The sequence below is a fragment of the Enterobacter sp. 342 genome, assembly GCF_036663495.1.
GTDB lineage: Bacteria > Pseudomonadota > Gammaproteobacteria > Enterobacterales > Enterobacteriaceae > Enterobacter.
In genome coordinates, this window is sequence record NZ_JAWUEI010000003.1 from 1 (window position 1) to 112,333 (window position 112,333).

The following is a 112,333-nucleotide window of genomic DNA, read 5'->3' on the forward strand; positions in this document are numbered from 1 at the left end:
GGAACGGTCTGCGTTGTCGGGAAGATGCGTGATCTGATCCTTCAACTCAGCAAAAGTTCGATTTATTCAACAAAGCCGCCACCGCTAAACCTAACTTAACTAAACACCGGCACCCCCAGCCCAACCTTCACCTCCCTCAACGTCCCTTGCGTCACCCCCTGCGCCCGTTCCGTCCCGCGCTTCAGCATCGCCATCAGCTCGCCCTTGTCCCGCATATACATCGCCCTCCGCTCCCGCATCGGCGCAATCAGCTCCTGCAAACACGCCTCCAGCTCGTTCTTGCACGCCCGGTCCCCAAGCCCGCCCGCCTGATAGTGCGCCTTCATCGCCGCCACTTTCTCCTTGTCCGGATGAAACGCATCGAGGTACGTAAACACCACGTTCCCCTCAATCTGCCCCGGGTCGCTCACCTTCAGGTGGTTCGGGTCGGTGTACATGGCGCTGACCGCACGGTGAATCGTCTCTTCGCTGGCCGAAAGGTGCAGCGTGTTGCCCAGCGATTTCGACATCTTGGCGCTGCCGTCGATGCCGGGCAGGCGGCTGGTGTCGCTCAGCATCGCCTTACAGTGGCGCAGCACCGGAGCGGGCAGCAGGCTGTTCATCTTGTGCACAATCTCGTTGGTTTGCTCAATCATCGGCAGTTGGTCGTCGCCGACGGGCACGCACTCGGCCTTAAACGCGGTGATGTCCGCTGCCTGGCTGATGGGGTAGGCCATAAACCCGACCGGCAGCGAGCGGGCAAAGCCTTTCTGCACAATCTCGTTTTTCACCGTCGGGTTACGCTCCACGCGGGCGACGGTGACGATGTTCATGTACAGCATCGTCAGCTCGGCGAGGGCGGGCAGGGCGGACTGCAGGCAGATGGTGGTCAGGTTCGGGTCGATGCCGGCGGCGAGGTAGTCGGCCAGCACTTCGGGGATGTTGTCTCGAATTTTCTGCGGGTTGCTGCCGTTGTCGGTCAGCCCTTGCAGGTCGGCGATCAGCACAAACTGGTTGTGCGTCTGCTGCAGCGCCACGCGCTGGCGCAGTGATCCGACGAAGTGTCCCAGGTGCAGCGGGCCGGTTGGGCGGTCGCCGGTGAGGATGGTTTGCGTGTTCATAAAGACTCCTTAATGTGCAATTGCCGAAAGGGGTCTTAGAAATGTGAAAGCCGCCTTTCGGCGGCTATCTGAAAATGGGGAAAACTACTCCGTGCCGCCTTTAAGAAGGCAGCCACCAGCGGTTTACGGTGAGCACGGCGTGGTTTATGTTCATCTCTTTACCGTACCACGTCCGGCGCGAAAAACAAAAGGGCACGTCATGCTGCAATCACTCAACCACCTGACACTCGCGGTCAGCGACCTGCAAAAAAGCGTCACCTTCTGGCACGAGCTGCTGGGGCTTGCGCTGCACGCCCGCTGGAATACCGGGGCTTATCTCACCTGCGGCGATCTGTGGGTCTGCCTGTCGTACGACGAAGCGCGCCGGGTCGTGCCGCCGCAGGAGAGCGACTATACCCATTATGCGTTTACCGTGGCGGAGGAAGATTTTGAAGCGTTCTCGCAAAGGCTGGAGCAGGCGGGCGTCACCGTGTGGAAGCAGAACAAAAGCGAGGGGGCGTCGTTCTATTTTCTCGACCCGGACGGGCACAAGCTGGAGCTGCACGTGGGCAGCCTCGCCGCGCGGCTAGCGGCGTGTCGCGAGAAGCCCTATGCAGGTATGGTCTTTACCTCAGACGAGGCTTGAGGCGCGCACCTTCAGCCTGCCCGCCAGCGTCACGTGCGTGGCAGCATCTTCCTGATTGCACAGGTACTCCACCGCCAGCCGTCCCAGCTCGCTGTAGGGCAGTTGGATACTGGTCAGCGGCGGGGTGAGCTGCTCGGAAATCTTCTGGTCATCGTAGCCCGCCAGCAGTATGTCCTGCGGGATGCGCACGCCATTCACCGCCAGCGCCTGATAGCAGCCAATCGCCAGCCAGTCGCTGGCGCAGAAGATGGCGTCCGGGCGCTCGGCCAGTTCCAGCAGCGACGTTGTCGCGGTAAAGGACTCGCTGAACTGCCAGTTGGTCTCGCGCACCAGGTTGTCGTCGCACGCTAATCCGCCCTGCTGAAGCGCCGCCTGGTAGCCCGCCAGACGCTGGCGGGAGGCTTCCATCCAGCTCTCGCCGGTGATGTGGGCGATGCGCGTGGCTCCGCAGGCGATGAGGTGTTTAGTCACCTGGAAGGCGTTGGCGTAGTCGTCCGGGATAAACGACGGCAGCAGCGGCGAGCCGGGGTCGCGCTGGTTGAGCAGCACCAGCGGGATGCGGGTGCAGTCCTGGAAGGCCGTCATGTCCACCAGCGTGGTGACCGGAGACGCGAGAATAATCCCGATGCAGTTGCGCTTCTCCAGCTGGCGGATGATGTTCAGCGCCAGCTCGATGTCGTCGCCATAGTCGTAGACGGTGAGCAGGGTCTCGTTGCGCCACGCCGCTTCCCGCGCCTGGCTGATGGCGTCGATAAACGGGTCAAAGCTTTGCATGGAACTGACCAGCAGGGCGATCTCTTCCTGGTTGCGCGGGGCGTGAATAGCGGGGAGGCGGTCGTAGCCGAGCTCGGTGGCCACATTAATGACCCGCTGGCGGGTGTCGTCGCTGAGCTTGATGTTGCGGGACTGGTTAAGCACCAGCGATACCGTCGCCTGCGACACGCCAGCCGCCCGCGCAATATCGTTCATCGTCACTTTCGTTTTTCGCTTCATCCGTCCTCTCCCTTTCGCGACTTCGCATCATACCCTAACCGCACGCTTTAGCGCCGTCGATCACGTTTCTCATTCATCGAAGCGTGAACTTTGTGAGAGCCGTCGCTTTTCTCAACGCCGTGATTTGCGCATTTATCCTGCAACTAATATTTATTAGCTAAATATTATCAGTAAGAGGACGCATAATGAAAGAGCAGTGGAGCAGGGAGCAGGCACAGGCGTGGTATGAACAAAAAGGCTGGCTGTGCGGGTTTAACTACCTGCCGTCGACGGCGGTGAACTGGACTGATATCTGGCAGGAAGAGACTTTCGATGCCGAAACCATCGACCGCGAGCTGGGCTGGGCGGCGGACGCGGGTTACAACACCCTGCGCATCAACCTGCCGTTTATCGTCTGGGAACATGACCGCGACGGGCTGATGGCGCGCATCGATCGGTTTTTGACGATTGCCGATGGTCACGGCTTCAGCACCATGCTGACCCTGATGGACGACTGCGGCTTCTCCGGCGACGAGCCGTATCTCGGCCCGCAAAAGCCGCCGGTGCCGGGCAAGCACAACAGCCAGGCTGCGGCGAGCCCGGGGCGCGACAAAGTATGCGATCGCGACTGCTGGCCGCAGATTGAGCGCTATATCCGCGACGTTGTTCGCCAGTTTCGTGAAGACGGGCGCGTGCTGCTGTGGGATCTGTATAACGAGCCGGGCAACCGCGGCATTTTCGCGACGGGTACACAGGAGGTGCAGTACGACGCGAAGCTGGAGACCTGCGCCCATGAGCTCATGAAGCTGGCGTTCCAGTGGGTGCGTGAAGAAGACCCAACCCAGCCGCTCACGGTCTGCGCGTGGCGAGTCCCGCCGGAAGAGGAGGGCGAGACGTTCTTCCAGCATCCGCTGGACCAGACCGCGCTGGCGCTCTCGGACGTGGTGAGCTTCCACGCCTACACCAACACCGGGCGGATGACGGCGATTATTCAGCAGTTGCAGGCGCTCGGTCGCCCGCTGTTCTGCACCGAATGGCTGGCGCGCCACGTGGGCAGCACCATCGAAGAACAACTCCCGCTGATGTACATGGCGAAAGTTGCGCCGTATCAGTGGGGACTGGTGCGCGGCAAAACCCAGACGTGGCTGCCGTGGCCGGTGGTGATGAAGGAGTCCACGGACTACTGCCGCCTGTGGTTCCACGACGTGTTCGAGGAAAACGGTATTCCGTTCTCGCGCCGTGAAATCGCGCTGATGCAGAAGTTTCGTCAGATCGCCCCGAAAGCACAGGGCTAATCATATTGACCCGGTGCCTGTCGCCGGGTAATCAGGTACGCACTATGGCAACGATAATGAAAATACCGTCTCGCGAGTTGTGGTCTTATTTTGGTTATGGTTTAGGTCAGTGTTTTAGCTTTGGTTTAGTGGGTTCGTTTATTAACTATTTTTACACCGACGTGCTGGGGATCTCGGCGCTGGCGGCGAGTACCATTTTCCTGATTGCCCGCGCGTGGGACGCGGTTCACGATCCGCTGTTTGCCAGCATTATGGACACCATTAACAGCCGGTTCGGTAAGTTTCGCCACTTTTTACTGATTGCACCGTTGCTGATCACCGGCGTCACGCTGCTGTCGTTCTATAAAATCGAAGCGGACATGACCACCAAAATCCTCTACGCCGGGGTGACCTACATCCTGTGGGGGACGCTGTACGCTATCTCCGATATCCCGTTCTGGTCGATGTCATCGGTGATGACCAACGACTCCGCCCAGCGCACCCGTGCGGTGACGGCGGCAATGCTGGGGGTAAACGCCGGGATTGCCTGCGCCAACATCTTCTTCCCGAAACTGGCGGCGTTTTTCGCCCAGCACAGCAACGATAAAGGCTACTTTATGGCGGCGCTGGTGATGATGCTGGTAGGTCTGCCGCTGATGCTCAACGGCTTTATGCAGATCAAAGAGCGCGTGCCGCCAAGCCCGGAAAAGGTGACGATGCGCGATACTTTCCACAACCTGCGTCAGAACAAACCGCTGTTTATCGTCCTGCTGTCGTTCTTCTTCTGCGTGTTTCATAACGTGGCGGGCGGTCTGTATATCTACTTCTTTATCAACAACCTGGGCGACGGCAGCCTGCAGATGGCGATTGGCGTGATGGGGATTGTGGCGGCGGTACTGTGCCTGGTCGCCCCGATGCTGACGCGCCGGATGCAGAAGCGGAAGCTGTTTATGATCCTCTGCGGGCTGGACGTGGCGGTGCGCGTGGTGATGTGGTTTGTCGGCTATCAGCAGGTGACGATGCTGTTCATTCTGCTCGGCCTGAGCACGCTGTTCGTGATGATGACTAACATCCTCACCTCGTCGATGATTGCCGACACCATCGAGTACGCGGAGTACCACACTAACAAGCGCTGCGCGGCGATCACCTTCTCGGGGCAGACCTTTACCGGCAAGATGTCGGTGGCGGTGGGCGGCGGGTTAATCGGCGTGTTCCTGACGATGATTGGCTACGTACCGCAGGCGCAAATCCAGAGCGAGAGCGTGCTGTCGGGGCTGTTCTTCGGGATTTGTCTGCTGCCAGCGATAGGTTCGCTGATCCGTATTGGCTTTATGTCGCGCTTTACCTTTACCGAGGAGAAGCATGCGGAGATTTGTCGGCTGCTGGCGGAGCGGAACGCATCTGCGAAAGCGCCGGGTAGCGGCTGCGCCTTACCCGGCCTGGAAAAAATTACAGCGACTTCACAAACGCCAGCAGATCTTCGTTGAGCTGATCCTGGTGGGTCAGCGCGAAGCCGTGCGGCGCGTTGTCGTACACTTTCAGCGTGGCGTTTTTGATCATCTCTGCCGCCAGCTTACCGGTGCTTTCAAACGGCACGATCTGGTCGTTGCTGCCGTGAATCACCAGCGTCGGCACGTCGATTTTCGCCATATCCGGGCGGAAGTCGGTTTCGCCGAACGCGGTCACGCAGTCGATGGTGCCCTTCAAAGACGCCAGCAGGGCGATGTTCAGCGTCTGGGTCAGGGCACCGGCAGAGACGGTCTGCCCGGCGTTGATGCCGTAGAACGGCGTCGCGAAATCGCTGATGAATTGGGCGCGATCTTTACGCAGTCCGTCGCGAATGCCGTCGAACACGCTCTGATCCACACCTTGCGGGAAGGAGTCAGATTTACCGAAGATTGGCGTTACCGCACCCAGCAGTGCCAGACCGGCGACGCGTGAACTGCCGTAGTTGTTGATGTAGCGGGTCACGTCGCCGCCGCCCATGGAGAAGCCCACCAGCGTCACGTCCTGCAGGTCCAGGGTAGTGATCAGGTCGTTGATGTCAGACGCAAAAGTGTCGTAGTTGTAGCCGTTCCACGGCTGATCCGAGCGGCCAAAGCCGCGACGATCAAAGGCGATGGCGCGGAAACCACGCTCGGCCAGGTAGTTCAGCTGGCTGTCCCACATGTCGCCGTCCAGCGGCCAGCCGTGGCTGAACAGAACCGGTTTACCCGCGCCGCAGTCTTTGTAGTAAATCTGCGTGCCGTCTTTTGCCTTAAACGTTGCCATAGTGTCTTCCTCAACAGGTGATTGTTATGTTTAAACCGGCGCGACCAGATAACGAATTGCCGGTGATGTTGTGCCCTGATGAAAAGCCAGAACGCGGCTCTGCAGCAGGAGGTCATTCATGGTGTGGCGCTCCTGCTGGCGCAGATGCTCAATCCAGGAGCCCATCAGGAAGGTCTCGATAAACAGACCGGGGCGCTCAATATCTTCATACACTGCCCAGCTCATCGCCCCGGCGCGGCGGCGCACCCGGCGTAGCTCATGCACCGCCTGCAAAAACGCTTTCGCGTTGTGCGGGTCGATGATGTACTCGTGCGATACCAGTACCGGGCCGCGCTCATTCGGCAGCTCAATCTCGATGCCGTCCAGCGGCTGGCCGCTGAGGTCGAGGTTCAGGTCCGGGTCTTTCTCCAGCTTCCAGCGAAAGACGGTAGCGCTTGCCAGCACCATGCCCAGCGTGGCGACCACCAGCGAAGTCGGGGTGCCGAACTGGGAAGCGATCTGCCCCCAGATGGCGCTGCCTGTGGTCATCGAACCGAAGAACACCGTCAGGTAGACCGCCAGCGCGCGGGCTTTCACCCAACGGGCGGCACTGCGTTGCGCGCCGAGGTTGAGGGTGGAGAGCACCGCAATCCACGCGAAGCCGGTGAAGAATTCAAACAGATTGAGCAGCCAGATGTGGCGCACAAACGCCAGCGCCAGCATGGTGAGGGCAAAAGTCAGGCTGGCGGCTACCATCAGTCGGTCGGCGTTCAGCTTTTGGCGCAGGCGTGGCAGCAAAATGGCCCCGGCAATCGCCCCCAGGCCAATGCAGGCCAGCATCACGCCGTAGCCCGCCGGGCCTAAGCCCAGCTCGCGGCGCGCCACCAGCGGCAGCAGGGCCCACCCCGCGCTGCCGAAAACGAAGAAGGCCACGGTGCGCACCAGCACGTTACGCAGCACTGGTGCGGCGTGCACGTAGCGGATGCCGGAGCGTACCGCCGAGAAGAAGTGCTCCGGCGGCAGCCGCTGAATGGACGGGGCCGGACGCCAGCGCCACAGCACCCATGCCACGCCCACAACGGAAAGCGCGTTCAGCGCAAACACCATCCACGGCCCGGCGAGCGACAGCAGGAAACCACCCAGCGCCGGGCCAATCGCCCGGCTGATGTTCACCCCCAGTGAGTTCAGCGCCACGGCGGCACCCAGCTCCGGCTTGCTCACCAGGTCAGGCACCACGGCCTGAAACGGTGGCGAGCTCATCGCCGCGCCCACGCTCAGCAGAAACGTCGCCACCAGCAGAACCGCAGGGGTGACGTGTCCGGTGAAGGAGAGCACCGTCAGCCCGGCGGCGGCGATGAACACCCACAGCTGGGAGAAGAGCAGGTATTTACGTCGGTCGACGATGTCCGCCATCACCCCGGACGGCAGGGCGAAGAGGAACATCGGCAGGCTGCTTGCCGCCTGTACCAGCGCGATATCCAAAGGATCGGCGCTCAGGGTCAGCATGCTCCAGTTGATACCGACGTCGCTCATCCATGAGCCGACGTTTGAGACCACCGTGGCGATCCACAGCATGCGGAATACCGGCTGGCTCAGCGGCTGCCAGGGTGAAACCGTCGATGCGGGCGTCGTCTCGACGTGTGCGTCGCGAACGTCGTTAACCTGCGTCATGCGAACTTCTCCGTTGCCTTATGCTGCAATCGCCACTGGCCCGGCCCGGTGAGGGCAAGGGTGGTGAAGATAATCAGCAGCAGCCAGCCAAACTGCCCTTCGGCAATCGACCAGTCCGGATGCACCACCAGCATCGCCACCAGCAGCACGGCGATGATCGGCAGGCAGGCCAGGCGGGTATAAACGCCCGCAATGATAAACAGCGGGCAGATCACCTCGGCGAAAATCGCCGGGATCAGGCTCGCCCAGGGCCCGAAGCCGAACGGATCTTCAATGCGCGTCAGCTCTTCACTGAAGTGCAGCACCTTCGGCAGGCCGTGTACGTACAGCAGCAGGCTGCCGGTGAGACGCAGGAAAAACAGCCCCAGGTCGACCCGGGGCGAAGCAAATGTATTTTTCATCAGAATGCAAAGCAGCTGCAGCCCAGCGCCCCCCAGAAAGCGTTATCGTCGGACACCGGCATCTCTGACGTGCGCGCAAAGTCATGCTGGTGGCTGTGAACCCCACACGGGCCGCTGCAGTGATGGACGGCGTTCATGCCGACGCGGGCGGCCTGCGGCGGCGCGCTGCGGTAGTGGCCCGGCACCTTCACCACCGGTGACCACTCGGGCAGAACCGGGATCGCAGGCGGCGCTAGCGGGCCGAAGCTGCCTGCGGCGTACACGATATCGCCGTTGACCACCGTCAGGACGGACTCGATGCCTTTGATCTCCTCTTCCGGCACGCGGAAGAAGTCTTTGCTCAGCACCGCCAGGTCGGCGAGCTGACCGACTTTGATCTGCCCCTTCTGATTTTGCTCGCTGGAGAACCACGCGCTGCCCTGGGTCCAGAGCATCAGGGCGGTGTCGCGATCCAGACGGGCGCTGTGGTCGTACATCTGCATCCCGCCAACGGTACGGCCGGAGACCAGCCAGTAGAGCGCGGTCCACGGGTTGTAGCTCGCCACGCGGGTGGCGTCCGTCCCTAAACCGACCGGCACGCCGGTCTCGAGCATTTTCGCCACCGGCGGTGTGTGGCGGGTGGCTTCAATGCCGTAACGCTCAGCAAAATATTCCCCCTGGAAGGCCATACGGTGCTGCACGGCTATGCCGCCGCCGAGCGCTTTGATGCGGTCGATATTGGCCTGGGTGACGGTCTCCGCATGGTCGAAGAACCAGTGCAGGCCGTTGAACGGAATGTCGCGGTTCACTTTTTCGAACACGTCCAGCATACGGCTGATGGATTCGTTATAGGTGGCGTGCAGGCGGAACGGCCAGCGGTGCTCCACCAGATGGCGCACCACGCGCTCCAGTTCGTCCTCCATGCCCGGCGCGAGATCCGGGCGCGGCTCGAGGAAGTCTTCAAAATCGGCGGCGGAGAAGACCAGCATCTCGCCCGCGCCATTGTGGCGGAAGAAGTCGCTACCCTGGCCCGGCGTGAGCATGTCGGTCCATTTTTCAAAGTCTTCCAGCTCGTGGCCCGGACGTTGGGTAAACAGGTTGTAGGCGATGCGGATGGTCATCTGCTTTTTCTCGTGCAGCTCGGCAATCACCTCGTAATCTTCCGGGTAGTTCTGGAAGCCGCCGCCCGCGTCGATGGCGCTGGTCAGCCCCAGACGGTTCAGCTCGCGCATAAACTGACGGGTGGAGTTGACCTGCTGCTCCAGCGGCAGCTTCGGCCCTTTCGCCAGTGTGGCGTAGAGGATCATGGCGTTAGGACGGGCAATCAGCATCCCGGTCGGGTTGCCGTTAGCGTCGCGCTGGATCTCGCCGCCCGGCGGGTTCGGGGTGTCTTTGGTGTAGCCGACCACCTTCAGCGCGGCGCGGTTGAGCAAGGCGCGGTCGTACAGGTGGAGGATGAAAACAGGTGTGTCCGGCGCGGCGTCGTTGATCTCGTCCAGGGTCGGCATGCGGCGCTCGGCAAACTGGAACTCAGTCCAGCCGCCCACCACGCGCACCCACTGGGGCGACGGTGTGCGCAGGGCCTGCTCTTTCAGCATCCGCAGGGCGTCGGCCAGCGACGGCACGCCTTCCCAGCGCAACTCAAGGTTGTAGTTCAGCCCGCCGCGAATGAGGTGCAGGTGGGAGTCGTTCAGGCCGGGGATGGCGGTATGGCCTTTTAAATCGACCACTTTGGTGCCGTCGCAGTGGTGCTGCATCACCTCGTCGACGGTACCCACTTCCAGAAATTTTCCGTCGCGTACGGCAACGGCTTCCGCGACAGGGTTCTCGCGATCGACAGTGTGAAACTGGCCGTTAACCAGAATGAGATCGGCTTTACCGAGGGTAACCATAACTGCTCCTGACTGAGAGGGGAATGGTCAGGATTATGGGAACCGGTTTCGGCAAAGATCCAGTTATACAATAGGATAGGTATACCAAAGTATAACTATACCTAAGGTTAACTATACGAAGAGATAATTACGCGCGGCGACGGAAAACCGCAGGATGAGGGTGACTTTATCGCCGTGGCACTCACGGTGATTTCTACCCTTAACCACTGGAAAATGCTATGACCTCTTCAAAGCTCGAAGTGTTAACCCCTGCGAACTGTCAGATCATCTTTATCGATCACCAGCCACAGATGGCGTTTGGCGTGCAGTCTATTGACCGCCAGGTGCTGAAAAACAACACCGTGGCGCTGGCGAAAGCGGCCAAAGTGTTCAACATCCCAACCATCATCACCACCGTTGAGACCGAAAGCTTCTCCGGTAACACCTATCCGGAGCTGCTGGACGTGTTCCCGGGCCAGGACATTCTGGAGCGTACCTCCATGAACTCCTGGGACGACCAGAAAGTACGTGACGCGCTGAAAGCCAACGGCAAGAAGAAGGTGGTGGTTGCCGGTCTGTGGACCGAAGTGTGCAACAACAGCTTTGCCCTGTGCGCGATGCTGGAAGGCGACTACGAAATTTATATGGTGGCGGATGCGTCTGGCGGCACCTCCAAAGAAGCCCACGACTTCGCGATGCAGCGCATGATCCAGGCGGGTGTGATCCCGGTAACCTGGCAGCAGGTGATGCTGGAGTGGCAGCGCGACTGGGCGCGTAAAGAGACCTACACCGCGGTAATGGATATCGTGCGTGAGCACTCCGGCGCGTACGGCATGGGCGTTGATTACGCCTACACCATGGTGCACAAAGCACCGTCTCGCCAGAAGAGCGAGCACCGCACCTTAGCGCCAGTCCCGGCCCGCTAAGCCCCGGCGGCGGGCTGGTCCCTCATCCGGCTCGCCACTGCCTCTTTCTCTGGAGTTAACAATGAGTACTGGGCTGATATCCCTTGCGGCAGGCGTGTTGATTGGCCTGATGTATGCCGTGCTGAAGGTGCGCTCCCCCGCGCCGCCCGCGCTGGCGCTGATTGGCCTGCTGGGGATGCTGGCAGGTGAACAGGCGACGCGCCATCTGTTATCTCGCGACGGTGCGCCTTCTCCTCAGGTGACTGTTCCGCAGGTTAAATCGCAGACAGGAGCGTCATCATGAAAGCATGGATAATTTCGCTGGTGTGCGGCGTAGTGGCTGGGGTAATTTACGCTCTGCTCGATGTCCATTCTCCGGCACCACCAGTTGTCGCCCTGCTTGGCCTGTTTGGCATGTTGGTGGGCGAACAGCTTATCCCGGTGGGACGGCGTTTATTGAGTCGCGAACCGCTGACCCTCGCCTGGTTTCGTCACGAATGCGTGCCGAAAATCAGTGGCACGGCGCCCCCTGCGCCCGCGAAGGAAAATCGCGACGTTTAATGATTTGTTAGAGGAAAGACAGCATGACGCTGCCGTGGCGCATTGCCATCATTGATGACGAACGTTCCGTCCGCAGCGGGCTGAGTAATCTCCTGGAGTCGGAAGGCTATTCGACCGATACCTTTGATTCGGCAGAGGTGTTTTTGAGCCATCCCCTCGCGTTGTCCGACGCCGCACTGGTGATCACCGATATTAAGTTGCGGGGTATGAGCGGCCTTGAGTTGTTTGAAAAGCTACGGTTGCTGGCCGTACCGCCGCCCCCTGTACTCTTTATCTCCGGTCATGCTGATGAAAATATGCAGCGGTACGCTCTCAGTCTGGGCGCCGCTGCATTTTTGCGTAAGCCTATTAACATCGATATTCTGCTGGACCATATTCAGCGGGAGCTGGCCCGCCGACAATAAGGATCGCGGATGAACGAAAATGAGCAGCCTGCATTCTGGCCCGCCCAGGGGAATCTTCATCAGGGGCGGGTTTTTGTCCTTAAAGAGGATGTGATTTTTACCGTTCTGGCACAGGAGGGCGGTATTGCCTGGATGCACGCACGCCATCCCCATTCCGGCGGTTCATTTATTATTGCCACCGCGGTCAGCGACGAGGAGGAAGAGCGGGCCACCCGGCTGCTTAAAAACGAGTTTGCGCTGCGTGATGTGCTGCAGGACAGCTGGGCCATCCGTGCTGTTGCGTCTACCCAGTACCGGGGGCGCTTCGCGCTGGTTTACGCCCCGTTTTCATTTGAACTGCTGGCGCGGCGCGCGGGCAGGGCGATCTCAGGTATCACGCGCTTTATCGAACTGGCGATCCAGATCTGCGTTCCCCTGCGTCAGATGCATCTGCAAAACCTGATCCACGGTGATATCAAGCCCGGCAATATTTTTGTTCATCACGATGCCACCTGTCGTCTGGGCAGTTTCGGTCTTTCCTGTAGCCTCTCGGGAGCCTTCTCCCAGACCCGGCTTGCTGTTTCAGGCGGTACGCCTGCGTATATGTCGCCAGAGCACACGACCCGCACCCAGCGCCCGGTCGATGGCCGCAGTGATCTCTACAGCCTCGGCATGGTGCTGTATGAACTCCTGACCGGACGCCTGCCGTTTGAGTTGGGGGAGGATGATCAGACCAACTGGGCGCATTACCATATTGCCTCGGCGCCGCTGGCCCCGCACGTGATTCGTCCGGACGTGCCAGGAATGTTGTCCACCATCATCCTGAAGCTGCTGGAAAAAAATCCTGATAACCGCTACCAGACGGTCGACGGGCTGATTGCCGACCTCCGTCGCTGCCAGGCGACGTTGACCTGCGAGGGCGAGATCGTCGCCTTTACGCCCGGGCAGCAGGACCGCACTCCGGCGATCCATCTGGCGGACTCCCTGTTCGCGACGCATCCGCAGGCGAATGACGTCATTGCCGCATTTGAGCGGGTGGGGCAGAACCTGGTGCCGGAGCTGGTGACGATTGGCGGGCCGTCGGGTATCGGGAAATCCTCGATCATCGCGACGGCACTCAAAACGCTGCAGCAGCGTACGGTGCTGCTGGCGGTGGGCAAAGTTGATCAATTTTCGCCGTCGCTGCCCTACGGCGTATTAAGCTCCGCGTTCCGCACCCTGACGCTGCACCTGCTGGGGCTGCCCGCAGACGATGTGGCTAAGTGGAAAATTCGCCTGTCCCGCGCCCTGGAGGGGTATGAAGCGCTGGCCGTCAGCCTGGTGCCTGAACTGGGCCTGCTCCTTGAGAGCAAACCGCGTTTTTCGGCGGATACGTTTTCCATTGATGCCCGGGCGCGCTTCAGCCACATGGTGCTGGCGCTGGTAAAAACCTTTGCCGCTCAGGGCTGCCCGCTGGTGCTGGTGCTCGACGATCTCCAGTGGAGCGACGCCGCCAGCCTGCATACGCTCAAACATCTGCTGATGAACTGTGGCGCTATCCCGCTGCTGGTGGTTGTCGCTCACCGCGATATCAGCTCGTTGTCCGAACTCACGCTGCAACAGCAGCTGGCGAGCTTGCCGGAGGCGGCACAAAACGCGAGCGAGATTGTCCCGCAGGCGCTTTCCGTAAAAGCGGTGGCGCGCTGGCTGGCAACGGTATTTCGTACCCGCAGCACGGCGACGACCGATCTCGCTACGCTGATCCATGAGAAGACGGGGGGCAACCCGCTATTTGTACATGAGTTTTTCCGCCGCATCGTCGATGACGGGCTGGTGGTGCACAACAAATATCAGGACAAGTGGCACTACGATCTGCAGGCGATCCGCGCCCGGCATTACACCGAAAACGTCGTCACCCTGGTGCTGGAACAGCTTGAAGAGATGCCCGATGAGACGCGTCGCCTGCTGGGCAGCATCGCTTGTCTCGGTGGCACGGGCGAGATGGAGATGATATGCCGCGTGGTCGGCATGTCGATGGCGGAAATGCGCTATGCGCTGCACCCGGCGGTGATGGCCCAGCTCATCGTACTGACGGAAAAAGAGTACGCCTTCACCCACGACCGGGTGCAGGAGGCCGCCTTTGCGCTGCTGGATCAACATGAGAAAAGCCATCTTCACCTGACCACCGCCAGCTTGCTGGCCGACGCTGCGCGTCAGGCGGCGGGGAACGAGCTTTTGTTCCGCGCCGTTCATCACGTCACGGCCGCGCTGGACAGTATCCAGCCCGCCCCGCAGCGCCAGATGTTCCGCGAGCTGAGCCTGCTGGCGGCGCGACGCGCAAAGCGATCGGGGGATTACCTTTCGGCGCTCAGCTATATCCAGACCGCCAGAGCGCTGGGCAACGCCGGGGTGGTGTCAGACTTTATGCTCGATATTGAAGAGGCGGGCTGCGAGTTTGCGCTGGGGCATCTTGAGCGGACCCGCAAGCTGTGTGACGCCATTCTCGGTTGCCCCGGCGGGCTGACCGAAAAGGCGCTGGCGGCTAACCTGCTGGTGGAATTGTACATTCGCCAGTCAGACAGCCGTCTTGCGCTGGAAGCGGCGCTCTGCTGGTTGGGGGTTTTTGGTATCCAGATCGGCCGCTATCCTGAAGATGCCGATTGTGACGAAGCCTGGGAACACTTCTGCAACCGTGTGGGCGACGCACCACAAAATCGCTATGCCCAGCTCTCTCGCATGGATAACCCGGAAACGGAAGCGGTGATGAACCTGCTCTACAGCGCCAGTATTTGCGCCAGCTTCATCTGCCCGCGTCTGCACTTTTTGCTGCTCTGCCGCATGATGCACCTGACCCTCGACCACGGTATCACCGGTGCCTCCACGACGGCGATGGCCTGGTTTGGCGTGCTGATTGGCCAGCGCTACGCCGAGTATCGTCTCGGGTTCCAGTACGGCACGCTGGCTCACAAGCTGGTGAACCGTCACGGCTATGATGCGTTTGAAGCCAAAACCCTGCTGCCGCTTGATCAACTCAGCGTCTGGACCCAGCCGCTATCGTTCACCATTGAGTGTGCAAAAGCCTGCTTCACCTCGGCGGTGACCCACGGGGATATGACGATGGCCTGCTTTGCGGCTTGCCATCAGGTCATTAACTTCCTCTCACGAGGCGATCACCTGGACGGGGTGCTGACCAGCATCGATCGTGGCCTGGCGTTTGTGCGTAAAACCCACTTTCAGGACGTTGAAACCATCTTGCTGGTTCAGCGCACCTACGTTGATTTTTTGCGCACGCCGACGATGGGGACCTGGACCGCGTCTCAGGTGCTGCCTGAGGCGCTGCTTCCCGCATCGCCGGAGCAGGCGCTGGAGCAAACCTCGACCATGTTGTTCTGGTACTGGCTCTACCGCGGCATGGCACACTTTACCTGCGGGGAGTATGCCGATGCGCAGGCAGATCTCGAGATGGCGGGCTGGTACGCGTGGTCCGCGCCAGGGCACATCCATCTGCTGGATTACCATCTTTACAGCGCCCTGGCACTTTCCCGGCAGCTGACGCCAGAGACTTTCTCGGCGAATCACCGCCGCAGTATTCACGCCCACTACGACAAAATAGCCCTCTGGGCGCGCATTAATCCCGGTACATTCGCGGATAAAGAGGCGCTGATCTATGCCGAAATTGTGCGCCTGGATGGGATGAACAGCATTGCGCTTGAGCAGTATGAGAAAGCAGTCCGGCTTTCCCGCGAGGGCGGGTTTAATCCGATAAACGCCCTGGCCCACGAGCTGGCGGGGCGCTTTGCGCTGGCCTGCGGCTACCCGACCGCCTCGGACGCGCACTTCCGCGGGGCGATAGCCGCCTGGGGCCGCACGGGCGCACAGGCCAAAATTCGCCAGCTGGAGCAGGATTTTCCGCATCTGCTGGCCTCCGGACAGGCCAGTGCCTACGACACAGTGGCGTTCGCCCAGAATGAGACGATCCGCGATCTACAGAGCGTGATCAAAGCCTCTCGCGCGCTCTCGGAAGAGATTAACCTCGAGCGGTTGATCGAAAATCTGATGACGATCCTGCTCGAACGCGCCGGGGCGCAGCGTGGCCTGCTGCTTCGCGTGAGCGATAACTTGATCCCGGAGATCGAAGCCAGCGCCTGGACCAGTACCGAAGGCGTGCGGGTGCGGATCCTGAAAGATGTGCCGACGGCGACTGACATGCCGTTGTCGGTGCTGGCGGCGGTGATCCGTACCGGGCAGGAGATCCGCACCGGTAAGCCGGAGGAGTTCCATCCCTTTAGTCAGGACCCTTATCTGGTGACCTCGGGGGCGGCCGTCATGTGCGTCCCGATGTTCAAACAGGCGCGGCTGGTGGGCGTGCTATACCTGGAAAACCGCCTGATGCCGGAGGTCTTCACCGCCGAGCACTCGCGTGTGGTGAGCCTGCTGGGCGCGCAGGCCGCGATATCTCTGGAGACGGCGCGGTTGTACGCCGAGCTGCTGGCGGAGAATATCCAGCGCCGACGGGTGGAGAAAGAGCTTCGTGCCAGCCAGACCTCGCTGATGCTTGGCGAGCAGATCAGCCACACCGGTAGCTGGCGCTGGGAGCTGGAGCAGGATCTGATGTTTGTCTCGGAAGAGTACGCCCGCATTCTCGGCCTGCCCGAACAGCAAAAGATGATCTCCATGGCGGAGTTTTTGACTTTCGTCCATGAGGACGATTATGCCCGCATCAGCGCCATCGTCACCGGGAGTGTGCGCGATGGGCTCTCCATGCGCGCGGAATTTCGCGTTAAGCGTACCGACGGTTCAACGCGCTACATCCTCGGGATTGGCGATCCCGTGGGCGTGGGCAGCGAGGTGAACGAGTATTACGGGATCATCACCGATATCACCAGCCAGCGCGCCGCAGAGGATGCCATGCGAGTGGCGCAGGCGGATCTGGCGAGGGTTTCCCGCGCCACCACCGTCGGGCAGCTAACCTCGTCCATCGCCCATGAGATCAACCAGCCGTTGATGTCGATCGTCTCTAATGCCGGTGCGAGTTTGCGCTGGCTCAACCGCGAGCCCGCCCGTCTGGACAAAGTGCGTGAGGGGCTGGAGGAGATTGCCGCGGAAGGCGCGCGGGCGGGGGAGATCATTCGCAGTATTCAGTCCCTGACGCGCAAGCAGGATCCCACCTTCTCGCGCATCGACATGCACTACCTGATCCACCATATCATCACGCTCTCCCGCAGCGAGCTGGAGCAGAGACACATTAGCGTTGATTATCTGTTAAAGGCGCAGGAGAGTTTTATCATCGGCGATAGCGTGCAGATCCAACAGGTGCTGTTGAACCTGGTGATGAATGCGGTAGAGGCGATGGCCGAGGTGAAGGATCGCCCCTGTACCATCACTCTCAGTACTCGCAATGCAGACGGGAAAGTTATTGTAGAGATAGCGGATACCGGCAGCGGCATTGAACCCGATCAGCTGGAGCAGATTTTTGACTCGTTCTACTCCACCAAAGCGCAGGGGATGGGGATGGGGCTAACCATCAGCGCCAGCATCATTGAGCGTCACTGTGGGAAGCTGAGCGCGCACCAACGGGAGCCACACGGCACCGTGTTTGCCTTTGCGCTGCCGCTGGCTGAACAGGATACGTAAACGTTACTCCGCAGGCAGGTTTTTGGTCAGGCGCTCAACGGCCCTGACCAGCTCCGCGACGGAACGCACCTGCATTTTCTCCATCACGCGGCGACGATGCACTTTCACGGTGATTTCGCTGACGCCTAACTCGGCGGCAATCTGCTTGTTCAGCATGCCGCTTATCGCAAGCTGGAGCACTTCATGTTCGCGCGGTGTGAGGGACATATGCCGCTGCTTCAGGGCGTAATGCTCTTTATTGCGCACCGCGTTGTTTTCCGCCAGCCGAAGCGCGGATTCAATGGCGTCGATAAGCGCGTTAGATTCAACGGGTTTGGTGAGAAATTCGTAAGCGCCGCCCTTAATAGCGCGCACCGACATCGGGATAGTGCCGTGGCCGGTGAGAAAAATAATCGGGATCTCGCGCCCGGTTCCCTTGAGGGTATCTGCCACCTCAAAACCCGAGATGGTGGGCATTTGCATATCGAGGACCACGCACGACGGTAGCTCTTCAAAGCGGTGCTGAAGAAACGCTTCTGCCGATGAAAAGCCGATAGCGTTCAGGCCTGCCGATCCCAGTAACCCGATTACGGCGTGCCTGACTGCGTCATCGTCATCAACCACATACACAATGTGTTCCATTCACCGCCCCGGTGCTGATTTACATGTCGAGGATGTAAACAGTTCCGACGGGTACGTAAGAGACTGTTTATGCTGACTTTCATCTTAACACATTAACTATCATTATCATTTAACAATATGATAACCGTGTGAAGATGAAGTATAGCGAGCCGTGGTGGGGCGGTTAAGGAATGAAACGCTGATTTTATGCACCGACAAGCTGTCTGTCTCAGAGGACTTTGACCCGTAAAACAGGCTACACTCTGGTTTTGAGCGCGATAAGCTGAGGAAATAACAATGCACTACACACTGAAAGAAAGTGACAAGGATAAGGCAGAAGGGGCAAACGGCGCAGGCGCACTGCAGCAAAAACTTCTGGAATCCCGTTCGATTGTCATCTCTGGTGAGATCAACCAGGAACTGGCGCAGAAAGTTATCACCCAGATGATCCTGCTGCAAAGCGTAAGTAACGATCCGATCAAACTGTACATCAACAGCCAGGGCGGCCACGTGGAAGCGGGTGATACCATCCACGATTTCATTAAATTCATCCGTCCTGACGTGCACGTCATTGGCACCGGCTGGGTTGCGAGCGCCGGGATCACCATCTTCCTGGCGGCGAAAAAAGAACATCGTTATTCACTGCCAAATACCCGCTTCATGATCCACCAGCCGCTGGGCGGCGTACGTGGTCAGGCGACGGACATCGAAATCGAAGCGCGTGAGATCATCCGTATGCTGGATCGCGTGAATAAGCTGATCGCTGACGCTACCGGCCAGCCGCTGGAAAAAGTGAAAAAAGACACCGACCGTAACTTCTGGATGTCTCCGGCTGAAGCGCTGGATTACGGTATCGTGGGTAAACTGATTACTCATTATGACGAGTTGAAGCTCGATTAAGCGCTAATATCGTGTATGTGTCGGGTGGCGGCTTCGCCTTACCCGACCTACGCAAGCTCGTTTGACCCATGACAAGTTCCCCCTCCACCGTCTCCCCTATAATCGCGCCTGTTTCCCCTCTCACTGGTGCTACCCATGGCGTATCAACTGAACCTGAACTGGCCGGAATTTCTCGAAAAATACTGGCAGAAAAAACCCGTTGTGCTGAAAAATGCCTTCCCGAATTTTGTTGACCCGATTACCCCGGACGAGCTGGCTGGCCTGGCGATGGAGCCGGAAGTCGATAGCCGTCTGGTGAGCCATTTCAACGGTAAATGGCAGGCCAGCAATGGTCCGTTTGAGCACTTTGATGGTCTGGGTGAAACCGGCTGGTCGCTGCTGGCACAGGCGGTGAACCACTGGCATATGCCTGCGGCGGAGCTGGTGCGTCCGTTCCGCGTATTGCCAGACTGGCGTCTGGACGACCTGATGATCTCCTTCTCTGTTCCGGGTGGTGGCGTAGGCCCGCATATCGATCAGTACGATGTGTTTATCATTCAGGGGATGGGTAGCCGCCGCTGGCGCGTTGGGGACAAGCTGCCAATGCGTCAGTTCTGCCCGCATCCGGCGCTGCTGCATGTCGATCCATTCGAGCCGATCATCGACGAAGATCTGGCTCCGGGCGATATCCTCTATATTCCACCAGGATTCCCGCACGACGGCTTTACCCATGAAACCGCGCTCAACTACTCTGTCGGTTTCCGTGGGCCAAATGGACGCGATCTGATCAGTAGTTTTGCCGATTACGCGCTGGAAAACGATCTGGGGGGAGAGCATTACAGCGATCCGGATCTGACCTGCCGCGAACACCCCGGCCGCGTGGAGCAGTATGAGCTCGATCGTATTCGCCAGATGATGATCGACATGATCAGCAAACCTGACGATTTCACGAAATGGTTCGGCAGCTTTGTCTCTACGCCGCGTCACGAGCTGGATATTGCTGCTGCGGAACCGCCATACTCAGCGGAAGAGGTGATTGATGCGCTGCAGGGCGGCGAAAGGTTATCTCGCCTGAGCGGACTGCGCGTACTGAACATTAACGGCAGCTTCTTTATCAACAGCGAACTGCTGGAAACGGTAGATGCGAAGGCCGCAGATGCGTTGTGTCGCTACACCGAACTTGGTCAGGCCGAGCTGGGCGATGCGCTGAAAAACCCGGCGTTTGTTGAAGAGCTCACCGGGCTGATTAACCAGGGATACTGGTACTTCGACGAGTAGTGCGGTCTGTCGCCCGGTGGCGCTTCGCTTACCGGGCCTACGGGCGATAAGATGTAGGCCGGGTAAGGCGAAGCCGCCACCCGGCAAAAAACCGCACTACTCCTCCATCGCAATGACAATCGCCTCGCCCATCTTCTTCAGTGCATCACGATTTTTGTCCGTCGGGGGCAGCGCCACGTTGATCCGCAGGCAGTTGCGATACTTTCCGGAGGCGGAAAACAGCGACCCGGCCGCCGCCTGGATCTTCAACCGACACAGTTGTTTGCTGACGCACACCATATCCACTTTCTCTGGCAGCTCAACCCACAGCAGGAAACTTCCCTGCGGACGCGTCACGCAAATCCCCGCCGGAAAATACTGCCGTACCCAGCAGGTATAGGTTTCCATATTCTGCTGATAGATCTGACGCATACGGCGCACGTGGCGATGATAATGGCCGTCGCGAATAAACGCCGCCACCGCCATCTGGGTGCCGGGCACGTTAAAGCCACCTGCGGCGTATTTCATGTGCATCACCCGGTCGTAATAGCGTCCCGGGACAATCCAGCCGACGCGCAGACCCGGCGCAACGGTTTTGGTAAATGAGCTACAGAGGATCACGCGACCATCAATATCCATCGAATGAATGGTGCGCGGGCGCGGATATTCCGCCGCCAGCTCACCGTAGATATCATCTTCCACAATCACGATGTCGTGCCGCTGGGCCAGCGCCAAAACCTGCTTTTTACGCGCTTCCGGCATGATGAATCCCAGCGGGTTATTGCAGTTTGGCACCAGGATCACCGCTTTAATCGGCCACTGTTCCAGCGCCAGTTCTAACGCTTCAATGCTGATCCCGGTTTCAGGATCGGTGGGAATTTCAATCGCTTTGATGTCAAAGCCGCGCAGCATCTGCATGGTGCCGTGAAACGACGGCGACTCGACTGCCACGATATCACCCGGCTTGCAGACTGAGAGCAGAGCAATCGACAGCGCGCCGTGGCAGCCGTTGGTGATCACAATCTCATTCGCCGCTACGGTCGAGCCGCCATCCAGCATCAGACGGGCGATCTGCTCGCGCAGCTCAAGGCGGCCGTCGAGTACGTCATAGCTCAACATCTCGCTCGGGTTGTGTTGCGCGATACGGCTCATCTCGCGCCACAGAGGCTTCAGGCTGGGCTGGTTAATGTCCGGTGAGCCGCCACCGAAGGAGATCATCTCTTTGTCGGCGCGGGCATCCAGCAGCATCATCACCTCATCCCATTGTGTCACGTCCACGGGCCGCTGCACCGGGCGCGTCATGGCCGGAACGGGGGGCTGGGATTTACGTTGTGAGACAAAATATCCGGAACGCGGCTGGGGGGTGATCAGCTGGAGATTTTCGAGGATCTGATAAGCCTGCTGTATGGTGCTGATACTCACGCCGTGCTCCTGGCTCAGCGCACGTACCGACGGTAAACGTTCCCCGCTGCGATACAGCCCTTGTTCAATGCGTTCTGCCAGAAGGTTGGCCAGATGTTGGTAGCGCGTCATGCTGTATCCTTTGTTTTCACCATGCAGATTGTAAAACCAGTACAGATTGCCGCAAAAAACGGCATGCAGATACTGTTTTAGCGGATCTGTATGTTAAACAAAAGCTGTTTTTGAATCTGTATTATGCATGCCGTTTTCCCTGATGATATCCCCACTGGCACAGCGAGGAGAGCATCATGGAATTCTATGAGAATCGTTCAAAACGTCCGTTTATTGCGTTTGTCTGGATCGCGAAAACGCTACGCAACTGGTACCGCATTCACCGTACCCGCCGCATTCTGAGTCAGATGAGCGACGAGCAGCTCAGGGATGTCGGGTTGTCGCGGCATGATGTATGATCGTCCCGGCCGGGTAGGGGGCAGCCGCTACCCGGCAATGTTCAGCTCAACAGCGCAAGCGTCTGCTGTTTCGGCCTTTCCAGCAGTTCAATCGCTTCCTGATACGTCCGCACATTGTTATAACCCATCACCAGCCCATAGCGTTTACCCGACCCGCTATACCACTCCGAGAGCGCATTCACCTGTAACTGCTGTTCCTGCCAGCAACGGGCGATTTCTCTGTCGCAACTGCCTTTCGCCAGAAAGGCCACAATATGCATCCCGCCATCGTTTTGCTCGGTGAAAAACAGATCGCCATACACCTCGCGCAGGGCGGCAATCATCCAGTCGCGGCGGGTCTGGTATAGCGCACGCATCTTTTTCAGGTGACGGAAAAAATGGCCTTCGTTGAGAAACGCGGTGAGGATCTTTTGCGTCAGTACAGGCTGGCCGCTGGTGGTGATGTCTGCGCAATCGGTAAACGCCCCGACGGTGCTGGCGGGCATCACCACATAACCCATGCGCAGCGACGGCATAATGGTTTTGCTGAAGGTACCCATAAAGATCACCCGGTCGTGCTGGTCGAGGCTTTTCAGCGAAGGCAGTACCTTGCGGGTGTAATGAAATTCACCGTCGTAATCGTCTTCAATAATCCACGCTTCGTTCTGGCTGGCCCAGTCGAGAAGCTGCTGTTTACGCGGCAGGGAGAGCGTCACCGCCAGTGGGCTCTGGTGCGACGGGGTGACAATGGCAAAACGCGCATCGCGATGGTGACGAAGTAGATACTCCGTGTCGATGCCGCAGCGATCGACCGGTACCGTGTGCAGGCGCGGCACGATCCGCTTGAGCAACTGCTGGCCCATAAAGTAGCCCGGATCTTCAAACACCACCTTATCACTGCGGCTGGCGAGGGTGTCGAGGATCAGTCGCAGGCTGCCGCTGTAGCCGCTGGTGATCAGCACCTGTTCGGCGCTGCAGGAGAGCCCGCGTGAGATGTTGAGATAGCTGGCGATGGCCTGGCGCAGCGGATACCAGCCCAGGACTGGCGGGTTGAGCATCTCCTCCTGGCGCATGGCACGCGTTGCCTGGCCTGCCAGCAGCAGCCATTTTTTATACGGGAAGCTGTCGAGCGCGGGGATGCCGGGTCGCAGAAAACCGGCTCGTTCGCGCTGGCTGATAAGCGATGCCGGAAGCGTACCGGTGGGCTGTTCCGCAGGGGCATTTTTCTCCGACAAGAGTAAATCCGGGTTGACCCGCGTGCCGCGCGCGCCCTGACTCACCAGATACCCTTCGCCCGTCAGGATGGCATAGGCCGTTTCGACGGTTTTGCGCGCCACTTTCAGCTCTTCGGCCAGGACCCGAATAGCAGGCACTTTGTCGCCAGGCTTCAGCACGCCGCGCGTGATGTTGTCGCGATAGCGGGTATAGATCTCGTGATAACCCGGCTTCATGTCCTACCTCATTTCACGTTTTTTGTATCTTTTTACTATGTCATGAACGGCGTAGATTTGCCTCATCGCATGACACATGCCGCACAAAAAAGAGGAAAGACAATGAGCACTCGCGTTAACCACCATAAAGCCACTCCCGCCCTCGCCAACGCGCTGTCTGCCCTGAGCATGGAGGTGGCGAAAACCTCCATCGACCCGGCGCTGAAGCACCTGATCGACATTCGCGTGTCGCAGCTGAACGGCTGCACCTTCTGCCTGGATATGCACTCGAAAGAGGCCAAAATTGCCGGCGAGCGCGAGCTGCGCCTGTACCATCTGGCGGCGTGGCGTGAATCCCCGCTGTTCAGCGCCCGCGAAAAAGCCGCGCTGGCCTTCACCGAAGCGCTGACCCAGATTGGTGTGCATGGTGTGAGCGATGCGCTCTACCGCAGCGTGGCGGAGCACTTCTCGGACGTCGAGATTTCAGAGCTGAATTTCGCCATCGTGGCCATCAACGCCTGGAACCGCCTGGGGATCACGTCCCGCATGGCACCTGGCTCGCTGGACGCGGCTTACGGGCTGAATAAGGCTAACCTGGAATAATCCCGCGCTCGCGGATCATCGCCACCAGCGCCCGTAGTCCTGGCGGGACGTGGCGGTGGCCGGGGTAATACAGGCGCAGCCCGGCAAAGGGCTGCGCCCAGTCGTTCAGGACGCTCACCAGTTCTCCACTTTCAAGCTCTTCCCGGATATACAGTTCCGGCAAAAATCCCACACCTAATCCCGCTTTCACGGCGCGGATCGAAGCAAAAAGATCGGACGTCGCAAAGCGCGGCGGCACGGCAAGCGCGTACGTTTCACCCCGACGCGCCAGCTCCCAACGGTAGATCCCGCCGTGGGCCATACGCATGCCGATCCCCTGGTGTTGCAGCAGATCGTCCGGCGTCTCGGGTATGCCGTGCAGGGCGAAATAGCCCGGCGTAGCGGTGACAAGCTGGCGGATCTCTCCGGTCAGCGGCACGGCGATCATGTCCTGAGGCACGGACTCTTCAAGGCGGATCCCCGCGTCATAACCTTCAGCAACGATGTCGATCATCTTTGCTTCGCTTACCGTTTCCACGCGCATTTTCGGGTAGCGGATCATAAAGTCGATCAGCAACTGATCCAGGAATAGCGTGCCGATATTGTTTGGCACGTTCAGACGCAGCGTTCCGGCGGGTTCCCCGGTATCGCTGTGGATCTCCTCGCTGGCGAGACGGATCGCCTGCAATGCTGGGCCAATACGTGCCACGTAGCGCTGTCCGGCATCGGTGAGCGCCACGCTGCGGGTGGTGCGGTTAAAAAGGCGGGTATCAAGGCGACTCTCCAGCCCGGCGATAGCATTGCTCACCGCCGTGGCGGACATCCCCAGCTCCTGCGCCGCGCCGCGAAAGCTACCGCGCCGCACGACAGCCATTACCACTTCCAACTCTGTCAGACCTGAACGATGCATAGATTATCCTGAAAATCGAAACAACCCTTGCAGCATAGCGTGGATTATCGCAACGGAGAAGCCGTGCCAGACTGTCCTTACACAACCTCAGGAGGGTTATATGCACACTATCGAGCAGATCTTTATTAACGGCGAATTTGTTACCCCGCACGGCACCGAACGGTTTGATTTGTACAACCCGGCGACGGCGCAGGTCATAGGGCAGGTTCGCCTGGCGGATGAGGTTGACGCCGGGCGCGCCATCGCGGCGGCGAAAGCGGCGTTTCCGGCATGGTCGCAAACCTCAAAGCAGGAGCGCATCGCTGCGCTGAAGCGTATGCACGCGGCTGTGGTGGCTCGTCATGACGATCTGCTGGAAGCCGTCATCGAAGAGTACGGCGCGCCGGCCTCGCGCTCGGCGTGGATGGCCAGCTATCCGGCAGATGTTATTGCTCAGGCGATAGAGGCGCTGGAGGCGTTTGAATTCGTGACCCCCGCAGGCGCAGCAACGGTGCAGATGACCCCGCTTGGTGTGGCCGGGCTGATTACGCCGTGGAACAGCGACGCGGGCTTTATCTGCGGCAAGCTGGCAGCCGCGCTGGCAGCGGGCTGTACGGCAGTTATCAAGCCGAGCGAAATGAGCGCCCTGCAAACCCAGATTGTCACCGAAGCGCTGCGTGATGCCGCGCTGCCGCCGGGTGTGTTTAATATCGTCACCGGGCGCGGCGAGACGGTGGGTGACACCATCAGCCGCCATCCGGATGTGGCAAAAATTTCGTTCACCGGTTCGACGAATACCGGTAAGGCTATCCTGCGCAACGCGGCGGAAAGCTTTAAGCGCGTGACCCTGGAGTTAGGTGGTAAATCGCCGACGATCCTGCTGGATGATGTGGATCTGGTTCAGGCGATCCCGCTTGTTATTCAGGCCGGGTTTATGAACAGCGGGCAGGCGTGTGTGGCCGGAACGCGCATTCTGGTGCCGCAGTCGCGTAAGATGGAGATCGAAACCGCGCTGGCGCAGGCCGTGGCGGCGGTGAAATCCGGTGACCCGCGCGATAACGAAACGGATGTCGGCCCGATGGTCAGCGCAAAGCAGTGGCAGCGGGTGCAGGGTTATATCCGCAAGGGCACAGAAGAGGGGGCACGCCTGCTGGCGGGCGGTGAAGGGCGACCGGAAGGCACGCAGGACGGCTGGTTTGTGCGTCCGACGCTGTTTGCCGACGTGAATAACCAGATGACGATTGCCCGCGACGAGATTTTTGGCCCGGTGCTGTGCGTGATCCCCTATCAGGACGAGGCGGAGGCTGTCGCCATTGCCAACGACACCGAGTATGGCCTGAGTGCGATGGTGCTGAGCGGTGATGTGGAGCGTGCGCGTCGCGTGGCGCAGCAGATTGTCTCCGGTCGCGTGCTGGTAAACACGCTCACTCATGAACCGAAAGCACCGTTCGGCGGGTTTAAGCACTCTGGCGTGGGGCGTGAGATGGGTGAGTGGGGGATTCGGGCGTTTATGGAGCCGAGGTCTATTCTGGGCTAAAACTTCGCTATTCACCGAAGCATTGTGCTTTTCCATCCCGCATGCTCTCCTCAACATCACCACGGAGAGACCCTCATGATCGCAGTCATTTTCGAAGCCAAAGCCGCGCCAGCCCATCAGGCGCGCTATCTTCAGCTTGCCGCAGAGCTTAAGTCTTTGCTGGCCGACATCGACGGCTTTATTGATATCGAACGTTTCCAGAGCCTGACCACCGACGGCAAAATTCTGTCCCTTTCCTGGTGGCGTGACGAAGAGGCTATCCGTCACTGGAAGCAGAACGTTTTTCACCAGGCGGCGCAGGCTGAAGGACGGGAGTCAATTTTTGCGTACTACCGCATTCGGGTGGCGCAGATGGTGCGGGAGTATAGTTCCGAAACCGGAGGGCATGCCGATGTATGACGTTCATGTGATTTTCAGCGACAGGCCCGGTGAACTGGCGCGCTTTGGGCAACTGTTAGGCCGCAATGGCGTGGGGCTGGAGGGCGGTGGTGTATTTGGTACCGATGCCCATTTTCTCGTTGAGGATGGAGAAAAAGCACAACGTGTTCTGATGGCGGCAGGATTTACCGTGCAGGCGGTGCGCAAGCCGATTATCAGGAAACTCAGGCAGGAGCGGCCCGGCGAGTTAGGCGATATCGCGGCGGCGCTGGCGGCACGCGGTGTGTCTGTTCTTACTCAGTACAGCGACCATGCAAATCACCTTATTCTGCTGACGGATGATGATAAGCTTGCCGCAGAGATCACCGAACCCTGGGCGACCCATGTTAAAAACGAGCTTACCGCCAGATAACAGTGCGGTGCTGGAACAGGCCATTGCAGCGGTGGCGGCGGCAATGGCCGATCCGTCGCGCGTGAAGATGCTCTGCGCACTGATGGACGGACGCGCGTGGACGGCTACCGAACTGAGCACCGCGGCAGATGTTGCACCGTCGACCGCCAGCGGGCATCTCGCCCGTCTGGTGGAAGGGAAGTTGATTACCTGCCTCTCTCAGGGTCGTCACCGCTATTATCGCCTTGCCGGGCACGACGTGGCGGAGCTGGTGGAGCAGATGATGGGGCTCTCCTGGAGTCGCATTACGCCGCCGGAAACCACCGCGCCGAAAGCCATGCGGGAAGCCCGGACCTGCTACGACCATCTGGCGGGTACGGTGGCGGTGCAGATCTACGATTTCATGCTTGCGGAAGGTTGGCTGGAGGCAAACGGTTCAGCGCTCACGCTATATGGCCGTGAGCAGTTCCTGAAACTCGGCATTTCGTTAAATGCTCATTCCCGCCGCAAGGCCTGCTGCGCCTGCCTCGACTGGAGCGAACGGCGGTTTCACCTGGGCGGAGAAGCCGGCGCGTTGCTGCTCGCGCATCTGGAAAGTAAAAGCTGGATCCAGCGGGTGGCGGGGTATCGGGAGGTGGTGGTGACGGCATTGGGGAAGAGCGCTGTAAAGAGGCTTTTTAGCCGCTGAACTCCGCTGTTGGCTGAGGAATCCCAGTAATTTTTTACCTGAAGCGATTAACGTTTCTTCGGCAAAATTAATGGCTTACAGCGACTCCCTGGTCCGGCTGTAAATCGCCGAAGCGTTTCCGTAAGGCCGGGGCGAGGCGCAGGGATGCGCCGAGAGGGCGTGGCCTGCAGGGATGCAGGCTCATGCCCGACCCGATAGCCTGAAGGAATAAGCTGAGGGTACCGCGAAGCGGCGATTTACCGCCGGGAGCCCGGGTCGCCAGGGCGGCGGCGATTGAGCCGCCCTGGCACGTTCACAGGTCATGCTGTTATAGAGTAGCAATGAACATAAAGTGAACGGAATGACCACCAGAGCCGTATGTTCCCCCTCACCCCAGCCCTCTCCCATAGGGAGAGGGAGAATATCGTTTCGCAATTCCTGCGCTTTTCCCTCTCGTTTCTTGATACTTACCCTGGTAACTATTATCGTGACCGCGTGTGACGAGAGGTTTCCCCCATGAGTGAAGAAGAGCTGTTTAGCCGCAGGCCGATGGGCATGCGGATGGCAATGATCGTGCGTCAGTGGCGTGCTGTCATTGATGATGCCATTCTCGATACCGGCTTAACCCAGTCGAGCTGGACGGTGATGATGCAGCTTCATCAACTTGGGGATAACGTCTCGGTGAGTGAGCTGGCGGAAGTGCAGGGCATTGAACTGCCGCCGCTGATGCGCACTCTGACACAGCTGGAAAAACAGGGTTACCTGTTGCGCACTGTATCGCCTTATGACAAGCGCATCCGGCTTCTGACGCTGACGCCTGAGGGAAAAGCCATATTAAAAAGGCTCACCCAGGTCATTGAGACGCTTCAGACGCGTGTATCGCAAAACATCGCGCCGGAGCATATCGAGATTTTCAGCGCCACGTTGAATCAAATCGCCTGCAATTTGCGGACAATCCGCGAAGAAGATAACAAGATCGAAAAATAATGACCCCTGAACAAAAGTTTGCCCGCTGGGTAAGGGTGAGTATTGCCTCTTTCCTGCTGATGTTTGTCTATTTTGTCGTCGCGGATATCTGGATCCCGCTGACGCCGGATTCCACTGTGATGCGTGTGGTGACACCGGTTTCTCCACGCGTCTCCGGTTACGTGGCGGCAGTTCACGTCCACAACAACAGCCAGGTGAAGAAAGGTGATCTGCTCTTTGAACTGGATGACACGCCGTTTCGCAATAAAGTGGAAGCGGCGCAAATCGCGCTGGAGCAGGCTCGCCTTTCCAACGAACAGCTGGACGCGCAGATCGCCGCCGCGCAGGCCAACCTGAAGACCGCGGTCCTGACCGCGCGTAACGACAAAGTCACGTTTGATCGTTATCAGAAGCTGAGCACCCTGCAGAACGTCTCGCAGGCGGATCTGGATAAAGTCCGCACCACCTGGCAGAGCAGCGAACAGTCTGTCAGCTCGATTCAGGCCAATATCCAGAACCTGCGTATCCAGCGTGGCGAACGGGAAGAACACCGCAATGTGACGCTGCAAAAATATCGTAACGCGCTGGATGATGCAGAACTGAATCTCGGCTGGACGAAGGTCTACGCGCTGGCGGACGGTACGGTGAGTAACCTGCAGTTAAGCCCCGGTTTCTATGCCTCGTCAGGCTCAGCCGCGCTGGCACTGGTGAACAACCAGACCGATATTGTGGCCGATTTCCGTGAAAAAAGTCTGCGTCATACCCATCAGGGCACTGACGCGGCTGTGGTGTTTGACGCCTTTCCGGGGCACGTATTCCGCGCCCACGTGACCAGCAGCGATGCGGGGATCCTGGCGGGCCAGGAGGCTGTTAGCGGCCAACTGTCAGAGCCGGAAACCTCTAACCGCTGGGTACGTGATGCCCAGCGAATGCGTGTTCACGTCACGCTGGATGAGTCGTTGCCGAAGTCACTCCCGACAGGCGCGCGCGCGACCGTGCAGCTCTACAACAGCGAAGGCCCGTTTGCCCGCTTCTTCTCCGGGATGCAGATCCACCTGGTAAGCCTGCTGCACTATGTCTATTAATACGCTGGCACGGGTATTTACCCCGCACGGTAATATCGTCTACACGGCAAACGATTTTCGTCAGACCCTGCGCATCGTTTTTGCCGGGATGATTGCCCTGAGCATCTCCAGCTTCTACAACACCAGCTACGGCGTATTTTATGTGGTCTACCCGATCATGCTTCTGTCGCTGGTCCCGGTGTTTAACCGTCACGTGGCGAAGCAGTTTATCTTCAGCGCATCGTTAAACTGCATTGAAATGGTAATTATCATCGGCTATCTGTCGCAATGGCCGCTCATTATGACGCTGGTGGTGTTTGCCCTGTACGTGATGCGCTTTCGCTTTATGAGTAAGGGGCCGCTGTTCCTCTTCGGTTCGATGGGGGTGGTGTGTCAGAGTGTGATGCTCAATTTTATGAGCTATCCCACGACTAACTGGCACACGTTGTTGTTTTCGAACATTGAAGCGAGTGTCATGGCCGTGTGCCTGAGCGCGTTGATGAACTATCTCCTGCCAGATGTGGAGCCACGCAAGCCACCGCCGTTGATTGAGAAAGATGACGCCCGGGTGCGACACGAGTCGCTGCTTTCCGGCACCGTTGCAACGCTGATTTTCGTGGTTTTCCAGATAAGTGATTTGAGTGACTCCCTTTCTGCGCTAATGGCCGGGGTGTTGATTCTGTTCCCGATGCACTATCGCGGCGCGGTGATGAGTTCCATCTGGCGCGTGGCTGGCGTGGTGTTGGGCTGTCTCTATATTCTGGTCGTCCAGCTTATCCTCTACGATCACAGCAGCCATATGCTACTGATGATGCCACTTATTGGCCTCGGCCTGGCGTTTGGTGCGCGTCTGCATGTGATGGAGAAAGTGGGGGCCGGAGTGGGGTTTTCCAGCATCACCACCATCGGCATTATGTTCGGGCAAAACATGCACCCCGACAGCGATCTGGTGTTCAGCGATCTCTATCGCATCACGTCCGTCACCTTTTCACTGGTGGCGACGCTGACGATGATCTTTCTGGTACACCTGATCCTCAATCGCTTCGAGGCGACGCGCTACGTTATCGCGCCGCCCAAAGAAGATTAGAACCTCAGTACGACGGGGAGCTGAGAGAGTAAAAACAGGATCAGGCCAATCGTCCCGCCCACCAGCGTGCCGTTGACACGGATGAACTGTAAATCCTTGCCGATGTTGAGCTCAATCTGACGGGACATATCTTTGGCATCCCAGCTTTTCACCGTGTCGCTGATATGTCGCGTCAGGAACGCGGCGAAATCCGGTGCGACGCGGTGCGCGGCCTGCTCCAGGTGCTCGTTCAGCGATGCGCGCAGGCTGGCGTCGTTTGTTAGCGTTTCGCCAAACCACAGCCCGGCGTTGGCGATGCGCTGCTTCACGCGCGAGTCTTCACTTTGCATATCCGCCTTTAGCCACTGGCGCAGGTCAGCCCACATCTCACCCAGATAGCGGTTAAACGCCTCGTCGTTCTTCAGATAGTGTTTGATGTTGTCGGCTTTCGCCGCCATCTCCGGATCGGTTTTCAGGTTGTCGATAAGCTTCAGTGTGGCGCGGTCGAACGCCTGACGGATCTGGTGCGTGCGGTCGTGGCTGATATCATCCAGCAGGGTGTTTACCGCGTTCGATACCATCTCCGCACTCTGATCGCCCAGCCACTCGGTGGGCAGCACCATTGCCTTACGCGGGTGCTCGGTCTTCAGCCAGTGAACAATCTGGTCGGCAATAAAGTCCCGTGTGCTTTCCCGCTGAATCAGGGTAATCAGGCGGTTGATGATGGCGTCCAGCAGCACCTGGTGGCGGTTATTTCTGGTCATGCTTTCGAGGATCACGGCGCTGGTTTCGGTGAAATCCACTTTATCGATAGCCTTATGCACCGCGCGCTTGAGCAAACGCTGAATGCGTCCGTCGTCGGTGAGTTCGAGAAAACCGCTCATCACCTGCATCAGATGCAGCCCGACGCGCTGGGCGTTGTCTGGTTTACTGAACCAGGCACCGATCATCTGTGCGGGTTCATAGCGGCGGATCAACGCCACCAGCGACTGGGTATCAAGAAATTTTTCCTGCACGAACTGGCCAAGATTGTCGCCGATCCTGTCCTTATTGCGCGGGATAATTGCCGTATGGCGCGAGATGAAGGGAATGGGCACTCTGCGGAACAGCGCGACAACGGCAAACCAGTCTGCCAGCGCGCCGACCATCGCCGCCTCGGCAATGGCCTTAACGCCGCGCACCCAGAAGGTCTGCGGCAGGAACAGGGTGATGATAAACGCCGCAGTGGCCAGCAGTAGCAGCGACAGCGCCAATAGCTTGGCGCGTTTGAGTTCGGTTATTTTTTCCATGGGGTAAGGATAGAGGGAATTGAACGAAAAATGCAAAGCTGATGTATGGAGAGGATTCCTGGAATGAACAAACTTTTATTATCCAATAAATATATACATTACAATTATTCATCATTAATTTTTCTATGTTTTTTGTGCTTATCTATTCTCGAATGTAAGATTCTGTGATTGATGTAGTAACTTTTGCCCTTTATTAGTCTTAAGGTGAATTAATTTTAATGACGGGAGTGGAATTAATGACATGGGAATATGAGGTTTCTACAGGTATATTAAGTCATAATGGTGGGTTTGTTGCTAACTGCTATAGTGGTGCCGGTGAATCAAAAGATAAGCCTGGGTGTGAACGGCAACGAAACAAAGGCCCTATTCCACGAGGTGTTTATTTTATTGCCGGGTGGAATAATCACAAAAGTGCCGAGGCGATTATTCTTGAACCTATAGCGGGGACCAATACTTTTGGTAGGAGTCATTTTCAAATTCATGGTGATAAGAAAGGGCAACCGCCAGGTTCAGCGTCAGCAGGTTGCATTATTATGAATGGACAGGATAAGCGTCATCTGATTTATAATTCGGGTGACACAATACTGGTGGTGAGATGATGAAATATCTCATTGTCTTTTTCTTCTCGTGTTTTTCGGTAGTGTTATTGGCAAAAAATAATTCTCCTGAGCAGATTATGCAGATGATAAATAACAACGGTGCCAGGAGTGTTGTGGATAATCTGTATTCAAATGATAGTGAAGGGTCGGAATGGTGGAACCATGTGATTCCGGAGATAAGTAAAGGAACCCATGCATGGTTAGTCGTAGCGAGTGCCATCGAACCCGGGGTGGACGCCGGTACCGCTGAAGATTTAAAGGCGGCGCTTTCAGAAGCCATCCCACATAACCCTGAGGGAGTCTTAGCAATCTTAAAAGACGATAAACCGTTGCTCACTATTGAACAAATCTGCTCTTTTGCTAATTTTCCGGAGACAGAAGCAGAGAGTAATAAGCTTTATGTAGATTCAATCAGGGAGATGTTTAAGGTTAACAACCCTAAGGGTAAAAGATGTCTCGCTGTTATGATCGCTACTGTTGAAAACTCAGTTCCATTCGAAAAGGATAATTAAATGGCCATCCCAGGATATATGTCCTTAACGGACGATGCGGGTAATATCATAAAAGGTAGCGTAAAGGTTAAAGACCGTGAAAACCAGATTGAAGTCTTAGGACTCTATCATAACGTAAGTTATAACTCTGATCTTCATAATGGCAGAGTGTTGAGTAAACGCCAGCATCGCCCATTTCTTATTGAAAAGGAAATTGATGCTTCCAGTGTTCTGCTATACAAAGTACTGAGTACGGGAGGTACACTCAGGAAAGCGACTATCGACCTTTATCGAATCAACGATGCCGGTCAGGAAGAAATCTATTTCACGATAACGCTGGAAGCGGTGAAGATCGTCACATTGTTTTCATTGATGCATGACGTGAAAGATACTTATCATGAAAAACAGGGGCATCTTGAGCTTGTTTTGCTTCGTTATGAAAAGATTACCTGGCATTACCGTGACGGCAACGTTATTCATACGGATGACTGGGATTATCGGTTAGGGGCTTAAGAAGGGCCTGTGAAAATCCTTTCATAGCAACCGCGACAACACCCACCCACCAAACCCCATCAGCACTACTCCTGCCGCGCGTTCAATCAACCAGAGCGAGCGGCTGAGCTTCTGTTGAACGGCGGGCAACCCCATCACCGACACCAGTGCCAGATCCCACACCAGCACCACCATCACCATCCAGACACCGCAGGTCGATTGCTGAAGCAGCGTGACGTCCGGTCCCAGTAGCGCCGTCATCAGTGCCAGATAGAACAACGCATTCTTCGGGTTTAACAGCGCCGAGCCGAGCCCCAAAAAGATCTGCTTACGCAGCGAAGGGAAGCGCTGGTGAGTTTCATTCAGCGCCAGCGCCTGCTGGCCGCTGCGCACCAGATGCGAGCCGATCCACAGCAGGTACAGCGCCCCGCAAAGCTCGATAAGCCTAAACAGCCACGTAAACTGGCGCAGCGCGCTCCAGCCGATAATGACCAGTAAAATATACAACCCGTTGCCCGCAGCGATACCGAGGCACAGCCCGGCGCTGCCGCGTAGCCGATAACGCGCCGAGTAACCCACAAGCAGGAAGAAATCCGGGCCCGGGCTTAACAGGGCAACAAAGTGCGCCAGCGCCAGGGCGAGAAAAGCGGAAGGGAAGAACAGTTCCATAGCGACCTCAGAATGCAAAACCGGGTACAGACTACGGAAAGGCAGAACCTATTTATTGTCTGATATTGATCGGCCCGTGGCGTACTGGCGCGGCGTGGCGGCGGTATAGCCCACGAAGGTCTTATGAAAATGGCTCTGGTCGGCAAACCCGCTCTGGTAGCCGACGTCGGCGATATTATCCCCGGCGCGCAGCCGCGCTTTGGCATACTCCACACGGGAGATGTTGAGGAAGCTGCCCGGCGTCAGGCCGGTGTCCTGTCTGAAAGTGCGGATCAGCGTCTCCTTGCGCAGCGAGAATCGTTGGGCAAGTTCGTCGAGGGAAGGCGGTGCGGCAAGGTCGTCAAGAAATGCCTGCTGAACCTGCTGGCTGGTTGAGCGAAGCGACTCTGCATTATCCGCACAACGGGGAAGGGCGGAAAGCAGCGTGCCCAAGGATGCAGGAGACATTGTCTCAACAATATCAAGGTAGTGTTTAAAGAGAGTAGGGTCGCGAATCACCTGAAGCGCCAAAGGAAGCCCGGTGTCGATATAGAGCATGTGATAGCTGCGCGTCTTCCCGGCGACGGGGTTGCAGCTGTGCGGCACATAAGCCGGGATCACAATCAGGTCCCCGGGCTGGAGGATGTACTCTCTGTCATGGCATATGCAGCTGGTCTGGCCTTCTACTATCGCGCCAATGGAGAGCTGAGGATGACAATGACGTTTGTACGCTTGCGTGCTCTGCCACGTACTGCGCAACTCAAGCCCTGAGGTGCGGTGAAACGTCTGGCGGATGTGTCGGGTATTGGTCATGGGAACTCCTTCTGGACGTTTTTTATACCACGTCAGACTACCGTCTGGCAGCGCTTCATTAAGAAGCTTCCGGATATACCCAACTTGACGTCCATCGTCAGAGCAGAAAGAAGAAGGATATCCAGTTTTTTCATGTTTTATACCTCGCCATCCAATGTCATTTTTCTGACACGTTGATTCTTTACGGTGTTGGCTTCACTCTATGGATGCTAACAATATGAAAAGAAAAATTATTCCTGTGCTTATCGGTTGTGCGCTCTCTTTCTCTGGCCTGGCGGCACAGCCTACCGCTGAGCGATATATCGTCAGCTTCCCTGACGGCTCCCATGTGAAATACAGCGGCGCGTTTGCCGATGCGTTCCCGAACGGGCTCCCAGTGGGTATTGGTTCTGGCCTGCTGTTTATGGGCAAGCAGGGTGATGCACTGACCTTCGTGACAGTTACCGATCGCGGTCCGAATGCGGATGCGCCAAAAATGGGAAAAAACGAAGCCAAAATTTTTGTTACCCCGGATTTCGCGCCGTTGCTGATGACCATCCGTGTACAAGACGGTAAAGCCGAGGCCATTGATGCTCGCCCTCTGCATGACGAGAAAGGCGAGATTAACGGTCTGCCACTGCAAAGCGGCGTGATTGGCTCCACTAATGAGGTTGCGTTAAGCGACACGTTAAAGACGCTAAAAGGTGACAACCGTGGGCTGGACACGGAAGGCATCACGCCGGACGGAAAAGGGGGTTACTGGCTGTGCGATGAGTATGGTCCGTTCCTGATAAACGTCGACAGCAAAGGGAAAATCCTGGCGATCCACGGGCCGCAGGCGGCGGAAGGGGAAAAATCCATCGCGGGCGGTCTGCCAAACATTATCAAATGGCGTCAACCGAACCGGGGCTTTGAGGGTCTGACCCGCATGCCTGACGGGCGCATTATTGCCGCTGTGCAAAGCACGTTGGATATCGACGGTAAAAGTAAAAAACAGGCGTTGTTTACGCGTCTGGTCAGCTTCGATCCGGCGACCGGGAAAACCGCGATGTACGGTTATCCCATCGACAGCTCCGCCTACAGCAAAAACAGTGATGCCAAAATTGGCGACATTGTGGCGCTCGATGACCAGCACATCCTGCTGATTGAGCAGGGAAGCGATAAAAACGACGGAATGCGTAACCTGATCTACAAGGTGGATCTCAGCAAGGCGAGCGACCTTTCCGCCTTTGACAAGCCGGGCGAGTACCCCGAGTTTGATGATGAGAAGACCCTGGCGCAGCGCGGCATAACCCTTGCGGAGAAAACGCAGGTCGTCGATTTACGCGCCCTCGGCTGGCAGCAGGAGAAGGCCGAAGGGATGGCGCTGATCGACAGCAAAACGCTGGCAATAGCAAACGACAACGACTTTGGCGTGAAAGCGGTAATGCAAAACCCGGTCGAGGGCAAGAAGCTCAAGGATTATCGGGTGAACGCGGAAGGGACGCTGACGCTTGATGACAAGCCGGTTGAGACCACTATCGCCGTGAAACCGCTGAAGAAGCCGGAATCTGACAGTGAACTGTGGATTGTGACGCTGCCGCAGGCGGTGAAATAGGATCTTACCCCTCATCCTAACCCTCTCCCTCAAGGGAGAGGGGACGCAGGGCAGTTATTTCTTCAGACCCGCAAACGCCGCCCGAATCTCTTCTTCCGGGAGTTGGATACCAATAAACACCATCACGCTGCGCGGTGATTCCTCTCCCCACGGGCGATCCCAGTCGGCGCTGTACAGGCGCTGCACACCCTGGAACAGCAGGCGGTTCGGCTCGCCGTCAATCCACAGCATCCCTTTGTAACGCAGCAGCTTGTCGGCAAACGACAGCAGCAGGTTCTCCATCACGCGGGAAACCTCGCTGATATCCACCGGGTAGTCCAGCTCGACGACAATCGATGACACATCGTTTTGCTTGTCGGCCATAAAGTGAAAACGCGGCTTCGAGGTGACATTCTCTTCCAGCATAAAGCCATTGGTGTTGAACAGTTGAGACAGGTCGATGTCGCCATGCGTCACCGTGTAAATTGGGGCACGGGAGTTGATGCGCGTCAGGCGATCGCGCAGTTTTTCACTCTCACCCGCCACGTCGGTTTTGGTCAGCAGAATGCGGTCGGCATAACCCACCTGAGACTGAGCAATGGTGAACTGATTCATCTGTTCGTCGGCGTGGACGGCATCGACAAGTGCAATCACGCCGTCCAGCAGGTAGCGCTGACAGAGGATCTCATGGGAGAAAAAGGTCTGAATAATTGGGCCGGGGTCAGCCATGCCGGTGCATTCAATCACCAGGCGGTCGAAATTGATGTCACCACGATCGCGGCTGTCGAGCAGGTCCAGCAGAGCGTCTTCCAGTTCGTTAGAGCGGGTGCAGCAGATGCAGCCGTTGGTCAGGGTTTTGATCTGCGTGGCGCGATCGCCGATCAGCTGATCGTCTACCGAGACTTCGCCAAACTCATTTTCGATAACGGCGATTTTGAAGCCGTGCTGCTCGTTCAGAATATGGCGCAGCAGGGTGGTTTTACCTGCGCCGAGGAAACCGGTCAGCAGGGTGACGGCAATCGGGGTCATGGTGTCTCCTTTAGCAGCAGCGGACGCCGCCTTCTCCACTTCCGCCGTAGCGCGCTTCCTGACGCTCGCGGAAGAATTCGGTGTAGGTCATGTACGGCTTATCCGGATGGTTGGTCTTCATATGCTCAACGTAGTTGTCATAGTCCGGAATGCCAATCAGCATTTTCGCCGCCTGACCGAGGTATTTTTTTGCTTCGCCTAAGTTACCAAACATTGTGGGTTCCAGATAGAAAAGCCCGGCGATGTGAGTCCGCTGGGCTTGTGTTCCCCTCACCCCAACCCTCTCCCAAAGGGAGAGGGGGAGGATTGCGGATTAATGGTGTGAAGAGGTCTTCACGCCGCCTTCCGGCACCGGCACATACGGGGTCTCTTTGTCCGTACGCCCCTCGGCGTTACGCACTTTCAGCCAGGTTTTGATGCCGTAGAAGATGATGCTGTACACCACCACCAGGAACAGAATGCTCAGACCCGCGTTGGTGTAGTTGTTCACCACGATATGGTTCATGTTGGCAATCTGCTGCGCAGTCAGGTCTGCGCCGCCTGCGGCAATCTTCTCTTTGTACTGATTAGCCATAAAGAAGAAGCCTTCCAGCTGTGGGTTAGCGCTGAACAGTTTCAGGCCAAGCGCCCAGGTGGTGCAGAGCAGCAGCCACAGTGCAGGTACCACGGTGACCCAGATGTATTTGGTGCGTTTCATCTTCACGAGGACAACGGTACCGAGCACCAGAGCAACGGCTGCGAGCATCTGGTTAGAGATACCGAACAGCGGCCACAGGCTCTTCACGCCGCCCAGTGGGTCGACAACGCCCTGATACAGCAGGTAACCCCACAGGCCAACACAACCTGCCGTGCCCAGCACGCCCGCAACCAGAGAGTCGGTTTTCTTCAGGAACGGCACGAAGTTACCCAGCAGATCCTGCAGCATGAAGCGGCCTGCACGGGTACCGGCGTCCAGCGCGGTCAGGATGAACAGGGCTTCAAACAGAATACCGAAGTGGTACCAGAAGCCCATGTCCGCCCACGGCAGCACTTTGTGGAACACGTGTGCGATACCCACAGCCAGCGTCGGAGCACCACCTGCACGGTTCAGCACGGACGGTTCGCCGATGTCTTTCGCGGTCTGCATGATCTGCTCAGGCGAAATCACGAAGCCCCAGGAGCTGACGGTCGCTGCAGCATGTGCGCTTGCGTCTTTCAACTGCGCCATGATCAGCGCCGCGTTGTCACCACCCATCTCATGCAGGTTTGGCATGGTAATGCCCAGACCCGCCGGCGGCGTGTTCATCGCGAAGTAGAGACCCGGTTCGATAATGGACGCAGCAACCAGCGCCATGATCGCCACAAAGGATTCCATCAGCATGGCACCGTAGCCGATCAGACGAGCGTCTTTCTCGTTCGCCAGCAGCTTAGGTGTGGTACCTGAAGAGATCAGCGCGTGGAAGCCCGATACAGCACCACACGCGATGGTGATGAACAGGAACGGGAACAGCGCGCCTTTCCACAGTGGGCCAGTACCGTCGATGTACTGCGTCACTGCTGGCATTTTCAGATCCGGGTTAATCACCAGGATACCGATCGCCAGACCGACGATCACGCCGATTTTCAGGAAGGTCGCCAGGTAGTCACGCGGAGCCAGAATCAGCCATACCGGCAGCAGAGCGGAGATAAACGCATAACCGATCAGCGCGAAGGTGATGGTGGTGTCCTTGAAGGTCAGCGCCGGGCCCCAGTACGGGTCGTGCGCAATCACGCCGCCGAAGTAGATGGAGGCAACCAGCAGCACGATACCAATCACCGACACTTCGCCCACGCGTCCAGGGCGCAGGAAGCGCATGTAGATACCCATGAACAGCGCAATCGGCACAGTAGAGCAGACGGTGAAGACACCCCACGGACTCTCAGCCAGGGCTTTCACCACGATCAGGGCCAGCACCGCGAGGATGATGATCATAATCAGGAAGCAGCCGAACAGGGCGATAGTCCCCGGCACGCGGCCCATCTCTTCTTTGACCATCTCACCCAGAGAGGCGCCGTTACGACGAGAAGAGATAAACAGCACCATAAAGTCCTGCACGGCACCCGCCAGTACTACACCGGCGAGCAGCCACAGGGTGCCCGGCAGGTAACCCATCTGCGCGGCCAGTACCGGGCCGACCAGCGGGCCAGCGCCAGCGATAGCGGCAAAGTGGTGACCAAACAGCACGTAGCGGTTGGTTGGCACATAGTTCAGGCCGTCATTGTTAATGACCGCCGGAGTGGCACGCGTCGGGTCGAGCTTCATGACCTTCTGCGCGATGTACAAGCTGTAGTAGCGATAAGCAACAAGATAGACGGAAACAGACGCGACCACGATCCACAGGGCGCTTACGTGCTCGCCCCGGCGTAATGCGACAACCGCCAGACAAAAAGCGCCGAGGATCCCGAGTAAGGCCCAGGGCACGTGCTTCAGTAGTTTTTTAGTATCCATAATAGACCTGGTTTTTTATGTAAAGAAAAAAGGGTCAGGGTTCGTTGTGAGGAGGTGTTGATTAATGCTGGTGGGATCTTGCCAGAACGTCGCGTGTGTAAAGGAGGGTAAATGGATGAGTGGTTGAAAGTGCCAGGTGAGCGGTCAAAGGTGGCGGCGAGTGGTTCCGGTTCGCCGCCAGCGGTCGAAATTATGTGATTGAGATCACTTGGTTATGCGCGCTGCTCTCCATTGCCAGGTAGCTTTCCAGTGTTCTGATGAGCTTCTCCTTAAGCCAGCTCGGCTCCAGGATCTGAATGTCTGGCAGCCAGTAGAAAAGCAGCGGCAGGATCTGATTTTCGTGTGCCGCCTGACAGCGCAGCGTGACGCCGCTGTGTTGCTCCTCCAGCAATTCTTGCTTCGGCAGGAGATCGCGGCGCAGGAAGTAATGTGAAATATTATTTTTAATAAATATTTTCACTGCGAAAGTATCTTCCGATACCCAAGGATCGAGGCTTTTTTCCAGCAGCTCGCGGGCATTTTCTTCAGGAGTGAAGGTGGTCGTATGAATATCAAGCCAGCTAATCTGACTCAATGAGAAGGATTTGAGTCTGCCATTTTCGGTGGCTTGTAAATACCATATATTTTTTTTGTTAATGAGTTTATAGGGATTAATCAGGCGGGTTTTACTCTTATAAACGATCTGGCAAACATTATGGTTCTTAATCGATTTCTCGATTTTCGCTAAATGACGGCGAATATCGCGTTGTACCGTATGTTCTGCTTCATTCCCAAGGATAAGAATATGGTTTTCGTCAACGCGTGTTTCAAGTTTCTGCCAGAATTCCGCATTTCTTTCAGGGAAAAAGCTATCAGCATTCAGGAAGTTAGCCAGTGAGTGATGTAATCCTTGTCCGCCGGGAGATTGTGAAGAATGGATCAGTCGATATAGCCCATTACCGGTATGTTCAACAATCGGAGAGAGTGCATTTAAATCCCGGTAGACGGTACGCTCGGTAATTTTAAATTTTTCCATTAGCGCACTGCGGTTTACCACACCGTTTAAATGTAGTTCAACCAGAATATCGACCAGACGTTCAGCCGAGCGGCTCCGCGTCGTTTTAGCCATAAGGTGATCCTGTATATTTGTGTATGCGCTGAATGATGCGGATGGCACTGACAACAGATGTCAGTATTCAGGCACAGAAAATTTCTCTTATGGTTATATAACGGCGTGATTTAGTGGAAACCTTAGGGATTTTTGTGGAAAGCGGCGCTGGCCAGGGAAAAAGGCCAGCGCGAGAGGGGTTATACTGCGGCTTCCGTCTCCATCATGACCGGGTGAAAACGGCGTTTGAAGTAGATCAGGCCATGTTCCGCGTCACTCAGAATGATATTTTTAATTTCAACAAGATAAACAAGATGCGTACCGATGGTTTGCACCTGGCTTATCTCGCCTTCAAGGCTGGCCAGCGCGCCTTTCAGCACTGGTTGTGCCAGCGCGCCGTTCTGCCAGCAGGAGAGCGCAAAGCGGTCCTCCATTGCCATACCGGTCATTCCGGCGAAGTGGCGAGCCATTATCTCTTGCTCATGGTTCAGCACGTTAACGCACAGTTTGCCGTTGCCCTGAAACACCGGGTTCATGGCGCTATTGGCGTTGATGCACACCATCAGTGAGGGTGGGGTGTCCGTTACCGAGCAGACGGCGGTGGCGGTGATCCCGCAGCGACCAGCCTCACCCTCAGTGGTGATAACATTCACTGCGGCCGACAGGCTGGCCATCGCATCGCGAAAACGCAGACGTTGTTCTGATTGCATTGTCATCTCCCGCTGCGTTATTTCAGCAGCTTATCCAGCATGTTGATATCGCTGTTGTTGTGCAGGTGCGGCACTGTCCAGCCGTGTTGGTCGTACTCGGACATGCAGCGGTCGACCATTGCCATCATCTTGTCCATGTTGCCGGAACTCTGCGCCTGACGCAGACACTGCAGGCGGATCTCATCCTGGCTACCGGAGTAGTTGATTTCGTATAGCTCGTGACGGCCGCCAAATTCGCTGCCGATGGCGTCCCACATCAGTTTTAAAATTTTGATGCGTTCGACGTGATCCATGCCGTTAGAGCCGCGCACGTACTTCGCCAGATACTGATCAATCTGCGGGTTGTTCAGGTCACGCGCGCTGGACGGCAGATAGATAAGCCCGCTGGTGACGTTACGCTCAATGATGTTCTTGATCTTCGCATAGGCCATCGGCGCCATCACACGATAGGTTTGCAGGGCGGCATGATCCGGCAGATACGCGCCGTTGACCCACGGGGTAGCTTCAGAGCACATGGAGTCGCTCAGCGCCCAGAACATATTGCGCCAGGCCACCACTTCGCCGAGATCTGCCTGCACGCCACGGAATTCCAGCGTGCCGGTGCACTCCAGCGATTTCTTCAGCAGGGCGGTGATAAAGTCGAGTTTTACCGCCAGACGCACACAGGCCTGCAGCGGGTACATACGGGCAAAGCCACCTTCCATTGTCCAGCGACGGCAACGGTCAAAATCGCGGTAGATCAGCACGTTTTCCCACGGGATCAGCACATTGTCCATCACCAGAATCGCATCGTTCTCGTCAAAACGGCTGGAGAGCGGGTAGTCATACGGGGAGCCGGTTGCGCCAGCCACCATCTCGTAAGAGGCGCGGGAGATTAGCTTCACGCCCTCGGCATCCATCGGGGCGACGAACATCAGCGCGAAGTCCGGGTTTTCGCCCATCACCTGCGCGGAGCCGAAGCCAATCATGTTGTAGTGAGTCAGCGCCGAGTTGGTTGCCACCACTTTTGCACCGCTGACGATAATTCCCGCGTCGGTCTCTTTCTCCAGCTTGATGTAGACATCTTTCACTTCATCGGCGGGTTTATGGCGATCGATCGGTGGGTTAACAATCGCGTGGTTGAAGTACAGGCCGGTTTCCTGAATGCGGGTGTACCAGTTACGGGCGTTCTGCTCGAACTGACCGTAGAAGGCCGGGTTAGCGCCGAGCGCGCAACCAAATGCCGCTTTGTAATCCGGCGTGCGCCCCATCCAGCCGTAACTCAGGCGCGACCACTCGGCGATGGCATCACGCTGCTGGCGCAAGTCGTCGGCACTTTTTGCCACCCGGAAGAACTTATGGGTGTAGCCGCCACTGCCGGTATCGGTTCCCCAGCACAGCGTGTCCTGCATGTCTGGTTTGTGCAGGGCATCGTACATCTGCGCGATGGAGGCTGCCGCATTACGAAATGCCGGGTGGGTGGTGACGTCTTTGACGCGCTCGCCGTAGATATAAATCTCCCGACCGTCCTGCAGGCTTTTTAAATACTCTTCACCGGTTAATGGACGTTTGGCATCAGCGCGGAAATCTTCAGGCTTCATAGGGACCTCGTATCGGAATAGTGTTGTTAAATTTATGTTTTGTTTTTGTTGTTTAATTGAAGCGTGAGAAAGGCGTAACGTGAAGGGACGATTGGGACAACGACGGGTACTTTTCGGGTGGGATTGGATTTTGTGATCTGTGCTGCTTTTAGGCGGGTGGCGCTGCGCTTACCCGCCCTACGGACCGGGATACGTTCAGGAAACCGGTACTTTCTGCGCCCGATACGCGCTTGGCGAGCACCCCACTAAGCGGTTAAAAAAGCGGGCAAAATAAGCCGGATCTTTAAACCCCAACTGCCAGGCAATCTCACTGACCGCGCTGTCGGAGAAGAGCAGCAAGCGCCTGGCTTCGCGAAGCTGGCGGTCGAAGATCAGCCGTTTCGGCGGGCGGTTGGCGAAGCGGCGACAGATATCGGTCAGGCGGGATTCGGTGAGGTGCAGCTCGCTGGCATATTCCGGCACCGTCCAGTGCTGGTGGTAGTGAGCATCAATCAGCTGGGTAAAGCGCTGGAAGAGTTTGAGCTCGCCGCGCATCCCGCCTGAAGCATGGTCGTCGAGCTTCGCGTTGCGCAGCAGCAGAGTGAACACCGCCTGCGCCAAAAGTGCCAGCGTATGTTCACGTCCGGGCAGTTGTTCCCTGGATTCGCGTTCGATCAGTTGCCAGTAGTGCTTCAGCGCCGCCAGTTCATCCGGTTTGTCGGCCAGGGAGAGGCAGATCCCCGGCAGGCCAAACGTTTCGCGTGTGCCGGGGTAGAGCACTTCCAGCAGCGGCCAGATCAGATCCTCACGCACCGTCAGGACATGCCCGTCGCTGTCGGATTCAGTGATAAACGCGTGCGGCACCGACGGCGGTGTAAGGACGAAAAGCGGTGCCTGCACCGAATAGCGGTGATCGTCGAGCTGAAGCTCAATCTGCCCGGTATCAAGAAAGTGCATCTGAAAATACTGGTCGTGACGATGCGCCTGCATGTCGCGGCCAAAAAAGGCCGCCATGCGGGCGAATGACTGGTAGTGCACATCGTCGGTGCCCAGACTTTCGTCGTACTCCTTGCTGATATCAATGTTGGCGATGGGGCTCTGGCACATGGCCGCTCCTCTGCTGATCCCGGTGCGTCATCGGGATGCGTGTTAATACCAGCGCACCGACCACCAGCAGACCGGCGACAAACCACAATCCTGAACTGAAGCTTCCGGTCGCATCACGCAGAATGCCGATTAGCAGCGGGCTGACGGCAGATCCCACGTTGCCGATGGCATTGATCACCGCCAGTGCCACTGCGCGGGATTGCAGGCTAATAACCTGATCCGGCGTGGTCCAGAATATCGCCATGGCGGTAAACGATCCGGTTGAGGCCATGATGATGCCAAGCAACTGGATCAGACTGTGATCCGTCGCTGAGGCCAGCATCCATCCCGCCGCGGCGAAGAGATACGGCAGGATGGTGTGCTTTTTTCGCTCTTTCAGCCTGTCGGAGCGGCGGCTCCACCAGATCATCCCGAGGATGGTACAAAACTGCGGGATCGCCGCCAGCAGGCCGATCACGATATTGCTGCTGTGGCTGTTAAAGCTTTGCAGGATCTGTGGCGTCCAGATGTTGATTGCGCTGAGCGTGTTTGTCAGACAGAAATAGGCCAGGGTGTAGAGCAGCACCGCAGGGGTCAATACTTCACGTAGTGTCGAGCGCGGCGTGGCGGAATGCGCAACGGCAAGCTCCTGCTCGCGGGCGATCATGGTTTTGAGTGCCTGCTTTTCGTCATCATCCAGCCAGGTGGCCTGATCCGGCGTGTCGTTAAGGAAGAACCAGGTCACCACGCCAAGCACCACGGACGGCAGGCCTTCCAGCAGGAACAGCCACTGCCAGCCTTTCAGGTTCCACAACCCGTCCATGGCCAGAATGTACCCGGAGAGGATCGAACCGAGCATCATGGTCACCGGCATGGCAATCATAAACAGCGCGTTGGCGCGGGCACGGTGATACGCCGGGAACCACCAGGTGAGATAGACCAGGATCCCTGGCAGGAAGCCGGCTTCGGCAATACCCACCAGCATGCGCAACACATAGAGCGTCTGCGGGCTGGTGGCGAACATGGTGCAGGTCGAGGCAATGCCCCACACCACCATGATCCCGGCGATCCAGCGGCGCGCGCCGATCTTTGCCAGCATGATGTTGCTCGGGATCCCACACAGCACGTAGGTGACGTAAAACAGCGTTGCCGCCAGGCCAAACATGGTGGATGTCAGGCCCAGATCTTTGCCCATCGTCAGCCCGGCAAAGCCAATGTTAATGCGGTCGAGGAACGAGAAGACAAACAGGATAAAGAGAAACACGATCAAGCGACGGAACAGTTTGTTAATGACGCGATGTTCAACAGCTTTATTATTTTGCAGGGTAGAGGTCGTCATGGTGCGCTCCAGATCTTACGTTTAGTAGACGGATTTATTGTTATTAACTGACGTAACCGGTTTTTCGATAAATCGCGCTGCCAGGGCTTCGGCGCTGCGGGCGAGCAGGGTGGTATCAACGCCGACGGCGACAAACAATGCGCCGAGTTCGAGATAGCGTTTTGCCAGCGCTTCATTCGCCATCAGGATGCCGGGCGCTTTGCCTGCGTCGCGTATCTGGGCAATGGCCTGTTCGATAGCGGCCTGTACGTCCGGGTGCTGCGGATTACCCGCAAAACCCATGTCGGCGCTGAGATCCGCCGGGCCGATAAACACCCCGTCAACCCCTTCTACATCCAGGATCTGCGGTAGATTTTTCAGTGCCTCGCGGGTTTCAATTTGCACCAGTACGCACATGGCATCGTTCGCCTGTTGCAGGTAATCCGGGATACGGTTCCAGCGTGACGCACGGGCCAGCGCACTGCCCACACCGCGAATACCCGCAGGGGGATAACGGGTAGCGCTTACCGCCAGCCGGGCTTCATCGGCGTTTTGTACCATTGGTACCAGCAGGGTTTGCGCGCCCACGTCGAGCAGTTGTTTGATCTGCACCGGGTCGTTCCACGACGGGCGCACGACCGGCTGGCTGGCGTAAGGCGCAATCGCCTGTAACTGCGTTAAGACGGTTTGCACATTGTTTGGCGCGTGTTCACCGTCGATCAGCAGCCAGTCGAAGCCCGCACCTGCCAGCAGTTCGGCGCTGTAGCTGCTGGTCAGCCCCAGCCATAAACCGATCTGCGGCGTTCCGGCTTTCAGCGCCGTTTTGAATGCGTTTTGCATGGTTGTCTCCTAGACGAAGCGGCAACTGATGGAGCCCATGTTGCCGTAATCGACATGGAAGGTATCGCCCTTGCTGGCGGGCACCGGGCGGGTAAACGAACCGCCGAGGATGATTTGCCCCGGTTCAAGCTGCACGTCGTACGGGGCCAGTTTATTTGCCAGCCATGCCACGCCGTTCGCCGGATGGTTCAGTACCCCTGCGGCGACGCCGGTCTCTTCGATCACGCCGTTACGATAGAGCAGGGCGGAGATCCAGCGCAGATCCAGCTCGTCGGGTTTAATCGGGCGACCACCGAGGATCACCCCAGCGTTGGCGGCGTTGTCGGAGATGGTGTCGAACACTTTGCGCGGGCGTTGGGTGTCGGGATCGATGTTGTGGCAGCGGGCGTCGATCAGCTCCAGCGCCGGGATCACGTAATCCGTGGCGTTGTAGACATCGAAGATCGTGCAGTTTGGGCCGCGTAGCGGTTTGGCCAGAACGAAGGCCAGCTCCACTTCGATGCGCGGAACGATAAAGCGATCGACGGGGATGTCGCTGCCGTCGTGGAAGAACATGTCGTCCAGCAGCGCACCGTAATCCGGTTCGCTGATCTGCGAGCTGGCCTGCATTGCTTTGGAGGTCAGACCGATCTTATGGCCTTTCAGTACGCGGCCTTCGGCGATTTTCAGGCTGACCCATTCGCGTTGCACGGCGTAGGCGTCGTCGATGGTGATCGTCGGGTAGTCCAGCGAGATCTGGCGGATCTGCTCGCGGGATTGCTCCGCCTGGTGCAGACGATGGGCGATCAGAGTATGGGTGTGTTTATCGAGCATGGCGTATCCTTTGTGCGGCTGTTGCCGGGTGGCGCTTCGCTTACCCGGCCTACGTTCGAGCCGTTGTAGGCCCGGTAAGCGAAGCGCCACCGGGCGAAAAGATGTCTACTTAAACAACGCGTGCACGTTGTTTTGTTTGTAATTGAGCGTCGGGTGAAGCTCGTCGAGCTCAAATGACAGCGCCAGATAGCGAGCTGCCATCAGATCCGCGAAATGCGTTTTGATAAGCTCAAACATCATCTCACCCACGGCCTCACGGCTCTCCAGGCTTCGCCCGGCACCGATTTTCAAGGTCATATGCACAAAGGCGTAATCGTGTTTGCCGTCGGCCATCTGCCAGGTATCCAGCCAGTGCGCGCGGCTGCGGATACCGCCGAGCGGGAAGATATCCGTGGCGGCCAGCGCCTCGTTCACTTTGGCGAACAATCCCGGCAGGTCGGCCTGCTCGCGGATATTGTCGGTACATTCAGCGATAAAATGCGGCATGGTGGCTCCTTAAGCAGGCAGGGGGAAAACAGCGTTGACCTGGCCGGTACCGGAACTGGCAAACAGCTCGGTGAGAAACTCCACCTTGCCGTCGTAGTTGTCCCAGCCGAGCATCCCCAGCAGCATCACCGTGTCGTGCATGTTGCCCTCGCCGTAGCAGTAGTCGGCGTACTCCGGCAGCATGCTGCAAAACTCTTTGAACTGGCCTTCGCGCCACAGCTTTACCACCCGCTCGTCCATCTGGCGGTCGAACTCGCGGGTGTAGCTGTTCATCCCTTCTTCCGCGCGCTGGTCGTCAATAAAACGGTGCGACAGCGACCCGCTGGCCAGCACCGCGACCGTGCCATCGTATTTCTCAATCGCGCTGACGATGGCTTCGCCGAGCTTGCGGCTGTCGGCAAAGTCGTGAACGGTGCAGAACGCGGAAATGGAGATCACTTTGAAGTGCTTGTCGCTGTTCATATAGCGCATCGGCACCAGCGTGCCGTACTCCAGCTTCAGGCTCGGGATGTTGTGCGCTTTGGCCCGCACGCCAAGCTTCACCGCTTCGTCGGCGATCAACTGGCCGAGCTCAGGATTACCGTCGTAGTCGTAGGTCATGTCGCGGATAAAGTGCGGCAGCTCGTTGCTGGTGTAGATGCCGGAAAAATGGTCCGCACAGTTGATGTGGTACGCGCTGTTCACCAGCCAGTGGGTGTCGAAAACGATAATGGTATCGACGCCCAGCTCACGGCAGCGCTTGCTGATCTCTTTGTGCCCGTCGATGGCCGACTGACGGCAGCCGTGGTTTTTCCCCGGCAGCTCAGAAAGGTACATCGACGGAACGTGGGTAATTTTTGCCGCTAACGCTAACTTGCCCATATCAGACTCCCCATTTTGGAATCGGATGGTCGCCCATTGAGATACAGACGTTTTTCATCTCGGCGAACACTTCAAAGCTATACTCGCCGCCTTCGCGCCCGGTGCCGGAGGCCTTCACGCCGCCAAACGGCTGACGCAGGTCGCGCACGTTCTGGGTGTTCACAAACACCATGCCGGCTTCAATGTTGCGCGCCAGGCGCAGCACTTTGCTCACGTCCTGGGTCCAGATGTACGACGCCAGACCGTACTCAACGTCGTTGGCCAGGCGCAGACCTTCCGCTTCGTCTTTAAACGGCAGCAGGCAGGCCACCGGCCCGAAGATCTCCTCCTGTGCCACGCGCATGCGGTTATCGACATCCGCCAGCACGGTTGGGCGCAGGAAGTTGCCGCCTCTCAGGTGCGCAGGCAGATCGGTCGGTTTATCCGGCCCGCCCGCCAGCAGGGTCGCACCTTCTTCAATACCGAGACGGATGTAGCCGGAGACTTTCTCCCAGTGCTGCTGGCTGATCAGCGCGCCGATCTGAGTGTTTGGATCGGTCGGGTCGCCCACGCGCAGGCGGTTGGCGCGTTCGGCGAAGCGTTTGACGAATTCCGGGTAGATGCTCTGCTGAATGAAGATGCGCGAGCCCGCGGTGCAGCGCTCGCCGTTAATGGAGAAGATGGTGAACAGGGCGGCATCCAGCGCGCGCTCAATGTCGGCATCTTCAAAAATCAGCACCGGGGATTTTCCGCCCAATTCCATGGAGTATTTTTTCAGCCCGGCGTTTTTCATGATGTTTCGCCCGGTAGCCGTCCCGCCGGTGAATGACACGGCGCGCACATCGTGATGACGCACCAGCGCATCGCCTGCGGTGGCACCGTAGCCCTGCACTACGTTCAGCACGCCGGCTGGAATACCTGCTTCCAGCGCCAGCTCGCCCAGACGGTCGGCCGTCAGCGGGGAGAGTTCAGACATCTTCAGCACTGCGGTATTGCCCAGCGCCAGGCATGGCGCAACCTTCCAGGTGGCGGTCATAAACGGCACGTTCCACGGCGACACCAGCGCGCAAACACCCACCGGCTGCACCAGGGTGTAATTCAGCATCTTGTCGTCGACCGGGTAGGTTTTGCCGTTCATCTGCTGGCACACTTCGGCGAAAAACTCGAAGTTGTGCGAGGCGCGTGGGATCAGCACGTTTTTGGTCTGGTGGATCGGCAAGCCGGTGTCGGCGGTCTCCATGGCGGCGATCTCGGGCACGTTCTGGTCGATCAGATCGCCCAGACGACGCATCAGGCGCGCGCGCTCTTTCATCGGCAGGTTAGCCCATTTCGGGAATGCCTCTTTTGCCGCCGCAACGGCCTGGTGTATTTCGGCTTCGCCGCCGGAGGCCACTTCTGCCAGCACCTCGCCAGACGCCGGGTTAGTGGTGTGGAAGTAGTCACTTCCCGCCACGTTTTTGCCGTTGATCCAATGGTTTATCTTTTTCATTTTGTCGTCTCCTCACTGACAATTCGGTTCACCAGGCGGCCCACGCCTTCCACTTCCACCACCACTTCGTCACCCGGCACCACGTCGGAAAGCCCTTTCGGCGTGCCGGTGGCAATCATGTCACCCGGTTGCAGGGTCATAAATTCGCTCAGGTACGCAATCAGGAACGGGATGCTGAAGATCAGGTCTGCCGTGGTCCCTTCCTGGCGTAATTCGCCGTTAACGAAGGTGCGCAGAGCCAGGTTGTGCGGGTCGGGGATGGCCGCTTTCGGCACGATGTTGGGGGAAATCGGGGTCAGCCCGTCGCGGCTTTTGACGCGCAGATTCGGGCGATAGTAGTTTTCGAGATAGTCGCGGATGGCGTAGTCGTTGCACACCGTATAGCCCGCCACGTAGTCCATTGCGTCGGCTTCACTCACCTTGCGCGCGGTTTTGCCGATGACCACCACCAGCTCCGCCTCGTAGTGCATGTACTCAACGTTGTCCGGGCGTACCGACGTCTGGTTATCACCGTTAAAGGTATTCGGGGCTTTGATAAACACCAGCGGCTCGGTGGGCGGTTTGAAGTCCAGTTCGCTGGCGTGGTCGGCGTAGTTCAACCCCAGGGCAAACAGCGTGGCATGCGGGTGCGGGCCGTGTGCGATGGCTACGTCGCGTTCATCCACCACCGGGTTTTCCAGCGGGGGAAAACCTTTCGCCAGAACGCGCACGCGATCGCCGGGCTGCAGGGGGACGCGGGAATGCGGAGTACCGAGCAGAATGGCATCACCGGGATTGAGGGTGGCGAATTCGCTCAGGGCGCTGAGCAGTTCGGCGGCATTGCGCTGCAAATCGGCCGTGTTCCAGTGGTCAGCTTCGCGGCCGTTGATTTCGGTGATGATGGCCAGGTTATCGACGTTATCAACGGCGACAAGCTCACCCAGCGGACAAAAACCGTCACGGCATTTGGCTTTGATCGCCGGGCGATAAAAACTCTCTTCCGGCAGGCTCACTTCATTGGCTAACGCATATCCCGCGATGTATGCCGCCGCGTCTTCCACGCGCACCTTGCTGGCAGTTTTACCCACGACCAGTGCCACCGTCGCACCGCTTAACACCGTTTCCCCTTGTGGGAACGGAATGGGCTCGCCTGCACGGATCACGGTGTTATGCGGTTTGATAAACCACACCGCCGTTTTTGGCGGCGTGGTGTAGGGGGCCTTTTCAAACGCGTCGCGCCAGGCATCACGCTGGCTTTGATGGTTCAATGCGACGGCAAAAACAGTACCTTTCATTGACTACTCCTCACCCTGAAAGTCCGGGTTGTGATTTCGTTAATATATTAATGATCTGGTTTTATGCTTTTGCTGTTCGTTTCGCAATCAGAAGTGAAAAATTTGTGATATGAATAACAATAAATTTACATCTAAATAATTAAGTATTTATTTATCATATGGTTAATAAAATCAGATTGTTTCTGTTAGACTTTTTGACGTAAAACGAGTTGTTTATAAAAACATCTTTTGTGTAATTGTTTACTTGTTAATGACTGGTGGGGAGAGGCTATGCATGATTCATTAACCATCGCGCTGTTGCAGGCGCGGGAAGCGGCGATGTCTTACTTCCGCCCGATTGTGAAGCGGCATAACCTGACCGAACAGCAGTGGCGCATTGTGCGCGTGCTGGCTGAACATCCGTCGATGGATTTTCACGACCTCGCGTTTCGGACCTGTATTTTGCGCCCGAGCCTGACGGGCATTCTGACGCGCATGGAGCGCGACGGACTGGTGCTGCGCTTAAAGCCGGTGAACGACCAGCGCAAGCTGTACGTGTCGCTGACCAAAGAGGGGAATGCGCTGTACGAACACGCCCAGGCGCAGGTGGAAGAGGCCTATCAGCAGATTGAAGCGGAATACACGCCGGAGAAAATGAAGCAGCTGACGGCGCTGCTGGAAGAGTTTATCGCGCTCGGCAACCGCCATATTGCCGAACGCGGGGAAGAGGAGTAACTCAGCCCTCCGGTTTTGCCAGGTGTATCAGCGTGTCGATACGTGCGGGAGAAAGCGGCTCGCGCGGTTGCGGCAGCGGCCAGCCGTACAGCCAGCGGGCGCTGGTGGCGCAGGTTTTCCCCTGGCACGCGCCCATACCACAGCGCGAGGCGAGCTTCGCCGCCTGCCAGCTTTCGGCATGTTGCACATCGCCACAGCGCACATCTTCGCAGCGGCAGAGCAGGGTGTCGGCAGTGGCAACGTCTTTTAATGATTCCGGTAAGGCGAAGGTGGCATGGAGCGCCCGGGCAAAACGCTGCCAGCGTGCGCGGGTTGCGATGGCCTTTTCTGCTTTCCCGGGGTTATCCGCCGCGCTATAACCTGCAATTTCCCCTTCTGCCAGCGCCAGTTCGCTGCCGCCAAACCCGGTGCACTCCCCCGCAGCATAGATATCCTGCACGCTGGTGCGTTGAGAGGCATCGACCCGGATAGCCTGATTTTCGGTTGTGCAGCCGAAGAGAAGACCGGGTTCAATATTGGGCACCAGTCCATAGCCGATAGCCAGCCTGTCGCATGCTATCTCACGTGTTTTCTCCCCGTGACGCACGGTCACAGAATGAAGATGTGTCTCCCCACGGGCATGGGTGACCTGGCTTGCCAGGTGATAGTGGGACGGAAAAAGCTCGCCGAGCTGGAGCAGTTTTTCTGGCCAGCGCCAGAGCCCAGCCGCGAACCGGGCCAGCGCACTCACTGGTGCCTGTTCGATGATGGCGACGATATTTCCGCCTGCGCGTTTCACCGTACCGGCGACCGCCAGCAGCAGTGGCCCGCTGCCAGCAATGACGACCCGCTCGCCGTTGAGCGGCAGGCCATGTTTAATCTGTGCCTGTAGCCCACCAGCTCCCGTTACGCCGGGAAGCGTCCAGCCAGGAAACGGCAGGGAGAGTTCCCGTGCGCCGCAGCATAGAATTAACCGCTGCCAGCGGATCTCACCGCAACTGTCTGCGGTTTCAAAAACAACGCAATGCGGTTCAGAGCGGGCAATCAACCGGGCACCGTTCAGCAGCGTAATAGCTGGCTGTTCCGCCACTGCCTGCCGCAGGCGTAAGGCGCGAGGAGGCAACGAAACCTGCGGGCCATCACGCCATATTTGCCCCCCAGGGCGCGGGTTGTCGTCAAGCACCATCACCGATTTTCCACAGCGTGCGGCGGCCAGTGCCGCCGACAGCCCGGCTGGCCCGGCTCCGAGGACAAGGATCTCGCACTCAAACGTTCGCATGTTGGCTCCTTTCAATCACCATATCGGGCTGACATTCCGTCTGGCAGGCCAGTACCCGTCGTCCATTCACCGTGACGCGACACTCCTGGCAAACGCCCATACCACAGAAGGGGGCGCGCAGCTCACCGCTGACCGAACGTCGCGTCACGCCGCTACCCGTGAGTGCCAGCGCCGCTGCGATGCTGATGCCAGCAGGAACGTCGCAGGGTTCGCCTTCGATAATCAGGTTCAGGGTCGTCATGCAATGGCCTCCTGTTTTTGCAGCCTCGCGGGGAGCCAGGCATCCGGTGAAACGGGTGGGCGTTCACCGAGGATCTGCGCGCAGAGCAGTTCGGCGGTTGCGGGGGCAGTGGTGACGCCCAGCCCTTCGTGCCCAAGTGCCAGCCAGATACCCGGCCGGGCAGGATGCGGGCCGATGAGCGGGTTGCCGTCTGCCGACGCGGCGCGAAAGCCGCTCCAGCAACGAATGATATTGAGGTTCTCCAGCGAGGGGAGAAAATGACGCGCGCGCGCCATCATGGTGGCCAGAAGCGGTAAATCCAGCTCGCGGTCGGTATTGTCGAACTGGCGTGAAGAGCCAATCAGCAGTTGTCCGGTGGGACGCGGCTGGACGTTAAACGCCACCGAGGTGCCGCCCGCATGGGCACTGGCACCGTATCCCAGCTCTACCAGCTGGTGGCTGAGCAACGGGGCGTAGCGATCGGTGATCGCCAGTTGGCCTTTTTTCGCCCGTAGCCAGTTTTCACCAAGCAGCGCGTTGGCCCCCAGACCGCAGGCGATGACGATGGCGCGCGCACGCAGGCGCTTGCCGCTGTGCAGGGTAACGTAAGGGGCATCGACTGCGAGGGCGTGGTCACGAAGATGCGTGACATCGCCATCATCCATAAACCAGCGGGCAACGTTTGGCGCGTAGACAATCCCGTCTCCGGGTACCCACAGCCCGCCGCTGAGCCGGGAGGTGAGCAGGGGTTCACGTGCGGCAAGCTGGTCGCGGGTCTGCATGTCGCTGGCGACCTGGTGTTGCGCCATCCGCCGTTGTTTTTCTTCTGCCAGTTCAAGCTCCTGCGGCGTTTCCGCCAGCCACAGCGTGCCACACCCGCGCCAGGCGCAGCTTTCCGGCATCCGGGGCGTCAGTTCCCGCCAGCGTGCCAGAGACCAGGCTGAAAGGGTAAGCTCGGCGGGGTCGTCATCCATGCACACCAGATGTCCCATCCCTGCCGCCGTTGCGCCCGCGTTACCGTCGTCGATCAGCGTGACCTGCTGCCCGCGTTTTGCCAGTTGCCAGGCACAGGCGGCACCGATGATCCCGGCACCAATGACAATGACGTCGGTGTCGGTCACAACGTAATCCCCCAGCGGAACGGATCGTCAGGATTAAGGATCAACCGGTTATCGCCGCAGACCCACGCCTCACCACGGATCGTCGGGATGATCTTGCTACCCTGTGGCACGAAATGGGCGGTAAATTCGCTGCTGATGATGCTCGCCTGTCGCCAGGTTTCTCCCGGCCTGAGTTTGCCGTCTTCTGCCAGACAGGCCAGCTTGGCGCTGGTGCCGGTGCCGCAGGGCGAGCGATCCCAGGCTTTTCCCGGGCAGAGCACAAAGCTGCGGCTGTCTGCACGGTCATCGTCGACGAAGAGTTCAATATGGTCGATAATGCCGTCATTTTCGCCACGAATACCTGCACGTTCTAACCCTTCCCGGATCGCCCAGGCATACTCCGTTAACTGCGGGATCTTGTCCGGCGTCACTGCAAAAGGATGATCGTTGACGAGGAAGAACCAGTTTCCACCCCAGGCGATATCGCCCGTGACCGTACCGTGAGCGGTTTCAACCTGCACATGTTTGCGCCAGCGATACGCCGGGACGTTTTCTACCGAGACGCTGCCGTCTTCGTGCAGCGTGGCGGTCACATCACCCACCGGGGTTTCAATCAGATGTTTGCCGGGCTGAATGCGGCCAAGCCAGGCCAGCGAGGCGACAAGCCCGATCGTCCCGTGACCGCACATGTTCAGAAAACCGCTGTTGTTGAAGAAGATGACCCCGGCGGTGGCCTGCGGTGATACCGGCTCGCACAGCAGGGCGCCGACCAGGACATCGTTACCGCGTGGCTCAAGAATAATGGCTTTGCGCCAGTCGTCGTAGTCGCGGGCGAAGCGGTCCCGGCGCTCGGCCATGTTTCCTGCGCCCAGATCCGGAAAACCGTCGATGACCAGGCGGGTCGGTTCGCCGCCGGTGTGGGAGTCAATTACTCTCAGTTCGCTGTGTTGCGCTGTCATGGGATCTCCGGAAAGTTAACACCTTGTTGCTAAATGCTGGCGTAAGGCCGGGATTCCTGCTTGATCGCTTTCGTCACCAGAAATGACGAAATCAGCACAGTGACCGGTTTTACTCTTAAGTTAAATTCATATTTATTTCTTATTAATCATTCTGTTGGTGGTGTGGTAAACCAAAAAAGGCGACTGCGCTAGTGGATGAAACGGGGTAAATCATAAACCTGTGGCAGGATCGCAAAACGCGGTAAGGGCGCTTGATGAGTTAACGAAAAGTTAATAAAGATCCAGCTCACTGATCGGGAGGAAGCGTTATGTCCTGTGTAATTGATGATGCGCTGGCACCCTCGCCAGCACTGGAAGTGACTGAACTGAGCCAGATTTGTGAAGGGCTGGCGCACCAGCGTCCGGACAATATCCAGACTTTGCTTCATGCGATGGCGTTGATTGCGCCGCTGCTCAATGCCATTCCTAATGTGGTGTTTTTTGTCAAAGACGTGCAGGCGCGCTATCTGATGGTCAATATGACCCTTGCGCGTCGCTGCGGATTTAAGACGGTGGCTTCGCTGCTGGGGAAAACCTCTGCCGATGTTTTCCCTTCCGCGCTGGGGCAGGGCTATACCGAGCAGGATATGCGGGTGCTGCGCGAAGGGGTGACGCTGCGCGATCAGCTGGAGATGCATCTCTATAACGGCCGTGAGCGCGGCTGGTGTCTGACCCAGAAACTGGCGCTGCGGGATGCGCAGGGCCAGGTGATCGGCATGGCGGGCATTTCGCACGACTTACAGGAAGCGCAGGCGCGACACCCGGCGTGGCAACGGCTGGCGATCGTCGACGATCATATCCGCAAGCATTACCACCGGCCGATCGCCATGGAGGAGCTGACCGCGCTGAGCGGTATGTCGGTGGCGCAAATTGAGCGCTACTGTAAGCGCATTTTTCACCTCACCCCGCGTCAGATGATCCACAAAGTCCGTCTGGAAAAAGCGACTGAGCTGCTGGCGGGCGATACGCCGATTACCGATATTGCCCTGCAATGTGGCTATACCGATCACAGCGCCTTTAGCCGCCAGTTCAAGGCCATGACCGGCTCTACGCCGCGTGATTTTCGCGTCACGCTGGCCGGGTAAGACAAACGCACTGTGCTAATTTCGTCATCAAAGAGGAGGAAAACCACCAAGCCGTCGGACGCCTGAAACGTCAATCTGTCAGTGAATATTCACCATTCATTCACTTTGATTTAACAAATTGACGACAAGGAACCGAACATGAGCAAGAAAGCCATTCACTGGAGCGGTGTATTCCCGGCAGTCAGCACCCAGTTTCGCAGCGATTACTCTCTCGACCTGGATGCCACCCATGCGGTGATGAAAAACCTGGTCAAGGATGGTGTTTCCGGCCTGGTAGTGTGCGGCAGCGTGGGCGAGAACACCTCTCTGACCACGCAGGAAAAGCTGCAAATTATCGAAGTGGCGAAAGACGCGGCGGGTGGCCAGATCCCGGTTATCGCCGGTGTCGCAGAATTTACCACCGCCTTTGCGCAGAAGATGGCGAAAGAGGCCGAGCGTGTGGGCGTGGACGGTATTATGGTGATGCCTGCGCTGGTTTACTCGTCAAAACCGCATGAAACAGCGGCCCACTTCCGCAGCGTGGCAACCGCCACTGACCTGCCTATCATGGTGTACAACAACCCGCCAATCTACAAAAACGACGTGACGCCGGACATCCTGGCGACGCTCGCCGATTGCGACAACATCGTCTGCTTTAAAGACTCTTCCGGGGATACCCGCCGCTTTATCGACCTGCGCAATTCCGTTGGCGACCGCTTTGTGCTGTTTGCCGGGCTGGATGACGTGGTGGTCGAGAGCATCGCCGTGGGAGCGGAAGGCTGGATCTCGGGGATGTCGAACGCGTTCCCACGTGAAGGGGAGACGCTGTTCCGCCTGGCAAAACAGCAGCGCTATGAAGAAGCGATGGCGCTTTACCGCTGGTTTATGCCGCTGCTGCATCTGGATGCGCGTCCGGATCTGGTGCAGTGCATCAAGCTTTGCGAAGAGTTGCTGGGGCGCGGCAGCGCCATTACCCGCCCGCCACGCCTGGCGCTGGAAGGGGAAACCCGTGCGCAGGTGGTAGCGATTGTCGAGAAGGCGCTGGCGACTCGCCCACAACTGCCTGACGTCGGCCTTTAAGTAAAGGAGTGACGATGACTTTATCTCTCTCTGTAAAAGGCCAGCAGTTTATCGCCGGACGCCGCGTGGCAAGCGGTGAGGCGACGCTGCCGGGCCTGCGTGCCGCTGACGGTGAACCCACCGGATACCGCTTTTACCCGGCCTCCCGCGAGGAGGCCGCCGCTGCGGCGCTGGCGGCTGAACAGGCATTCCCGATCTACTCACAGACGTCACCCGAGGTGCGCGCCCGCTTTCTCGATATCCTCGCCGACGAGCTGGATTTACTCGGCGAGGACTTTTTCGCGATAGCCCACCAGGAGACGGCGCTGCCGCTGCCGCGCTTGCAGGGAGAGCGCGCCCGGACCAGCAATCAGCTGCGCATGTTCGCTGGCGTGCTGCGTCGGGGTGATGCCTTCGGCGTGCGCATTGATACCGCACTCCCTGCGCGTCAGCCGCTACCGCGCCCGGATCTGCGCCAGTATCTGACGGCGCTGGGCCCGGTGGCGGTATTCGGTGCCAGCAATTTCCCGCTGGCTTTCTCCACCGCAGGGGGCGACACCGCCTCTGCACTGGCGGCGGGCTGCCCGGTGGTGGTGAAAGCCCATCCGGGGCATATGGCAACCGCGGAGATCACCGCTCAGGCGATTGTGCGTGCGGTGGAGAAAGCCGCCCTTCCTGCGGGCGTTTTTAACATGATTTTCGGCACCGACATTGGCGCAGAGCTGGTGCGTCATCCGGCGATCCAGGCGGTCGGGTTTACCGGTTCTTTGCGCGGCGGTAAGGCGCTCTGGCAGCTTGCGCAGCAGCGTCCGCAGCCGATCCCGGTCTTTGCGGAGATGTCAGCGATTAACCCGCTGATTATTCTGCCGCAGGCGTTAGCCTCCCGGGCAGAGGTTCTGGCGAAGGAACTGGTGGCCTCTTTTACCCTCGGCAGCGGGCAGTTTTGTACTAAGCCAGGTCTGATCCTGGCCTTACGTGGCGAAGGCATGACCCGCTTCACGCAGACGCTGAAAGAGGCGGTGGATCAAGCTCCGGCACAGACCATGCTCAATGCTCCGACGCTTGCCCACTACGAAGAAGGTGTCCACGCGTTTGAGGCGCATCCCGCGATTCAGCGGCTGGCAGGCTCTGATGATTCTGTTAGCGGACGCGCGCAGGCTCGCCTGTATCAGGCCCCGGTTTCGCTGCTGCTGGCGCAGGATCCTCTGTTGCAGCATGAGGTGTTTGGCCCGCTGGCGGTGCTGGTGGAAGTGGCTGACGAGGCTGAAATGCGGGCCGTTCTGCGTGCCATCCAGGGCCAACTGACGGCAACGGTGCACGCCGAATCCGATGACGGTCCGCTGGCGCAACGCCTGCTGCCTGCCCTGAGTGAAAAGGCCGGGCGCGTGTTGTTCAACGGGTATCCGACCGGGGTGGAAGTGTGCGATGCGATGGTGCACGGCGGCCCGTGGCCTGCCACCACCGATTCACGTGGGACCTCCGTCGGAACAAAATCCATCGAACGTTTTCTGCGTCCGGTGTGCCTGCAGAATGTGCCCGCTACACTGCTGCCGCCTGCTGTCCAGGATGCTAACCCTCTGAACCTGCTGCGCCTGATTAACGGGCAGTGGACCCGGGAAGCCATTTCCCCCTCTGTTGACTGAAGGGCATGACCATGACGATTCACTCTACGCATCAAACATCGTCCCGCGTTGTTGAGTCAGGGAAATTTAAAAAGCAGCTCACGTTAACCGATCTGACGTTTATTGGTCTTGGGGCTATCTTCGGCTCCGGCTGGCTGTTTGCTGCAAGCCATGTGGCCTCCATTGCCGGGCCAGCGGGTATTGCCTCGTGGGTTATCGGCGGGATTGCCGTGCTGCTGCTGGGGATTGTCTATTGCGAACTGGGGGCGGCACTGCCGCGCGCCGGGGGGATTATCCGCTATCCGGTGTTTTCCCACGGCGAGCTGATGGGGTATCTGCTGGGTTTTATTACGCTGATTGCGTTCTCAAGCCTGATCTCCATTGAGATTGTTGCCGCGCGCCAGTACGCGGCCGCCTGGTTCCCGATGCTGACGCAACCAGACTCAAGCGACCCGACGCTGCTGGGCTGGGTGGTGCAGTTTTTACTGCTCTGTTTCTTCTTTGGCCTGAACTACTACAGCGTAAAAACGTTCGCCCGCTCCAACAACATCATCAGTATTCTGAAGTTTCTGGTGCCGCTGGCGGTTGTCGTCACCCTGTTTACCTTTTTCAAGCCTGAAAACCTGCACGTTAAGGGGATTGCGCCGTTTGGTATGTCAGGCGTTGAGGCGGCGATCAGCGCCGGGGGGATTATTTTTGCCTACCTGGGGCTGACACCGATTATCTCTGTGGCGAGTGAAGTGCAAAATCCGCAGCGGACCATCCCGGTTGCGCTGATTTTATCTGTGGTGTTGTCGACCATTATCTACGTGCTGTTGCAACTGGCGTTTCTTGGCAGTATCCCAACCGAAATGCTCGGCAGCGGCTGGGCGGAAATCAGCAAACAGTTCTCGCTACCGTACCGCGATATTGCCATTACGCTCGGTATGGGCTGGCTGGCATTTATGGTGGTGTGCGACGCGATTGTCTCCCCGAGCGGCACCGGCAATATCTATATGAACGCGACACCGCGCGTGATTTATGGCTGGGCGAAAGCGGGGACGTTCTTTAAGGCGTTTACCCACATTGATAAGGAGTCCGGCATTCCGCGCCCGGCCCTGTGGCTGACTTTCGCCATGTCTATCTTCTGGACGCTGCCGTTCCCGTCCTGGGAGCAGTTGATTAGCGTGGTGTCGGCGGCGCTGGTACTGAGCTATGCCATTGCCCCGGTCACGGCGGCGGGGCTGCGCCGTAATGCGCCTGATCTGCCGCGCCCGTTCCGCGTGCGTGCCTTCGGGATTATCGGCCCGGTGTCGTTTGTGATTTCAGCCCTGATTGTCTTCTGGTCTGGCTGGGGGACGCTGTCATGGCTGCTGGGGTTGCAGATTGTGATGTTCGTGGTCTACGTGCTATGCAAATCAAAAGTGCCTGTCCACACGGTGAGTCTGGCGCAGCAGGTGAAATCTTCCCTGTGGTTAATCGCTTTCTACGCGCTGATTATGCTGTTCTCGTGGCTGGGCAGTTTTGGCGGCACAGGGGTGATTGGTCATCCGTGGGATACGGTGGTGGTGGCGGTGATGTCGCTGGGCATTTACTACTGGGGCGAGCGAACCTGTCTGCCGCAGGCTAACTTTACCGGAGACGAAGAAGAGTAGAGGAGTCAGTCATGGAGATGGTAAACCTCTCGTTAACAGAGGCTTATGCGCTGGCATTTAACGTGCTGCGCGGGAACGGATTCAGCGAGGCGCACGCCGCCGCGGTGGCGAAAAACGTCACCCACGGCGAACGCGACGGCTGCGCCTCGCACGGTTTGTGGCGGTTGTTGGGTATTGTCGAAACGCTGCGTAAAGGGAAGGTGTCACCAGACGCAGAGCCGGTGATCACCAATACCGCGCCCGCCATCGTGAAAGCGGACGCTGGTGGGGCATTTTCCCTGCTGGCGTTCGAACGTGCGCTGCCGCTGCTGATGGAAAAGGCGCGACACAGTGGTATCGCCGCACTGGCGATTAACCGCTGCGTGCACTTTTCTGCTCTGTTTGCTGACGTCGAACCGTTGACGGAGGCCGGTCTGGTGGCGCTGGCGACCACGCCGAGCCATGCGTGGGTCGCCCCTGCGGGCGGCACGCAACCGCTGTTTGGCACGAACCCGATTGCTTTTGGCTGGCCGCGCGGCGATAAGCCGCCGTTTATTTTTGATATGGCCACCAGTGCGGCGGCGCGGGGTGAAATCCAGCTGCATCAGCGCGCGGGTAAACCCGTGCCGGAAGGATGGGGTATTAATGCTCAGGGCAACCCGACGACCGATGCACAGGCTATTCTCGACGGCGCGATGTTGACCTTCGGTGGGCATAAAGGATCGGCGCTGGCGGCGATGGTGGAGCTGCTTGCCGGGCCGCTGATCGGTGATATGACCAGTGCGGAATCGCTGGCGTGGGATAACGGCGCAGGCGGCCTGCCTTACGGCGGTGAACTGATTCTGGCGCTTGACCCGACGCGTTTTCTGGGAGATGACGCCGCAGTCCATCTGGCCCGTGCCGAGACACTCTTCAGCGGGATGACGCAGCAGGGGGCGCGATTGCCGGGAGAGCGCCGCTATCAATCTCGTGAGCGCGTAAACCGTAATGGACTGGAGATAACCCTCACACTTTTCAATGACATATCTGAGCTGCTGAAATCATCATCGTGATCATCAACACAAGAGGAGGGAAATAGTCCCTCTTCTCAGTACGTTTTTCGTAAAGTTTTCCCTTTCCAGGCCGAAAATTCTGTTATCTGTCTGATGGAAAGAGAAAACATGTTAAACCGTATCAAGATTGTCACCAGCCTAATGCTGGTTTTAGCGATATTTGGCCTTTTACAACTCACATCCGGTGGTCTTTTCTTTAACGCTCTGAAGAATGACAAAGAGAACTTCACCGTCCTGCAAACCATTCGCCAGCAACAATCCACGCTGAACGCCAGCTGGGTGGCGTTGCTGCAAACCCGTAATACCCTGAACCGTGCAGGCATCCGCTATATGATGGATCAGAGCAATATCGGCAGCGGTGCGACCGTTAACGATTTGATGCAAATTGCATCTGTGTCTCTGAAACAGGCGGAAAAAAACTGGGCTGCGTACGAAGCCCTGCCGCGCGACTCGCGTCAAAGTGACGCAGAAGCGATGGAAATCAAACGTAACTACGATATCTATCACGGTGCGCTGGCGGAGCTGATTCAACTGCTGGGTGCAGGCAAAATCAACGCCTTCTTCGACCAGCCGACTCAGAGCTATCAGGACGGTTTTGAGAAGCAGTACGTAAACTACCTGCAGCAGAACGACAAGCTGTATCAGATTGCGGTCGAAGATAGCAACAGCTCCTTCAGCCAGGCCATTTGGGTACTGATTAGCGTACTGATTGTCGTGCTGTTGGTGATCGTGGGTGTCTGGCTGGGCATTAAGCAGGCATTGATCTCTCCGCTGACGCGTCTGATCGACAATATTCGCCATATCGCCAGCGGCGATCTGGTGAAGCGCATTGAAGTCGAAGGTGCAAATGAGATGGGCGAACTGGCTGACTCGCTGCGTCATATGCAGGGTGAGCTGGTGCGTACCGTTGGCGACGTGCGTAATGGCGCAAACGCCATTTACAGCGGTGCAAGCGAAATCGCGATGGGCAATAACGATCTCTCCTCCCGTACTGAACAGCAGGCTGCTTCTCTGGAAGAGACCGCTGCCAGTATGGAACAACTGACGGCGACCGTTAAGCAGAACGCCGAAAACGCCCGTCAGGCAAGCCATCTGGCGCTGAGTGCATCTGAAACGGCGCAGAAAGGCGGTAAAGTGGTGGATAATGTGGTGCAAACCATGCGTGACATCGCCGGAAGTTCGCAGAAAATTGCCGACATTATCAGCGTAATTGACGGCATCGCTTTCCAGACCAACATTCTGGCACTGAACGCGGCGGTAGAAGCGGCGCGTGCGGGCGAGCAGGGCCGTGGCTTTGCAGTGGTGGCAGGTGAAGTTCGTAACCTGGCACAGCGCAGCGCCCAGGCGGCACGTGAAATTAAGAGCCTGATTGAAGACTCTGTTGGCCGTGTGGAAGTGGGTTCGACTCTGGTAGAAAGCGCCGGGGAAACCATGGGTGAGATCGTGAATGCGGTCACTCGCGTCACCGACATCATGGGCGAAATTGCGTCTGCATCTGACGAACAGAGCCGCGGTATTGACCAGGTGGGTCTGGCAGTGGCTGAGATGGATCGTGTGACCCAGCAGAACGCCTCGCTGGTGGAAGAGTCTGCCGCGGCCGCTGCGGCGCTGGAAGAGCAGGCGAGCCGTCTGACCCAGGCTGTCGCGGTGTTCCGCATTCAGCAGGAGCAGATGAAGGCGCGCGAGTTCGCTTCAGCGAAAACTGTTGCAGCACCCGCAATGTCGCGTAAAGCGGCAACCGCTGATGCCGGCGATAACTGGGAAACGTTCTAATTAAGTGACAGGCGCATGGCACAGCGGGATTCATACGCTAAGCCATGCGCCACTTCATCATCTCTTTTCTGACGCAGTTCTGGCGTCAGCTCAGCAATTTGTTCAAACCCCAACCGCGCATAGAACGGCGCATTCCACGCGACGTCCCGGAACGTCGTTAACGTCAGCGATGCCAGCCCTAGCTTACGGGCATGGTCAGCTACACAGGCGATGAGCTGCCGGCCAATCCCTTTTCCCTGCCAGTCCAGAGCGACGGAGAGTTCCACAATAAACAGCGATGAAGAATGCGCTTCGGTGAGGATAAACCCCACGGGGCGGTTATTCTCCAGCGCCAGCCAGCTTTGCCCGCGTTCGGCATACTCAAGATGCTGCTCAGCGGAAATAACCTCGCCATCGGCAAGCCAGGCGAGCTCCGGATAGCGTCGAAAACGTTCGCCCGCCGCGCGTTCAATGGCGGGCAGGGCGAAAACATCCTCACAGCGAGTTGGCCGAACGGTTATGTTAAGGAGGGCGATCATTAGCCTGCATTACTCACAATTTTAATTTCGACCATACCGACCCCCAACTGACGCGGTGAATGACCGAGGATATTTCCGTCATTCGTGGACTGTGGGTCTGGCGGCACAATCACCAGGGTATTGCTGCGGGATGGATTCTCAAAATGCAGCGTGTGAGTGGTCACTTCGTTTCCAAGCGTTAGCGTCTGCTCTTGATCACCCACGCGCACGGGCACGGGCTTATTCGCATTGGAGCCATACGCCCTGGCCGTGATCACCAGGTCAAATTGTTCTGGCAGGGGATGGGTGTACTCAATTTTCACTTCGTTGCCCAACTGCGCATTTGACCAGCGTCCCCAGGACTCCGGACGCGAGATGCCGCTAAATTGTTTCACCTCTTCCGGCGCGCCGGCCACGTTAAAGATAAAGCTGTCCGCCTTGTAGCGAATATCGTTATCGACGATTTTCAGCATGTCGACGTTGTGCTGATAGCGTGCGGTATCAATCACCGTGTCTTTAAACGCGGTTTTGCCTTTCCACTGGGGTTTATCCACATGCTGCACGGTTTGCTCTCCGCCAAGTTGTCCCTGAGAGACACACCAGTCGGTAGAAAGTGCCAGCGGCTGAGACCAGAGTTGGCCCATTTTGTAACACTTGTCGACCCAGACGAAGTTATCGCGAGGGGCAAAGTCAGCCAACTGGAAACGCAGCGGGGCGGAGTACTCACTTTCCGGCAGCGGTTCGACGCGATTATCCGATACGCGCACCAGCAGCGGCAGACGGAAGTTGCTGCCCGAGAAGGCAATCGTGTTTTTATTTTGATCGATGGTGAAGTCTTTCATCTCTTTCGGGAAGTTCCACAGGCGGATGATGTCAGGCTTCCACGCGAGGATTTTTTCCTTCATGTTGAGGAAGACTTCAGACAGAGATTGCCCCGACAATGTGCTGCGGCCCAGACCAATAAAGTTGTCTCCGCCCAGAATATCCAGCACCGTCGCGCCGTTATCCATTGAGTTACGTCTGGTGGCAATCACCTCCTGTTGCGGCTGGTCGCCGCGAAGCACGAAGAACAGATTGCTGCGATCCTGCTTGTTGAGTTGATCCCATGCGCTGTTTTTCATCGCCAGGTGGTCAGACGAAACGACGATGACGGTATTTTTAAAGTACGGCGAGGTTTTGATTTTCTCGATCAGTGCGGCGATATGCTCCTGGCTACAGGTGACGGCGCTGAAAGACTTGTTGTTTTTGCCGTCGACATCATAGCTTCTGCGTTTACAGGTGCGTGAGACAAACCCGTCCGGGTGGTGCGTATCCACCGTCAGAGCAAAGAGGGAGAAGCGCTTGCCCGAACGAGAAAGTTCCTCGAATTTCTTCCAGGTTTCGTCCAGCACCGTATCGTCGTAGAAGCCCCAGTCGTTGCGGTAGTTTGGATCGGCAACTGTCGTTTTTAACTCTTCTGAGCCATACAGGTGGTCAAAACCGTGGGACTTCAGGAACACATCTTTTCCGGCAAAGCGCAGGTTCGCCCCCTGGACAAAATAGTTTTCGTAGCCGGAGTTTTTCAGGATATCGCCCAGGCAAACATTCTGCGGGAAGAATGTCGACATTGAGGCTGAGGCGTTACCTTCAAAAGGTGCGAACAGCGGGATGCCACACTGGGAGGCAACCATTCCGGCGATAGTGTAATCCGTGCCGGGCAACTGCATGGTGTGGCTGAAATCGAGACCTTCGTTTTTCAACGCGCCCAGCTCTGGTGTCAGGTTCGGGAACGCGTCGTCATCAAAGTACGTGCGCTCCAGACTTTCACCGTAGATATAGACCAGGTTGAGTTTCGGGTTGGCGATCGTTTTCGACGGTTCTTTGTAGTAGGCCACGAAATCTGGGTCGCCATCGCGCGACTGGGATTTTACCAGCTCAGTGATCTGATGGAATGCAGGACTGGCGTCGACTGAGGCCAGTGCCAGGAAAAGTGCCAGCAGGCTGTAACCATGATGGTGCGGATGATGGCGACGTCGACGCAGCACCCAGGCCAGTGCGCCAAAAATCGCCACCAGCGCGACAATCAGGCCCAGCCCTGGAAGAATATACTTACCTACACCTGCGCCTGTCAGGCTATTCGTCAGGGTGTAGAGCACCGCATCGTTAATCCCGTCACCGGTAAAGTAATCGCTGGCGTATAAGGTAATGTTTAAAATAATAAAAATGCCAAGTACCACCAGCGTGGCAATAAACCACCAGGTGTTACGGCCGGCTTTCCAGGCATAAATACCGACAGAAGCCAGAAAAAGGATAAGGGATATTAATTCTGACAACAGCATATCCTCATGACGCCAGGTGCTTCGCTGGCTAACTGTATATTTTTTAGGTACTACAATGTAATTGCGATGTCGTTTAGCTGCAATTTTAGTGTCACGAAAGTGTGTTGTTGTTAGGATTTGGTTTAGAAAACCGTTTTTTTGAAGGTGCTCGCATCCTGACAAACGGACGCTGAGACGGTGACAGGCAGGGAAAACGCTCATTTAACGCCGCGTTGCAAGGCTATCGCATTAAACGCGGCGTGTTGTGGCAGAAAATGGGGTTGATCAGGAGATGAAATTAACGCCTTGTTTCAGCACCAGATCGCAGGCTTTGGTTTTCACCTGTTTTGCCAGAGAGGAGTTGCCGATAGTGCTCAGGTTAAGCTGCTGGCCGTTTTGTGCGTTAAGCAGACCCTGAATCCCGTCCATATAGTTGGTATCCGCTTTCTGCTCTTGGGTATCCAGACCCAGTTTGCCCAGCACCTGGTTTTTGACATTTTGCGCGTCGGTCACGGAGGCCAGTTTTTGCTTCGCGCAATATTCCAGAATGCCCGCCGCGTTGTTCATCGTACCCGCACTCAGGCTCTGAGAGCTGTTACTCAGCAGACTGGTGAGGGAAGACGCGGAAAGCCCGCCCTGAGTGCTGCTGCTCTCTTTGGTCAGTTCGTTTGCTGCGCTTGACAGAGAATCCTGCCAGGACGCCGCTTGCACTGCGCCGGTAACCAACAGGGTGCCTAAAAGCGTGCTGATAATAATCTGTTTTTTCATCGTAAATTTCTCAAAAAGGTCCGTTTTGGGCCGGAAGTGATTCCAGTATATACCGCCTTCTCACTGGCGATTCCTGGAACTATCTTAATACTCTTTTCCGGTGACGCGGCTACGGTAACTTTCCCAGTCGAAGATGACATACAGACTGTTACCCAGCTTCATGCGATCCATAACGCGTTCACCCAGTAAGCGGGTCATTTCGTCGATATTGTGGTTTGTCAGCATACCGGTAGGTCGTTTGGACGAGGAACGGCGGTCGACAATCTGGTTAATGATCACCTTTTCATAACGGGATTCCGTCTGCACACCAATCTCGTCGATAACCAGTAAATCGACATTACTCAGGTCGTTCAGCAGTTGTTCTTCGCTGGTTTCGCGGTTGCTGAAGGTATCTTTCATTGCGGACATGATATCGGCCACAGTGATGATGAGTACCGATTTCCCGCGCAGGAGCAGCTCGTTGCAGATAGCGGCAGCCAGGTGATTTTTCCCGGTACCCGGTTTGCCGCTAAAGATGAAGCTGGCAATGTTGCCATCGAATTCATCCACATACTGACGGGCGGCCGCAAGCGCGTTCATCTGCCCGTTGGTCTCAATTTTATAATTATCAAATGAGCAGTTCTGATGCAGGGGACGAATACCGGAGCGGTTAAAGGTGCGCTGCATTTTCATCGCCCGATTTTCACGGGCGAGCGCGGCGGCGCGGATCTCTCCTTGCTCTTTTTGCCACGCCAGCAGTTCTTCACCCGTGGTAAAAGCGGGCTTCACGTTGGCAGGCATCATTTTTTGCAGACGTTTCATCAGGTCGCCGACGTTCTTCATTTCGCACCTCGGAATCCGTTAGGGATCTGTTTATCCGGTTCTGAAAACGCGTTGATATCGCGTTTTGGCTGGCCATTATTGCTGGCGCGGGTGATTTGAAGATGGCGCGCGAGCTTTTGCTGCCACTGAATATGGGTGAAGACTTTACCTTCTGCCTGCCACCAGGCCGTAAACGCGGCGAGTTCTTCAGCGGTGGCGGGTTGTGTTAACGCAATCCCCCACAGCGCGGCCTGCCGTTGAAAATCCGCATCAGGTTGCCAACCCACATAGAGAGCAAATTTTCCCATCGGAACGCTCATCGGGGCGTTAACCGGCTCATCAAAGAACTGGTTATCCAGCATGACATCGCTCGCCGGGCGTGATAATTGCGCTTCGATCTCCAGGAGCTGTGCCAGACGTTCCGGTGTGATGGCGTAAAATGCCGGCGCATTGTCGGCAAAAACCGCAACCGTGCCGCCTTCGGCGTGGCTCAACACACCGCGTGGGTCGCGCATAAAGGCATCAATGCCAGCAATGCTGGTGGTCAGAATTCTGGAGGACATAACGCTTACTCTACTGATGACTACGGGCGTGATATGAGCTTATGGTAGCACAGAGAGGATGAGGGGATGGAGGGGATTTCCCCGGTGGCGCTGCGCTTACCGGGGCTACAGTCGTAGGCCTGATAAGCGCAGTGCCATCAGGTATTTATCACGCGATGATATTCAGGGTCACGTCGATGTTGCCGCGGGTTGCGTTAGAGTACGGGCAAACGATGTGGGCTGCATCGACCAGCTTTTTGGCTTCCGCAGGATCCATGCCTTCAACATGGATGTTCAGTTTTGCTTCGATACCAAAACCGGTTGGCAGCGGGCCAATACCCACTTCGCCTTCAATAAAGGCTTCTTTTGGCAGGGTAAATTTGTCGCGCGCGGCCACAAACTTCATCGCGCCCAGGAAGCAGGCAGAGTAGCCGGCAGCAAACAACTGCTCAGGGTTCGTCACTTCTCCCCCCATGCCACCCATCTCTTTTGGCACGCCCAGTTTGACGTCCAGGACTCCATCGGAAGAGGTTGCACGGCCGTCACGGCCTCCGGTTGCTTTTGCTTTGGCGGTATAAACAACTTTTTCTAAAGACATGGCAGGTTCCTCATCTTACGTTTATGTGCGCTATTAAATAGCGTGCGATATATATGAGTAAATAAATACGCGTAAAGTATAGCCTTACGCGTGGTGTAACTGGTGTCGCAAAAGTTCAAGCTGCTGCTTAAGCGCCAGCATCGTGTCAGTATCACACTGCGCTGCGCATCCCACCGCATGGGGGATCCCTGATGCCTGCTGCTGCAGTGCACGTCCCTCGTCGCTCAGCGTGACGGCGACCTGACGCTCATCTTTCCGCGAGCGCTGACGTTTTATCAGCCCGGCGCTTTCCAGACGTTTTAACAGCGGTGTCAGGGTGGCAGAGTCAAGGAACAGCCGCTCACCAATGTCCGACACCGTAATGTCATCCTGCTCCCACAGCACTAGCATCACCAGGTATTGCGGGTAAGTCAGGTTCAGCGGTGCCAGCAGTTGCCGGTACAGCTTGTTAAGCGCCAGATTTGCCGAATAGAGAGCAAAGCAGAGCTGGTTATCCAGCAGGAGCGCAGCGGTGGTGTCGTTCGTTTTCGTGTTCATGGAATGAATATAGATAGTGTGCGATTTAATTGCAAGCAATTTTATGGGCAGGTATAGCGGAGTGCCACCTGAACGGCCATTTTGCGGTAGTGCTGGCGCTGAGCCTGTTCATCCGCTCCATCTTCAAACAGCAATGTGAAGGTGTAGCTATTGGCGACGTAGTGAAAGCTGAAACTGCTTATCAGACGGTGGAGGTCGCGGGCGTCAACTGCCTGGTTGAATAGCTGCTTTTCTTTACCCCGGTCCAGGATCGCTTCCAGCAGATCGAGCGCGCTACGGTTGACCTGGCGCAGATAGCTCGACTGCTGCATAAAGCGGCCTCGCTGCATGTTTTCCATGCAGATAATGCGGATGTAATCCGGGTGATCGGCATGATAGTCAAAGGTGGCTTCTACCAGGTTGACCAGTGCTTCTACCGGTGGCATTCCCGCCAGACTCAGCGCTTTCTCACTGGCGCGGATTTGGGTGTAAACATACTCCAGCACAAGAAGATAGAGGTTTTCTTTGTTCTTAAAATGGTAAACCACCATGCGTTTGGTCGTGCCTGCTTTTTCCGCGATTTGCTCCATGCGGGCACCGTTCAAACCATATTCGGCGAAAAGCGCGATCGCGCTCTGAAAAATTTTCTCTTTCAGGCTGGATTCTTCATTGTGTGCGGGGAGTTCGCTGCCTGGGTTAGCCACAACCTTTCCTTATTTTCACCAAACGGACCAGGACGATTATCCCCACGGCAGCGAAAAACACAAATATCAAACGCGTGGGCGTTTGCGGTACAGCCACAATCCCGGGATCGACAGCCCAATTGAGAGCGCGCCGACAATGGAAGAGGCCTTAAGGAAATTGCTCAGAAGGAGGATCATCTGTGGCTCGGTGTAGCCAAAATGGCTGATTTTTACCGCGGAAATCATCGCCGTGTAGGCAGATATGCCCGGGAACATCGGGATAACGGCGGCAACGGTGAACACTTTGGGATGCGCCAGATACCAGCGCGACCACTGAATGCCGATACTACCGACCAGCATAGACGCCATAAATGTCGACCATTCGATGTTAAAACCAGCCGTCATCATGACCATTCGCGACCCATGACCAATCGCACCCAGCAGGGCACACCACGGGAGAGCACGTTGCGGAACATTAAAGACCATAGCAAAGCCAACGGCAGGAATGGCGGCCAGAAGCATGTCCTGCACCAGTGCCAGCAGAAAATCTATCACGCCCATCCGCGTAACCCCCAGAGAGTCATGGCCATAACGACACCAATGCAGGTCGCCAGTGTCAGAAGGCTGGCGATAGCCCAACGTGCCAGACCGGTATTAATGTGCCCTTTAAACATATCGGCGACGGCGTTAATCAACGGGAAACCCGGGACCAGCAGAAGCACACTGGCGGCCATGGCAACAGTGGGTGTGTTAGCAAACTGCGGCAGGCGCAGCAGTAGACCAGACACCGTGGTGGCGACAAAAGCGGTAATACAGAAATTGATTTGTGGGTGCATTTGCCGGTGTGTCAGCAGTTGACGGACATACATCGCGATGCTGCTGGCGAAAAATGTAATGATTGCGCCGTCCCAGCCGCCTTTGTTGAGCTTACAAAAACAGGCGCACGACAGCCCCACCATAAGCACGACAAGCCAGCGTGGGTAACGTAATGGCTTTATTTGGTTGAATTTTTTTTCAATCTCATTGTGGTCGAGCAGCTTATGCTCAGCAAGAATGACGATATGTTGCACTTCGGTGACGACGTGCATGTTAATGCCGCGGTCATGGTTTTTGCGGGTGGAGGTCAGGCATTGGCCATCTTTGATCGTGGTCAGCACAATGGCGTTTGAAGAGATCGCGCTTTCAACGCTATCCATACCTAACGCCAGCCCCAGGCGTGTTGAGAGTTCCTCGACCAGCGCGCTTTCCGCACCGTGCTGGAGCAGAAAAAGACCGCACTGAATACATAGCCGCGTGATAGCACGCTGCGTTGACCGATCTGCCTGCATGTATTGTCCTGAAGAGAAAATGGATGTTAGCGGTTTGGCCCGTGATGCTTACTTTTAACACAAAGTGCAGTACCCCTTGCTGTGGGTCAGATCAAGATTTATGCAAACAGTTGCAACCCGTATCAGGAAAGGGTTTTCGATTTAATTCATAACCATGATGAATTATTAATGCGATAACATAAAATATTTATATTTAGTTATTCTAAATTTATATTGTCGATATATTAATGAGTTCGTAATTAAATTTATTTGCGCTTTATGAGATATTATCGCCGTTTTAGGCATTTCTTAAGTCAGAAACATATCTCATCTTCTGCTTGTATTAATCTGTTTTACACTCAGGGACGAAAATATTTATTACGTTGATGCGTTTTAACGTTACTCATCAAATGAAAAATGGACACGGAGGGTCTATGTTGTCATTACATGGTAAACATTGCGTAGTCATTAGCCGGGTACCCGTGATGCAAAAAGGGTTTGCAGGTGTTATGGCACGCCACTTCCCCGATTTTGAATTGACCTTTTGCCGCTCACTGCAGGAGCTAACGTTGCTTCAGTTACGCCGTGCAGATGTGATTATCGCCGATATTTCAGGTGAGTATAGGAACCCCCGGGGCTCACTCGAAGAGTACTACAGTTTATTGAACCAATACCGGGAAATACACTGGATCTTCTTGGTCTCTCGGCCTCTGTACCCGATAGCGGTTGAGTTGCTTATGCGACCAGAAAGCACGCTGCTTTCTGATATGGAACCCATCGACGGCGTGATTAATGCTATCCGGGGCGGTAGCGAGCGTGCTGAACGGATAAGCCAGACGTTATTAACACCAGAACCTCAGGGTGCTGAAGACGAACACGTTATTGCGCTCACGCACTCTGAACGCAAAGTATTACGTTTGTTAGGTAAGGGATGGGGGATTAATCAAATTGCCACCTTGCTCAAGAAGAGCAATAAAACGATAAGTGCACAGAAAAACAGTGCGATGCGACGGCTGTCATTGCGGTCTAACGCCGATATGTATGCCTGGATCAGTAGTACACAGGGAATGAGAGAGCTGAGTTTAATATCAGCCTATGGAGAGTTCGAGGAATGGAAAAAACCGATTCAACAAGACACATCGCCATTATCGAAAATTGTTCAATGAGTGCTGTTGGGCTACAGCATCTTTTTGCTATGCCCCCCCTTAACCATTACCAGTTGCACTTATTTAGTGGATTTGAGGGCTTTAAGAAGGCACTTCACCAGACCAATTTTTTCTCGCTGATCTATTCACTTTCCGATGCGCGGGAAGAGCGTCGTAATTGCCTGGCACACGTGCGGGATCTCGCGTTTACCCATAGCCATATTCAACGCATTATTCTGGCATCGAATGAGATGGAAGCGCGGTTAATTAGCCATCTCTCGCCTTCACGTCTTCACGGAGTGGTCAGTAAATCAGTAACACTTGAGCATCTGCAGAAGGAGCTCGTGGTGTTGTTGGGTGAAACGCTGCGCATCAATGACAATATGCTGAACCACTGGTATTGCAGTCAAAACAGGATGTTAAGCCCCACGGAGCGGGCCATTTTGCGTTATATGTCTTACGGGTATTCCATTCCTGAAATTGCCGCACAGCTTGAACGCAATATTAAGACCATCCGGGCACATAAGTTTAATGCGATGGTGAAGTTGGGAGTGAATTCTGACGTAGGACTGCTTGATGCAGCGGATATTCTTACGCATCTCCCGGCACGAGAACCGCTGAATACGACGCTCCGCAAACCCACATTTTTATAACCTGCCTTGCGCGCCAGAGACTCTCTGGCGCATCAATCAGATGCACACATCAACCCATTTTGCGGATGTTAGCTCTGCCATCCTGTCAGGTGAAATACGTACGGCACTGTGGATCGCGCCAGCAGCAGGAAGTACTTCAGCGTACTGTTTTAAAGAAATATCGCAGTAAACCGCAAGCGGGTTTTCCAGCCCGAACGGACAAACACCACCAACAGGATGACCAGTGATGGTCACCACTTCATCACTGCTGAGCATGCGTGCTTTCGCGCCAAAAGTGTCTTTCAGTTTTTTGTTATCCAGACGCGCATCTCCTTTCGCGACGATCAGAATCACCTCGTTTTTCACCTTCAATGACAGGGTCTTGGCAATTTGTCCCGGTTCAACACGATGGGCGGCTGCAGCGAGTGCAACGGTGGCGGTACTCTGACTCAGTTCAATAACGTCTATATCCGGAGCGTTGTCGGTAAAAAACTGCTGTACAGACTGCAAACTCATTGTTTCCTCCTGACAAATATCCTGCGTAATCTGTCATAAGAATTTATGCTCTGTAAATATCTCTTAAGTAACAAATATCCCATATAGCTGATTTCTGGATCATCTTCACAATCACAGAAACCGGTTACAGTAACCGGTTGCAGAGCGTGGTGCGTAGATTAATACTGAGTACGTAACGTTCCCTGTATCCAATAATAAGAGCAAATTATGAAACCATTTAGTCTGAGCAGTACCGCTGGTACACAAGCCAGCAAGGTTGTGAAGCTGATTTATGGAACAACGTGTGGCACGAATGTGCCCGTAACAAACGTCTGACAGGAGATCTGCCATGTCTGCCAACCATGCTGCGTTTAACCTGATATTCCGTTTTGTTGAAAATTACGTCAGCCCGATAGCCGGGCGGATCTCTTCCCAGCGTCATGTCATGGCTATCCGTGATGGATTCATCTCCGCGATGCCATTTATGATTGTGGGCTCATTTTTGTTAGTGTTCGCTTACCCCCCGTTTTCGCCTGATACCACCTGGGGTTTTGCGCGCGCCTGGCTGGATATGGCGAAACAATTTGAAGGCCAGATCCTGACGCCGTTTGATATGACGATGGGTATTATGTCCATTTATATCTGTGCGGCCATTGCCTATAACCTTGGCAAACACTATGTCAAATCGCATCAGTTAGACCCATTTATGTGCGCCATGCTGTCTCTGATGGCGTTTCTCCTGGTCGCGGCACCTAAAACCAAAGGCACACTTCCTGTAGACAGCCTGGGGGGGACGGGCATCTTTACCGCGATTCTGGTGGCTATTTACTGTGTAGAGATGATGCGTTTCCTTAAAGCGCATAACATTGGTATTCGCCTGCCAGACCAGGTTCCCCCGATGATCAAAAACTCTTTCGACTTGCTGATCCCGGTGCTGGTAGTGGTGTTGACGCTCTATCCGCTGAGCCTGATTATTCAGTCTCAGTTTGACATGCTGATCCCGCAGGCGATTATGTCAGTCTTTAAGCCTTTGGTTTCTGCCGCGGACTCGCTGCCTGCGATTCTGTTAGCTGTGTTGATTGGTCATTTGCTCTGGTTCGCCGGGATCCACGGAGCCGCCATTGTCTCCGGGATGTTACAGATGTTCTGGCTGACTAACCTGGGGGCTAACCAGACTGCGCTGGCAGCCAGCCAGCCTCTGCCGCATATTTTTATGGAAGCATTCTGGACGTTCTTTATCGTGATTGGTGGGTCGGGAGCCACAATGGGGCTGGTGATTTGCTATCTGCGCAGTCGTTCAGCACATTTACGCTCTATTGGGCGTTTGAGCGTGGTACCAAGCTTCTTTAACATTAACGAACCAGTCATTTTCGGTACGCCGATTGTGATGAACCCAGTGTTCTTTATCCCGTTCCTGTTGGCCCCTATGGTGAACGCCGTGCTGGCCTGGGCGGCGATGTCATTTGATCTGATTGGCCGTGTCATTTCAGTCGTGCCCTGGACAGCACCCGCTCCGATTGGCGCCGCATGGGCCCTTGGCTGGGATTTCCGCGCAGCCATTCTGGTCGTTGTTCTGGCCTGCGTATCAGCAATAATCTACTTCCCATTCTTCAAAGTTTACGAGAAGCAGCTGCTGGAGCAGGAAGCCGAAGAAGCGCAGCGTAACGCGGAAGAGGAAAATCAGCAGGTGGCTTAAAAGCGTTGTGCCGGGTGGCGGCTACGCCTTACCCGGCCTGTTTTTGTAGGCCCGGTAAGCGAAGCGCCACCGGGCAATTCAGTGCACTATTTCAGCGTGCAATCCCCGCACTGCTTAACGTCCGGCAGGCGATAGCGCTGGCAGCAGGTGCGACGAACCAGAAGTCCGTCACGGAGAACTACGGAACGGAATAATGGGTTTTCACTGCCATCAGAAAGTTGTTTTGCAAAGAAACAGGACTGACGCAGGGCGTCAACGATCTCATCACCAAGCAGAGGCTTCATTTCCGTTAAATACCAGTGGATTAAATACCCGGTATTACTCCAGATAAGTTTCCCGTTAATCTCACCCGTCTCTTCAAGGGCATTAACCACCGGAATCAGAGCCTGAGTGATAAGCTGCTCCATACGCTCCTGAGCAGTAAGTGGCTCAGAGGCCTGGTCTTCATGGAGATCAATCCAGAAACAGGCTGCACGCCCGGTTTCGTGAAACTCGACATGGAAGTTATCCGGCGAGAGTTCCAACATGCTCTTTTGCGTTAACAACGCCAGCATGAGGGGAGGCACCATCAGTCCGATATACCACTGCGCCCAGAGAGAGAGCAGGGGTTTATTTTCCCGCTTAAGGGTTGGTTGATGACGATAGATATGGTCGGAATAGGTGGCCAGCAATGATTGCAGTTGGGCTGGTTGCCGCCACTCAGAAAGCGTCATGGCGTGCTGCGGGTACGCTTCATCAAGCCGGATAAAGTCCAGCAGATGAGCACGAGTTTTCGCAATCTTATCCCGTATGGCATCCGCAAGCGAAGTATTCCCGCTGGCGAGGGGCGCCCGCCAGAGGAGTGGTTCAGCAATGTGTGCGGTCTGAGTGGCCATAGTATGGATGGAAATCTAAATGATAATGATTGCCAATCCTAACTATTGCTCAAACTAATGGCAAGACTTTTGTCCTGGTTAAACGACCTCGTGCTTAAGCCGACTGAAGGCCTTCACTAAGCAGAATATTATTGCGTCCCATATGCTTGGCTTCGTAGAGAGCTTTGTCCGCTTTTTCCAGCGCGCCTTCCACGTCTTCATCCTCGAAAATAGCAATACCAATGCTGATGGTGACATTTGTCGCAACGCTTTCGTTAAACAGATGCGGGATTTTCAAATCGTAAACTTTCTGACGGATCCGCTCTGCCGTCTGGCGGGCATGTTCGAGTGAAATATTGGTCAGCAGCACCATAAATTCTTCCCCGCCAAAGCGCGCCACAATATCGCGAGAACGCACAGCGTCGCGAATTGCCGCAGAGACGCGTTTCAATGCCTGGTCGCCCATCATATGGCCGTAATGGTCGTTATAGGCCTTAAAGTGGTCGATATCCATCAGCAGGACAAAGTGTTCGCCATTTTCAACCGCTGGCAGGTTCTCCAGACGGCTTTGCAGGCCGCGACGATTATAGAGTCCGGTGAGGGGATCCATCATGCTGAGATCGGTGAGGGTTTCCCGTTCTTCCAGTAAGCGAGAGAGCAGCTCCTGAGCAAAACGATCGTTACGTCTTTGCAAAATGTTATGAATAGCAATTGCCACCACAGGAAGTGCGAAAGAATAGGCTATTCTTAGCCATATATCGTGGTTACTTAGCCACAGACAGACAATAAAGGTGGGTAATGAGTGCAGTATGAATGCCACGATATTACTGGCGAATGCCAGCGTACCGATAAAAAGCACTGTTAATAGCGCTATTATCAAATACGTCATATGGTCGTGAGTAATTAGTGAAAATTTTGAGACAATTTGCCAGGCCCACAAAATACCGAAGATCCCTGAAATAACAGGAATATTGATCTTCCGACTCCTCTTCCTCCAGTGCAAGGCGAGCAGGCCTGTGCTGATGGAGAAAATAGCAATCAGAGGGAAAGAGAACACGCGCACAGAATTAAGTGGGTTTGTTACCGAGAACACAGCTGATGTTGCGTTCAGGAATAAAAATAAACGTAACGATAATTGATATTTTCTGTGAACCAAAGACCGCCAGGATTGTGATGTCATAGTAGTACGTTTTTATTAAAATTTAATTAAAACAAATAAATAGGTGTTGTGTCGCAATAAAAAAAGTAAAAAACTCAAAGAGTAATTATCAGAAAATCTTTAGGTGTAGTTAACAGGTGTGCAATTTATCACCTTAGGCAATTCCTGTCATTATGGGAAAGGTAAAGGTCGACGGATTTTGATTCATCATGTTGGCAAATGATAATTTATTTCATATGATATTGGTTATCATTATCAACGTGAAAGGGCAAGTCATGCTGAACAGGACACTGGGAAGTGGTTGGGGTGTATTACTGCCGGGAGCGATTCTCGGTGGCTTGATGTTTGCCGATCTCTCCATCAATGTCTGGAAAGCCATCATTGTGTCAGGATTATTAGTCACGTCAGGAATGATATGGCATAAGCAGTTACGCCACTTTGTTTTACTGCCATCGTGTGTAGCACTGGTCAGTGGAATTCTGGTAATACTGATGAGTTTGAAATAACAGGGAAAAGAAGACATTCAGAAGGGTTGTAAGATAATTGGTGCGAGGGGGGGGACTCGAACCCCCACATCCGTAAGGACACTAACACCTGAAGCTAGCGCGTCTACCAATTCCGCCACCTTCGCACAGTCATCTTACTATTTTTGATATCGCCTCGTTGGTGCGAGGGGGGGGACTCGAACCCCCACATCCTAAGGACACTAACACCTGAAGCTAGCGCGTCTACCAATTCCGCCACCTTCGCCCAGTGCGAGCAATATCAACGTGATTTATGGTGCGAGGGGGGGGACTCGAACCCCCACATCCGTAAGGACACTAACACCTGAAGCTAGCGCGTCTACCAATTCCGCCACCTTCGCATACCATCGATACTGTAAAAGTATCGTAACCACGGAGGCGCATTCTAGATGTTTTCAGCTTTACGTCAACAGAAAAGTGCGCGCGACACCTTGATTGCTGGAAAAATGGCCGATGGCGGTGCCATGTGGAGCCGGATGGCGCTTGCGCTTATCCGGCCTACAGGATTGGAGATTATTTTTTGGCCTGACGCGTCATCACCGTGCGGTAAACCTTAAAGCGACCGGTCTGAGCGATCACTTCATGGAAGCCGAAGGTTTCGTCCAGCACTTTCGGGTACGCGAGGAAGGCGTTAGCGACGATGCGCAGCTCTCCGCCACTGTTAAGGTGACGAACTGCGCCACGGATCAGTGTTTGCGCGGCTTCAAGACTGGTCTCCATGCCATCATGGAACGGCGGGTTAGAGATAATCATGTCGAAACGACCCGTAATGTCGGAGAAGACGTTGCTGGCAATCACTTCACCTTCGATTCCATTTGCGGCAAGCGTTGCGCGGCTGGCTTCTACCGCTGGCGCGCTTACATCACACAGGGTTAAACGCACTTTTGGCGAATGGCTGGCAAGAACCGTTGAAAGCACTCCCGCGCCACAGCCCAAGTCCAGCACTTTACCTTTGGTGTGCGGTGTAAGGGTTGAAAGCAGCAGCTTACTGCCCGTATCCAGCGCGTCACGGCTGAATACGCCTGGAAGTGTTTTGATGGTCAGACCGTCAAGCTGATACTCATCCCAGTAAGCTTGTGCATCAAACGTTGTCTGTTTTTCCAGACGACCATGGTACAAGCCACAGCGGCGGGCGCTGTCGACTTTATTTAGTGGCGCGTACGCTTCCAGCATTTGCTCGGCGCTGCGCACACCACTGCGGTTTTCACCGACGATGAAGATATCGCAACCCACTGGCAGCAAGGAGAGCAGGTTCATCAACTGGAACTGGGCTTCCGGTTTGTTCTTCGGCCAGTAGTAGATAAGCGTATCGCAGTCGGCGATATCGCTCTGCTCTGCCACCAGGCTAAAGCGCGCGCGCTCGCCCATCTGGCGGCTCAGGACCTGCCAGTGGTGATAATATTGGGTGTGGGCACGGCTTTCAGCACAGTCGAAACGCGCGGGCAGGTCATCCTGCATATCTCCGGCAAACAGAATACGGCTTTCTTCGAAATCATCACTGTGACGCAGCAAGACTTCACTTGCCGGGGTAAATGCAGACATGAATTGTTCCTCAATAAACTCAGGCGGGGATTATAGTAGGTAGATGGCGCACTTTCGACACATTTGCTATATTTGCGCGCCTGAGAGACAGGAGTTTTCCCTATGACATCCCGACGAGACTGGCAGTTGCAGCAACTGGGTATCACCCAGTGGGCTTTGCGTCGCCCGACGGCGTTGCAGGGCGAAATCGCCATCTCCATCCCAGCGCACGTTCGCCTGGTGATGGTGGCGGAAGAACTGCCTGCCCTGAATGAACCCCTGATCGGTGATGTCCTTCGCAGCCTGAAGCTGACTGCCGACCAGGTTTTACAGCTGACACCAGAACGGGTCGCTATGCTCCCTCCTGATAGCCGCTGTAACAGCTGGCGTATCGGAGAGACGAACGAAATCTCCCTCCAGGGGAGCCAGATCTGCTCGCCAGCGCTGGACGAACTAAAAGCCAACCCAAAAGCGCGTAGCGCGCTATGGCAACAAATCTGCGAATATGAACACGATTTCTTCCCTCACGACGCCTGACCTGACCACAGCGTTTGCGATTGAAACACGCGCCCATGCCTTTCCGTGGAGCGAAAAGACCTTCGCCAGTAATCAGGGCGAGCGGTATCTGAATTACCGCCTGGATGTTGACGGCACCATGGCCGCCTTCGCAATCACACAGGTTGTTCTTGATGAGGCGACGCTGTTTAATATCGCGGTTGATCCTGCGTTTCAGCGTCGTGGGCTGGGAAGAGAGCTGCTTGAGCACCTCATCCGTGAGCTCGAAACCCGTGACGTTTTCACCCTGTGGCTGGAAGTGCGCGCATCGAATGTCGCCGCCATCGCGCTCTACGAAAGCTTAGGCTTTAATGAGGCGACAATCCGCCGTAACTATTACCCCACCGCAGAGGGACGTGAAGACGCCATCATAATGGCTCTGCCGATTGGATAACGAAAATAAGGTTGTAACGATGAAATGGGACTGGATTTTCTTTGATGCCGACGAAACGCTGTTTACGTTCGACGCGTTCGGTGGTCTACAGCGGATGTTTCTCGACTATAGCGTAACCTTCACCGCTGAGGATTTTCAGGACTATCAGGCGGTGAATAAACCGCTATGGGTGGATTACCAGAACGGTGCCATCACCGCGTTACAACTTCAGCATCAGCGTTTTGACGTCTGGGCGGAACGTTTAAAGGTGAGTCCGGGAACGCTGAACGATGCCTTCCTGAATGCGATGGCTGATATCTGTGCGCCGCTGCCGGGTGCGGTTTCCCTGCTTGATTCTCTGAAAGGCAAGGCGAAACTGGGCATCATTACCAACGGGTTTACCGCATTACAGCAAATCCGTCTTGAACGTACCGGACTGCGTGATCATTTCGATGCGCTGGTGATTTCAGAAGAAGTGGGCGTACCAAAACCCGATCCGCGTATTTTTGATTACGCGCTGGCGCAGGCAGGCAATCCTGACCGCGAACGGGTACTGATGGTAGGTGACACCGCCGAGTCGGATATTCTGGGTGGCATGAACTCGGGCTTGTCGACCGTCTGGCTGAATGCGCACGGTCGCGTGAAGCCTGAAGGTATCGAACCGACCTGGACCGTGACGTCGTTGAACGAACTGGAGCAGCTCCTGTGTAAACAATGATTGCCTGCCCCCCATTGATGGGTAAAATAGCCGCATTTTTCGTATTCCATGATGCGTGGCGTGCTGCCGCGCTTAAATAAGAAGATTTGATTATGACGTTGTCTCCTTATCTGCAAGAGGTGGCCAAGCGCCGCACTTTTGCCATTATCTCGCACCCGGATGCCGGTAAAACGACCATCACCGAAAAGGTGCTGCTGTTCGGACAGGCGATTCAGACTGCCGGTACGGTTAAAGGCCGTGGCTCCAGCCAGCATGCGAAATCCGACTGGATGGAGATGGAAAAGCAGCGTGGTATTTCGATTACCACCTCCGTGATGCAGTTCCCGTATCACAACTGCCTGGTGAACCTGCTGGACACCCCGGGGCACGAAGATTTCTCCGAAGATACCTACCGTACGCTGACGGCGGTTGACTGCTGTCTGATGGTGATCGACGCCGCAAAAGGTGTAGAAGACCGTACCCGTAAGCTGATGGAAGTTACCCGTCTGCGCGATACGCCGATCCTCACTTTCATGAACAAACTCGACCGTGACATCCGTGATCCGATGGAGCTGATGGATGAAGTGGAAAACGAGCTGAAAATCGCCTGTGCGCCAATCACCTGGCCAATTGGCTGTGGCAAGTTGTTCAAAGGGGTTTACCACCTTTATAAAGACGAAACTTACCTGTATCAGACCGGTAAAGGCCACACTATCCAGGAAGTGCGCATCGTGAAAGGTCTGGATAACCCGGATCTGGATACGGCGGTAGGTGAAGAGTTGGCCGCACAGCTGCGCGACGAGCTGGAGCTGGTGAAAGGCGCGTCTCATGAGTTCGACAAAGAGCTGTTCCTGAGCGGTGAAATCACGCCGGTATTCTTTGGTACCGCGCTGGGTAACTTTGGTGTCGACCACATGCTGGATGGTCTGGTGGAGTGGGCTCCGCAGCCGATGCCACGTAAAACCGACACCCGTGAAGTGGAAGCGCAGGAAGAGAAGTTCACCGGTTTCGTATTTAAAATTCAGGCGAACATGGACCCGAAACACCGCGACCGCGTGGCCTTTATGCGCGTTGTGTCCGGTAAATATGAAAAGGGCATGAAACTACGCCAGGTGCGTATTGGTAAAGACGTGGTGATTTCCGACGCGCTGACCTTCATGGCGGGTGACCGTTCACATGTTGAAGAAGCGTATCCTGGTGACATCATCGGCTTGCATAACCATGGCACGATCCAGATCGGTGATACCTTCACCCAGGGTGAAATGATGAAGTTCACCGGTATCCCGAACTTTGCGCCGGAGCTGTTCCGCCGTATTCGTCTGCGCGATCCGCTGAAGCAGAAACAGCTGCTGAAAGGCCTGGTACAGCTTTCCGAAGAGGGCGCGGTACAGGTGTTCCGCCCAATCGCAAACAACGATCTGATCGTCGGTGCGGTGGGGGTGTTGCAGTTTGACGTGGTGGTGGCTCGTCTTAAGAGCGAATATAACGTTGAAGCGATTTACGAATCCGTAAACGTGGCGACCGCGCGCTGGGTTGAGTGTTCTGACGTGAAGAAATTCGAAGAATTTAAGCGTAAGAACGAAATTCAGCTGGCGCTCGATGGTGGCGATAACCTGACGTACATCGCCCCAACCATGGTTAACCTGAACCTGACCCAGGAACGCTATCCTGACGTTCAGTTCCGCAAAACACGCGAGCACTAATCTTCTCTCAGAGCACGGTAATCGCCGTGCTCTTCTTTAATTCCTGTCTTATTAATCCCTTGCGGAATGTTCTTAATTCTCTGCATTTACGCGCTTATTGGTTGTTTTTTGACCAAATCTGAAAGCGATACTGTGAGAGTGATCTATATTTAACTCAGTGTTTAACACCGGGTCTGGATTAATTAACTGCTTTTTTGAATGGTTTTTGGTTATCCGTCGTGCTCGTGTGATTATTCGCAATATATAAAACTACTAAGGAAGTACGTAGCCCGAATAACGGGTAAACACAGGAATACATCGATGAATATGACAAGACTGAAGATTTCTAAAACTCTGCTGGCTGTGACTCTGGGTAGTGTTCTGGTTAGTGGCTCCGCCCTGGCGGAAAGCAGTGCCATGGATAAAGCACAGTCCACTGCCGATACCGCAGGGCAAAAAATCGATAGCTCTATGAATAAAGTCGGTAATTTCATGGATGACAGCTCAATTACAGCAAAAGTTAAAGCCGCGCTGGTGGATGATGAAGCGATTAAGAGCACCGATATTTCCGTTAAGACCGACGAGAAAGTGGTCACGCTGAGTGGTTTTGTTGAAAGCCAGGCTCAGGCCGAACAGGCAGTAAAAGTGGCGAAGGGTGTGGAAGGTGTTACATCCGTGAGCGATAAACTCCACGTGCGTGACAGCAAAAACACGTCGGTGAAAGGTTATGCCGGTGATGCTGCTACGACCAGCGAAATCAAAGCTAAACTTTTAGCAGATGACATCGTGCCATCCCGTAAGGTGAAAGTGGAAACCACCGATGGTGTGGTTCAGCTTTCCGGGACAGTCGATTCGCAGGCGCAAATTGAACGCGCCGAGTCTATTGCGAAAGCCATTGATGGTGTGAAAAGCGTTAAAAACGATCTGAAAGCGAAGTAAATCTGGACCATTCGCCCGTCGGGTTAACGCCCACGGGCGAAATAAGAACGACTCTGGAAAAACGCCGGTGGGTGGCCTGAGCGCTCACAATTAGCGGCCGACATTAACTATGGTAAAGGAGAAGCTTATGTTTCGTTGGGGCATTATATTTCTGGTTATCGCGTTAATTGCCGCCGCATTGGGCTTTGGTGGACTGGCGGGTACTGCGGCATGGGCAGCAAAAGTTGTCTTCGTCGTGGGTATTATTCTGTTCCTGGTCAGCCTGTTTACCGGGCGTCGACGTCCATAGCAAACGCAATATTCCTTCAACAAAAAAAAGCCAGTCACTACGACTGGCTTTTTCTTATTTGCGTTACTGGTCGGGTGCGTTACTGTGTTGTTACAGAATAATCAAAACAGGAAAGCAGAGGTGGGGCAACGAATTCCCGTTACGCTCGGCAATATCGCGCCGCTCACGTTAAAGCCGTTTCGCGCAGGTCAGCTCGCGCTGGTCTGTGAGGGGGGCGGGCAGCGTGGCATTTTCACTGCGGGCGTGCTGGATGAATTTATGCGCGCGCAATTCAACCCGTTTGACCTTTACTTCGGCACCTCTGCCGGGGCGCAGAACCTGTCTGCCTATGTCTGTAACCAGCCAGGTTATGCGCGAAAAGTGATTATGCGCTATACCACGGCGAAAGAATTTTTTAATCCGGTGCGCTTTGTGCGTGGCGGCAATCTGATTGATCTCGACTGGCTGCTGGAATCTACCTCCAGCCAGATGCCGCTGGCCATGGACACTGCAGCGCGCCTGTTTGATAGCGGGAAAGCATTCTGGATGTGCGCCAGCCGGGGGGATGATTATTCACCGGGGTATTTCTCTCCGCAGAAGGAAAACTGGCTGGATATCATCCGTGCCTCAAGTGCCATTCCCGGTTTTTATCGTACCGGTGCACAGCTGGATGGTATCAGTTATCTGGATGGGGGGATCAGTGACGCAGTTCCGGTACAGGAAGCTGCCCGGCGCGGAGCGAAAACTATTGTGGTGATCCGTACTGTACCGTCGCAAATGTACTACACCCCTCAGTGGTTTAAACGCATGGAGCGCTGGTTAGGCGACAGCAGCCTGCAACCGCTGGTGAACATCGCTAAGCAGCATGAAACCACCTACGGCGCGATGCAGCGTTTCATTGAAAAACCACCGGGAAAACTGCGTATTTTTGAAATCTATCCGCCTAAGCCGCTGGTCAGTATGGCGCTGGGTAGCCGCGTCCCGGCGTTGCGTGCAGATTATAAAACGGGCCGGCTGTGCGGGCGTTACTTCCTGGCGACGGTGGGAAAAATGCTGGCGGAGCAACCACCTCTGCATCGGCATAAACGTATTATTACGCCGCCTGCGATTGTCGCTAATGATGCCCTGACAATGCCGCTGGTGGATATTCCGCAGGCGAATGACGCTTTATTGGACAACGAGGATCTGGCGTGACGCACTGCTTTGTCGATACCCACTGCCACTTTGATTTTCCACCGTTTACGGGGGATGAAGAGCAAAGTATTGCGAAAGCTGCCGAAGCAGGCGTTCAGGCCATCATTGTGCCGTCAGTTGAAGCTGCTTACTTTTCCCGTGTGCTGGATCTTGCCACGCAGTATCCCGCGCTCTATGCCGCGCTCGGCCTCCATCCGATTGTCATTGAACGACATCTTGATGAACATATTGAGAGGCTTGATGAGGTACTGCAGACCGCGGGAGACAAACTTGTCGCCATCGGTGAGATCGGCCTCGATCTTTACCGTGAGGATCCGCAGTTTGAACGTCAGCAGACGATCCTTGATGCGCAGCTCAGGCTGGCAAAGCGTTACGATCTGCCGGTGATCCTCCACTCAAGACGCACGCACGATAAGCTGGCGATGCACCTGAAACGCATCGATCTACCACGGCGAGGTGTTGTACACGGTTTCTCCGGCAGCCTGCAGCAGGCGCAGCGTTTTAACGAACTGGGCTATAAAATTGGCGTGGGCGGAACCATCACTTATCCGCGCGCCAGCAAAACCCGCGACGTAATGGCTCAACTGCCCCTGTCGGCGTTATTACTGGAAACCGACGCCCCCGATATGCCCCTTAACGGTTTTCAGGGGCAACCGAATCGCCCGGAACAGGCGGCACGCGTGTTTGCCACGTTGTGCGAGCTGCGCGATGAGCCAGAAGAGGTGATTGCTGATGCCTTGCTTGAGAATACGCGCTCGGTATTTGGTATCACACTATAGATAAAGCGCCGGGCGGATCACGGTTATCTTCTGTTTTTCCAGTGCGAGCGCCAGCGGTTCAACGTCTTCCGGTGTAGCGCTACGCCATGACGCCGCTTCGCCGTAAACACCCTGCGCATGAAAGGCGTTGATACGCACCGGGACGTTTCCAAGCCCGTGGATAAATGTCGTCAGCGGTTTGATCTGTTCCAGATAATCGCACTGATCCGGGATGACCAGTAAGCGCAGTTCCGTCAAACGGTGATGATCGGCCAGCCAGCGAATGCTTTGTTTAATCAGCGGGTTTTCGCGTCCGGTCAGGAAACGGTGATGCTCATTTCCCCACGCTTTTAGATCCAGCATCGCGCCATCCAGCACCGGCAGGAGTTTCTGCCAGCCGGTTTCACTTAACAGGCCATTGCTGTCCACCAGGCAGCTTAGATGACTCAGTGCGGGATCTGTTTTGATCGCCGTGAAAAGCGCGATCAGAAAAGGAAGTTGCGTGGTAGCCTCACCGCCACTCACCGTAATACCCTCAATAAAGGGCGCAGCTCTGCGGATTTGCGTGAGGATCTCCTCCACACTAAAACGATGTGCCATGGGCGTTGCCTGCTGCTGGCACTGATGGAGGCAGGTGTCGCACTGCTGGCAGTCACTTTCCTGCCACCAGACGCGCCCGGCATGAATGGTCAGCGCGTCGTGCGGACAGTGGGGCACGCAGTCACCGCAGTCATTGCAGCGCCCGATGGTCCACGGGTTGTGGCAGGTTTTACAGCGCAGGTTACATCCCTGCAGGAACAGTGCCAGGCGACTGCCCGGCCCGTCCACGCAGGAGAAAGGGATAACCTGACTAACTAAAGCGCATCTGCTGTTCATGGCTAATCACGCGCGGCTGACGTTCCAGGATACGGGTGTTACGCGCGGCTTCTTCTCCAAGCCACGTGGTATTAGTACGCGATCCGGCTTCACGGTATTTTTCAAGATCTGACAAGCGCACCATATACCCGGTCACGCGTACCAGATCGTTACCGGATACGTTAGCGGTGAATTCACGCATACCGGCTCTGAACGCACCAAGACATAGCTGAACCACCGCCTGTGGGTTGCGTTTTACCGTCTCATCCAGGGTCAAAATATCGCTGATCCCTGAGTGGTAGTATTTATGATGCGGCGCTACGGCCAGCAGATGGTTGATCGGGTCCGGTTCATCTCCATAGGGCAGACGCGCTCCCGGTGTCGTGCCGGAGTCAGAGCTGATCCCTGACTGAGCATGCAGCATTGCGCGTTGCTTCCAGCCGTGTTTTACCGGCGTGTTTTCCACATATGCCGCAAGCTGCCCACTGATGCGGTAGCCCAGCGCGTTGGCCTGCTCGTCTTTACCGTAGCGCCCTGCAATACCTTCCTTTTCGCAAAGTGTGTTCACTGCTTCAGCCAGACCGTACATCCCAAACATAGGCACAAACCGATCGGCATCAATCAGCCCCTCTTTTACCAGGAAGCTATTCTCAAAGAAGCCAGATTGCTCGTACAGGAAACCGCAGCGTGCATCGATGATAGCAGTTTGCTGCTGGCAGTAATGCGGGAGCGTGCGGGTGAAGAAGTCTTCAATGGATGTGCTGCGTTCAGCAATGGCTTTGAGGTTAAGGCGTACCAGGGTGCTCCCACCGCCTGCAAGCGGCAGGGAGTTGTAACAACTCACCACGCCGTAACGGCCTTTTGTGAAAATTTTATCATTAATCGGGCCATTAGAAATATGCGGTTTACTGCATTCACATATGTTTTTTGCCACCTCAAGCAGCAAATCGTCCGGGGTAATATCTGGATCGTAGATAAAGGTGAGGTTCGGCGCGACCTGCTTCAGCTCTGCATCGACACGCAGAATTGCACGGGTGATGGGGCCGTCAGCAGGCCCGATGTTTGCGTGCATAAACGCATCCGGCAGCGTTCGGTCGAGATAGCGCCAGAAACGTTTTATTCGGCTATCAACTTCTTCTTGTGTTAGAATTCTAACATATGATTGCAGTAACACATCAAGATGACCCAGATAGACAGGCATGGATGTTACGGATGGCACATGGTGGTAAAGGATGGTGAGTAGTGAAAGGGCGTCATCCAGGTCTTTCGCGCCTTCCAGCTCCAGCCATTCTGAGCCGTTAGCCAGAAATTTAGCATAATCCGGCAGAACATAGCGGGGTTTGTAAGGTGCGTGGCCTTCGAACATATCGCAGATAAAACCCTCGTCCAGCGCGGCGCGCGCAGCCTGAGGGAGTTCCGGATAAGGCAGGTTGTTTTCCGCTTCCAGCGCCAGGAAATGACGTTTTTGTTCCGGGGTTAACACCGGGCTTGTCACAATGTGCTGGCAACGTTGTTGCAGGGCGTCGGGGCTGGAGTGGGACATGATCGCTTCCTTGATTATTCTGCGGATGATGAACGGATTGTAGGAAGCCAGCCTGTTATGGCTTTTGATCCGACAGGGGATATTGCTGCTTTAGTCGGCAATTAGCACGATAAAGTTTGAAGAAGATCTCATTACAGTAATGCAAATTTGTACGTAGTTTTCATTAACTGTGATGAATGTCGAAGTGTAGATGCGGGTGAATGTTAGAATACTCACAGACCCGCAAGGTAAAATTTATACGGCACTGCCGTTGGAGAATGTTATGACCGATTTAACTGCAAGCAGCCTGCGCGCGTTGAAACTGATGGACCTGACCACCCTGAACGATGACGACACCAATGAAAAAGTCATCGCCCTGTGCTATCAGGCGAAAACGCCCGTCGGTAACACCGCAGCTATCTGTATTTACCCGCGCTTTATCCCGATTGCCCGTAAGACGCTGAAAGAGCAGGGCACGCCGGACGTGCGTATTGCAACCGTGACTAACTTCCCGCACGGCAACGACGATATCGAGATTGCGCTGGCAGAAACTCGCGCAGCTATTGCTTACGGTGCAGATGAAGTTGACGTGGTATTCCCATACCGTGCGTTGATCGCGGGTAACGAGCAGGTCGGTTTTGACCTGGTGAAAGCCTGTAAAGACGCGTGTGCTGCGGCAAACGTACTGCTGAAAGTGATCATCGAAACCGGTGAGCTGAAAGAAGAAGCTCTGATTCGTAAAGCATCTGAAATCTCCATCAAAGCGGGTGCTGATTTCATCAAAACCTCTACCGGTAAAGTGCCAGTGAATGCCACCCCGGAAAGCGCACGCATCATGATGGAAGTTATCCGCGATATGGGCGTGTCCAAAACTGTTGGTTTTAAACCTGCGGGCGGCGTACGCACCGCGGAAGATGCACAGCAGTTCCTGGCCATTGCGGATGAACTGTTCGGCGCTGAATGGGCAGATTCCCGTCACTATCGCTTTGGTGCATCCAGCCTGCTGGCCAGCCTGCTGAAAGCGCTGGGTCACGGCGATGGTAAGAGCGCAAGCAGCTACTAAGGTTTGAATTGCCGGGTGACGCGAAGCGATCCCGGCTTATTTCGGGAGGTTACCGTGTTTCTCGCACAAGAAATTATTCGTAAAAAACGTGATGGTCATGCATTAAGCGACGAAGAGATCCGCTTCTTTATCAACGGCATTCGTGATAACACCGTCTCTGAAGGGCAGATCGCTGCGCTGGCGATGACCATTTTCTTCCACGATATGTCGATGCCTGAGCGGGTCTCGCTGACGATGGCGATGCGAGATTCAGGAACCGTTCTCGACTGGAAGAGCCTGAACCTTAACGGCCCGATTGTGGACAAGCACTCCACAGGTGGCGTAGGTGATGTGACTTCCCTGATGCTCGGCCCAATGGTGGCAGCCTGTGGGGGTTACATCCCGATGATCTCCGGGCGCGGCCTCGGCCATACCGGTGGTACGCTCGACAAACTGGAAGCCATTCCGGGCTTCGATATCTTCCCGGATGACAACCGCTTCCGCGATATTATTAAAGACGTTGGTGTGGCGATTATCGGCCAGACCAGCTCTCTTGCTCCGGCAGATAAGCGTTTCTATGCCACCCGCGATATCACCGCGACCGTTGACTCCATCCCGCTGATCACCGCCTCTATCCTGGCGAAGAAACTGGCCGAAGGGCTGGACGCGCTGGTGATGGATGTAAAAGTAGGTAGCGGCGCCTTTATGCCAACCTATGAACTTTCTGCCCAGCTTGCCGAAGCGATCGTTGGCGTCTCCAACGGTGCTGGCGTGCGCACCACTGCACTGCTCACCGACATGAACCAGGTCCTGGCCTCCAGTGCAGGTAACGCGGTTGAAGTGCGTGAGGCTGTACAGTTCCTGACTGGTGAATACCGCAACCCACGTCTGTTCGACGTCACCATGGCGCTGTGCGTTGAGATGTTAATCTCTGGCAAGCTTGCCAAAGATGATGCAGACGCGCGCGCGAAACTGCAGGCGGTGCTGGATAACGGCAAAGCGGCGGAGATCTTTGGCCGCATGGTGGCGGCGCAGAAAGGTCCAACTGATTTCGTGGAAAACTACGCGAAATACCTGCCAACGGCGACGCTCAGCAAAGCGGTTTATGCCGATAGCGAAGGCTTTGTGTCAGCCATGGATACCCGTGCACTCGGCATGGCGGTTGTCTCAATGGGCGGCGGTCGTCGCCAGGCATCGGACATGATTGATTACAGCGTCGGCTTTACCGATATGGCCCGACTGGGCGACAGCGTTGACGGACAACGTCCTCTGGCGGTGATCCACGCCAAAGATGAAGCCAGCTGGCAGGAAGCGGCGAAAGCCGTTAAAGCGGCCATTACACTCGACGATAAAGCACCGGAAAGCACACCAACGGTCTATCGTCGTATCACTGAATAGCGGTATACTGATCTGATCAATCATTTTTAAGCACTACGTACGGAGAACAATTATGAAACGTGCATTTATTATGGTGCTGGACTCATTCGGCATCGGCGCAACCGAAGATGCAGAACGTTTTGGTGACGTGGGTTCCGATACCATGGGTCACATCGCTGAAGCCTGTGCCAAAGGCGAAGCGGACAACGGTCGTAAAGGCCCTCTGACTCTGCCAAACCTGACCAGCCTTGGGTTGGTGAAAGCCCACGAAGGTTCTACCGGTAAAATTGCTGCGGGAATGGACGGCAACGCGGAAGTGGTGGGTGCTTATGCCTGGGCGCATGAACTCTCTTCAGGTAAAGATACCCCGTCTGGTCACTGGGAAATCGCGGGTGTTCCGGTTCTGTTCGACTGGGGCTACTTCTCTGATCATCAGAACAGCTTCCCGCAGGAACTGCTGGATAAGCTGGTTAAGCGCGCAAACCTGCCGGGTTACCTCGGTAACTGCCACTCTTCCGGTACCGTGATCTTGGATGAGCTCGGTGAAGAGCATATGAAAACCGGCAAACCGATTTTCTATACCTCTGCTGACTCGGTGTTCCAGATTGCCTGTCACGAAGAAACCTACGGCCTGGATAAACTTTACGAGCTGTGCGAAATCGCCCGTGAAGAGCTGACCGAAGGCGGATACAACATTGGTCGAGTTATCGCGCGTCCGTTTATCGGCGACAAAGCGGGTAACTTCCAGCGTACCGGTAACCGTCACGATCTGGCCGTTGAACCGCCAGCACCAACCGTGCTGCAAAAACTGGTTGAAGAGAAAGACGGTCACGTGGTTTCCGTAGGTAAAATTGCGGATATCTATGCCAACTGCGGTATCACCAAAAAAGTGAAAGCCACCGGCCTGGATGCGCTGTTTGATGCCACCATCAAAGAGATGAAAGAAGCGGGTGACAAGACCATTGTCTTCACCAACTTCGTCGACTTCGACTCTTCCTGGGGCCACCGTCGTGATGTTGCCGGTTATGCAGCGGGCCTGGAGTTGTTCGACCGCCGCCTGCCGGAGCTGATGGAGCTGGTGGGTGAAGATGACATTCTGATCCTGACTGCGGACCACGGCTGTGACCCAACCTGGACCGGTACCGATCACACCCGTGAGCACATTCCTGTGCTGGTATACGGCCCGAAAGTGAAACCAGGCTCGCTCGGTCACCGTGAAAGCTTCGCGGATATCGGCCAGACCCTGGCGAAATACTTTGGTACGTCCGACATGGAATATGGCAAGGCCATGTTCTGAATCATGTTGGGTGCGGTCTGATGCCCTCACCCAACCCTCTCCCACAGGGAGAGGGTGAAAAGAATAAACAATTTAAAAGGAACTGAAGATGGCAACTCCTCACATTAACGCAGAAATGGGTGATTTCGCTGACGTCGTATTGATGCCGGGTGACCCGCTGCGCGCGAAGCACATTGCAGAAACTTTCCTCGAAGACGTTCGTGAAGTGAACAACGTTCGCGGCATGCTGGGCTTCACCGGGACTTACAAAGGCCGCAAAATCTCCGTTATGGGCCACGGTATGGGTATCCCATCCTGCTCCATCTACACCAAAGAGCTGATCACCGATTTCGGCGTGAAGAAAATCATCCGTGTGGGCTCCTGCGGCGCGGTTCGCATGGACGTTCAACTGCGTGATGTGGTGATTGGTATGGGTGCCTGCACCGATTCCAAAGTCAACCGCATGCGTTTCAAAGATCATGACTTTGCTGCGATTGCAGACTTTGGCATGGTATGTAACGCCGTTGATGCTGCGAAAGCGCTGGGCGTTGATGCTCGCGTAGGTAACCTCTTCTCTGCTGACCTGTTCTATGCACCAGACGGCGGCGAGATGTTCGACGTGATGGAAAAATACGGCATCCTGGGTGTGGAAATGGAAGCGGCAGGCATCTACGGTGTTGCAGCTGAGTTTGGGGCGAAAGCACTGACCATCTGCACCGTGTCTGACCACATCCGTACCCACGAGCAGACCACCGCTGCCGAGCGTCAGACCACCTTCAACGACATGATCAAAATCGCGCTGGAATCCGTTCTGCTGGGCGATAAAGAGTAATTCTGTCTCTTCCCTCCCTCTCCCGTTGGGAGAGGGCCGGGGTGAGAGTACCAGACAGCATCTAGCGCACGGCCTGTGCTATCCACAGCGATAATTCACGCAACTCTTTCTCCTGCGCCGGGAAATCCCCGATCAACACCTCGCATTCCTGTTGCAGCATATCCGCCCGATACAAACAGCCCTGTAAACGTGCCGCAAGTGCTTCCAGTGGTGCCGGATTCAGGCTATCGGTAAAAACCTGTGTGCGGGTGATATGACCTTTTTCAACGTCAAAGTGCAGCTCCACACCGCCCCAGGTAAAACGCTCATCCAGCAGGTGAGAAAATGCAGGTGCCTGACCAAAGTTCCATTCCCAACTGCTCTGACGGGCAAACGTCCCGGCAAAGTTGGGCAGGTCCGGGGTTTTGTCAGGGGAGATCACTTCTGCTTCTACGCGCTCGCCATAATGTTCAAAGAAAGCGTCACGGATCGCATTACAAATCTGCTCGTGAGTAATCCCCGGTAGCAGTTCCACCAGATTCGCCACGCGGCCGCGCACGGAGGTGATCCCTTTGGCCTGTAGTTTTTTCTTGTCCGGGTTCAGGTAGTTCGCCAGGCGGCTGAGATCGGCATTCAGAAGAAGTGTGCCGTGGTGGAAGCCGCGATCCATCGTTTCGCGGTAAGCCGAGCCCGAGACTTTCCGGTCGCCTTCAGCGGTTTTCACCACCAGGTCGTTACGCCCGGAGGCCTCTGCCGTCACACCGAGCGCATTCAGGGCATTCAGGACGATGGATGTTGAGATGGTTTTGTCGTACTCCGGTTTGCCCGCCATAAAGGTAAAGCAGGTATTGCCCAGATCGTGAAACACCGCGCCGCCGCCGCTACTTCTGCGCGCCAGGCGGACGTTATCCTCTTCCATACGCCGCGTATTACACTCTTTCCACGGGTTTTGCGCGCGACCGATGACCACCGTATCCGCGTTGCGCCAGAGAAACAGTACGCGTTGGGTGGCGGGCATCTGGCGGAAGATGCACTCTTCTACCGCGAGATTAAACCAGGGATCGTAAGAGTCAGAGATAAGCAGGCGCAAGGTGGTCATGGCAGAGTTCCTTTTCCGGGGCGTCCGCCTATTTTATCATTAATCTTTCTTCTCGCTCTCTTCCTCTTCGGGAATCGACTTGCTTGCGGTCAGCAGAAACGGCGACTGTTGCCAGCGGGTGCGCTTGCCCTGCAGCAACGTGCGTGCCAGCACGACGCCAATAGCCAGAGAGAGCAACAGCATCAGGCGGAGAATATTGGTGGTGTTATCCACCTGTTTGGCTTCGGTTGGCAGGGTGTGGGTGTCGAGTGTCATACGCAGATACCCCAGTGGACCATTTTTACCCTGGACTGGTTCGACAATCTGCTGGTTGAAATAGCCTCCGGCTTTTTTACCGTCCAGTGCCAGCCTGTCGCGCACGTCGACATGTTCGCCGGCGCGGGCAATCAGGTCTCCCTGCTCGTCATAAACGCCTGCATCCAGAATACGACTGTTTTCAGTGAGCAGGCGTAAGACCTGACCGATTCGCTTATCGTCCGGCGTCTCGGTACGCATATAGGGTGCGACGTTGAGTGTCACCTGACGCGCCAGCGTACGGGCCAGCTCTTCAAACTGTGGGTTACGTTGCCGTTGATGGTTCTGGCTAAACCACGACGCCCCCTGCATCAGCACCACGAGGAGTGCGAGACAGAAAAGGACAATCACGGCGCGATGAAGCCGGAATTTCAGTTTTGCGCGAGCCATATTCCACCTGCTGAAAATTTAGGGCTTAATGTTGCCAGAAGTGATGGTTACAAGGTAGCCTCATGCGTTATTTTCCCTCTGGAACCTTCCGGCGCGAACGAAATTACAGGAGCTTTAATGCCGAACATTACCTGGTGTGACCTGCCAACGGATGTCTCTTTATGGCCAGGATTGCCGCTCTCTCTTAGTGGCGATGAGGTGATGCCTCTGGATTACCACGCTGGCCGTAGCGGCTGGCTGCTGTACGGACGCGGCCTGGATAAGCAACGCCTTACCCAATATCAAACCAAACTGGGTGCTGCGATGGTCATTGTCGCTGCCTGGTGTGTCGAGGATTATCAGGTCATTCGCCTGGCAGGCTCTCTGACGCAACGTGCGACACGCCTGGCACATGACGCAGGGCTGGACGTTGCCCCACTGGGTAAAATTCCGCACCTGAAAACGCCGGGCCTGCTGGTGATGGATATGGACTCCACCGCAATCCAGATCGAATGTATCGACGAGATTGCCAAACTGGCGGGTAGCGGCGACCTGGTGGCGGAAGTCACCGAGCGTGCGATGCGCGGCGAACTGGACTTCACCGCCAGCCTGAGACAGCGCGTGGCAACCCTGAAAGGGGCCGATGCCAACATCCTGCGTCAGGTGCGCGATGTGCTGCCGCTGATGCCAGGGCTGACACAACTGGTGCTGAAGCTGCAGTCGCTGGGCTGGAAAGTCGCGATTGCCTCCGGTGGCTTTACTTTCTTCGCGGATTATCTGCGGGAAAAACTGCATCTGACCACTGTGGTGGCCAACGAGCTGGAGATCATGGACGGCAAGCTGACCGGCCAGGTGATCGGCGATATCGTGGATGCTCAGTACAAAGCTAACACCCTGACCCGTCTGGCGGAAAAATATGAAATTCCGCACGTCCAGACTGTCGCCATCGGCGATGGCGCGAACGACCTGCCGATGATCAAAGCTGCCGGGCTTGGCATTGCCTATCATGCTAAGCCGAAAGTGAACGAAAAGACGGAAGTGACTATCCGTCATGCTGACCTGATGGGGGTGTTCTGCATTCTCTCTGGCAGCCTTAATCAGAAATAACGAGGTAAACCGTGGCGAAAGCTCCAAAACGCGCATTTGTCTGTAATGAATGTGGTGCGGATTATCCGCGCTGGCAGGGGCAATGCAGCGCCTGTCATGCCTGGAACACCATCACCGAAGTGCGTGGTGTGGCGGCTTCGCCGAGCGTGGCCCGCAATGAACGCCTGAGCGGCTATGCGGGTAATGCTGGCGTGGCGAAAGTACAAAAACTTTCGGATATCAGCCTTGAAGAGTTGCCGCGCTTTTCTACTGGCTTCAAAGAGTTTGACCGTGTACTCGGCGGCGGCGTGGTACCGGGCAGTGCCATTCTGATTGGCGGCAACCCTGGCGCGGGTAAATCGACCCTACTGCTGCAAACACTCTGTAAGCTCGCCGAGCAGATGAAAACCCTGTACGTCACGGGTGAAGAGTCCCTGCAGCAGGTAGCGATGCGCGCGCACCGTCTGGGCCTGCCGACCGGCAACCTGAACATGCTGTCGGAAACCAGCATCGAGCAGATCTGCATGATTGCCGAAGAAGAGCAGCCGAAGCTGATGGTGATCGACTCCATCCAGGTGATGCACATGGCGGATATTCAGTCCTCGCCTGGTAGCGTGGCTCAGGTGCGCGAAACTGCTGCCTATCTGACGCGCTTTGCTAAAACGCGCGGCGTAGCGATTGTGATGGTCGGCCACGTCACCAAAGACGGCTCACTGGCGGGGCCAAAAGTGCTCGAACACTGTATCGACTGCTCCGTGATGCTCGACGGCGACGCAGATTCCCGTTTCCGTACCCTGCGCAGCCATAAAAACCGTTTTGGGGCGGTGAACGAACTGGGCGTATTTGCCATGACCGAGCAGGGGCTACGCGAAGTCAGCAACCCGTCGGCCATCTTCCTGAGTCGCGGAGATGAAATCACCTCCGGCAGCTCGGTGATGGTGCTGTGGGAAGGGACGCGTCCGCTGCTCGTTGAAATTCAGGCTTTGGTGGACGTGTCGATGATGGGCAACCCGCGGCGCGTGGCGGTCGGTCTGGAACAGAACCGCCTGGCGATCCTGCTGGCCGTCCTGCACCGTCACGGTGGGTTGCAGATGGCGGATCAGGACGTCTTCGTTAACGTGGTCGGCGGCGTTAAAGTCACTGAGACCAGTGCAGATCTGGCGCTGCTGCTGGCGATGGTCTCCAGCCTGCGTGACAGACCGCTGCCGCAGGATCTGGTGGTATTTGGTGAGGTCGGTCTGGCTGGAGAGATCCGTCCGGTGCCAAGCGGCCAGGAACGTATCTCCGAGGCGGCAAAACACGGCTTCCGCCGGGCGATTGTACCCGCCGCTAACGTGCCGAAAAAAATCCCGGAAGGGATGCAGGTTTTTGGCGTTAAGAAACTCGCAGATGCGTTAAATGTCTTTGACGACTTATAATTACGTATTCGATTTTGCAGGAGGCACCGTAATTGATGTCATCATTTGACTACATTAAGACCGCAATCCGCCAGAAGGGCTGCACGTTACAGCAGGTGGCGGACGCCAGCGGAATGACCAAAGGCTACCTTAGCCAACTGCTGAACGCCAAAATCAAAAGTCCCAGCGCGCAAAAGCTGGAGGCGTTACATCGCTTTCTGGGGCTTGAATTCCCGCGTATGCAAAAGAATATCGGCGTGGTATTCGGCAAATTTTACCCGCTGCATACCGGGCACATCTATCTGATTCAGCGCGCCTGTAGCCAGGTGGATGAGCTGCACATCATCATGGGGTACGACGAAACCCGCGATCGCCAACTGTTTGAAGACAGTGCGATGTCGCAGCAGCCGACCGTGCCGGACCGCCTGCGCTGGCTACTTCAGACCTTCAAATATCAGAAAAACATCCGCATCCATGCTTTTAACGAAGAGGGCATGGAGCCGTATCCGCATGGCTGGGACGTGTGGAGTAATGGCGTTAAAGCGTTCATGGAAGAGAAAGGCATTACCCCGAACTGGATCTACACCTCTGAAGAGTCAGACGCACCGCAGTTCCGCGAGCATCTGGGTATTGAAACGGTGCTGATTGATCCGAAACGGACATTTATGAACATCAGCGGGGCGCAAATCCGCGAAAACCCGTTCCGCTACTGGGATTACATCCCAACTGAAGTGAAACCGTTCTTTGTGCGCACAGTCGCTATTCTGGGCGGTGAGTCGAGCGGGAAATCGACACTGGTTAACAAACTGGCAAATATCTTCAATACCACCAGCGCGTGGGAGTATGGCCGCGATTACGTCTTCTCGCACCTCGGCGGTGACGAAATGGCGCTGCAGTATTCCGACTACGACAAAATTGCGCTCGGTCATGCCCAGTACATTGATTTCGCGGTGAAATACGCTAATAAAGTGGCATTCATTGATACTGACTTCGTCACCACTCAGGCGTTTTGTAAAAAGTATGAAGGGCGTGAGCACCCGTTCGTGCAGGCGCTGATTGATGAATACCGCTTTGACCTGGTGATCCTGCTGGAAAACAACACCCCGTGGGTGGCCGACGGGATGCGCAGCCTCGGCAGTTCCGTGGACAGGCGGGAATTCCAGAGCATGCTGGTGGATATGCTCAATGAGAACAACGTTGAGTTTGTGCATGTTGAAGAGTCAGATTACGACTCCCGTTTCCTGCGCTGCGTCGAGCTGGTGAAGGAGATGATGGGAGAGCAGAGGTAAGCTTTAACCTCCCTCTCCCGTTGGGAGAGGGCCGGGGTTAGGGAATCAGACCACTCAGAACTCAACCACCACTTTTCCGCGCATATGCCCGTCCAGCACTTTACGGTGCGCCTCGGTAATGCTTTCCACGCTCAGCCCGTGCAATGTTTCACTCAGCGAACTCTCTACCACGCCGTTATCCACCAGTTTCGCCACTTCATTGAGGATCTCTCCCTGACGTGCCATGTCGGCAGTCTGGTACATGCTGCGGGTGTACATAAATTCCCAGTGCAGGGCGGCAGATTTTGATTTCAGCTTATCCTGGTTCAGCGGATGCGCATTCTCAACGATGGAGCAGATATGCCCCTGCGGTGCAATCAGCTCACTGACCGCATCCCAGTGGCCATCGGTGTCGTTGAGAATGAAAATGTAATCCACAAAGGTGATCCCCTGTTTTGCCAGTTCACCTTTCAGATCGCGGTAGTTCACCACCACATCAGCACCACGATCGCGGCACCACTGGGCGGAATCCTCTCTTGATGCCGTCGCGATGATCTTCACCTTGCTGTTGTGCTTCGCAAACGGGATCGCCAGCGATCCTACGCCACCCGCACCGCCGATGATCAACAGCGTTTTATCCGCGTCGGCATTCTGAATGTTCAGTCGCTCGAATAATCCTTCCCAGGCTGTCAGGGCGGTCAGTGGCAATGCGGCTGCGGCGGCCCAATTGAGGCTTACCGGTTTGTGCCCGACGATACGCGCATCAATCAACTGGTGGGTAGTGTTGCTGCCCGGACGGGTGATATCCCCTGCGTACCACACCGCATCGCCCGGTTTAAATCCGCTAACGCCAGCGCCAACGGCTTTAACGATACCGCTGGCATCCCAGCCGAGAATACGCGGTTCCTGCAGGCCGTTTCTGGCAATACTGGCATGCACTTTGGTATCGACCGGGTTGATGGAAACGGCCTTCACCTCGACCAACAGATCATGCTCACCAGGTTGTGGCATTGGTTGGGTGATCTCAATAAAGGCAGAAGGGTTAGACGGGTTAACTGCAATGGCTTTAACGGACATGGTGTGCTCCTCAATGGAATGCGTTTTGTTGAGGCTAGTCTATTAAGTGGCCAGCTGCATGATAAGATGGACAATCAAGAACGAAGTGTTCGTACAGGGTGAACAATCATGTTTAAACAGCTGCAGGATATGGCGCTGTTTGCGCTGGTGGCAGAGATGGGAAGCTTTACCGCTGCGGCGCAGAAGGCTGAGCTGCCGAAATCCAGCGTCAGTCAGCGTATCAGCCAGCTTGAGCAGCAGGTGGGGATCCGCTTGCTCAACCGTACCACGCGCAGGTTAAACCTGACGTATGCAGGGGAGCACTATCTTGTGCACTGCCGGGAGATGCTGGCGGCCAGTGAGCGGGCTGAGTACGCCATTCAACGGCTGCGCGAAAATCCGAGTGGACGGCTAAGGATCACCTGTCCGGCAGGGATTGGCGCAACGCTGCTGGCGCATATGAACGCCGAGTTCCAGCTTCGTTATCCTGACGTTTCACTCGATGTTTCTATCTCAGACGATGTGCTTGATCTGGTCGAGTCTGGCTTTGACGTGGCGTTGCGTACTGGCAAGCCGCAGGACTCCTCCCTGATAGGCCGGATGATCGGGCACTGCCCGCGCTATATGCTGGCCTCGCCCGAATATCTTGCACGTCGGGAGCCGCTGACGCATCCCCGCCAACTGGTGGAGCACCGCTGCATTACGCACAAAGCCTGGTCTGAGTGGTTGCTACGCAGCGAGAGTGAGGATTATCGCTATCTACCGGATAACGCCCATATGACGGATAACCTGGTATACGCACGTGAGTGCGCGATTGCCGGTGCCGGGATTACGCTCTTACCCGCATTTCTGCTGGAAGATAAGGTGGAGAAGGGGGCGTTGGTAAAGGTGCTGCCAGAGTGGAATGTCGAGGGGAATGACCTGTGGCTGGCCTATCCAAGCCGGAAGCTGAACTCACCTGCGCTGATGAGCTATGTCGAGTTTGCGATGCAGTTCGATGAAGTGAAGCGGTATTACGTGGGCAAATAAACAAGCCGGGTAAGCGTGAGCGCCACCCGGCTTTTTAGACACTTACTTAGCAATACGCTTGTACTTAATACGCTTCGGCTCCAGCGCGTCTGCGCCCAGCGTGCGTTTCTTGTACTCTTCGTATTCGGTGAAGTTACCTTCGAAGAACTCCACCTTCCCTTCGTCCTGGTAGTCCAGGATGTGGGTCGCGATACGGTCCAGGAACCAACGGTCGTGCGAGATCACCATCGCGCAGCCCGGGAACTCCAGCAGGGCGTTTTCCAGCGCGCGCAGAGTTTCGATGTCCAGGTCGTTGGTTGGTTCATCGAGCAGCAGAACGTTACCGCCCACCTGCAGCAGTTTCGCCAGGTGCAGACGACCGCGCTCACCACCGGACAGCTCGCCTACGCGTTTGCCCTGATCAGTGCCTTTGAAGTTAAAGCGGCCAACATAGGCGCGGCTTGGCATCTCGGTGTTGCCGATACGCATGATATCCAGACCGCCAGACACTTCTTCCCACACGGTTTTGCTGTTATCCATCGCGTCACGGAACTGGTCAACGGACGCCAGCTTCACGGTTTCACCCAGGGTGATAGAGCCGCTGTCAGGCTGTTCCTGACCGGACATCATGCGGAACAGGGTGGATTTACCCGCGCCGTTCGGACCGATGATGCCGACAATTGCGCCTTTCGGTACGGAGAAGCTCAGATCGTCGATCAGCAGGCGGTCGCCGTAAGACTTACGCAGGTTGCTGACTTCAACCACTTTATCCCCCAGACGTGCTCCAGGTGGAATAAACAGTTCGTTGGTTTCGTTACGTTTCTGGTATTCGGTATTGTTCAGCTCTTCGAAGCGTGCCAGACGGGCTTTGCCCTTAGACTGACGGCCTTTCGCGCCCTGACGAACCCACTCCAGCTCTTTCTCAATAGACTTGCGACGCGCCGCTTCCTGAGAGGCTTCCTGCGCCAGACGCTGATCTTTCTGCTCCAGCCAGGAGGAGTAGTTACCTTCCCATGGAATACCTTCACCACGGTCCAGCTCCAGGATCCAGCCTGCAACGTTGTCGAGGAAGTAACGGTCGTGGGTAATCGCCACAACGGTGCCTTCGAAGTCGTGCAGGAAACGCTCCAGCCACGCCACGGATTCTGCATCCAGGTGGTTGGTTGGTTCGTCGAGCAGCAGCATGTCTGGTTTTTCCAGCAGCAGGCGGCACAGCGCTACACGGCGGCGTTCACCACCGGACAGGTTTGCGATTTTTGCATCCCAGTCAGGCAGACGCAGGGCGTCAGCGGCGCGCTCCAGCTGCACGTTCAGGTTGTGACCATCGTGTGCCTGGATAATTTCTTCAAATTTACCTTGCTGAGCAGCCAGTTTATCGAAGTCAGCATCCGGTTCAGCGTATTTGGCATACACTTCATCCAGACCTTTCAGGGCGTTAACCACTTCGGACACCGCTTCTTCAACGGATTCGCGGACGGTGTGTTCCGGGTTCAGCTGAGGTTCCTGCGGCAGGTAACCAATCTTGATGCCAGGCTGCGGACGGGCTTCACCTTCGATGTCTGTATCGATGCCGGCCATGATGCGCAGCAGGGTGGACTTACCGGCACCGTTGAGACCCAGAACACCGATTTTTGCGCCCGGGAAGAAGCTCAGCGAGATATTTTTAAGAATATGACGTTTCGGCGGGACAACTTTGCCGACACGATGCATGGTATAAACGAATTGAGCCACGTTGGACTTCGCCTCTTTTATCGTAATGAGAAGGAATTTCAGCCTCGAAGTGTAGCCTTTTTCACGACCTAATCCCAGCCAGGAACGTCGGGAGTGTTAAAACGCGCAAGAAAGGTAAAAAAGTGTCCATGACGTGGCGCGTTGCAGGATGCCTGGTTAGCATAAGTTGATTAGACTTTGACGTGGCAAGACGCTGCAATTGACGAAAAACAAAGAGGAAGAGCTTGTGGAAAAAGCCAAACAGGTGGTCTGGCGTCTGCTCGCTGCCAGCGTATGCGTAATGGCGGTAAGCCAGGCAGTGCATGCCGATTCACTGGATGAACAACGTAATCGCTACGCCCAGATTAAACAGGCGTGGGACAACAAGCAGATGGATACCGTGCAGGCGCTGATGCCGACACTGAAGGATTACCCTCTGTATCCGTATCTGGAGTATCGCCAGCTAACTGACGATCTCATGAATCAACCGACCGTCGCGGTGAATAATTTCATTCAGGCTAACCCAACCCTGCCCCCTGCGCGAACACTACAATCTCGTTTTGTGAATGAGCTGGCTCGTCGTGAAGACTGGCGCGGGCTATTGGCTTTCAGCCCTGAAAAACCGAACACCACGGAAGCGCAGTGTAACTATTACTACGCTAAATGGGCCACGGGGCAGCAGGAAGAGGCGTGGAACGGCGCCAAAGACCTGTGGTTAACCGGTAAAAATCAGCCCAATGCCTGCGACTCTCTCTTTGGAGCCTGGCGCGCCTCTGGCAAGCAAGATCCACTGGCGTATCTGGAGCGTATTCGCCTGGCGATGAAAGCCGGAAACACGCGTCTGGTCACCGCACTGGCTGGGCAGATGCCATCGGATTATCAAACCATTTCCACTGCGGTGATTGGGCTGGCCAACGATCCCAACTCGGTGCTGACCTTTGCCCGCAGCACTGGCGCGACCGATTTTACCCGCCAGATGGCAGCGGTAGCCTTTGCCAGCGTGGCGCGTGATGATGTAGAAAACGCGCGGCTGATGATCCCGCAACTGGTGCAGGCGCAGCAACTCAACGAAGAGCAAACCCAGGAGCTGCGCGATATTGTGGCGTGGCGACTGATGGGCACGGATGTGACTGACGAACAGGCGCGCTGGCGAGACGATGCCATTATGCGTTCGAACTCCATGTCGCTGGTGGAACGTCGCGTGCGAATGGCGCTGGGCTCAGGCGATCGTCGTGGGCTCAATACCTGGCTTGCGCGCCTGCCGATGGAAGCGAAAGAAAAAGACGAGTGGCGCTACTGGCAGGCCGACCTGCTGATGGAGCGGGGACGTGATGATGAAGCGAAAGAGATCCTCCATACGCTGATGCAGCAGCGCGGGTTCTACCCGATGGTGGCCGCGCAACGCCTGGGGGAAGAGTACACCTTCCGCATTGATAAAGCGCCAGCCAATGCGAACCCTGCATTGACGCAGGGGCCTGAAATGGCGCGCGTTCGCGAGTTAATGTACTGGAATATGGATAACACCGCGCGCAGCGAGTGGGCGAATCTGGTCACCAGCCGTACTACTGACGAGAAAGCTCAGCTTGCCCGCTATGCGTTTGATAATCACTGGTGGGATCTGAGCGTGCAGGCCACGATCGCCGGTAAGCTGTGGGATCATCTCGAAGAGCGTTTCCCGCTGGCTTACAAAGATCTGTTCGATCGCTATACCAGCGGTAAGGATATCCCGCAAAGCTATGCGATGGCGATTGCCCGTCAGGAGAGTGCCTGGAACCCGAAAGTGCGTTCCCCGGTGGGTGCCAGCGGTCTGATGCAAATTATGCCGGGCACGGCAACGCACACGGTGAAAATGTTTAATATCCCGGGGTACAGCAGCCCGTCACAGCTTCTGGACCCGGATACCAACATTAATATTGGTACCAGCTACCTGCAGTATGTTTATCAGCAGTTCGGTAACAACCGTATCTTCTCGTCTGCGGCGTATAACGCGGGCCCTGGTCGCGTGCGTACCTGGCTTGGCAACAGCGCTGGTCGCATCGACGCCGTAGCATTTGTGGAGAGTATTCCGTTCTCGGAAACGCGTGGCTATGTGAAGAACGTGCTGGCGTATGATGCCTACTATCGCTACTTCATGGGGCAGAAAGATACCCTGATGAGCGATGCTGAGTGGCAGAGACGTTACTGATCGGCGCGGGTTGTGTTATGCTGTACTCGCTAAAGAGTACAAGAGGCAGCATAACATGACCCAGCATTCCCCGTATTCATCGGCAATGGCCGAACAACGTCATCAGGAGTGGCTTCGTTTTGTGGAGTTGCTACGCCAGTCTTACGATCAGGATTTGCATTTGCCCCTTATGCAGCTGATGCTCACGCCAGATGAGCGTGAAGCGCTGGGCACGCGCGTGCGGATTATTGAAGAGCTGCTGCGCGGCGAAATGAGCCAGCGTGAACTCAAAAATGAGCTCGGCGCGGGTATCGCAACGATTACCCGCGGATCGAACAGCCTGAAATCGGCACCGGTTGAGCTGCGTCAGTGGCTGGAGTCTGTGCTGCTGGGCGATCAGCGATAAATCGCGTTATGGAACGGGCTTAAGGCCAGGATCACCGCCTGGTGGTAAACGCCTGAACGCGTCAGTGCGCCTGCAGTAAAGACGCCAATAGCCCCTTCTTTACGGCCAATCTCATCAATGCCGGTGTACTGTGACATCACCGGCCCCAGCGCTTCACCCGCGCGGACTTTTTCCAGAATGATCTCTGGCAGAGGGAGGGTAGCCGAGCGCGCTTCACCACGCTGTTCGCGGCTTTCAATCACCACCCAGCTAAAGGTTGCGCCTTCGTCGATACCCGCTTCGATCGCCACCCAGAAGTCAGCCTCAGGTGCCGCAACTTTGGCATTTGCGACGCGATTTCGTGCGCCAGCCCGCGTTTCCTCGCTGCCAAACGGCTGTTCAGGAACACCACTCTCGACGCCGATAGCATCAATATGGCAGGATCCTTCGCCGAAGATCTCTTCAAATGCCCTTAGAATTGCCTGAATTTTGGCAGGATTAGTGGTAGCAGAGACAACATGGTGCATAATTAAGCTCGATTCGAAAAAAAACTCATCGCAGTATAACGGAAAAAAAGCATGTTACAGGTATACCTTGTTCGCCACGGTGAAACGCAGTGGAACGCCGAGCGACGTATTCAAGGCCAGTCAGACAGTCCTCTCACTGAAAAGGGTGTGCAGCAAGCGTGGCAGGTAGCGGAACGCGCCCGAACGCTGGGCATCACCCACGTTATCACCAGCGATCTCGGTCGCACACAGCAGACGGCACGCATCATCGCGGACGCCTGCGGCTGTGACGTCATGCTTGAGCCGCGCCTGCGCGAGCTGGATATGGGTGTGCTGGAAAAACGCCATATTGATACGCTGACGGAAAAGGAGGAGGGCTGGCGTCGTACGCTGGTTAACGGTACCGAAGATGGCCGTATTCCTGAAGGCGAATCCATGCAAGAGCTGAGCGTACGTATGCATGCCGCACTCGCGGAATGCCTGAAGCTTCCGGCGGGAAGCCGTCCGCTGCTGGTGAGTCACGGGATTGCGTTGGGTTGTCTGGTGAGCACCATTCTGGGGTTACCGGCTTACGCTGAACGCCGTTTGCGTCTGCGCAACTGCTCCATTTCCCGGATTGATTACCAGGAAAGCGCATGGCTGGCGTCTGGCTGGGTGGTGGAAATGGCAGGGGACATTTCGCATCTCGATGCCCCTGCACTTGATGAACTGCAGCGTTAACGACGAATCGGAATTAAGAATTCCATACGCAGATTGATTGGGCCTTCTTCCGGTTTAGCATCCTGCGCCGGGTAGTAGCGCTCAATATCCTGACCTTTACGGCGATTCAAATTCAGCATTGGCATGCAGGTTCCGTAAACGGTCAGGATAAACTCCTGAACGCCCGTTCCCAGCCCTTCATAGGCGAACATCACGTATTCGCCGCCTTCGAGCACGACAGGCTTCGAACCCTGAATGTAGCCATTGGCCATCTCTGGGGTCAGCGCGGTGGTGTAGAACACCTCCTGCTCGTCGTCTTTTTCCTGACTTGGATGCGTTTCGTTGAGGCCATACAGAATCGGCGGGATCGCCGGGGCGTGGCTCAGGAAATCGCGCCAGAACTGGACACGCATCTGATGACGGAACTCAGAAATCTGCTCCAGAGAACAGGAGTAGCTCTGCGTCGTGCCGATCAGATGGGTTTCAGGCAACGTGACAATTTCGTATTTTGGCATTGAGAACTCGCCCAGACGCAGCGGCGGACGCATACCAAACGAGCTCCAGTCAGGCGAGCGACGATAAAGTGCTGGCGTTAACGAGAACTGTTTTTTAAAGGCACGGGTGAAGGTTTGCTGCGAATCGAAACGATATTGCAGGGCAATATCCAGAATCGGCCGTGCCGTCAGGCGCAATGCCACAGCAGACTTAGACAGACGACGCGCGCGAATATAGGCCCCGATAGCATGACCGGTGACATCCTTGAACATCCTTTGCAGATGCCACTTGGAATAGCCTGCTTTAGCCGCCACATTATCCAGTGACAAAGGCTGGTCGAGATGACCTTCCAGCCAGGTGAGCAGGTCGCGAATAATTCCAGCCTGATCCATATACTATCCTCATCCTTAAAACAGCAGGTGCCTGATAACAGGTTAGCGGATAATAGCATTTTTTGATGTTTTAGCATTCAGTGTTTTTTTTGCGCATTCATGCTTTTTGGAGCACATTGTGGGCAAATATATTCTAATCCTGTGATCTTGCTACATTTTTGTCTAAAGTGTTGAATAATCGCCCAGTGTAATTTTAAAGAATGGTAACAATATGAAATACAAGACTTTGATCTTCACCGCGTTGATGCTGATGGTCGGGCGCGTGGCGCAGGCAGAACAGATTGGTTCCGTCGATACCGTGTTCAAAATGTTTGGCCCGGACCACAAAATTGTGGTCGAGGCGTTTGACGATCCGGACGTGAAGAACGTCACCTGCTATGTCAGCCGGGCGAAAACCGGCGGTATCAAAGGTGGCCTGGGGCTGGCGGAAGATACCTCCGATGCGGCTATTTCGTGCCAGCAGGTGGGCCCGGTTGAGTTAAGCGATAAAATTAAGAACGGCAAAGCGCAGGGCGACGTGGTGTTCCAGAAACGGACCTCGCTGGTGTTTAAAAAGTTACAGGTAGTGCGTTTCTACGATGCGAAGCGCAACACCCTGGCTTACCTGGCCTATTCCGACAAAGTGGTGGAAGGTTCACCGAAAAATGCGATTAGCGCGGTGCCAATCATGCCGTGGCGTTAGTTCAGGGACGAACCATGCAACTACCTGTGGTCTGGCTGGTTGAAGACGAAATCAGCATCGCTGACACACTTATCTACATGCTCCAGCAGGAAGGATTCGCGGTGAAGGCGTTTGAACGCGGTCTGCCTGTGCTGGAAGAGGCGCGGCGGCAGGTGCCCGCGCTGGCAATTCTTGATGTCGGGTTGCCGGATATCAGCGGCTTTGAGCTGTGCCGTCAACTGCTGGCGCTGCATCCGTCGTTGCCAGTGCTGTTTCTGACGGCGCGCAGCGACGAGGTGGATAAGCTGCTCGGTCTGGAGATGGGGGCTGACGACTACGTCGCTAAACCTTTCTCACCGCGCGAAGTGTGTGCCCGGGTACGGACAATTTTACGGCGGATGCAAAAATCAGCCGCACCTTCGGATGTTGTGCGTATCGGCCAGTTTGAACTGAACGAACCTGCGGCACGAATCAGCTGGTACGGTGAAGTGTTACCCCTCACGCGCTACGAGTTTTTGTTACTTAAAACATTGTTACAGGCTCCCGGACGTGTGTACTCCCGCCAGCAGTTAATGGACAAGGTGTGGGGCGAAGACGGGGACAGTTTTGATCGTACCGTGGACACCCACATCAAAACCCTGCGCGCCAAGCTGCGGGCGGTGAACGAGGAGCTTTCACCCATCAGCACCCATCGTGGTATGGGCTACAGCCTGGGGCTTTATTAATGCGCATTGGGATGCGGTTGCTGCTGGGGTATTTCCTGATCGTGGGTATCGCCGCGTGGTTTGTGCTGTCGATCTTTGTTCAGGAAGTGAAACCCGGTGTGCGCAGGGCAACCGAAGGTACATTGATCGATACCGCAACCTTGCTCGCCGAAGTCGGGCGCGAGGATCTCCTCTCGGGCAATGCGCAGCAGGGCAAACTGGCGCAGGCCTTTTCACAACTTCATCAGCGACCTTTCCGCGCCAATATCGGCGGCATTCATAAAGTGCGCAACGAATATCACGTCTATATGACCGATGCGCAGGGCAGAGTGGTGTTTGATTCCGCGGGTCTGGCTGTGGGGAAAGATTACTCCCGCTGGAACGATGTCTGGCTGACCCTGCGTGGCGAATACGGCGCGCGGAGCACCCAGAGCAATCCTGACGATCCAGAGAGCACGGTGATGTATGTTGCGGCTCCGGTTGTGGACAACGGTAAGATTATTGGCGTGCTGTCGGTCGGGAAACCCAACAGTGCGATGGCACCGGTTATCCATCGCAGTGAGCGACGGATCCTGTGGGCGGGTGGTGCATTGCTTGGTATTGCTTTGCTGATTGGTCTTGTTGTGGCGTGGTGGATCAATCGTTCTATTGGTACGTTGTCGCGCTACGCTGACGCAGTTACCACCGATTCACCTCTGCCATTGCCGAATCCTGGTAGCAGTGAACTGCGCAAGCTGGCGCAGGCGCTGGAGAATATGCGTATTCGCCTGGAAGGGAAAAATTACATCGAACATTATGTCCACTCGCTCACCCACGAGCTGAAAAGTCCGCTGGCCGCGATCCGGGGCGCGGCGGAAATTCTCGCTGAGCAGCCCTCACCGCAGGTCGCAAGGCGGTTTATCGACAACATCCTGGTGCAAAACGCGCGTATGCAATCGTTAGTAGAAAAGTTGCTTGCCCAGGCCCGGCTTGAAAATAGAGTGGAGATTGTTCCCGCAAGCGTCGATGTCGATACGCTGTTTACGCGGCTGGCTGACGCTCGCTCGACGCAACTGACCGCTAAAAATATCACCCTGACCTGTAAAAGCACCGCGTTGCGTGTGGAAGGTGATGCGGAGCTGCTTGAACAGGCATTGGGTAATTTACTGGATAACGCCATCGACTTCACTCCGGAGGGCGGGGATGTTCAGCTTGCAGCCTATGAAGGGGAGCAACTGATACACTTTACCGTCACCGACAGCGGCAGCGGGATCCCGGATTATGCCCTGACGCGAATTTTCGAACGTTTTTACTCTCTTCCTCGTGACAACGGTTTGAAAAGCAGCGGCCTTGGGCTGGCCTTTGTTCAGGAAGTGGCGCGTCTACATCAGGGGGAGATCACATTGCGAAATCGTGATGAAGGTGGTGTGATGGCCACGCTGATACTTCACTGTCCCTTCACATAACTTCAAACTGGCCCCACATAGCCCGGTTACGCTCTCCTCATCACAAAGGAGACGTAATGATGAAATCCCCCCTGTTCTGGAAAGTAAGCACTCTGCTGGGGTGCATTCTGCTGCTGTTAGTCCCGCTGTTTATGGTCAGTAACCTGATTTCAGAGCGTGAAAACTACCGTAACGATGTCGAAAATACGCTGCGCCAGAGTACCAGCGGGCCGCAAAAACTGGTCGGCCCGCTGATCGCCATTCCGATGACGGAGATTTTTTACAAGATAGAGGATGAGAAGAAGGTCGAATACAAGAAAAGCTATATGCATTTTATTCTACCGGAATCCCTGGTGGTCACCGGGAATCAGCACGTTGAGTCCAGAAGCATTGGGATCTATGACGGGCAAATCTGGAATACCGATCTGAAGTTAAAAGCGCAGTTTAATACCGAGGCAATGCAGCAACTGAAGGGCGAAACGATAACGGCAGGAAAGCCGTTTATCGTGATGGGCGTTGGCGATGCGCGGGGTATTGGCACGGTAAGTATCTCCAGAATCAATGGTGAGACATTAAGCGTGGAACCGGGGGCTGGCGTCTACGGGGCACTTTCAGGTATCCATATCCCGCTCACCGACAAAGCGCTGGAAGCAAAAACCTTTGCACTTGAGGTGTCGCTAAGTCTGGCGGGTACCGGCAGTTTTGCGGTGGTGCCGGTGGGGCGTAATAGTGAAATGATGCTCAACAGTAACTGGCCGCATCCGGGCTTCATGGGCGACTACCTGCCGGTTAAGCATCAGATAGGTGAGTCTGGGTTCCAGGCGAACTGGCAGAGCAGCTGGTTTGCAAATAACATGGAAAGTTGGTTCAACAATAAAGAATCCCCTGAGTGGGAGGCACTCCCGGCCTTTAGCGTGACGGTCGCGACACCTGCCGACCAGTACCAATTGACTGAGCGCGCGATTAAGTACGCGATTCTGCTGATTGCGCTGACGTTTATGGCGTTCTTTGTTTTCGAAACCTTAACCGGATTACGCCTTCACCCAATGCAGTATCTGCTGGTTGGGCTGTCGCTGGTCTTGTTCTACCTGGTGTTGCTGGCGGTGTCTGAGCACGCAGGGTTTACTCCAGCCTGGATTATTGCAAGCCTTGTTGGTGCTGCGATGAATGGGATGTACCTGCAGGCGGTGCTGAAAAGCTGGAGGCGCAGCGGGATGTTTGTGCTCTCGTTACTGGGGCTGGATGTGGTGATGTGGTTCCTGCTGCGGTCGGAGGATAGCGCATTATTGCTGGGGTCAGCGGTGCTCGCGCTGGCGCTGTTTGCGGTGATGTTCCTGACCCGTCATTTTGACTGGTACTCGCTTTCTCAGCCGAAGCGTCCTGAACCTCCCGCAGAGCCTGATAACGATACACTGCGAATCTGGAAATAAAAAAAACGGCGCAAAGCGCCGTTTTTTTATGTGTTGCGTGCGGGATTACTCCTGCAGATCGCCGCAGAAACGGTACCCTTCGCCGTGGATCGTGGCGATGATTTCCGGGGTATCCGGCGTAGATTCGAAATGTTTACGAATACGACGGATCGTTACGTCTACGGTACGGTCGTGCGGTTTCAGCTCACGGCCGGTCATTTTCTTCAGCAATTCTGCACGGGACTGAATTTTGCCCGGGTTTTCGCAGAAGTGCAGCATGGCGCGGAATTCACTGCGTGGCAGT

At 56.0% G+C, this 112,333-nt stretch carries 111 protein-coding genes and 3 tRNA genes (1 of these 114 cut by a window edge); 57 read left to right on the top strand and 57 right to left on the bottom strand.

What is annotated here, in order from left to right:
* Positions 1-95: 95 nt before the first annotated feature.
* Positions 96-1,100 (bottom strand): tryptophan--tRNA ligase, encoded by a 1,005-nt coding sequence (gene trpS, locus V6E55_RS03255; protein WP_316942162.1) that lies wholly within the window; start codon positions 1,098-1,100, stop codon positions 96-98.
* A 199-nt stretch (positions 1,101-1,299) separates the two neighbouring features.
* On the opposite strand from trpS, the gene fosA reads away from it, so the two are divergent.
* A complete protein-coding gene (gene fosA, locus V6E55_RS03260) occupies positions 1,300-1,725 on the top strand; it encodes a FosA/FosA2 family fosfomycin resistance glutathione transferase (RefSeq protein WP_316942247.1) in 426 nt (141 codons plus the stop codon).
* Here fosA and V6E55_RS03265 read toward each other — a convergent pair.
* Complete coding sequence (locus V6E55_RS03265; protein WP_316942163.1) at positions 1,711-2,718, bottom strand: LacI family DNA-binding transcriptional regulator; 1,008 nt, start codon at positions 2,716-2,718, stop codon at positions 1,711-1,713. The two genes, fosA and V6E55_RS03265, sit on opposite strands and share 15 nt — an antisense overlap.
* A gap of 185 nt (positions 2,719-2,903) precedes the next feature.
* On the opposite strand from V6E55_RS03265, the gene V6E55_RS03270 reads away from it, so the two are divergent.
* On the top strand, positions 2,904-3,992 hold the full coding sequence (locus V6E55_RS03270) for a cellulase family glycosylhydrolase (protein ID WP_316942164.1): 1,089 nt from the start codon (positions 2,904-2,906) through the stop codon (positions 3,990-3,992).
* A gap of 44 nt (positions 3,993-4,036) precedes the next feature.
* Positions 4,037-5,458 carry an MFS transporter gene (locus tag V6E55_RS03275; RefSeq protein WP_316942165.1) on the top strand — a complete coding sequence of 474 codons (1,422 nt, stop codon included), beginning with the start codon at positions 4,037-4,039 and terminating at the stop codon, positions 5,456-5,458.
* Here V6E55_RS03275 and V6E55_RS03280 read toward each other — a convergent pair.
* The 4 genes from V6E55_RS03280 to V6E55_RS03295 are packed head-to-tail and all read right to left on the bottom strand — an operon-like array spanning position 5,421 to position 10,164.
* On the bottom strand, positions 5,421-6,242 hold the full coding sequence (locus tag V6E55_RS03280; RefSeq protein ID WP_114979181.1) for an alpha/beta fold hydrolase: 822 nt from the start codon (positions 6,240-6,242) through the stop codon (positions 5,421-5,423). The genes V6E55_RS03275 and V6E55_RS03280 overlap by 38 nt on opposite strands.
* 30 nt (positions 6,243-6,272) lie before the next feature.
* Entirely contained in the window at positions 6,273-7,892 is a 1,620-nt protein-coding gene (locus tag V6E55_RS03285) for an MFS transporter (protein ID WP_316942166.1), read from the bottom strand.
* Complete coding sequence (locus V6E55_RS03290) at positions 7,889-8,293, bottom strand: DoxX family protein (RefSeq protein ID WP_316942167.1); 405 nt, start codon at positions 8,291-8,293, stop codon at positions 7,889-7,891. The genes V6E55_RS03285 and V6E55_RS03290 overlap by 4 nt, the downstream gene beginning before the upstream one ends.
* Positions 8,293-10,164, bottom strand: coding sequence for an amidohydrolase (locus V6E55_RS03295; protein WP_316942168.1), 1,872 nt, complete (start codon positions 10,162-10,164; stop codon positions 8,293-8,295). Before V6E55_RS03295 ends, V6E55_RS03290 begins: the two co-directional genes overlap by 1 nt.
* A 218-nt stretch (positions 10,165-10,382) precedes the next feature.
* Here V6E55_RS03295 and V6E55_RS03300 point away from each other — a divergent pair, with 218 nt between their 5' ends.
* From V6E55_RS03300 to V6E55_RS03320, 5 genes are all read left to right on the top strand, one after another.
* Positions 10,383-11,069, top strand: coding sequence for a hydrolase (locus tag V6E55_RS03300; protein ID WP_023331928.1), 687 nt, complete (start codon positions 10,383-10,385; stop codon positions 11,067-11,069).
* Positions 11,070-11,130: 61 nt separating this feature from the next.
* Entirely contained in the window at positions 11,131-11,352 is a 222-nt protein-coding gene (locus V6E55_RS03305; protein ID WP_114979186.1) for a DUF1427 family protein, read from the top strand.
* A complete protein-coding gene (locus tag V6E55_RS03310) occupies positions 11,349-11,609 on the top strand; it encodes a XapX domain-containing protein (protein WP_114979187.1) in 261 nt (86 codons plus the stop codon). The genes V6E55_RS03305 and V6E55_RS03310 overlap by 4 nt, the downstream gene beginning before the upstream one ends.
* A gap of 23 nt (positions 11,610-11,632) precedes the next feature.
* Positions 11,633-12,013, top strand: coding sequence for a response regulator transcription factor (locus V6E55_RS03315; protein ID WP_114979188.1), 381 nt, complete (start codon positions 11,633-11,635; stop codon positions 12,011-12,013).
* Between the two features lie 9 nt (positions 12,014-12,022).
* Positions 12,023-17,605 (top strand): trifunctional serine/threonine-protein kinase/ATP-binding protein/sensor histidine kinase, encoded by a 5,583-nt coding sequence (locus V6E55_RS03320; RefSeq protein ID WP_316942169.1) that lies wholly within the window; start codon positions 12,023-12,025, stop codon positions 17,603-17,605.
* 3 nt (positions 17,606-17,608) lie between these two features.
* On the opposite strand, the gene V6E55_RS03325 is transcribed toward V6E55_RS03320, so the two are convergent.
* Positions 17,609-18,226, bottom strand: a complete 618-nt coding sequence (locus tag V6E55_RS03325) for a response regulator transcription factor (protein ID WP_114979190.1) — start codon at positions 18,224-18,226, stop codon at positions 17,609-17,611.
* A gap of 276 nt (positions 18,227-18,502) precedes the next feature.
* Here V6E55_RS03325 and V6E55_RS03330 point away from each other — a divergent pair, with 276 nt between their 5' ends.
* Positions 18,503-19,105 carry an ATP-dependent Clp protease proteolytic subunit gene (locus V6E55_RS03330; protein ID WP_028016528.1) on the top strand — a complete coding sequence of 201 codons (603 nt, stop codon included), beginning with the start codon at positions 18,503-18,505 and terminating at the stop codon, positions 19,103-19,105.
* Positions 19,106-19,240: 135 nt separating this feature from the next.
* Positions 19,241-20,362, top strand: a complete 1,122-nt coding sequence (locus V6E55_RS03335; RefSeq protein ID WP_114979191.1) for a ribosomal protein uL16 3-hydroxylase — start codon at positions 19,241-19,243, stop codon at positions 20,360-20,362.
* Positions 20,363-20,458: 96 nt separating this feature from the next.
* On the opposite strand, the gene V6E55_RS03340 is transcribed toward V6E55_RS03335, so the two are convergent.
* On the bottom strand, positions 20,459-21,874 hold the full coding sequence (locus V6E55_RS03340) for an aminotransferase-like domain-containing protein (RefSeq protein WP_316942170.1): 1,416 nt from the start codon (positions 21,872-21,874) through the stop codon (positions 20,459-20,461).
* A 176-nt stretch (positions 21,875-22,050) separates the two neighbouring features.
* On the opposite strand from V6E55_RS03340, the gene V6E55_RS03345 reads away from it, so the two are divergent.
* Entirely contained in the window at positions 22,051-22,212 is a 162-nt protein-coding gene (locus tag V6E55_RS03345; RefSeq protein WP_129996776.1) for a DUF1127 domain-containing protein, read from the top strand.
* Between the two features lie 41 nt (positions 22,213-22,253).
* Here V6E55_RS03345 and pdxR read toward each other — a convergent pair whose 3' ends face one another.
* Entirely contained in the window at positions 22,254-23,642 is a 1,389-nt protein-coding gene (pdxR, locus tag V6E55_RS03350) for a MocR-like pyridoxine biosynthesis transcription factor PdxR (RefSeq protein ID WP_316942171.1), read from the bottom strand.
* A gap of 102 nt (positions 23,643-23,744) precedes the next feature.
* On the opposite strand from pdxR, the gene V6E55_RS03355 reads away from it, so the two are divergent.
* Complete coding sequence (locus V6E55_RS03355) at positions 23,745-24,224, top strand: carboxymuconolactone decarboxylase family protein (RefSeq protein WP_008501331.1); 480 nt, start codon at positions 23,745-23,747, stop codon at positions 24,222-24,224.
* Here V6E55_RS03355 and V6E55_RS03360 read toward each other — a convergent pair.
* A complete protein-coding gene (locus V6E55_RS03360; RefSeq protein ID WP_316942172.1) occupies positions 24,211-25,113 on the bottom strand; it encodes a LysR family transcriptional regulator in 903 nt (300 codons plus the stop codon). The genes V6E55_RS03355 and V6E55_RS03360 overlap by 14 nt on opposite strands.
* A gap of 100 nt (positions 25,114-25,213) precedes the next feature.
* On the opposite strand from V6E55_RS03360, the gene V6E55_RS03365 reads away from it, so the two are divergent.
* The 7 genes from V6E55_RS03365 to V6E55_RS03395 all read left to right on the top strand — a co-directional run bounded on the left by V6E55_RS03365 (position 25,214) and on the right by V6E55_RS03395 (position 31,182).
* Positions 25,214-26,629 (top strand): aldehyde dehydrogenase family protein, encoded by a 1,416-nt coding sequence (locus V6E55_RS03365; RefSeq protein ID WP_316942173.1) that lies wholly within the window; start codon positions 25,214-25,216, stop codon positions 26,627-26,629.
* Positions 26,630-26,704: 75 nt separating this feature from the next.
* A complete protein-coding gene (locus tag V6E55_RS03370) occupies positions 26,705-27,028 on the top strand; it encodes an antibiotic biosynthesis monooxygenase family protein (protein WP_316942174.1) in 324 nt (107 codons plus the stop codon).
* Entirely contained in the window at positions 27,021-27,419 is a 399-nt protein-coding gene (locus V6E55_RS03375) for an amino acid-binding protein (protein WP_129996772.1), read from the top strand. The genes V6E55_RS03370 and V6E55_RS03375 overlap by 8 nt, the downstream gene beginning before the upstream one ends.
* The gene (locus V6E55_RS03380; RefSeq protein ID WP_316942175.1) at positions 27,391-28,086 is read left to right on the top strand and encodes an ArsR/SmtB family transcription factor; all 696 of its coding nucleotides are present in this window, start codon (positions 27,391-27,393) and stop codon (positions 28,084-28,086) included. The genes V6E55_RS03375 and V6E55_RS03380 overlap by 29 nt, the downstream gene beginning before the upstream one ends.
* Positions 28,087-28,581: 495 nt before the next feature.
* Positions 28,582-29,052, top strand: coding sequence for a MarR family winged helix-turn-helix transcriptional regulator (locus tag V6E55_RS03385; protein ID WP_114979201.1), 471 nt, complete (start codon positions 28,582-28,584; stop codon positions 29,050-29,052).
* Complete coding sequence (locus V6E55_RS03390) at positions 29,049-30,116, top strand: HlyD family secretion protein (RefSeq protein WP_316942248.1); 1,068 nt, start codon at positions 29,049-29,051, stop codon at positions 30,114-30,116. The genes V6E55_RS03385 and V6E55_RS03390 overlap by 4 nt, the downstream gene beginning before the upstream one ends.
* Complete coding sequence (locus tag V6E55_RS03395) at positions 30,106-31,182, top strand: DUF2955 domain-containing protein (protein ID WP_316942176.1); 1,077 nt, start codon at positions 30,106-30,108, stop codon at positions 31,180-31,182. Before V6E55_RS03390 ends, V6E55_RS03395 begins: the two co-directional genes overlap by 11 nt.
* On the opposite strand, the gene V6E55_RS03400 is transcribed toward V6E55_RS03395, so the two are convergent.
* Entirely contained in the window at positions 31,179-32,450 is a 1,272-nt protein-coding gene (locus tag V6E55_RS03400) for a DUF445 domain-containing protein (RefSeq protein WP_114979273.1), read from the bottom strand. The genes V6E55_RS03395 and V6E55_RS03400 overlap by 4 nt on opposite strands.
* A gap of 236 nt (positions 32,451-32,686) precedes the next feature.
* Between V6E55_RS03400 and V6E55_RS03405 the strand changes: the two genes are divergently transcribed.
* From V6E55_RS03405 to tssD, 3 genes are read left to right on the top strand one after another with little or no spacing between them, the layout of a single operon-like run.
* Positions 32,687-33,049, top strand: coding sequence for a tlde1 domain-containing protein (locus V6E55_RS03405; RefSeq protein WP_114979274.1), 363 nt, complete (start codon positions 32,687-32,689; stop codon positions 33,047-33,049).
* On the top strand, positions 33,046-33,561 hold the full coding sequence (locus tag V6E55_RS03410) for a hypothetical protein (RefSeq protein ID WP_316942177.1): 516 nt from the start codon (positions 33,046-33,048) through the stop codon (positions 33,559-33,561). Before V6E55_RS03405 ends, V6E55_RS03410 begins: the two co-directional genes overlap by 4 nt.
* Entirely contained in the window at positions 33,562-34,053 is a 492-nt protein-coding gene (gene tssD / locus V6E55_RS03415) for a type VI secretion system tube protein TssD (protein ID WP_316942178.1), read from the top strand.
* A gap of 21 nt (positions 34,054-34,074) precedes the next feature.
* Here tssD and V6E55_RS03420 read toward each other — a convergent pair whose 3' ends face one another.
* Positions 34,075-34,701, bottom strand: coding sequence for a LysE family translocator (locus V6E55_RS03420; protein ID WP_316942179.1), 627 nt, complete (start codon positions 34,699-34,701; stop codon positions 34,075-34,077).
* Between the two features lie 48 nt (positions 34,702-34,749).
* Positions 34,750-35,493 (bottom strand): AraC family transcriptional regulator, encoded by a 744-nt coding sequence (locus V6E55_RS03425; protein WP_316942180.1) that lies wholly within the window; start codon positions 35,491-35,493, stop codon positions 34,750-34,752.
* A 217-nt stretch (positions 35,494-35,710) separates the two neighbouring features.
* Here V6E55_RS03425 and V6E55_RS03430 point away from each other — a divergent pair, with 217 nt between their 5' ends.
* Positions 35,711-37,069, top strand: a complete 1,359-nt coding sequence (locus V6E55_RS03430) for an esterase-like activity of phytase family protein (protein ID WP_316942181.1) — start codon at positions 35,711-35,713, stop codon at positions 37,067-37,069.
* Between the two features lie 54 nt (positions 37,070-37,123).
* Here V6E55_RS03430 and yjiA read toward each other — a convergent pair whose 3' ends face one another.
* The 14 genes from yjiA to hpaG form a co-directional block, all read right to left on the bottom strand.
* The gene (gene yjiA, locus V6E55_RS03435; protein WP_114979208.1) at positions 37,124-38,077 is read right to left on the bottom strand and encodes a GTPase; all 954 of its coding nucleotides are present in this window, start codon (positions 38,075-38,077) and stop codon (positions 37,124-37,126) included.
* Positions 38,078-38,087: 10 nt separating this feature from the next.
* Positions 38,088-38,291: a YbdD/YjiX family protein gene (locus V6E55_RS03440; protein WP_003856610.1), complete on the bottom strand. Its 204-nt coding sequence runs from the start codon at positions 38,289-38,291 to the stop codon at positions 38,088-38,090.
* Positions 38,292-38,390: 99 nt separating this feature from the next.
* Entirely contained in the window at positions 38,391-40,544 is a 2,154-nt protein-coding gene (locus V6E55_RS03445; protein ID WP_028016551.1) for a carbon starvation CstA family protein, read from the bottom strand.
* 190 nt (positions 40,545-40,734) lie between these two features.
* Complete coding sequence (locus V6E55_RS03450) at positions 40,735-41,652, bottom strand: helix-turn-helix transcriptional regulator (protein ID WP_129997137.1); 918 nt, start codon at positions 41,650-41,652, stop codon at positions 40,735-40,737.
* A gap of 179 nt (positions 41,653-41,831) precedes the next feature.
* Entirely contained in the window at positions 41,832-42,341 is a 510-nt protein-coding gene (locus tag V6E55_RS03455; RefSeq protein ID WP_236920794.1) for a 4-hydroxyphenylacetate 3-monooxygenase reductase subunit, read from the bottom strand.
* A 17-nt stretch (positions 42,342-42,358) separates the two neighbouring features.
* A complete protein-coding gene (gene hpaB, locus V6E55_RS03460) occupies positions 42,359-43,921 on the bottom strand; it encodes a 4-hydroxyphenylacetate 3-monooxygenase, oxygenase component (RefSeq protein ID WP_028015397.1) in 1,563 nt (520 codons plus the stop codon).
* 195 nt (positions 43,922-44,116) lie between these two features.
* On the bottom strand, positions 44,117-45,007 hold the full coding sequence (gene hpaA, locus V6E55_RS03465; protein WP_114979212.1) for a 4-hydroxyphenylacetate catabolism regulatory protein HpaA: 891 nt from the start codon (positions 45,005-45,007) through the stop codon (positions 44,117-44,119).
* Positions 44,979-46,325, bottom strand: coding sequence for a 4-hydroxyphenylacetate permease (gene hpaX / locus V6E55_RS03470; RefSeq protein ID WP_108089512.1), 1,347 nt, complete (start codon positions 46,323-46,325; stop codon positions 44,979-44,981). The genes hpaA and hpaX overlap by 29 nt, the downstream gene beginning before the upstream one ends.
* A gap of 21 nt (positions 46,326-46,346) precedes the next feature.
* Positions 46,347-47,144, bottom strand: a complete 798-nt coding sequence (gene hpaI, locus V6E55_RS03475; RefSeq protein ID WP_114979214.1) for a 4-hydroxy-2-oxoheptanedioate aldolase — start codon at positions 47,142-47,144, stop codon at positions 46,347-46,349.
* A 9-nt stretch (positions 47,145-47,153) separates the two neighbouring features.
* Positions 47,154-47,957: a 2-oxo-hept-4-ene-1,7-dioate hydratase gene (gene hpaH / locus V6E55_RS03480; RefSeq protein WP_028016557.1), complete on the bottom strand. Its 804-nt coding sequence runs from the start codon at positions 47,955-47,957 to the stop codon at positions 47,154-47,156.
* Positions 47,958-48,062: 105 nt separating this feature from the next.
* Entirely contained in the window at positions 48,063-48,443 is a 381-nt protein-coding gene (locus tag V6E55_RS03485; protein WP_316942182.1) for a 5-carboxymethyl-2-hydroxymuconate Delta-isomerase, read from the bottom strand.
* Positions 48,444-48,452: 9 nt separating this feature from the next.
* Positions 48,453-49,304, bottom strand: coding sequence for a 3,4-dihydroxyphenylacetate 2,3-dioxygenase (gene hpaD, locus V6E55_RS03490; protein ID WP_316942183.1), 852 nt, complete (start codon positions 49,302-49,304; stop codon positions 48,453-48,455).
* A gap of 1 nt (position 49,305) precedes the next feature.
* The gene (gene hpaE / locus V6E55_RS03495; RefSeq protein ID WP_236920789.1) at positions 49,306-50,772 is read right to left on the bottom strand and encodes a 5-carboxymethyl-2-hydroxymuconate semialdehyde dehydrogenase; all 1,467 of its coding nucleotides are present in this window, start codon (positions 50,770-50,772) and stop codon (positions 49,306-49,308) included.
* A complete protein-coding gene (gene hpaG, locus V6E55_RS03500; protein WP_316942184.1) occupies positions 50,769-52,046 on the bottom strand; it encodes a 4-hydroxyphenylacetate degradation bifunctional isomerase/decarboxylase in 1,278 nt (425 codons plus the stop codon). Before hpaG ends, hpaE begins: the two co-directional genes overlap by 4 nt.
* A 270-nt stretch (positions 52,047-52,316) precedes the next feature.
* On the opposite strand from hpaG, the gene hpaR reads away from it, so the two are divergent.
* Positions 52,317-52,760, top strand: coding sequence for a homoprotocatechuate degradation operon regulator HpaR (gene hpaR, locus V6E55_RS03505; protein WP_028016562.1), 444 nt, complete (start codon positions 52,317-52,319; stop codon positions 52,758-52,760).
* Between the two features lies 1 nt (position 52,761).
* Here hpaR and V6E55_RS03510 read toward each other — a convergent pair whose 3' ends face one another.
* The 4 genes from V6E55_RS03510 to V6E55_RS03525 are packed head-to-tail and all read right to left on the bottom strand — an operon-like array spanning position 52,762 to position 56,297.
* Positions 52,762-54,018, bottom strand: coding sequence for an FAD/NAD(P)-binding oxidoreductase (locus tag V6E55_RS03510; protein ID WP_316942185.1), 1,257 nt, complete (start codon positions 54,016-54,018; stop codon positions 52,762-52,764).
* Positions 54,005-54,259: a (2Fe-2S)-binding protein gene (locus V6E55_RS03515; RefSeq protein ID WP_129996750.1), complete on the bottom strand. Its 255-nt coding sequence runs from the start codon at positions 54,257-54,259 to the stop codon at positions 54,005-54,007. Before V6E55_RS03515 ends, V6E55_RS03510 begins: the two co-directional genes overlap by 14 nt.
* Complete coding sequence (locus tag V6E55_RS03520) at positions 54,256-55,359, bottom strand: NAD(P)/FAD-dependent oxidoreductase (RefSeq protein WP_316942186.1); 1,104 nt, start codon at positions 55,357-55,359, stop codon at positions 54,256-54,258. Before V6E55_RS03520 ends, V6E55_RS03515 begins: the two co-directional genes overlap by 4 nt.
* Entirely contained in the window at positions 55,356-56,297 is a 942-nt protein-coding gene (locus V6E55_RS03525) for a 4-hydroxyproline epimerase (protein ID WP_316942187.1), read from the bottom strand. The genes V6E55_RS03520 and V6E55_RS03525 overlap by 4 nt, the downstream gene beginning before the upstream one ends.
* A 308-nt stretch (positions 56,298-56,605) precedes the next feature.
* Here V6E55_RS03525 and V6E55_RS03530 point away from each other — a divergent pair, with 308 nt between their 5' ends.
* From V6E55_RS03530 to tsr, 6 genes are all read left to right on the top strand, one after another.
* Positions 56,606-57,421, top strand: coding sequence for an AraC family transcriptional regulator (locus V6E55_RS03530; RefSeq protein WP_316942188.1), 816 nt, complete (start codon positions 56,606-56,608; stop codon positions 57,419-57,421).
* A 138-nt stretch (positions 57,422-57,559) separates the two neighbouring features.
* Positions 57,560-58,480: a dihydrodipicolinate synthase family protein gene (locus V6E55_RS03535; RefSeq protein WP_316942189.1), complete on the top strand. Its 921-nt coding sequence runs from the start codon at positions 57,560-57,562 to the stop codon at positions 58,478-58,480.
* 14 nt (positions 58,481-58,494) lie between these two features.
* Complete coding sequence (locus V6E55_RS03540) at positions 58,495-60,102, top strand: aldehyde dehydrogenase (NADP(+)) (protein ID WP_316942190.1); 1,608 nt, start codon at positions 58,495-58,497, stop codon at positions 60,100-60,102.
* An 11-nt stretch (positions 60,103-60,113) separates the two neighbouring features.
* Positions 60,114-61,715, top strand: coding sequence for an APC family permease (locus tag V6E55_RS03545; RefSeq protein WP_316942191.1), 1,602 nt, complete (start codon positions 60,114-60,116; stop codon positions 61,713-61,715).
* Between the two features lie 11 nt (positions 61,716-61,726).
* Positions 61,727-62,746, top strand: a complete 1,020-nt coding sequence (locus V6E55_RS03550) for an Ldh family oxidoreductase (protein WP_316942192.1) — start codon at positions 61,727-61,729, stop codon at positions 62,744-62,746.
* A gap of 108 nt (positions 62,747-62,854) precedes the next feature.
* Positions 62,855-64,519: a methyl-accepting chemotaxis protein gene (gene tsr / locus V6E55_RS03555; protein ID WP_114979228.1), complete on the top strand. Its 1,665-nt coding sequence runs from the start codon at positions 62,855-62,857 to the stop codon at positions 64,517-64,519.
* On the opposite strand, the gene V6E55_RS03560 is transcribed toward tsr, so the two are convergent.
* From V6E55_RS03560 to V6E55_RS03605, 10 genes are all read right to left on the bottom strand, one after another.
* A complete protein-coding gene (locus V6E55_RS03560; RefSeq protein ID WP_316942193.1) occupies positions 64,516-65,037 on the bottom strand; it encodes a GNAT family N-acetyltransferase in 522 nt (173 codons plus the stop codon). The two genes, tsr and V6E55_RS03560, sit on opposite strands and share 4 nt — an antisense overlap.
* Entirely contained in the window at positions 65,037-67,328 is a 2,292-nt protein-coding gene (opgB, locus tag V6E55_RS03565) for a phosphatidylglycerol--membrane-oligosaccharide glycerophosphotransferase (RefSeq protein WP_316942194.1), read from the bottom strand. The genes V6E55_RS03560 and opgB overlap by 1 nt, the downstream gene beginning before the upstream one ends.
* Positions 67,329-67,598: 270 nt before the next feature.
* On the bottom strand, positions 67,599-68,081 hold the full coding sequence (locus V6E55_RS03570) for a DUF2501 domain-containing protein (protein ID WP_316942195.1): 483 nt from the start codon (positions 68,079-68,081) through the stop codon (positions 67,599-67,601).
* Positions 68,082-68,165: 84 nt separating this feature from the next.
* Entirely contained in the window at positions 68,166-68,903 is a 738-nt protein-coding gene (gene dnaC, locus V6E55_RS03575; protein ID WP_013095461.1) for a DNA replication protein DnaC, read from the bottom strand.
* Entirely contained in the window at positions 68,900-69,445 is a 546-nt protein-coding gene (dnaT, locus tag V6E55_RS03580; RefSeq protein ID WP_316942196.1) for a primosomal protein DnaT, read from the bottom strand. The genes dnaC and dnaT overlap by 4 nt, the downstream gene beginning before the upstream one ends.
* A 148-nt stretch (positions 69,446-69,593) precedes the next feature.
* Positions 69,594-70,022, bottom strand: coding sequence for an organic hydroperoxide resistance protein (locus V6E55_RS03585; protein WP_013095463.1), 429 nt, complete (start codon positions 70,020-70,022; stop codon positions 69,594-69,596).
* A gap of 84 nt (positions 70,023-70,106) precedes the next feature.
* On the bottom strand, positions 70,107-70,559 hold the full coding sequence (locus V6E55_RS03590; protein ID WP_114979277.1) for a MarR family winged helix-turn-helix transcriptional regulator: 453 nt from the start codon (positions 70,557-70,559) through the stop codon (positions 70,107-70,109).
* A 41-nt stretch (positions 70,560-70,600) separates the two neighbouring features.
* Entirely contained in the window at positions 70,601-71,242 is a 642-nt protein-coding gene (locus V6E55_RS03595; RefSeq protein WP_114979233.1) for a TetR family transcriptional regulator, read from the bottom strand.
* Between the two features lie 66 nt (positions 71,243-71,308).
* A complete protein-coding gene (locus tag V6E55_RS03600) occupies positions 71,309-71,782 on the bottom strand; it encodes a threonine/serine exporter (RefSeq protein WP_049007396.1) in 474 nt (157 codons plus the stop codon).
* On the bottom strand, positions 71,773-72,549 hold the full coding sequence (locus V6E55_RS03605; RefSeq protein WP_129996738.1) for a threonine/serine ThrE exporter family protein: 777 nt from the start codon (positions 72,547-72,549) through the stop codon (positions 71,773-71,775). The genes V6E55_RS03600 and V6E55_RS03605 overlap by 10 nt, the downstream gene beginning before the upstream one ends.
* A 413-nt stretch (positions 72,550-72,962) precedes the next feature.
* Here V6E55_RS03605 and V6E55_RS03610 point away from each other — a divergent pair, with 413 nt between their 5' ends.
* Both V6E55_RS03610 and bglJ read left to right on the top strand, forming a co-directional pair.
* On the top strand, positions 72,963-73,694 hold the full coding sequence (locus tag V6E55_RS03610; RefSeq protein WP_316942197.1) for a helix-turn-helix transcriptional regulator: 732 nt from the start codon (positions 72,963-72,965) through the stop codon (positions 73,692-73,694).
* Positions 73,691-74,326 (top strand): DNA-binding transcriptional activator BglJ, encoded by a 636-nt coding sequence (gene bglJ, locus V6E55_RS03615; protein ID WP_316942249.1) that lies wholly within the window; start codon positions 73,691-73,693, stop codon positions 74,324-74,326. Before V6E55_RS03610 ends, bglJ begins: the two co-directional genes overlap by 4 nt.
* A 36-nt stretch (positions 74,327-74,362) precedes the next feature.
* Here bglJ and V6E55_RS03620 read toward each other — a convergent pair whose 3' ends face one another.
* The gene (locus tag V6E55_RS03620) at positions 74,363-74,821 is read right to left on the bottom strand and encodes a YbaK/EbsC family protein (protein WP_316942198.1); all 459 of its coding nucleotides are present in this window, start codon (positions 74,819-74,821) and stop codon (positions 74,363-74,365) included.
* Between the two features lie 328 nt (positions 74,822-75,149).
* On the opposite strand from V6E55_RS03620, the gene V6E55_RS03625 reads away from it, so the two are divergent.
* Positions 75,150-76,496, top strand: a complete 1,347-nt coding sequence (locus V6E55_RS03625) for a PTS sugar transporter subunit IIC (RefSeq protein ID WP_028016583.1) — start codon at positions 75,150-75,152, stop codon at positions 76,494-76,496.
* An 86-nt stretch (positions 76,497-76,582) separates the two neighbouring features.
* Here V6E55_RS03625 and fhuF read toward each other — a convergent pair whose 3' ends face one another.
* On the bottom strand, positions 76,583-77,371 hold the full coding sequence (gene fhuF / locus V6E55_RS03630) for a siderophore-iron reductase FhuF (protein ID WP_316942199.1): 789 nt from the start codon (positions 77,369-77,371) through the stop codon (positions 76,583-76,585).
* A 94-nt stretch (positions 77,372-77,465) separates the two neighbouring features.
* On the bottom strand, positions 77,466-78,530 hold the full coding sequence (locus tag V6E55_RS03635) for a GGDEF domain-containing protein (RefSeq protein WP_236921729.1): 1,065 nt from the start codon (positions 78,528-78,530) through the stop codon (positions 77,466-77,468).
* A 215-nt stretch (positions 78,531-78,745) separates the two neighbouring features.
* Between V6E55_RS03635 and V6E55_RS03640 the strand changes: the two genes are divergently transcribed.
* A complete protein-coding gene (locus V6E55_RS03640; RefSeq protein WP_316942250.1) occupies positions 78,746-79,015 on the top strand; it encodes a DUF1435 domain-containing protein in 270 nt (89 codons plus the stop codon).
* 38 nt (positions 79,016-79,053) lie between these two features.
* Here V6E55_RS03640 and V6E55_RS03645 read toward each other — a convergent pair.
* The 4 genes from V6E55_RS03645 to rsmC all read right to left on the bottom strand — a co-directional run bounded on the left by V6E55_RS03645 (position 79,054) and on the right by rsmC (position 80,575).
* Positions 79,054-79,140 (bottom strand) — tRNA-Leu (locus V6E55_RS03645).
* Between the two features lie 33 nt (positions 79,141-79,173).
* Positions 79,174-79,259: transfer RNA gene (locus V6E55_RS03650), tRNA-Leu, on the bottom strand.
* 28 nt (positions 79,260-79,287) lie between these two features.
* Positions 79,288-79,374: transfer RNA gene (locus tag V6E55_RS03655), tRNA-Leu, on the bottom strand.
* Between the two features lie 172 nt (positions 79,375-79,546).
* The gene (gene rsmC / locus V6E55_RS03660) at positions 79,547-80,575 is read right to left on the bottom strand and encodes a 16S rRNA (guanine(1207)-N(2))-methyltransferase RsmC (protein WP_316942200.1); all 1,029 of its coding nucleotides are present in this window, start codon (positions 80,573-80,575) and stop codon (positions 79,547-79,549) included.
* Positions 80,576-80,677: 102 nt separating this feature from the next.
* On the opposite strand from rsmC, the gene V6E55_RS03665 reads away from it, so the two are divergent.
* The 8 genes from V6E55_RS03665 (at position 80,678) to V6E55_RS03700 (ending at position 87,041) form a co-directional block, all read left to right on the top strand.
* The gene (locus V6E55_RS03665) at positions 80,678-81,091 is read left to right on the top strand and encodes a DNA polymerase III subunit psi (protein WP_316942201.1); all 414 of its coding nucleotides are present in this window, start codon (positions 80,678-80,680) and stop codon (positions 81,089-81,091) included.
* The gene (gene rimI, locus V6E55_RS03670; RefSeq protein WP_023334424.1) at positions 81,060-81,503 is read left to right on the top strand and encodes a ribosomal protein S18-alanine N-acetyltransferase; all 444 of its coding nucleotides are present in this window, start codon (positions 81,060-81,062) and stop codon (positions 81,501-81,503) included. Before V6E55_RS03665 ends, rimI begins: the two co-directional genes overlap by 32 nt.
* A gap of 19 nt (positions 81,504-81,522) precedes the next feature.
* Complete coding sequence (gene yjjG, locus V6E55_RS03675) at positions 81,523-82,200, top strand: pyrimidine 5'-nucleotidase (RefSeq protein WP_028016589.1); 678 nt, start codon at positions 81,523-81,525, stop codon at positions 82,198-82,200.
* 92 nt (positions 82,201-82,292) lie between these two features.
* Complete coding sequence (gene prfC / locus V6E55_RS03680) at positions 82,293-83,882, top strand: peptide chain release factor 3 (protein WP_028016590.1); 1,590 nt, start codon at positions 82,293-82,295, stop codon at positions 83,880-83,882.
* Between the two features lie 300 nt (positions 83,883-84,182).
* On the top strand, positions 84,183-84,800 hold the full coding sequence (gene osmY, locus V6E55_RS03685) for a molecular chaperone OsmY (RefSeq protein WP_114979243.1): 618 nt from the start codon (positions 84,183-84,185) through the stop codon (positions 84,798-84,800).
* A gap of 127 nt (positions 84,801-84,927) precedes the next feature.
* Positions 84,928-85,089 (top strand): DUF1328 domain-containing protein, encoded by a 162-nt coding sequence (locus V6E55_RS03690; RefSeq protein ID WP_032666762.1) that lies wholly within the window; start codon positions 84,928-84,930, stop codon positions 85,087-85,089.
* A gap of 120 nt (positions 85,090-85,209) precedes the next feature.
* Positions 85,210-86,262 carry a patatin-like phospholipase family protein gene (locus tag V6E55_RS03695; RefSeq protein ID WP_114979245.1) on the top strand — a complete coding sequence of 351 codons (1,053 nt, stop codon included), beginning with the start codon at positions 85,210-85,212 and terminating at the stop codon, positions 86,260-86,262.
* Positions 86,259-87,041 carry a TatD family hydrolase gene (locus V6E55_RS03700; protein ID WP_316942202.1) on the top strand — a complete coding sequence of 261 codons (783 nt, stop codon included), beginning with the start codon at positions 86,259-86,261 and terminating at the stop codon, positions 87,039-87,041. Before V6E55_RS03695 ends, V6E55_RS03700 begins: the two co-directional genes overlap by 4 nt.
* Here V6E55_RS03700 and V6E55_RS03705 read toward each other — a convergent pair.
* The gene (locus V6E55_RS03705) at positions 87,036-87,896 is read right to left on the bottom strand and encodes a YjjW family glycine radical enzyme activase (protein ID WP_316942203.1); all 861 of its coding nucleotides are present in this window, start codon (positions 87,894-87,896) and stop codon (positions 87,036-87,038) included. The two genes, V6E55_RS03700 and V6E55_RS03705, sit on opposite strands and share 6 nt — an antisense overlap.
* Positions 87,871-89,418: a YjjI family glycine radical enzyme gene (locus V6E55_RS03710; RefSeq protein ID WP_316942204.1), complete on the bottom strand. Its 1,548-nt coding sequence runs from the start codon at positions 89,416-89,418 to the stop codon at positions 87,871-87,873. The genes V6E55_RS03705 and V6E55_RS03710 overlap by 26 nt, the downstream gene beginning before the upstream one ends.
* Before the next feature lie 262 nt (positions 89,419-89,680).
* On the opposite strand from V6E55_RS03710, the gene deoC reads away from it, so the two are divergent.
* From deoC to deoD, 4 genes are all read left to right on the top strand, one after another.
* Positions 89,681-90,460 carry a deoxyribose-phosphate aldolase gene (gene deoC, locus V6E55_RS03715; protein WP_316942205.1) on the top strand — a complete coding sequence of 260 codons (780 nt, stop codon included), beginning with the start codon at positions 89,681-89,683 and terminating at the stop codon, positions 90,458-90,460.
* A 54-nt stretch (positions 90,461-90,514) separates the two neighbouring features.
* Positions 90,515-91,837 carry a thymidine phosphorylase gene (gene deoA / locus V6E55_RS03720; RefSeq protein WP_049005216.1) on the top strand — a complete coding sequence of 441 codons (1,323 nt, stop codon included), beginning with the start codon at positions 90,515-90,517 and terminating at the stop codon, positions 91,835-91,837.
* 52 nt (positions 91,838-91,889) lie between these two features.
* Positions 91,890-93,113, top strand: coding sequence for a phosphopentomutase (gene deoB, locus V6E55_RS03725; protein WP_114979250.1), 1,224 nt, complete (start codon positions 91,890-91,892; stop codon positions 93,111-93,113).
* 88 nt (positions 93,114-93,201) lie between these two features.
* Positions 93,202-93,924 (top strand): purine-nucleoside phosphorylase, encoded by a 723-nt coding sequence (gene deoD / locus V6E55_RS03730; RefSeq protein ID WP_316942206.1) that lies wholly within the window; start codon positions 93,202-93,204, stop codon positions 93,922-93,924.
* Between the two features lie 61 nt (positions 93,925-93,985).
* On the opposite strand, the gene lplA is transcribed toward deoD, so the two are convergent.
* Positions 93,986-95,002: a lipoate--protein ligase LplA gene (gene lplA / locus V6E55_RS03735; protein ID WP_114979252.1), complete on the bottom strand. Its 1,017-nt coding sequence runs from the start codon at positions 95,000-95,002 to the stop codon at positions 93,986-93,988.
* Positions 95,003-95,041: 39 nt separating this feature from the next.
* A complete protein-coding gene (locus V6E55_RS03740) occupies positions 95,042-95,686 on the bottom strand; it encodes a YtjB family periplasmic protein (protein WP_114979253.1) in 645 nt (214 codons plus the stop codon).
* 117 nt (positions 95,687-95,803) lie between these two features.
* On the opposite strand from V6E55_RS03740, the gene serB reads away from it, so the two are divergent.
* From serB to nadR, 3 genes are read left to right on the top strand one after another with little or no spacing between them, the layout of a single operon-like run.
* The gene (gene serB, locus V6E55_RS03745) at positions 95,804-96,772 is read left to right on the top strand and encodes a phosphoserine phosphatase (RefSeq protein ID WP_028016602.1); all 969 of its coding nucleotides are present in this window, start codon (positions 95,804-95,806) and stop codon (positions 96,770-96,772) included.
* Between the two features lie 11 nt (positions 96,773-96,783).
* The gene (radA, locus tag V6E55_RS03750) at positions 96,784-98,169 is read left to right on the top strand and encodes a DNA repair protein RadA (RefSeq protein WP_014068810.1); all 1,386 of its coding nucleotides are present in this window, start codon (positions 96,784-96,786) and stop codon (positions 98,167-98,169) included.
* 35 nt (positions 98,170-98,204) lie between these two features.
* Positions 98,205-99,437 (top strand): multifunctional transcriptional regulator/nicotinamide-nucleotide adenylyltransferase/ribosylnicotinamide kinase NadR, encoded by a 1,233-nt coding sequence (nadR, locus tag V6E55_RS03755; protein ID WP_114979254.1) that lies wholly within the window; start codon positions 98,205-98,207, stop codon positions 99,435-99,437.
* Between the two features lie 54 nt (positions 99,438-99,491).
* On the opposite strand, the gene V6E55_RS03760 is transcribed toward nadR, so the two are convergent.
* On the bottom strand, positions 99,492-100,493 hold the full coding sequence (locus V6E55_RS03760; protein WP_316942207.1) for a zinc-binding alcohol dehydrogenase family protein: 1,002 nt from the start codon (positions 100,491-100,493) through the stop codon (positions 99,492-99,494).
* A gap of 108 nt (positions 100,494-100,601) precedes the next feature.
* On the opposite strand from V6E55_RS03760, the gene V6E55_RS03765 reads away from it, so the two are divergent.
* The gene (locus V6E55_RS03765) at positions 100,602-101,501 is read left to right on the top strand and encodes a LysR family transcriptional regulator (protein ID WP_316942208.1); all 900 of its coding nucleotides are present in this window, start codon (positions 100,602-100,604) and stop codon (positions 101,499-101,501) included.
* Positions 101,502-101,543: 42 nt separating this feature from the next.
* On the opposite strand, the gene ettA is transcribed toward V6E55_RS03765, so the two are convergent.
* Entirely contained in the window at positions 101,544-103,211 is a 1,668-nt protein-coding gene (gene ettA / locus V6E55_RS03770) for an energy-dependent translational throttle protein EttA (protein ID WP_028016606.1), read from the bottom strand.
* A gap of 226 nt (positions 103,212-103,437) precedes the next feature.
* Here ettA and sltY point away from each other — a divergent pair, with 226 nt between their 5' ends.
* Both sltY and trpR read left to right on the top strand, forming a co-directional pair.
* Positions 103,438-105,375, top strand: a complete 1,938-nt coding sequence (gene sltY / locus V6E55_RS03775) for a murein transglycosylase (RefSeq protein WP_316942209.1) — start codon at positions 103,438-103,440, stop codon at positions 105,373-105,375.
* A gap of 55 nt (positions 105,376-105,430) precedes the next feature.
* Positions 105,431-105,760 carry a trp operon repressor gene (gene trpR, locus V6E55_RS03780; RefSeq protein ID WP_080328985.1) on the top strand — a complete coding sequence of 110 codons (330 nt, stop codon included), beginning with the start codon at positions 105,431-105,433 and terminating at the stop codon, positions 105,758-105,760.
* Here the strand turns inward: trpR and yjjX are convergent.
* Positions 105,751-106,266 (bottom strand): inosine/xanthosine triphosphatase, encoded by a 516-nt coding sequence (gene yjjX / locus V6E55_RS03785; protein WP_049005222.1) that lies wholly within the window; start codon positions 106,264-106,266, stop codon positions 105,751-105,753. The genes trpR and yjjX overlap by 10 nt on opposite strands.
* A 51-nt stretch (positions 106,267-106,317) precedes the next feature.
* Here yjjX and gpmB point away from each other — a divergent pair, with 51 nt between their 5' ends.
* Positions 106,318-106,965, top strand: coding sequence for a 2,3-diphosphoglycerate-dependent phosphoglycerate mutase GpmB (gene gpmB, locus V6E55_RS03790; RefSeq protein WP_048989680.1), 648 nt, complete (start codon positions 106,318-106,320; stop codon positions 106,963-106,965).
* Here gpmB and robA read toward each other — a convergent pair.
* Positions 106,962-107,831 (bottom strand): MDR efflux pump AcrAB transcriptional activator RobA, encoded by an 870-nt coding sequence (gene robA, locus V6E55_RS03795; RefSeq protein WP_316942210.1) that lies wholly within the window; start codon positions 107,829-107,831, stop codon positions 106,962-106,964. The genes gpmB and robA overlap by 4 nt on opposite strands.
* Before the next feature lie 211 nt (positions 107,832-108,042).
* On the opposite strand from robA, the gene creA reads away from it, so the two are divergent.
* From creA to creD, 4 genes are read left to right on the top strand one after another with little or no spacing between them, the layout of a single operon-like run.
* On the top strand, positions 108,043-108,513 hold the full coding sequence (creA, locus tag V6E55_RS03800; protein WP_028016612.1) for a protein CreA: 471 nt from the start codon (positions 108,043-108,045) through the stop codon (positions 108,511-108,513).
* A 14-nt stretch (positions 108,514-108,527) separates the two neighbouring features.
* Positions 108,528-109,217 (top strand): two-component system response regulator CreB, encoded by a 690-nt coding sequence (creB, locus tag V6E55_RS03805; protein WP_316942211.1) that lies wholly within the window; start codon positions 108,528-108,530, stop codon positions 109,215-109,217.
* Positions 109,217-110,641 (top strand): two-component system sensor histidine kinase CreC, encoded by a 1,425-nt coding sequence (gene creC, locus V6E55_RS03810; protein WP_316942212.1) that lies wholly within the window; start codon positions 109,217-109,219, stop codon positions 110,639-110,641. Before creB ends, creC begins: the two co-directional genes overlap by 1 nt.
* Before the next feature lie 56 nt (positions 110,642-110,697).
* The gene (gene creD, locus V6E55_RS03815) at positions 110,698-112,050 is read left to right on the top strand and encodes a cell envelope integrity protein CreD (RefSeq protein WP_316942213.1); all 1,353 of its coding nucleotides are present in this window, start codon (positions 110,698-110,700) and stop codon (positions 112,048-112,050) included.
* Positions 112,051-112,095: 45 nt separating this feature from the next.
* Here the strand turns inward: creD and arcA are convergent, their stop codons facing one another.
* Positions 112,096-112,333, bottom strand: the final stretch of a protein-coding gene (gene arcA / locus V6E55_RS03820; RefSeq protein ID WP_003856501.1) for a two-component system response regulator ArcA. The gene runs 479 nt beyond the window's last position; only the last 238 of its 717 coding nucleotides appear in the window; the start codon falls outside the window, past its right edge; it ends in the stop codon at positions 112,096-112,098.

What these genes read in the sequence shown, in the direction of transcription:
- V6E55_RS03605 (WP_129996738.1), bottom strand. Translation starts at nt 72,549, where the DNA reads ATGCAGGCAGATCGGTCAACGCAGCGTGCTATCACGCGGCTATGTATT.
- V6E55_RS03530 (WP_316942188.1), top strand. Translation starts at nt 56,606, where the DNA reads ATGTCCTGTGTAATTGATGATGCGCTGGCACCCTCGCCAGCACTGGAA.
- pdxR (WP_316942171.1), bottom strand. Translation starts at nt 23,642, where the DNA reads ATGAAGCCGGGTTATCACGAGATCTATACCCGCTATCGCGACAACATC.
- V6E55_RS03610 (WP_316942197.1), top strand. Translation starts at nt 72,963, where the DNA reads ATGTTGTCATTACATGGTAAACATTGCGTAGTCATTAGCCGGGTACCC.
- V6E55_RS03315 (WP_114979188.1), top strand. Translation starts at nt 11,633, where the DNA reads ATGACGCTGCCGTGGCGCATTGCCATCATTGATGACGAACGTTCCGTC.
- creD (WP_316942213.1), top strand. Translation starts at nt 110,698, where the DNA reads ATGATGAAATCCCCCCTGTTCTGGAAAGTAAGCACTCTGCTGGGGTGC.
- robA (WP_316942210.1), bottom strand. Translation starts at nt 107,831, where the DNA reads ATGGATCAGGCTGGAATTATTCGCGACCTGCTCACCTGGCTGGAAGGT.
- V6E55_RS03280 (WP_114979181.1), bottom strand. Translation starts at nt 6,242, where the DNA reads ATGGCAACGTTTAAGGCAAAAGACGGCACGCAGATTTACTACAAAGAC.
- V6E55_RS03450 (WP_129997137.1), bottom strand. Translation starts at nt 41,652, where the DNA reads ATGGCTAAAACGACGCGGAGCCGCTCGGCTGAACGTCTGGTCGATATT.
- V6E55_RS03320 (WP_316942169.1), top strand. Translation starts at nt 12,023, where the DNA reads ATGAACGAAAATGAGCAGCCTGCATTCTGGCCCGCCCAGGGGAATCTT.
- bglJ (WP_316942249.1), top strand. Translation starts at nt 73,691, where the DNA reads ATGAGTGCTGTTGGGCTACAGCATCTTTTTGCTATGCCCCCCCTTAAC.
- V6E55_RS03640 (WP_316942250.1), top strand. Translation starts at nt 78,746, where the DNA reads ATGATATTGGTTATCATTATCAACGTGAAAGGGCAAGTCATGCTGAAC.
- V6E55_RS03510 (WP_316942185.1), bottom strand. Translation starts at nt 54,018, where the DNA reads ATGCGAACGTTTGAGTGCGAGATCCTTGTCCTCGGAGCCGGGCCAGCC.
- V6E55_RS03585 (WP_013095463.1), bottom strand. Translation starts at nt 70,022, where the DNA reads ATGTCTTTAGAAAAAGTTGTTTATACCGCCAAAGCAAAAGCAACCGGA.
- V6E55_RS03620 (WP_316942198.1), bottom strand. Translation starts at nt 74,821, where the DNA reads ATGAGTTTGCAGTCTGTACAGCAGTTTTTTACCGACAACGCTCCGGAT.
- gpmB (WP_048989680.1), top strand. Translation starts at nt 106,318, where the DNA reads ATGTTACAGGTATACCTTGTTCGCCACGGTGAAACGCAGTGGAACGCC.
- hpaX (WP_108089512.1), bottom strand. Translation starts at nt 46,325, where the DNA reads ATGACGACCTCTACCCTGCAAAATAATAAAGCTGTTGAACATCGCGTC.
- V6E55_RS03455 (WP_236920794.1), bottom strand. Translation starts at nt 42,341, where the DNA reads ATGCAATCAGAACAACGTCTGCGTTTTCGCGATGCGATGGCCAGCCTG.
- V6E55_RS03705 (WP_316942203.1), bottom strand. Translation starts at nt 87,896, where the DNA reads ATGAACAGCAGATGCGCTTTAGTTAGTCAGGTTATCCCTTTCTCCTGC.
- nadR (WP_114979254.1), top strand. Translation starts at nt 98,205, where the DNA reads ATGTCATCATTTGACTACATTAAGACCGCAATCCGCCAGAAGGGCTGC.
- V6E55_RS03425 (WP_316942180.1), bottom strand. Translation starts at nt 35,493, where the DNA reads ATGACCAATACCCGACACATCCGCCAGACGTTTCACCGCACCTCAGGG.
- tssD (WP_316942178.1), top strand. Translation starts at nt 33,562, where the DNA reads ATGGCCATCCCAGGATATATGTCCTTAACGGACGATGCGGGTAATATC.
- V6E55_RS03270 (WP_316942164.1), top strand. Translation starts at nt 2,904, where the DNA reads ATGAAAGAGCAGTGGAGCAGGGAGCAGGCACAGGCGTGGTATGAACAA.
- fhuF (WP_316942199.1), bottom strand. Translation starts at nt 77,371, where the DNA reads ATGGCCACTCAGACCGCACACATTGCTGAACCACTCCTCTGGCGGGCG.
- V6E55_RS03365 (WP_316942173.1), top strand. Translation starts at nt 25,214, where the DNA reads ATGCACACTATCGAGCAGATCTTTATTAACGGCGAATTTGTTACCCCG.
- V6E55_RS03430 (WP_316942181.1), top strand. Translation starts at nt 35,711, where the DNA reads ATGAAAAGAAAAATTATTCCTGTGCTTATCGGTTGTGCGCTCTCTTTC.
- V6E55_RS03385 (WP_114979201.1), top strand. Translation starts at nt 28,582, where the DNA reads ATGAGTGAAGAAGAGCTGTTTAGCCGCAGGCCGATGGGCATGCGGATG.
- V6E55_RS03420 (WP_316942179.1), bottom strand. Translation starts at nt 34,701, where the DNA reads ATGGAACTGTTCTTCCCTTCCGCTTTTCTCGCCCTGGCGCTGGCGCAC.
- V6E55_RS03760 (WP_316942207.1), bottom strand. Translation starts at nt 100,493, where the DNA reads ATGTCCGTTAAAGCCATTGCAGTTAACCCGTCTAACCCTTCTGCCTTT.
- V6E55_RS03560 (WP_316942193.1), bottom strand. Translation starts at nt 65,037, where the DNA reads ATGATCGCCCTCCTTAACATAACCGTTCGGCCAACTCGCTGTGAGGAT.
- V6E55_RS03525 (WP_316942187.1), bottom strand. Translation starts at nt 56,297, where the DNA reads ATGACAGCGCAACACAGCGAACTGAGAGTAATTGACTCCCACACCGGC.
- deoB (WP_114979250.1), top strand. Translation starts at nt 91,890, where the DNA reads ATGAAACGTGCATTTATTATGGTGCTGGACTCATTCGGCATCGGCGCA.
- hpaB (WP_028015397.1), bottom strand. Translation starts at nt 43,921, where the DNA reads ATGAAGCCTGAAGATTTCCGCGCTGATGCCAAACGTCCATTAACCGGT.
- osmY (WP_114979243.1), top strand. Translation starts at nt 84,183, where the DNA reads ATGAATATGACAAGACTGAAGATTTCTAAAACTCTGCTGGCTGTGACT.
- V6E55_RS03590 (WP_114979277.1), bottom strand. Translation starts at nt 70,559, where the DNA reads ATGAACACGAAAACGAACGACACCACCGCTGCGCTCCTGCTGGATAAC.
- hpaH (WP_028016557.1), bottom strand. Translation starts at nt 47,957, where the DNA reads ATGCTCGATAAACACACCCATACTCTGATCGCCCATCGTCTGCACCAG.
- V6E55_RS03330 (WP_028016528.1), top strand. Translation starts at nt 18,503, where the DNA reads ATGCACTACACACTGAAAGAAAGTGACAAGGATAAGGCAGAAGGGGCA.
- prfC (WP_028016590.1), top strand. Translation starts at nt 82,293, where the DNA reads ATGACGTTGTCTCCTTATCTGCAAGAGGTGGCCAAGCGCCGCACTTTT.
- V6E55_RS03665 (WP_316942201.1), top strand. Translation starts at nt 80,678, where the DNA reads ATGACATCCCGACGAGACTGGCAGTTGCAGCAACTGGGTATCACCCAG.
- serB (WP_028016602.1), top strand. Translation starts at nt 95,804, where the DNA reads ATGCCGAACATTACCTGGTGTGACCTGCCAACGGATGTCTCTTTATGG.
- hpaI (WP_114979214.1), bottom strand. Translation starts at nt 47,144, where the DNA reads ATGCAAAACGCATTCAAAACGGCGCTGAAAGCCGGAACGCCGCAGATC.
- trpR (WP_080328985.1), top strand. Translation starts at nt 105,431, where the DNA reads ATGACCCAGCATTCCCCGTATTCATCGGCAATGGCCGAACAACGTCAT.
- V6E55_RS03710 (WP_316942204.1), bottom strand. Translation starts at nt 89,418, where the DNA reads ATGTCCCACTCCAGCCCCGACGCCCTGCAACAACGTTGCCAGCACATT.
- V6E55_RS03310 (WP_114979187.1), top strand. Translation starts at nt 11,349, where the DNA reads ATGAAAGCATGGATAATTTCGCTGGTGTGCGGCGTAGTGGCTGGGGTA.
- V6E55_RS03295 (WP_316942168.1), bottom strand. Translation starts at nt 10,164, where the DNA reads ATGGTTACCCTCGGTAAAGCCGATCTCATTCTGGTTAACGGCCAGTTT.
- V6E55_RS03690 (WP_032666762.1), top strand. Translation starts at nt 84,928, where the DNA reads ATGTTTCGTTGGGGCATTATATTTCTGGTTATCGCGTTAATTGCCGCC.
- V6E55_RS03635 (WP_236921729.1), bottom strand. Translation starts at nt 78,530, where the DNA reads ATGACATCACAATCCTGGCGGTCTTTGGTTCACAGAAAATATCAATTA.
- yjjX (WP_049005222.1), bottom strand. Translation starts at nt 106,266, where the DNA reads ATGCACCATGTTGTCTCTGCTACCACTAATCCTGCCAAAATTCAGGCA.
- V6E55_RS03355 (WP_008501331.1), top strand. Translation starts at nt 23,745, where the DNA reads ATGAGCACTCGCGTTAACCACCATAAAGCCACTCCCGCCCTCGCCAAC.
- hpaA (WP_114979212.1), bottom strand. Translation starts at nt 45,007, where the DNA reads ATGTGCCAGAGCCCCATCGCCAACATTGATATCAGCAAGGAGTACGAC.
- V6E55_RS03335 (WP_114979191.1), top strand. Translation starts at nt 19,241, where the DNA reads ATGGCGTATCAACTGAACCTGAACTGGCCGGAATTTCTCGAAAAATAC.
- V6E55_RS03550 (WP_316942192.1), top strand. Translation starts at nt 61,727, where the DNA reads ATGGAGATGGTAAACCTCTCGTTAACAGAGGCTTATGCGCTGGCATTT.
- V6E55_RS03765 (WP_316942208.1), top strand. Translation starts at nt 100,602, where the DNA reads ATGTTTAAACAGCTGCAGGATATGGCGCTGTTTGCGCTGGTGGCAGAG.
- V6E55_RS03325 (WP_114979190.1), bottom strand. Translation starts at nt 18,226, where the DNA reads ATGGAACACATTGTGTATGTGGTTGATGACGATGACGCAGTCAGGCAC.
- V6E55_RS03360 (WP_316942172.1), bottom strand. Translation starts at nt 25,113, where the DNA reads ATGCATCGTTCAGGTCTGACAGAGTTGGAAGTGGTAATGGCTGTCGTG.
- hpaG (WP_316942184.1), bottom strand. Translation starts at nt 52,046, where the DNA reads ATGAAAGGTACTGTTTTTGCCGTCGCATTGAACCATCAAAGCCAGCGT.
- V6E55_RS03625 (WP_028016583.1), top strand. Translation starts at nt 75,150, where the DNA reads ATGTCTGCCAACCATGCTGCGTTTAACCTGATATTCCGTTTTGTTGAA.
- yjiA (WP_114979208.1), bottom strand. Translation starts at nt 38,077, where the DNA reads ATGACCCCGATTGCCGTCACCCTGCTGACCGGTTTCCTCGGCGCAGGT.
- V6E55_RS03285 (WP_316942166.1), bottom strand. Translation starts at nt 7,892, where the DNA reads ATGACGCAGGTTAACGACGTTCGCGACGCACACGTCGAGACGACGCCC.
- V6E55_RS03405 (WP_114979274.1), top strand. Translation starts at nt 32,687, where the DNA reads ATGACATGGGAATATGAGGTTTCTACAGGTATATTAAGTCATAATGGT.
- V6E55_RS03535 (WP_316942189.1), top strand. Translation starts at nt 57,560, where the DNA reads ATGAGCAAGAAAGCCATTCACTGGAGCGGTGTATTCCCGGCAGTCAGC.
- yjjG (WP_028016589.1), top strand. Translation starts at nt 81,523, where the DNA reads ATGAAATGGGACTGGATTTTCTTTGATGCCGACGAAACGCTGTTTACG.
- hpaD (WP_316942183.1), bottom strand. Translation starts at nt 49,304, where the DNA reads ATGGGCAAGTTAGCGTTAGCGGCAAAAATTACCCACGTTCCGTCGATG.
- V6E55_RS03370 (WP_316942174.1), top strand. Translation starts at nt 26,705, where the DNA reads ATGATCGCAGTCATTTTCGAAGCCAAAGCCGCGCCAGCCCATCAGGCG.
- trpS (WP_316942162.1), bottom strand. Translation starts at nt 1,100, where the DNA reads ATGAACACGCAAACCATCCTCACCGGCGACCGCCCAACCGGCCCGCTG.
- hpaE (WP_236920789.1), bottom strand. Translation starts at nt 50,772, where the DNA reads ATGAAAAAGATAAACCATTGGATCAACGGCAAAAACGTGGCGGGAAGT.
- V6E55_RS03400 (WP_114979273.1), bottom strand. Translation starts at nt 32,450, where the DNA reads ATGGAAAAAATAACCGAACTCAAACGCGCCAAGCTATTGGCGCTGTCG.
- deoC (WP_316942205.1), top strand. Translation starts at nt 89,681, where the DNA reads ATGACCGATTTAACTGCAAGCAGCCTGCGCGCGTTGAAACTGATGGAC.
- V6E55_RS03305 (WP_114979186.1), top strand. Translation starts at nt 11,131, where the DNA reads ATGAGTACTGGGCTGATATCCCTTGCGGCAGGCGTGTTGATTGGCCTG.
- lplA (WP_114979252.1), bottom strand. Translation starts at nt 95,002, where the DNA reads ATGACCACCTTGCGCCTGCTTATCTCTGACTCTTACGATCCCTGGTTT.
- V6E55_RS03345 (WP_129996776.1), top strand. Translation starts at nt 22,051, where the DNA reads ATGGAATTCTATGAGAATCGTTCAAAACGTCCGTTTATTGCGTTTGTC.
- creB (WP_316942211.1), top strand. Translation starts at nt 108,528, where the DNA reads ATGCAACTACCTGTGGTCTGGCTGGTTGAAGACGAAATCAGCATCGCT.
- V6E55_RS03340 (WP_316942170.1), bottom strand. Translation starts at nt 21,874, where the DNA reads ATGACGCGCTACCAACATCTGGCCAACCTTCTGGCAGAACGCATTGAA.
- V6E55_RS03410 (WP_316942177.1), top strand. Translation starts at nt 33,046, where the DNA reads ATGATGAAATATCTCATTGTCTTTTTCTTCTCGTGTTTTTCGGTAGTG.
- fosA (WP_316942247.1), top strand. Translation starts at nt 1,300, where the DNA reads ATGCTGCAATCACTCAACCACCTGACACTCGCGGTCAGCGACCTGCAA.
- V6E55_RS03290 (WP_316942167.1), bottom strand. Translation starts at nt 8,293, where the DNA reads ATGAAAAATACATTTGCTTCGCCCCGGGTCGACCTGGGGCTGTTTTTC.
- hpaR (WP_028016562.1), top strand. Translation starts at nt 52,317, where the DNA reads ATGCATGATTCATTAACCATCGCGCTGTTGCAGGCGCGGGAAGCGGCG.
- V6E55_RS03300 (WP_023331928.1), top strand. Translation starts at nt 10,383, where the DNA reads ATGACCTCTTCAAAGCTCGAAGTGTTAACCCCTGCGAACTGTCAGATC.
- V6E55_RS03570 (WP_316942195.1), bottom strand. Translation starts at nt 68,081, where the DNA reads ATGAAAAAACAGATTATTATCAGCACGCTTTTAGGCACCCTGTTGGTT.
- dnaC (WP_013095461.1), bottom strand. Translation starts at nt 68,903, where the DNA reads ATGAAGAACGTCGGCGACCTGATGAAACGTCTGCAAAAAATGATGCCT.
- V6E55_RS03265 (WP_316942163.1), bottom strand. Translation starts at nt 2,718, where the DNA reads ATGAAGCGAAAAACGAAAGTGACGATGAACGATATTGCGCGGGCGGCT.
- dnaT (WP_316942196.1), bottom strand. Translation starts at nt 69,445, where the DNA reads ATGTCCTCCAGAATTCTGACCACCAGCATTGCTGGCATTGATGCCTTT.
- creA (WP_028016612.1), top strand. Translation starts at nt 108,043, where the DNA reads ATGAAATACAAGACTTTGATCTTCACCGCGTTGATGCTGATGGTCGGG.
- V6E55_RS03380 (WP_316942175.1), top strand. Translation starts at nt 27,391, where the DNA reads ATGTTAAAAACGAGCTTACCGCCAGATAACAGTGCGGTGCTGGAACAG.
- V6E55_RS03515 (WP_129996750.1), bottom strand. Translation starts at nt 54,259, where the DNA reads ATGACGACCCTGAACCTGATTATCGAAGGCGAACCCTGCGACGTTCCT.
- V6E55_RS03275 (WP_316942165.1), top strand. Translation starts at nt 4,037, where the DNA reads ATGGCAACGATAATGAAAATACCGTCTCGCGAGTTGTGGTCTTATTTT.
- creC (WP_316942212.1), top strand. Translation starts at nt 109,217, where the DNA reads ATGCGCATTGGGATGCGGTTGCTGCTGGGGTATTTCCTGATCGTGGGT.
- deoD (WP_316942206.1), top strand. Translation starts at nt 93,202, where the DNA reads ATGGCAACTCCTCACATTAACGCAGAAATGGGTGATTTCGCTGACGTC.
- V6E55_RS03395 (WP_316942176.1), top strand. Translation starts at nt 30,106, where the DNA reads ATGTCTATTAATACGCTGGCACGGGTATTTACCCCGCACGGTAATATC.
- V6E55_RS03375 (WP_129996772.1), top strand. Translation starts at nt 27,021, where the DNA reads ATGTATGACGTTCATGTGATTTTCAGCGACAGGCCCGGTGAACTGGCG.
- V6E55_RS03440 (WP_003856610.1), bottom strand. Translation starts at nt 38,291, where the DNA reads ATGTTTGGTAACTTAGGCGAAGCAAAAAAATACCTCGGTCAGGCGGCG.
- V6E55_RS03445 (WP_028016551.1), bottom strand. Translation starts at nt 40,544, where the DNA reads ATGGATACTAAAAAACTACTGAAGCACGTGCCCTGGGCCTTACTCGGG.
- V6E55_RS03600 (WP_049007396.1), bottom strand. Translation starts at nt 71,782, where the DNA reads ATGGGCGTGATAGATTTTCTGCTGGCACTGGTGCAGGACATGCTTCTG.
- rimI (WP_023334424.1), top strand. Translation starts at nt 81,060, where the DNA reads ATGAACACGATTTCTTCCCTCACGACGCCTGACCTGACCACAGCGTTT.
- tsr (WP_114979228.1), top strand. Translation starts at nt 62,855, where the DNA reads ATGTTAAACCGTATCAAGATTGTCACCAGCCTAATGCTGGTTTTAGCG.
- rsmC (WP_316942200.1), bottom strand. Translation starts at nt 80,575, where the DNA reads ATGTCTGCATTTACCCCGGCAAGTGAAGTCTTGCTGCGTCACAGTGAT.
- V6E55_RS03485 (WP_316942182.1), bottom strand. Translation starts at nt 48,443, where the DNA reads ATGCCGCATTTTATCGCTGAATGTACCGACAATATCCGCGAGCAGGCC.
- V6E55_RS03740 (WP_114979253.1), bottom strand. Translation starts at nt 95,686, where the DNA reads ATGGCTCGCGCAAAACTGAAATTCCGGCTTCATCGCGCCGTGATTGTC.
- V6E55_RS03540 (WP_316942190.1), top strand. Translation starts at nt 58,495, where the DNA reads ATGACTTTATCTCTCTCTGTAAAAGGCCAGCAGTTTATCGCCGGACGC.
- V6E55_RS03545 (WP_316942191.1), top strand. Translation starts at nt 60,114, where the DNA reads ATGACGATTCACTCTACGCATCAAACATCGTCCCGCGTTGTTGAGTCA.